Source organism: Halopseudomonas pertucinogena (assembly GCF_014646575.1).
GTDB classification, from domain to species: Bacteria; Pseudomonadota; Gammaproteobacteria; order Pseudomonadales; family Pseudomonadaceae; genus Halopseudomonas; species Halopseudomonas pertucinogena.
Genome location: NZ_BMNN01000001.1, coordinates 397,414 through 512,756, shown reverse-complemented (window position 1 = coordinate 512,756; position 115,343 = coordinate 397,414). Strand labels below are relative to the sequence as shown.

The window sequence follows — 115,343 nt, the reverse complement described above, 5'->3', positions numbered from 1 at the left end:
GGCTGGCCGGTGGTGATGTTTCTGGTCGCCGAGCGCCTGCGCAACCTGGGGAGGTACAACTTTGCCGACGTGACTGCATTCCGCCTGGAGCAGACGCCGGTGCGCATCCTCGCGGCCAGCGCGTCACTGCTGATCATCGCGCTCTACCTGATCGCACAGATGGTGGGCGCCGGCAAGCTGATCGTGCTGCTGTTCGGCATCGAGTACAAGTTTGCGGTCGTCATCATCGGTGCGCTGATGATGATCTACGTATTCTTCGGCGGCATGACGGCCACCACCTGGGTGCAGATCATCAAGGCGGTGCTGATGCTCACCGGCGGCACGCTGCTGTCCGGTCTGGTGCTCTATGCGTTCAACTTCAGCCCCGACGCCATGCTCGCCGAGGCAGTGACCGTGCACCCCTATGCGGAAGAGCTGATGTCGCCCGGTGATGCAGTCACCAGCAGCCCGCTCAACGCCCTGTCCCTCGGTATCGCCCTGGCCTTCGGCACCGCCGGTCTGCCGCACATCCTGATGCGCTTCTTCACCGTGTCGAGCGCCAAGGAAGCGCACAAGTCGGTGATCTGGGCGAGCAGCTTCATCGGCTACTTCTACGTCCTGACCTTCATCATCGGCTTCGGCGCCATCGCGCTGCTGGTACGTCATCCGGAGTTCTTCCATCAGGGCATCGACGGCAGCTTCAACATGCTGACCGACCTGATCGGTGGCACCAACATGGCGGCCGTGCACCTGTCGAATGCGGTGGGTGGCAGCCTGCTGCTCGGCTTCCTCGCTGCGGTGACCTTCGCCACCATCGTCGCGGTAGTGGCGGGTCTGGCCCTGGCCGGCGCGGCGTCCATCTCCCACGACCTGTACGCCAGTGTCATTGCCAAGGGTCGCGCCACCGAGAAACAGCAGATGCGCATCTCGAAGATCTCGATCCTGGTACTGGGGGTGCTGTCGATCCTGCTGGGCATCATCTTCGAGCATCAGAACGTGGCCTTCATGGTCGGTCTGGCCTTCGCCATCGCCGCCAGCGCCAACTTCCCGGTGCTTGTGCTGTCCATCTCCTGGCGCGGCTGCACCACCCGCGGCGCGGTAATAGGCGGCTTTATCGGCCTGCTGGTGGCGACCGTGTGGGTGGTGCTGAGCAAGACCGTGTGGGTGGACGTGCTCGGCAACGCCGAGCCGATCATCCCCTTCCCCAACCCGGGCATCGTCTCGATCCCGCTGGCGTTCATCGCGATCTGGTTCTTCTCGATCACCGACAAGACCGCCCGCGCCGAACGCGAGCGCAACGCCTTCGATGCACTCACCGTTCGCAGCCAGACCGGTATCGGACGCACCGGTGCGGTAGCGCACTGATCCGGTAGTCGGCAGACAGGATCCCCGGAGGTGGTACTACTCCGGGGATTTTTCGTTCTGTGGTAGCCGATCAAACTTCAACCGAGCTGGCTACGAGCTCATCGAAGCTGGATTCTAGGAATCCGGTCTTGATGGAAAGGCGCAATAATCCCGATGATCACCCGGTGCGGCAAAACCTTTGTCGCCCGGTTGAGAGGTGGGTCTCGTATTCAGGCCCTGTGCAGCGGGAAGGCGATGACCTCATCGATATGACTGGCACCCAGCGCCAGCATCACCAACCGGTCAACCCCAAGCGCCACCCCGGCACACTCGGGCAGTCCCTGTTGCAGGGCCTCGATCAGGCGCTGATCCGTGGGCAGCGCGGGGCGCATAAGCGCCTCCCGCAACTGCTGATCCGCCGCAAAGCGCCGGGCCTGCTCCGCCGCATCGGTCAGCTCGAAATAGCCGTTGGCCAGTTCCATCCCCTTGATGAACAGCTCGAAACGCGCGGCGCTGGGCACCCTGTCGTCGCCGTCGACCACTCTGGCCAGTGCTGCCTGGGAGGCGGGAAAGGCGTAGACCATGGTGGGTTCGAGCAGTCGCGGCTCGATGCAGTGGGAGAACAGCAGGTTGAGCCAGCCATCGCGATCCAGTTCGCCGCGAAAATCACACTGCGTCTGCCCGAGGCGGGCCAGCTCGGCATCCTCACAGCGGTGGATATCCACACCGAGATGCTCCTCGAACAGCGAGGCGTAGGTCACGCGCCGTGAACGGCCACAGCCCAGCACGGCGTCCACCAGATCATCCACCTCATCCATCAGCCGATGATGATCGAAGCCCACCCGGTACCACTCCAGCATGCTGAATTCGGGATTGTGCCGCCGTCCGGTCTCGCCGTTGCGGTAGACGCGGCAGAGCTGCCATATGCAGCCGCTGCCAGCGGTCAGCAGGCGCTTCATCGGGTATTCGGGGGAGGTGTGCAGATACAGGGTCCGGGCCTGCCCGCCGCCCTCAGGGACGAAGTCGGTAGCAAAGGGAAACAGATGGGGATCGCTGACCGCCGCGGCGGAGAGCGTGGGCGTGTCCACCTCGAGCACACCGCGGTCGGCAAAGAACCGCCGAATGACGTTGATGATCTGCGCGCGACGACGCAGGTTGTTCAGCGGCGCGCTGGGCTGCCAATCGCTCATGCTGGCTCCGGAATAGGCAACGGGCTACAAAAAACCGGGGCCTGGGCCCCGGTTTCGGATACTGCGTCAGCGTGCCCGATCAGGCGCGGCCAACGTAATCCGCGGTGCGGGTATCGACCTTGAGGATATCGCCGACGTTGATGAACAGCGGAACCTTGACCACGGCACCGGTCACCAGCTTGGCCGGCTTGTTGCCGCCGCCGGAGGTATCGCCGCGCACGCCGGGGTCGGTCTCGACCACTTCCAGCTCCACGAAGTTCGGCGGGGTAACGGCAATCGGCTCGCCGTTGTACAGGGTGATGGTGTAAACCACCTGCTCCTTCAGCCAGTTGATGGTGTCGCCCACCGCCTTCTGATCCGCACCCACCTGCTCGAAGGAGCCGTCGGTGGCCATGAAGTGCCAGAATTCGCCGTCGGCGTACAGGTATTCCATTTCCCGGTCCATCACGTCGGCGCCTTCCAGGGTGTCGCCCGACTTGAAGGTGCGCTCGTTGACGCGGCCGGTCTTCAGGTTGCGCACCTTGACCCGGTTGAATGCCTGACCCTTGCCCGGCTTGACGTACTCGTTCTCGAGGATCGCACATGGATCGCCATCGAGCATCACCTTAAGACCCGGCTTGAATTCGTTGGTAGAATAGTTGGCCATAAATTTCCCACTTGCAGTTTGAACGGATACATCCGAAAACGCGCCGACCAATGGTCACAGCCCGACGTCATCAGATGACGCCCGACGGATGCCCTTGCCACCCATGCGCGGAATTGCCCAATGATACATGGAACTTCAGTGCCTGTTGAGCCCATCAGCTGGCAGCGCCTTCTTGCGACCAGCGTCACCGACCCACAACAGTTGCTCAGCCGTCTGAACCTCGACCCTTCGCTGCTCGCCGGGGCCCGCGCAGCCAGCGCGGACTTCCCGCTGCGCGTGCCCGAACCCTACCTCAGCCGGATCCGTCCGGGCGACCCAGCCGACCCTTTGCTGCGCCAGGTTCTGCCACTTGGCGAGGAGCTGACGGAACACCCCGACTTCGTCATGGACCCGCTGGGAGAGCAGGATACCAACGCCCGTCCGGGGATCATCCACAAGTACCACGGGCGACTGTTGCTGGTGGTCAGCAGCGGTTGCGCCGTCAATTGCCGTTACTGCTTTCGCCGGCACTTTCCCTACGAGGACAACAATCTCAGCACTGCCGAATGGCAACAGGCCCTCGACTATATCCGTCAGGACCCGACCATCAGCGAGGTGATCTACAGCGGCGGCGACCCGCTTGCGGCCAGCGACAAGCGCATCGCCTGGCTGACCCGGGAAATCGCCGCCATCAGCCACGTGCGCAGACTGCGGGTGCACACCCGGCTGCCGGTGGTCATTCCACAGCGGGTCACCACCGAGCTGATCGAAGCGCTCTGCGGCACCCGGCTGCCGGTCACCATGGTGTTGCACTGCAACCATGCCAACGAAATTGACCGCCCCCTCGGCGAGGCCGTGCGGCTGTTGCGGCAGGCTGGCATGCAGTTGCTCAACCAGTCGGTACTGCTGCGCGGCGTGAATGACGATATCGACTCGCTGGTCAATCTGAGCGAAACGCTAGGCGATAATGGCATTCTGCCCTATTATCTTCATGTTCTCGATCACGTTAAGGGTGCACAGCATTTTCATGTAGACGACAGAAGGGCCATTGAACTGGCCCGAGAGATGCTCGCCAGACTGCCCGGTTTCCTGGTGCCACGTCTGGTACGAGAAACGGCGGGAGAAACCAGCAAGACTCCGCTGTTGTCCTAATTGGAGCGGCAGGTCGCTTAGCCAGTATGCGACCCGGCTGCTACAGTCTGTTTAGAAACTCATCTCTGGCGTAACGCATGTATTGGACTCCAATTTGACTTCTTCTCGATTTAGCCTGAAGCGGCTACAACGGAAAAATACAGTTATGGACAACACTACGTACGCTTTGAACCTGCGAGTGCCGCAGCAGACCCTCGATAGCCTGAGTTTTGCCGACAGCAGCGAGAAGGGCATCAGCCAGTGGATAGCCGAACTGCCCAAGGCCAACATCGGCGAAACCGCCCGCCAGCTTTACCATGGGCTGATCCAGCTGAACCAGCTGCGGATCGCACCCGATCGCCGGCTGGCCATGCTCGAACTGATCCGTCCGCAGGTACATTACGTCTGCGCCGCCCTGTCCCGCTATTACCTGGGCCAGTCCATCGTTCTGGAAGACCGGCCACGCAAGGTAGCCAACCTCTCCCAGTCCCTGCAGAACCATCTGGCCACCGGCTACAAGGTGGTCGTCACGCAGGAAGGCGACATGAAGAACCGCGACCGTGTCGACGACCTGAGCCTGGCCATCCAGCGCGCGATCCGGGCCCTCGGCGGTCCGCTGCTGCGCGCCTACCAGCTGTACTGCCCGGTCGCGGACGGCATATGGCTCGAAATTCACCAGCTGTACCAGCTGGCTCGCCGGCGCAAGGTACATCAGGTCGCGGTGGCGGATGTCGAAAGCCAGTCAGGCAGAAGCCTCAGCATCGAACAGACCTACATGGCCATCCTGCTGCTCGGCACCGCACGGCCGAACCAGATGCGCCAGAGCAGCATGGCACGCCTGGCCGCCACCCTGGAAGAATGGAGCACCCTTGCCAGCCTGACCGAAGCGGACGCCCCGGGGGCGATGTTCGTCATCAATCCGCAGATGGACTGCCCGCCCCGCTATCGCTCCCTGGTGCAGGAGGAAGACCTGACCGGCAGCCTCGGCCTGGACACCCGCCCGCTGGTCGACGCCATCAAGGCATTCCTGCTCGACAGCGACTCGCCCGACAACCGCCTGAAGGTGCCCGAGGGCATCGGGCTGGAGCTGCTGCAACACGTCAGCGAATCCTGGGGCGATCTGGCCGAGCGCACCTTCAACCGCACCCCCGGGCGGGGCGAGCTGCGTGTCACCATTGGCATGAGCGCTACCCACTTTCACATCGCCGGCACCACTTTCTCGCAATTCATCGACGCCGATGACACCAACCCCTTCTCCTCCCCAGCCCAGCGCGCCCGTCAGGAGGGGTGGAGCGCCGCCTTTGACGGCGAGAATTCGGTCGAGTGGTCCGGCGATGTGGAGAAGATCAACTACACCACCGGCAGGGAAACGGACGAAGAGGAGAACGCCGAGAACTATCCGGTGCACAGCCTGCGCATCGTCAATCACAGCCCCGGCGGCTTCTGTCTGACCTGGCCGCGCGAGGTACCCAGGCAACTGCAGGCGGGCGAGCTGCTCGGCGTGCAGGAAGCGGCGGACCAGAGCTGGAGTCTGGCGGTGGTGCGCTGGATCAGACAGGTGCGCGGCGGCGGCACCCAGATGGGGATCGAGCTGATCGCCCCCCACTGCACGCCCTGCGCCATCAAGCTGCTGCGCAAGACCGAACATCCCAGCCGCTATCTCCGTGCGCTGTGGGTACCCGAAGTGACCGCCATCGACCGCCCGGCGACCGTCATCACGCCGCGCCTGCCCTTCGAGGTCAACAACAAGGTGCAGCTGATGCTCAACGGCCGGGAGCTGCGGGCGCATCTGGTGGACCGGGTGGCCTGCACCGGCAGCTACAGCCAGTTCGAGCATCAGTTGATCGGCGGAGATATCGCCGCCAAAAGCGAGACCGGAAGCACAAGTTTGGCACTGGCACCCGAGGATGACTTTGACTCACTCTGGAAGTCTCTGTAGATTCGTTCGCCAGGGATCCGCAAGGATGATGTAGCAGTTGAGAATGGGACGCCATGGCCATTGAAACACAAGCCATAAGAGTATTGATCCTTGACGATTCGCAGAACAATGCCGAACGTCTGGTCAGTGTTTTACGCAATGCCGGACACGCCACCCGTGCCCATCGTATCTCGTCGGTCGAAGACCTGCACGAGTCGCTGCAACAGAGCTGGGACCTGTGCCTGGCGTGCCCTGAAACCAGTTTCATGAGCGCGCAGGACGCCTGCCTGCTCATAAGCCAGTCCTACGACGTCCCCTTCATTCTGCTCAGCGATCAGGATGACAGCGAAACCCGCACCAACGCGCTGCGCGCCGGCATGCAGGATGTGGTGCTTGCCAGCAATGATGCGCTGCTGGTGCTGGTGGTGAAGCGGGAACTGGCCAACCTCAGCGCCCGTCGTCAGCGCCGCATTGTCGAACGGTCCCTGAAGGAAACCGAAAAGCGCTGTCAGCTGCTGCTCGACAGCTCGGTGGATGCCATTGCCTATGTGCTGGATGGCATGCACATCTACGCCAACCGCTCCTATACCCAGATGTTCGGCTATGACGACCCCGACGATCTGGCCGCCGAGCCGATGCTGGAACTGATCGCCAGCAAGGACCAGGAGCATTTCCGGGAATTCCTGCGCAGCTACCCGGCCCAGGGCGACGTGGGCGAGACCCGCTGCACCGCAGTCAACAGCAGCGGCACCGAATTCCCGGTGATGCTCAGTTTCTCGCCGGCCCACTACGATGGCGAGCCCTGTACCCAGGTGGTGATACGCGCCGAAACGGCCAGCGCCGAGTTCGAGGAGAAGCTGCGGGCAATGGCCAGCCACGACCTGGTCACCGGCCTGTTCAACCGCTCCTGGTTCCAGGAGCAGCTCGACCGCATCAGCCAGCAGGCGGTGACCAGCAGCCAGCCCAGCACGCTCATCTATATCAACATCGACAATTTCGGCGCCCTGCAGGCGGACATCGGTATCGGTGGTTCGGACCTGGTACTGGCCGATCTGGCCCAGATCCTGCGGCGCTTCTTCCCCGAGGACGCCCTGTTGGCGCGCTTCAGTGACGATGCCTGTACCGCACTGATCGAAGGCAAGGAGCCGGAGGTGGTGGCAGCCCAGCTGCCCGCTCTGCTCAAGCAGATCGAAGGCAACCTGTTCGAGGCCAACAGCCGTACCGTGCAGATCACAGCAAGCATCGGCATGGCCTCGATCAGCGAAACCAACCCCGACCCGACCCAGGCCATCGAACGTGCACACCGGCTGGCGGAGCAGGTGTCCCAGGCCGGCGGCAACGCGCTGAAGATCTTCAACCCGCTGGAGGAGCTGGAACAGCTGGCGAACCGCGGCAATATCATCGCGCAGATCCGCCACGCCCTGGAAACCAACGCCTTCAGGCTCGAGTTTCAGCCGGTCATCAGCCTGCGTGGTGACCCGGCCGAGCATTACGAGGTGTTCCTCCGCCTGCTGAATAGCCAGGGAGAAGAGATCCCCCTGGCGGAATTCCACTCGGCAGCACTGGAGTCCGGGCTGGCGATGGATGTAGACCGCTGGATGATTGGTCGGTCGGTGGCCATGCTGGCCCGGCACCGGGCAAAGGGAGCCGACACCCGACTGATCATTACCCTGAGCAGTGCCAGCCTGCAGGACCCGGAAATCGTCAGGTGGATATCCGTCCTGCTGAAGGAATCGCGCCTGCCCGCCGACGCTCTGGTTTTCCAGTTCAACGATGCCGACGCCAACAACTACCTCAAACACGCGAAGGTTCTGGCCGAGTCGCTGCACTCGATCCATTCCAGAATCTCGCTCAGCCACTTCGGCGGCGCACTGAACCCCTACGCGGTACTCAAGCACCTGCCGGTGGATTACGTGAAGATCGACGAATCGTTCAGCGACAATCTGAGCGAGCCGGCAAATGTGGAACAGCTGAAGGAGATGGTGGCCACCCTGCACAACCAGGGCAAACTGGCCATCGTTTCCAATGTGGACAGCGCCATCATGATGCCGACCCTGTGGCAGGCCGGCGTCAACTATATCCAGGGCAACTACCTGCAGGCGCCCAGCACCACCATGGACTTCAACTTCTCCAGTGAGTGATGCCGGGCCGCGCCGGGCTCAGAAACCTTCCCGGTCGCGGAAGCCCAGCAGGTAGAGAATGCCGTCCAGCCCCAGCGTGGAAATGGCCTGCTTGGCCGATTGCTTGACCAGCGGCTTGGCACGGAAGGCCACGCCCAGTCCGGCGATCGACAGCATGGGCAAGTCGTTGGCGCCATCCCCCACTGCGATGGTCTGCTCCAGGCTGATGCCTTCGCGCTGGGCCAGCTCGCGCAGCAGCTGGGCCTTGCGCTCGCCATCCACAATCGGTTCCTCCACCTCCCCGGTGACCACCCCATTCCGGGTCGGCAGGCTGTTGGCATAGACGTAGTCGATGCCCAGACGTTTCTGCAGGCCTTCGGCAAAGTAACTGAAACCGCCGGAGAGGATGGCTGTCTTGTACCCCAGTCGGCGCAGCTGGCCGATCAGCGTCTCGGCGCCTTCGGTCAGTCGCAGCGAGGCACCGATCTCCTCCAGTACCGATTCCGGCAGGCCCTTGAGCAGCGCCATGCGCTCACGGAAGCTGGCCTTGAAATCAAGCTCGCCGCGCATCGCCCGCTCGGTGATCTCCGCCACCTGGTCGCCCACGCCCGCCGCCTTGGCCAGTTCGTCGATGACTTCAGCGTCGATCAGCGTGGAGTCCATATCGAACACCACCAGGCGGCGGTTGCGACGGAAGACACTGTCCTGCTGGAAGGCGATGTCCACATTCAGCTCCTGGGAAATCGCCAGGAACTCGGTACGCAGCGCCGCTGCATCTTCCGGCTCGCCACGCACGGAAAACTCGATACAGCCCTTGCCCTGATCAGCCGGCATGCCGTCGGGAATGCGCTCCGAGAGCCGGTCGATCTGATCGATGTTCAAGCCGTAGCGGGCAGTGATCTCGCTGACCCGGGCGATGTGCTCGGCGGTGATCCGCCTGGCCAGCAGCGTCACGATATGCCGCGCCTTGCCCTGCCCGGTCACCCAGCGCCCGTAGTCATCGGCACTGACGGGAGTGAAGCGAACCTGCTGATCCAGCTCGTAGCCGCGGAACAAAACGTCCTTCAACACGTCTGAATGGCTGGCATCGCCGGACATTTCCACGAGGATGCCGAAGGATAGCGTGTCATGGATCACCGCCTGACCGATGTCCAGAATCCCGACCCCGGCCCGCGCCAGGATACCGGTGATGGCCGCGGTCAGACCGGGCCTGTCAGGGCCGGTGATATTGATCAGGACGATTTCCTTCAAGGCGTCGCTCCAGTCAGAAAAAAGGAAACCGGTATTCTACCCACAATGCCCGACGCATCACAGCGGCAGCCTTTTTCCGCTATGGGCGAATGGCTATACTGGTGGCAGTTTGCTTGCCTGCCTCATTACAGATCGAGTCCACTCTTGAATTCAAAACAGAACGCCACTGACAACCTGTTTCTGCGCGGTCATGCTTCTCTGCGAAAGACACGCCTGACGCTGCCCAGCATCCTGCTGATGCTGGCGGTTGTGCCGCTTGCGCTGACTTTCCTCGCCGTGCTCTGGTTCGGCCAGCTGCAACTGCAGCGTGACATCGCCCGGCAGGCCGACCAGGTCGGCAGCGAGCTGGCCCGGCAGATTGCCTCCGTGGTGGCCGACCCGCTCGCGGCGGAGGACACCCTGAGCCTCAACATCGTCCTCGCCCATTGGGCGCAGAACCCGATGATTGCCCATGCCAGCCTCACCGGCGCCAACAACCGCGTGGTGGCCGAGGCCGGCCGTCGGCCCGCTGCCGACAGTCTCGCTCCCGGCCAGGGGCGCTTCATCGCTGCGGTGCATGTGCAGGATGAGCTGATCGGTCAGTTGCACCTCAGCCTGGCCCGTGCACCATTTGCCGCACCCGCCGCCAGCCTGGTGGAGGCCCTGCTGTGGTGCATTGTGCTGCTGAGCGTGGTATCGGGGCTAATCGCCTGGCGTTATGCCGTGGGGGTCCGCCGTACGCTGGCCGGTCTGGGCAACTGGTATGGCGATACCGGCCAGCCGGCGCCCGGCACCGGCCGGATCGACGAGGTGGGCGACCTTGCCAGACGCCTGGCCGAGCGGCGCATCACCGACCTGCCGCCGGAGCCCGAGCCCGAGCCCGAGCCGGAACCGGAGTTCGACATCGAGCCGGAGGAGCGGGATGAGCACATCGCATCGCCGGATACCGACCCGGCCCCCCTTGATACGCCGCTGGCCGACGACGAGGTGACGGAAGATCGGGAACAGCAGGAGCAGGAAGAACGGGAAGAGCACGAAGCAGAGCAGACCGCAGCCGACCTGTCCGATCAGCTGGATCAGCTGCAGGAGCCGCCGTTGATATCCAGACCTGCCAGTACGGTGGTGGCGGTCAGGCTGGCCAACATGCAGTCGCTGCACGACCTGCCGCGGCCCCGGCTGCTGGCCCTGCTGGAGCAGTACCGCGAGTATCTCGAGCAGGCCAGTCACAGCTGGGAAGGCACGCTGCATACCCTGATGGACGGAACCAGCCTGATCCTGTTCGACCCGCAGCACCCGGACCAGCTCGGCGCCGCGCTGTGCTGTGGAGAGCTGCTGCGGGTGCTGGGCCATGAGCTGCAGCTGAAGATCGCCGACACCGGTATCAGCCTGCAGATACAGCTCGCCCTGTGCCACGCGCCCTGCCAGGATATCGAGCCGGATCAATTGCCCGAGCAGTCCACCGAGTGTGCCCAGATGCTGGCGCGGATGCAGCACAGCCGCAACCTGTTGCTGCTGGACAGCACGCTGGCCGACAGCGGCCTGCTGAACGACAAGGCGGTGCTGCGGCGGCTGGCAAGCCAGCCTGGCAGCCATTGCGTGGAGCGTCTTCTGGAGCCCTACCGCAGCCAGCTCGAGCAGCAGCTCAAGACGCTGACCCGCCCCTGAGCGGGGCGGCGTTCAGCCGCTCTGCTCAGCTCTCCACCTGCAGCGCATCCACCTTCTGGAAGCCCCGGGGCAGCTTGTTGCCTCGGCGGCCGCGCTCGCCGCGGTAGTGCTCCAGGTCCGCCGGCTTGAGGGTGAGCGTGCGCTTGCCTGCGGTGAGCACCACGCTCGCACCTTCAGGCAATACCGCCAGCCCCAGCACGAATTCCTCACGGCTCTTCACCCGGGCCGAAGGCACCGACAGGATCTTGTTGCCCTTGCCCTTGGCCAGTTGCGGCAGGTCGCGCAGCGGGAACACCAGCAGCCGGCCTTCATTGGACAGCGCCAGCACCTGGTCGGTCTCACGCCGGGTCACCGCAAGCGGTGCCAGCACCCGACCGCCTTCGGGCAGAGTGAGCAGCGCCTTACCGTTCTTGTTGCGCGATTGCAGATCGGCACCCTGTACCACGAAGCCGTAGCCGGCGTCCGAGGCCAGCAGATACAGCTGCTCGTCGTCCGGCAGCAGCACGCTGACAAACTCCGCACCCGGTGGCGGGCTGAGCCGCCCGGTCAGCGGCTCGCCCTGCCCGCGAGCCGACGGCAGGCTGTGGGCCGGCAGCGAGTAGCTGCGGCCCGTCGAGTCGAGGAATACGGCCTGCTGATTCGAACGGCCGCTGGCCTGGGTCAGGAACCTGTCCCCGGCACGGTAGGACATGCCGGCGCCATCAGCGTCGTGCCCCTTGGCACAGCGCGCCCAGCCCCGTTCGGAAAGCACCACGGTCACCGGCTCGGAGGGCACCAGGTCGGTCTCCGACAGGGCACGGGCTTCCTCGCGCTCGACCAGCGGGGAGCGGCGCTCGTCACCATAGGTCTCGGCATCGGCCACCAGCTCACTGCGTACCAGCTTGCGCAGCAGTTTCTCGCTGCCCAGCGTCTTCTGCAGCTGGTCACGCTCCTTGCTCAGCGCATCCTGTTCGCCCCGGATCTTCATCTCTTCCAGCCGCGCCAGCTGGCGCAGGCGGGTATCGAGGATATAGTCGGCCTGCAGTTCGGTGAGGCCGAAGCGCTCCATCAACACCGCCTTCGGCTCATCCTCGGTACGGATGATCTCGATCACCTCGTCCAGATTCAGGAAGGCAATCAACAGGCCATCCAGCAGGTGCAGCCTCGCCAGCACCTTGTCCAGCCGGAACTGCAGACGACGGCGCACGGTGCCGACCCGAAAGCCCAGCCACTCACTGAGCAAGCCGTGCAGCCCCTTGACCGCCGGGCGCCCGTCGGTGCCGATGACGTTCATGTTGACCCGGTAGCTGTTCTCCAGGTCGGTAGTGGCGAACAGGTGCTGCATCAGCTCGTCGGCATCGACCCGGTTGGAGCGCGGCACGATGACGATGCGGGTGGGGTTCTCATGATCGGACTCGTCGCGCAGGTCGGCCACCAGTGGCAGCTTCTTGGCCTGCATCTGTGCTGCGATCTGTTCCAGTACCTTGGCGCCGGATACCTGGTGCGGCAGCGCGGTGATGACGATATCACCGTCCTCCCGCGACCATACGGCGCGGCAGCGGATCGAGCCGCGTCCGGTGGCGTACATGTTCAGCAGGTCCCGGCGCGGCGTGATGATCTCCGCCTCGGTGGGGAAGTCCGGGCCCTGGATGTGCTCCATCAACTCGTCCAGCCCGGCGCCCGGCTCGTCCAGCAGGCGCACGCAGGCAGCGGCGACCTCACGCAGGTTGTGCGGCGGGATGTCCGTAGCCATGCCCACGGCGATGCCGGTGGTGCCATTGAGCAGCAGGTTCGGCAGGCGCGCCGGCAGCACCATGGGCTCGTCCAGGGTGCCGTCGAAGTTCGGCTGCCAGTCCACCGTGCCCTGCCCAAGCTCGCTCAGCAGCACCTCGCTGTAGCGGGCCAGACGGGCTTCGGTGTAACGCATCGCGGCAAACGACTTGGGATCATCCGGCGCACCCCAGTTGCCCTGCCCGTCCACCAGCGGATAGCGGTAGGAAAACGGCTGGGCCATCAGCACCATGGCCTCGTAGCAGGCCGAGTCGCCGTGGGGGTGATACTTGCCGAGCACGTCGCCCACGGTGCGCGCGGACTTCTTGTGCTTGGCACCGGCGGACAGGCCCAGCTCGCTCATCGCATAGACGATGCGTCGCTGCACCGGCTTGAGGCCGTCACCGATATGCGGCAGGGCGCGATCCATGATCACGTACATGGAGTAGTTCAGGTAGGCTTCTTCGGTAAACGACGACAGTGAGCGGCGCTCAACGCCTTCCAGGCTCAGATCCAGACTGTCACTCATACTTACTCTCTATTGGCGTGTTGACGCAGAATCAGTTCATTCCCGCGCTGGGTGAATTCCAGCTGTCGCAGGGCGCTCATGCCCAGCAGCACATCCTCACCGAGGATACCGGGGACGATGCCGGCACTGACATCGTGCAGGCGGATATCGCCGATCTGCAGCGTATCGATACGGGTGGTCCAGCTTTCGGTCAGGCCGTTGGCGGTATTGACCATCACCGGCCGGCCGCGCTGCAGGCCGAGCCGTTCCGCCAGGCCGGCGGGCACCGCCACGAAGGTGGCTCCGGTATCCAGCAGAAAGGTTACCGACTGGCCATTGATCTCGCCGGTGGTCAGATAATGCCCCTGGCGGTTGCGCTCCAGGCGCACCTCGACGGCCTCGCCGGTGTGCATGGACAGGGGCACCTGGTTGGGGTTGCGCCGCCGCTCTTCCAGCCCGGCAAACCACTGGGCGGCGAGCGCCAGCCCGGCGATCCAGGCCAGTACCATCATCACCGTGCCCAGCCGCCGGTCCGGCGGCGGAGTCTGGGTCATGAAAGGCGATCCGCCATCAGACCACCACCTCGGCCAGGTTGCCCTTGCTTTCCAGCCATTGCTTGCGGTCACTGGCGCGCTTCTTTGCCAGCAGCATGTCCATCAGCGATTCGGTATCGGCAAAGTCGTCGATGGTCAGTTGCACCAGCCGGCGTGTATCCGGGGCCATGGTGGTTTCGCGCAGTTGCAACGGGTTCATCTCACCGAGACCCTTGAAGCGGGTGACCTGGATCTTGCCGCGCTTGTTCTCGGCCTCGATGCGGTCAAGGATGCCGGCCTTTTCCGCTTCGTCCAGCGCATAGAACACCTCCTTGCCCACGTCGATCCGATACAGCGGCGGCATGGCAACGAACACGTGGCCGGCCTCCACCAGCGGGCGGAAGTGCCGTACGAACAGTGCGCACAGCAGTGTGGCGATGTGCAGACCGTCGGAGTCGGCGTCGGCGAGAATGCAGATCTTGCCATAGCGCAGCTGGGACAGGTCCGGCGAGCCGGGGTCCACGCCGATGGCGATGGCAATGTTGTGCACTTCCTGGGAGGCGAGCACCTGGCCGGAGTCCACCTCCCAGGTGTTCAGAATCTTGCCGCGCAGCGGCATGATCGCCTGGAATTCCTTGTCCCGCGCCTGCTTGGCGCTGCCGCCGGCGGAGTCACCCTCCACCAGGAACAGCTCCGAGCGGCGGCTGTCCTGCCCGGCGCAGTCCGCCAGCTTGCCCGGCAGCGCCGGGCCCTGGGTAATGCGCTTGCGTTCGATCTTCTTGCTGGCCTTGAGGCGACGGCTGGCATGGTCGATGGCCATTTCGGCGATCTGCTGGCCGATATCGGCGTGCTGGTTCAGCCACAAGCTGAAGGCATCCTTGATCACTCCCGACACAAAGGACGCCGACTCCCGGGAGGACAGCCGCTCCTTGGTCTGCCCGGAGAACTGCGGCTCCGCCATCTTTACCGACAGCACATAGCTGATCCGCTCCCAGATATCTTCCGGCGCCAGCTTGACGCCCCGGGGCAGCAGATTGCGGAATTCGCAGAATTCGCGGATCGCCTCCAGCAGGCCCGAGCGCAGCCCGTTCACGTGGGTGCCGCCCTGGGCCGTGGGAATCAGGTTGACATAGCTTTCCTGCACCAGCTCGCCGCCCTCCGGCTGCCAGAACAGTGCCCAGTCCACCGCCTCCTTGCTGGCCGCCAGGGCGCCGGTGAAGGGTTCATCAGGCAGGGTTGCCCACTGCCTGCAGGCCTCGGTCAGATAGTCGCGCAGGCCATCCTCGTAGAACCAGGTGGTCTTCTCGCCGGACTGGCGATCATCGAACTCCACCTTGAGCCCCGGACACAGGACGGCCTTGGCCTTGAGCAGATGCATCAACCGGTTGACATTGAACTTGGGGGTATCGAAATAGCTGCCGTTGGGCCAGAACTTGACCGTTGTACCGGTATTGCGCTTGCCCACCGTGCCCACCACCTCCAGCTCACTGACCTTCTCGCCATGCTCGAAGGCAATGGCATGGTCCTGGCCGTCGCGGCGCACGCGAACCTCCAGCCGGGTCGACAGGGCGTTCACCACCGAGATGCCCACCCCGTGCAGACCACCGGAGAACTGGTAGTTCTTGCCGGAGAACTTGCCGCCGGCGTGCAGCCGGGTGAGGATCAGCTCGACGCCGGAGACCCCTTCCTCCGGGTGAATGTCCACCGGCATGCCGCGGCCGTCATCGATCACTTCCAGCGCGTTATCCTGGTGCAGGACCACCGTCACGCTGCGCGCGTGGCCGGCCAGCGCCTCGTCGACGCTGTTGTCTATGACTTCCTGGGCAAGATGGTTGGGGCGGGTAGTGTCGGTGTACATGCCCGGGCGGCGGCGCACCGGGTCCAGACCGCTGAGTACTTCAATATCATCGGCGTTATAGGACGATTGGGACATAGGGTGTGTGAGTTTCCTTGATCATTCTGTGCAGGCACCGGCGGCCACTGCGGCGAGCCAGCATAACATCCTCTGTTGCCTCACCGCATATCAATACCCCGAGGCATCAGCCTGTGGCGTGAAGCTGCCTGCGGGCAGGCGGGCTATATCGCTTTCCATGCGGCCATCATCGTACAGACGCAGCCAGCGGTAACCGGGCGCCAGATCGTCGGTGGCGAAATCACTGCTGCCCACCGCGAACTGCACACAGGTGGACGGGCTGGCCATCAGTCGCAGCTGACCGCGCTGCTGTTCGAGCTGCTGATGGATGTGCCCCCACAATACGCCGCGCACCTGCGGGTGGCGATCCAGACGCTGCCACAGCTCGGCGGCATTGCGCAGACCCAGCGGCTCCATCCAGTCGCTGCCGATGGCAACGGGGTGGTGATGCAGGCAGACCAGCACGTGACGCTCTTGCACAGTGGCAAGTGCCTCGTCCAACTGCTGCAGCTGATCGGGGTCGAGACGCCCCCACACCTCGCCCGCCACGCTGGAATCCAGCAGCACGACGCGCCAGTTGCCCACATCCACCCAGGGATGGACCAGGCCCTTCTCGCGGCCCAGCTCGTTCATCAGCAGCGCGTTGTCATGGTTGCCGGGGATCCAGTGGCAGGGGCTGGCCAGTCGGGACACCGCCTCGATGAAACTGTAATACCCGCCCGTCGAGCCATCCTGGGTGATATCCCCGGTGGCCAGCACCAAGTCGATCTGCGGGCACTGCTCCTGCACCAGGTCGATGACGGCATTCAGCGACGCCAGCGTGTCGATACCCAGCAGGCTCTGCCGGGTGTCCGAGAAAAGGTGGCTGTCGGTCAGCTGAACCAGACAGACCGAGTCGGAGTACTTCGTGGCGTCAGACATGGCGATGGGCCTGCTCCTGAAAATTCACCCGCCATGATCGCAACACTCGCCGGTACAATCCAGTCGGCACCGCGGAGAAAACTCCAATTTTGCCAACCAGCAGCCATTCCGCCTCAGCGGTTGATCAATACCGGCATGTCGCTCAGACCGTGACGCTGGCAATACCCCAGCCACTCGCCGAGAAAATGATTGAGCTGATGTTTCTCATCCGGCTGCAGCATCTGCTCGTTGGGGTAAGGGTACACCCCGCGGAACTGGCGCCGGTTGTAGGCAGCCACCACTTCCGCCATGTTCACGTCATGGTACAGCCGCACTTCCATGCTGGGCGGCGGCAGCCAGGCGTGCGGGCGTTCATGGCTGAGCCGCAGCGTGGTGGTATAGGGGCAGCGCTCCAGCACCTGCATGAGCAGTTGCTGGGCTACACCGTCCGGCGCCTGAAGCCTGATGCAGCGCTCATCCTGCGAGTCCATGTCCGGCATCAACCGGCACAGTCTTGCGTAGTTCGCGTCGCAGATGGCCTGCAGGCCGGCCAGATCCACCCGGTAACCGGGCTTGGTCAGCGCATTCATGGCTGCGGTCCCGCCTGCGCACGCAGCGCGCCACCGTGCAGCTGCAGCCACTGCAACGCAATGATGCTCGCGGCGTTGTCGATTTCGCCCAGGGCCATGCGCTCCAGCGCCGCCTCGCGGGAAATGACATGCACGCGGATGTCCTCCCCTTCCTCGGGCAGACCGTGAACCCCGCCTGCGCCGCGGCTGTCCACCGTGGCGCAGTACAGGTGTACATGCTCGTCACTGCCGCCGGGCGAGGGAAAATAACGCGCGATGGGAGTCAGCGCGATCAGCTGGAGGCCAGCCTCTTCCTGCGCCTCGCGGTGGGCCACTTCCTCGGGGGATTCGTCGGCATCAAACAGGCCCGCCACCAGTTCCAGCATCCAGGGGCTGGCGCGCTTGTCCAGCGCCCCGATGCGCATCTGCTCGACCAGCACAAGCTGATCAAGCCACGGATCATACGGCAGCACGCACACCGCATCGGGGCGTACGAACAGCTCCCGGCGCAGCTCCCGCCCCCAGCCACCGGCGAACAGACGGTGACGCAGCGTGAGCACGTCCAGCCGGTAGAATCCCCGGAAGCCGGCATCACGCCGCACAACCTCTACGTCGTCTCGCTTGAAATCAGTCAAAAAATCAGCCCCTGAAAAATGCCCCCTGTGCCGTGGGGGTAATGCGTCTAACCTCGCATATCCCAACGGGGCGAAGCAAGGGGGCAAACGGCCGCTACACCTTCTGATACAGCTGCGAACCGGCCTGGCGGAATTCCGCCGACTTGGCCAGCATGCCCTCCTCCATCGCCAGATCCACCGCCTCGATACGCTGAGCCGCCGCGTAATCACGCACCTCCTGGGTGATCTTCATCGAGCAGAACTTCGGCCCGCACATGGAGCAGAAGTGCGCCACCTTGGCCGACTCCTTGGGCAGGGTCTCGTCGTGGAAGGCGCGGGCGGTGTCCGGGTCCAGCCCCAGGTTGAACTGGTCCTCCCAGCGGAATTCGAAGCGCGCCTTGGACAGGGCATTGTCGCGGATCTGCGCCCCGGGGTGCCCCTTGGCCAGATCCGCCGCATGGGCGGCGATCTTGTAGGTGATGATGCCGGTCTTCACGTCGTCCCGATTGGGCAGGCCCAGATGCTCCTTGGGCGTGACATAACAGAGCATGGCGCAGCCGAACCAGCCGATCATCGCCGCGCCGATGCCGGAGGTAATGTGATCGTAGCCCGGGGCGATGTCCGTGGTCAGCGGCCCCAGGGTATAGAACGGCGCCTCGTCGCAGCACTCCAGCTGCTTGTCCATGTTTTCCTTGATCAGGTGCATGGGCACATGACCAGGGCCCTCGATCATGCACTGCACATCGTGTTGCCAGGCGATCTTCGTCAGCTCGCCGAGGGTTTCCAGCTCGCCGAACTGGGCCGCATCGTTGGCATCGGCGATCGAGCCCGGGCGCAGGCCATCGCCGAGGCTGAAGGACACGTCGTAGGCCTTCATGATCTCGCAGATGTCCTCGAAATGGGTATAGAGGAAGTTCTCCCGGTGATGCGCCAGGCACCACTTGGCCATGATCGAGCCGCCCCGCGAGACGATGCCGGTGACCCGGTTCGCTGTCAGCGGGACGTAGCGCAGCAGCACCCCGGCGTGGATGGTGAAGTAGTCCACGCCCTGCTCGGCCTGCTCGATCAGGGTGTCGCGGAAGATCTCCCAGGTCAGGTCCTCGGCGACCCCGTCGACCTTCTCCAGCGCCTGGTAGATGGGCACGGTACCGATCGGCACCGGCGAGTTGCGGATGATCCACTCGCGGGTTTCATGGATGTTCTTGCCGGTGGACAGGTCCATCACCGTATCCGAGCCCCAGCGGATACCCCAGGTCATCTTCTCGACCTCCTCCTCGATGGAGGAGCCCAGCGCGGAATTGCCGATGTTGCCGTTGATCTTCACCAGGAAATTGCGGCCGATGATCATCGGCTCCAGCTCGGTGTGGTTGATGTTAGCCGGCAGGATGGCGCGACCACGGGCGAGCTCCTGGCGAACAAACTCCGGCGTGATCTCGCCGGGAATGCTGGCGCCGAAACTGTGCCCCGGATGCTGCTGGGTCAGCAGTCCGGCGTCCCGTGCTTCCTGCAGTTTCATGTTCTCGCGGATGGCGACAAATTCCATCTCCGGGGTGATGATGCCCTTTCGCGCATAGTGCATCTGGGTGACATTGCGGCCGGCTCTGGCGCGGCGCGGGGTGCGCACATGGGCGAAGCGCATGGGGTCCAGCGCCGGGTCCGCCAGGCGCGCCCGGCCGAACTCGGAGCTGAGCCCCGGCAGTATTTCGGTATCGCCCCGCTCGTCGATCCAGGCGCTGCGCACATCCGGCAGACCGGCACGCAGGTCGATTCGCACCGCCGGGTCGGTGTAGGGCCCGGAGGTGTCGTATACCAGCACCGGCGGGTTCTTCTCGATGCCCTTGTCGGTACGGGTATCGGCCAGGCTGATCTCACGCATGGGCACGCGGATATCCGGGCGCGAGCCGGTCACGTAGATCTTGCGGGAATTGGGCAGGGGTTGGGTGGCAGCGCCATCCACGCCGGACGTGGCGATGGCAGTATCAGGCAGTCGACTTGTCATTATCATGCTCCGCTGTCAGAAAAACAGGGAACCGAAGCGGCACGAGTGCCCCGCCCCATACAGGGCAGCGGGCACCGGAACAGAAGTGCACATCTCGATTCCTACGCCGGCATTAACCGGATCAGGTTCAACGGGTGTGGTCTCAGCCGCCATCTGCATGGCGGCACCCCGTCAAGATGAAGGCCCAGCTTAGAGCCTCTCCCGGCGGAGGGCAAGCCGCGCCGCGCCGGCGCGGTGGTGATAGCAGCTTGACCACTGCCCGGCGGCTCTTTAGCCTAGGCGGTTTGAATCCCCCTCCCCGTGCGAAGGACCAGTGCATGTTTCGCCCCATTTATCTCGCCGTTGTTCTGGCAGGCCTGTCAGGTCCTGTCCTGGCTCAATCCGACCTGATGACCATCTATCAGGAAGCTCTGCTGAACAGCGCTGACCTCGCGGCTGCCGAGGCGGATGCCCTGGCGCGCCAGGAAGTGCTGCCCCAGGCACGCTCGCAGCTGCTGCCCAGCATCGGCCTCGGAGCGGGGGTCGCGCGGGAGTATGTCGATGTGGACGGGGCCGGATCGGATGACTATTCCACCCACTACTACCAGGCCAGCCTGACCCAGCCGCTGTTCCGGGCGGACCGCTGGTTCAACTACCAGGCCGCGAAGTCCCAGTCCGAACAGGCGCGCATCGAGTTCTCGGCTGTCCAGCAGCAGTTGATCCTGGATGTGGCCCAGGCCTATTTCAATGTACTGCGCGCCTCGGACAACCTGGCCACCGCCCGGGCAGAGGAAGCCGCCTTTGAGCGGCAGCTGGAGCAGGCCCGTGAGCGCTTCGAGGTGGGTCTGGCCGCACGGACCGACGTGCTGGAGGCCCTGGCCGGCTTCGATGCCGCCCGCGCCACCCGCATCACCGCCACCACCAACCTGGACGTCAGCTACCAGGCCCTGACCCGACTGACCAACCGGGACCATCCCGAACTCCTGGGCATGAGTCACGAGCTGCCGATACTGGCACCGACACCCGCCGACATGCAGCAGTGGGTGGAGGCCGCCGCAGCGCAGAACCTGTCCCTGCAGGCCTACCGCCTGGCCATCGACAGCGCCACCGAGGCACTGCGCAGCAGCAAGTCCGGCTATGCGCCGGCGGTGGATGCCTTCGTGCGCTACAACGACAGCCACGGCGGCGCACGCGTCGGCGGTGTCGGCGGGCGCATTACCGGTGATACCGAGCTGACCCAGATCGGGGTGGAGATGACCCTGCCGCTGTACACCGGCGGCGGCACCAGCTCGCGCATCCGCGAATCCACCTTCCGGCTGACCCAGGCCGAGCAGGCCAGCGAAGCCGAGCTGCGCCGGGTGGTGGAGCGTACCCGCAATCTGTTCCGCACCGTCACCTCCAGCGTCGAGGAGGTAGAGGCCCGCCGGCAGACCATCATCTCGTCCAAGGCGGCACTGGACGCCACCCAGACCGGCTATGAAGTAGGTACCCGCAACGTGGTCGACGTGCTGGATGCCCAGCGCACCCTGTACCGGGCGGTGCGCGACTACAACGATGCCCGCTACAACTACATCATCGACAACCTGAGCCTGAAACAGGCCGCCGGCACCCTCAGCCCGCAGGACCTGGAAGAGCTGTCCGCCTGGCTGAAGCCGGACTACGACCCGGACCGGGACTTCATTCCGCCATTCACACCGGAAGAGATCCGCCGGATGAATATCGGCGGCAGTCAGGGCCAGCCGCGGCTGAACGAGGAACAGCGCCGGATGCGCACCTCGTTCTGACAGGACAGGGCGCTCAGAGGAGCCGCCCTATCCCTTCCAGCAACCGTTCCAGCGCGCCCTGATTGGCCTTGACCACCGCCTGCCCGGCCTCACCTGCGGCCCGGGCAGAAGCGGAGTCGTCAAGCCAGCGCCCCACCTGCGCGGCCAGCGCGTCGGCATCGGCAATTTCAACCAGCGCTCCCGCGTTTTCCAGCAGATCGCTTATCTCCAGGAAGTTGAAGCGGTGCGGCCCGGACAGCACCGGCAAGCCCAGCGCCGCGGGCTCAAGATAATTGTGCCCGCCACCGGGAATCAGCGAGCCACCGACAAAGGCAACGTCGGCACAGGCGTAGAACTGCATCAGCTCCCCCATGCTGTCACCCAGCAGCACCTGATCGGACATCCCCGGTTGCACGCCGGCGCTGCGCCTGACCAGGCTCAGGCCCGCCTGCTGCACCAGCCTGGCCACCCCATCGAAACGCTCCGGGTGCCGCGGCACCAGTATCAGCAACGCCTGCGGATGCTGCGCCAGCAACTGACGGTGGGCCTGCAGGACGACTTCATCCTCACCGGCATGGGTGCTGGCGGCGATCCACACCGATCGCCCGCCCCACTGGTTACGCCAGCCCGCTGCCCCCTGCAGCACGGCTGCCGAGGGCTTGAGATCGAACTTGATACTCCCCGTCACGGTGAGGGCGTGCTGTTGTGCACCCAGCGCCATGAAACGCTCGGCCTCCGGAGCGCTCTGCACCGCCAGCCAGTCCAGCGCCGCAAACATCGGTCGCACCAGCCATGACACCCGCTGATACCCCCTTGCCGAGCGCTCCGACAGCCGCCCGTTGGCCAGCACCACCGGCACCCCTGCCCTGCCGCACTCGGCAACCATGTTCGGCCACAGCTCGGTCTCCATGATGATGGCGATGCGCGGCTGCAGACGGCGGATCAGCCGGCGCTGCAGCCAGGGCAGATCATAGGGAAGATAGGCGTGGCCGACCTGCTCACCGAACAGTTTGCGGATCTGCTCCGAACCGGTGGGCGTCATGCAGGTGACCGTGACCGGCAGCTGCGGATAGCGCCGGAGCAATGCCCGTACCATGGGAGCGGCAGCGATGGATTCGCCCACCGACACAGCGTGTACCCAGATCCCGCCCGGACGCAGGTCCCCGCCCACGGCAAAACGCTCCGGCCAGCGTCTGGCATAGGCTGGCGCGCGCCAGGCACGATACAGTAGCCGCGCAAGAATCAGCGGCAGACACAGAATGAACACCAGGCTGTACAGAAAACGGGCCATGCACTTCTCCAGTACCGAAACGCGGCATAGAGTAGCAGAAGTGACCCGTCAGGCCGCGGACGGCTATACTACAGCCCCTTTTTACCGGCATATCGCGGAGCCCATGACTACACCCCTGCACACCGACATCTGTATTCTCGGCGGCGGCATCGCCGGCCTCTGGCTCAATGCACGCCTGCAGCAGCAGGGCTTCAGTACCCTGCTGATCGAGTCCGGTGCCCTGGGCAGCGGCCAGAGCAGCAAGTCACAGGGCATCATCCACGGCGGCACCAAATATGCGCTCCATGGCAAGCTGACCACGGCTGCCGAGGCCATCGCCGGCATGCCCGCGCGCTGGCGTGCCTGCCTGGATGGCAGCGGCGAACTGGACCTGCAGGGCGTGCGGGTGCTGTCGGCCCACCACTACCTGTGGTCCCCGGGCAGTCTGGTCAGCAACCTGGCCGGTTTCTTCGCCAGCAAGGCCCTGCGTGGCCGGGTGGATCAGGTCAAGGGCAGCGAGTTGCCGGCGGTATTTGCCACCCCCGCCTTCAGGGGCAAGGTCTACCGCCTCAGCGAACTGGTACTGGACGTACCGGATGTGGTGCGCCGGCTCGCCGAGCTCGCCGGCGACAGTCTCATTGCCGGTTCCGCAACGCTCGAGGGCGACAGCCAGAGCGGCATCACCGGCCTGCAGGTCAATGGTCGGCAGGTCCTGGCCCAGCGCTATGTGCTGGCCGCCGGCGAAGGCAACGAGGCCCTGCTCAAGGGCGCCGGCATCAGCCAGCCGGCCATGCAGCGTCGCCCGCTGCAGATGGTGCTGGTCAAGGGCGCAGCGCTGCCGCCGGTGTACGCCCACTGCCTCGGTGCCAGCCCCAAACCGCGCATCACCATCACTACCCACCCCTGTGCCGACGGCCAGTGGTGCTGGTATCTGGGGGGCGATCTTGCCGAGACAGGTACCGACATGAGCGCCGACGCCCTGATTGCCCAGGCGAAGAAGGAGCTGGGCGAACTGCTGCCCTGGGTTGACCTCAGCGACTGCCAGTGGGCAACCCTGCCGGTCACCCGCGCCGAACCGGCGCAGAGCAGCAATGCCCGGCCCGATAATGCCTTCATTCAGGCGGTCGGCAACACCCTGGTCTGCTGGCCGACCAAACTGGCCCTGGCGCCTGATCTCACCGATCAGGCAATGGCCGAACTGCAGCGTCAGGCCGTGCAGCCCCAACATGCACAACCCGCCAGTGGCCAGCCGCAGCCGGCCATAGCGGCACCGGTATGGGACACCCTGTTCAGATGAAAACCCTGCACTCCTTCCACCGCCCGCTGGGCACCACCGGCCTCACCGTCTCACCGCTGGGCCTGGGCACGGTCAAGATCGGCCGCAACCAGGGCGTCAAATATCCCAGCGGGTTCGAGCTGCCGGACGACAGTCAGGTCCGCGATCTGCTCGCCCTGGCGAGGGACGCGGGCATCAACCTGCTTGATACCGCGCCGGCCTACGGCACCAGCGAGGAGCGTCTGGGGCCCTTGTTGAGCGGGCAGCGTCAGGAATGGATACTGTGCAGCAAGGTGGGCGAAGAGTTCGACAATGGCGAGTCCCGCTTCGACTTCAGCGCCGCCCACACCCGGCGTTCGGTAGAGCGCTCACTGCAACGGCTGCACACCGACTATCTGGATCTGGTTCTCGTGCACTCCGACGGCAACGACCTGACAGTTCTGGAAGATGAGGTCTATCCTGCATTGCAGCAGCTCAAGCAGGAAGGCCTGATCCGCGGCTACGGCTTTTCCGGCAAGACCGTCGAAGGCGGGATAAGGGCGCTGGAAACGGGAGACTGTGCCATGGTCACCTGGAACCTGCGCGAGCAGGCCGAACGCCCGGTGCTGGATTATGCCCAGGCCCACGGCAAGGGCATTCTGGTGAAGAAGGCGCTGGCCAGCGGGCATATCTGCCTTGAAGGTGAAGACCCACTGACCGCCGGGTTCGAGCTGGTATTCAGCCACCCAGCCGTCACCAGCGCCATCATCGGCACCATCAACCCGGTGCACCTGCGGCAGAACGTCGAAACCGTAGCGCGGATTCTGGAGAAAAAGTAACCCTGGCCCTTCGCCCTGGCGAAGACCACAGCAAGTGGGAGGCAGGATGAGCAGAATCATTGCCCGCAGAAACCCCGTGGCGTTCAAGACGCAGGCGGTGCACGTCCAGGCCGACCCCGAAGTGCTGCGCTACACCCCCGTCGGCAACCCGCTGAGCTTCTCGGAAATGCTTGCCCTGCGCCAGCCGATCCAGGTGGATGATCCCGACCGGTTCGAATTGACCGTCGCCAACCTCGGCGTATCGGCGGATATCAACTTCGTCTGGCAGCAGCGCGAATTCCGCCTGCTGGTGCGCCAGCAACGCCCCGACCGCAACGACGAAGTCCTCAAGCTGCTGTCCGGCTACGTGCCCGCTCATGAACTGCGCCTGCCCCTGCTGACGCTGATGACCGAACTTGCCGAGGAATTGCTGCTGCAATGCGGGCCCGCCTGGCTGCCGGGCCGTTATCAGGAGGTCTGGCTGCCAACACCCTACGCCGATACCCTGCCCACCGACCCGCGACGCTGGTACAGCCTCAGCCCCCACCACAGCGCCACCCGTGCCGTTCTGTGCCGGGAGCTGAACCTGCTGGAGCGGCCCCGTGCCTACGTCCACCTGCCGACCAACTCGTTGCAGCTTGTCTACCACATGCGCCTCACACCGCCGCCCTGCCATGATCTGAGCGCACTGCACGCAGACGAAGAGCTGGATGCACGCAGCGGCGAACTCATCGCCCGTATGGACCCGCAACAGCCGGATCTCTTTCTCGCTGAGCTGGTGGACGGCACCGCCAACGGCCGGCTGTTCACCCTGAAAAAAGGTGAACTGATCGAGCAGCAGGCCGGCAATCTCCTGCTCAGCGAGGCCTTCGCGCCCCAGCCCGGCTGGGTGGTAGCCGAGTCCCACTGCGCATGGCCGGCGGGCCTGAACGGGGGTTGACCAGTTAGACCAATGTAGACTGCCCCCGGCCGGAGCGCAGGCCTTAGACTCCGATATGTTGAAATAATCCGGACGGAATCTGCATGTATAAAGATCGTATTCGTATGCCCGCGTTGCATGACAAGGTCATGGACGCGGCAGAGGCGGCATTGCTGATCAAGGACGGCATGACCGTTGGCATGAGTGGCTTCACCCGTGCAGGAGAGGCCAAGGCCGTTCCCCTGGCGCTTGTAGAGCGTGCAAGGGAAGAACCATTGAAGATCAGCCTGCTCACCGGCGCCAGCCTCGGCAACGATCTGGACAAGCAGATGACCGAAGCCGGCGTCCTGGCGCGGCGCATGCCCTTCCAGGTGGACGCCACGCTGCGCAAGGCGATCAACCAGGGCGAGGTGATGTTCATCGACCAGCACCTGTCCGACACCGTCGAACAGATGCGCAACCACCAACTGAAAACCCCCGATATCGCCGTTATCGAAGCGGTTGCCATCACCGAGGAAGGCCACATCGTACCGACCACCTCGGTCGGCAACTCGGCGAGCTTCGCCATTTTCGCCAGACAGGTGGTGGTCGAGATCAACCTCGCCCATAACCCGAACCTGGAAGGTCTGCACGACATCTACATCCCGACCTACCGGCCGACCCGCACACCGATCCCGCTGGTCAGCTCGGAGCAGCGCATCGGCAGCACCGCGATACCCATTGATCCGGCCAAGATCGCGGCGATCGTCATCACCAACCAGCCGGACTCCTACTCCACGGTCACCCCGCCGGACGAGGAAACCCAGGGCATCGCCGATCATCTGATCGCCTTCTTCAAGCGTGAGGTGGATGCAGGCCGGCTGCCCAACAACCTCGGTCCGCTGCAGGCCGGTATCGGCAACATTGCCAATGCGGTGATGTGCGGCCTGATCAACTCGCCGTTCGAAGACCTGGTGATGTACTCCGAAGTCCTCCAGGACTGCACCTTCGAGCTGATCGATGCGGGCAAGATGAAGTTCGCCTCCGGCTGCTCCATCACCCTGTCCGGTCGCTGCAACGAGCGCGTGTTCGGCAACCTGGAGAAGTACAAGGACAAGCTGGTGATGCGCCCACAGGAAATGTCCAACCACCCGGAAATCGTCCGACGGCTGGGCATCATCGGCATCAACACCGCGCTGGAGTTCGATATCTACGGCAACGTCAACTCGACCCACGTCGGCGGCACCCGGATGATGAATGGTATCGGCGGCTCGGGGGATTTCGCCCGCAACGCCAACCTGGCCATCTTCGTCACCAAGTCGATCGCCAAGGGCGGCGCCATTTCCAGCGTTGTGCCCATGGTCAGCCATGTCGACCATACCGAGCACGACGTGGATATCCTGGTGACCGAACAGGGCCTGGCGGACCTGCGTGGGCTCGCGCCGCGTGAGCGCGCGCGGGTCATCATCGACAACTGCGTCCACCCCGAATACCGCGACGCGCTGAACGATTACTTCGAACGTGCCTGCGCCAAGGGGGGCCACACCCCGCACCTGCTGCGCGAAGCCGTCGAATGGCACCTGAACCTGGAAGAGTTCGGCCATATGCGCGCCGCCGGCTGACGCCTGCGACCCTCGGATGGCCGGGAAGGAACCCGGCCGCTGCGACCTGGATCGCAAACCTGACCGCCCCGCCGGCCCCGTGGGCCACTCTGTGACCCATGCACTTCCCCGCTCCGCTTCCCTTGCTAGGCTTTGCGCAGTTCACGCACCCGGATCACCCAAGGGAACCCCATGAATGCCCGCTCCTGCGCATTGCGCATCTTCGGCATGCTGCAGCTCTGGCTGTTCAGCGCTGCGCCCGGCACCTTCGCCTCGGTCGGCGACCCCGCCCCACGCCAGACCGAGTTCAATGACCGCAACTATCAGCCCAGTCGCCAGATCAACACCAGCGCGCCGGTCCGGGCCCGGCCCCCGAAGAGCAGAGCCCGCACCGAGAGCAAGCCCCGGGACATCCGAAACAGAACCGAAAGGGTGAGATGGACCAATGGTCGCGGGGAGCTGACCGAATATCAGGTTTACTATGAATACGACGGCACGCACGTCACCTTCGCCAGTGTATGCAGCAACCATCGCAAGGGCTCGATCGATTATCGCAACTGCCGCAAGGCGGCGAAGCAGTGGTTCGCCGGCCGCTGTAACAACAGCAGCAGCTCAGGGCGGATGTATTGCCACGCGGACAACGCGTTCCGGCCCTGATGATCGCTGAAGGGGTCGTCGCTCAGCTCTGCTCGCGGATCTTTTCCACGATCGCGGTGGTGGAGCAGCTGTCGACAAACTGCAGCACCTTCACCTCACCGCCATAGCCCTGCACGATCGGCGCACCCACCACCTGGTCGATACCGTAATCGCCGCCCTTGACCAGCACGTCGGGGCGTATCTGCTGCAGCAATGCTTCGGGCGTGTCCTCGGTAAAGCTGACCACCCAGTCCACCGCCTCCAGTCCGGCGAGTACCGCCATCCGCCGTTCAACCGCGTTGATCGGCCGGCCAGGCCCCTTGAGCCGGGTGACGGAGGCGTCATCATTGATGGCAACGATCAGCCGGTCGCCCTGGGCGCGGGCTTCTTCGAGGTAGCCCACATGGCCGGCATGGATGATGTCGAAGCAACCGTTGGTGAAGACGATGCGTTCGCCGTGGGCGCGGGCATCTTCCACCGCCACCAGCAGCTGCTCGGGCGACATCACCCCGCGGCCGGCGCCCTGGGTATGCTGCACGGCCCGGCGCAGTTCCGGCGCGCTGATCGCTGCGGTACCCAGCTTGCCGATGACGATGCCCGCCGCCAGGTTGGCCAGCGCTACCGCGTTGGGCAGCTGCTCACCGGCGGCCAGCGCGGTGGCCAGCGTAGATATCACCGTGTCGCCCGCGCCGGTGACGTCGAAGACTTCCCGAGCCCGGGCCGGCAGGTGCAGCGCCGGCTCGCCCCGGCGCAACAGGGTCATGCCGTGCTCGCTGCGGGTGACCAGCAGCGCCTGCATGTCCAGCTCCTCAATCAGCGCCATGCCCCTGTCCACCAGCTCCTGCTCGTTGGCACAGCGCCCGACCACGGCCTCGAACTCACTCATGTTCGGCGTGATCAGTGTGGCCCCGCGGTAGATGGTGAAATCCTTGCCCTTGGGGTCAGCCAGCACCGGCACACCGCGCTCGGTGGCCAGCCGGATCAGCGCCTGATGATTGACCAGCGCGCCCTTGCCGTAATCGGACAGCACCATCACCCGCGCCTTGTCCAGCAGCCCACCGACCGATGCCAGCATGGCTTCGCCGTCCGTGTCGAAGGGCTCCTCGAAGTCGACCCGCAACAGCTGCTGGTGGCGACTGATGACCCGCAGCTTGGTGATGGTCGGCTGCTCGGCATGCTGCTGGAACTCGCAGTAGACCCCCGCCGCGTTCAGCCGGCGACGCAGGATCTCCGCCGCTTCATCCTCCCCCGTGACGCCCACCAGCCAGGCCGGCGCACCGAGGGCTGCAATGTTCAGCGCCACGTTGCCTGCGCCACCGGGGCGGTCCTCGATCTGGTCCACCTTGATCACCGGCACCGGCGCCTCCGGAGAGATCCGCTCGCTGGGCCCGTGCCAGTAACGGTCGAGCATGATGTCCCCCACCACCAGAACCGGTGCGGAGTCAAAACGGGGCATGGTCACTTTCATGGCATCATTCATCTGTCGCTTGTTCCTGCCCTTCGGGCGTCTTTTCCTCGAACTGCATGCTGTGCAGCCGAGCATAATATCCGTTGAGCGCCATCAGCTCGGCATGACTGCCGCGCTCGACGATCTGCCCCTGGTCCATGACCATGATGATGTCGGCCTTTTCGATGGTCGACAGCCGGTGGGCGATCACCAGTGCCGTGCGCCCTTCCATGACCCGGTCAAGGGCGGCCTGGATGTGCCTTTCCGACTCGGTGTCCAGCGCGGAGGTAGCCTCGTCCAGTATCAGGATCGGCGCATCACGCAGCAGCGCCCGGGCAATGGCCAGGCGCTGGCGCTGCCCGCCGGACAGCAGCACGCCATTCTCGCCGACCAGGGTATCGAAGCCCTGGGGCAGCTGTTCGATGAATTCCCGTGCATAGGCGGCTTCGGCCGCGCGGATGACATCCTCGCGCGGCGCACCGGACAGGTCACCGTAGGCTATATTGTTCGCCACGGTATCGTTGAACAGGGTGACATGCTGGGTGACCAGCGCAATATGCCGGCGCAGGTTGCGCAGTCTGTAATCCTCCACCGCCACACCGTCTATCAGGATCTGGCCCTGATCATGGTTGTAGAACCGCGGGATCAGGTTGGCCAGGGTTGACTTGCCACTGCCCGAGCGACCGACCAGCGCGATCATCTGCCCGGGTTCCACGGTGAAGTTGATATCCCTCAGCACCGGCTTGTCCGTACCCGGATAGCGGAATGACAGGTTCCTGACCTCGATCCGGCCACTGACCCTGTCACGCTCGATATCACCGGTGTCCAGTTCGGGCGCCTCGTCCAGCTGCTCGAAGATGCTCTCGGCAGCGGCGATGCCCTTCTGGATGTTGGCGCTCACCTCCGACAGCTGACGGATCGGCTTGGGCAGCATGCCCGCAGCGGTGATATAGGCAACCAGGTCACCGGCTGTGGCATCGCCACGCAGGAACAGCACGAGGAACATCACTCCGGCCATGGCACTGAAGGTCGCCAGCTGCAGCATGGGGGTGAATACCGCGCCGGTGCGCACCATCTTCAGACCTCGCTGGCGGTTGTTCTCGCTGGCACGGTGAAAGCGCTCGCTCTCGTAGGTCTCACCCCCGAAGCTGCGCACCACCCGGTAACCGGTAATGGTCTCGGAGGTCACGTGGGTCACGTCCCCCATCGCGGTCTGGATCTTCTTGCTCTGCTTGCGGAATTTCTTGCTGGTACTGTTGACCATGAGGCCGATCAACGGGAGCACCGCAATCAGTACCAGGGTCAGCTTCCAGTTCATCCACAGCAGATAGCCGAACAGGAAAAGGACGGTCATCCCCTCGCGGAACACCACCTTGATCGCGTCAGTGGCGGCGCCGGTGACCATGGTCACGTTGAAGGTGACCCGGGACACCAGGTGGCCGGAATTGTGGTTGTCGAAGTAGCGATTGGGAAGTGTCAGCAGATTATCGAACAGGGCGGTGCGCAGATCGTGGACCACGCCCAGCGAGACTCGGGCGAGGTAGTAGTTACCAAGGAAGGAGCCGACGCCCTGATACAGCGCCACGACAATGATGAACAGCGGGAAGCCCCACATCAGCGGCACGCCGAGAAATTGCGCGCTGTTCCCCTCTGTCAGCCCATCAACGAAATACTTCAGCATCGCCGCCATGGCCGGCTGACTGGAGGCAAAGATCATGAAACCGAAGATACTGACCGCAAAGGCCAGCCAGTAAGGCTTGACGTAACCGAGCAGCCGCAGATAGATGCGCACGCTGGAGCGAGCAAAACTTTCTTTCCGTGAATCCGACATAAGCTCTTCGCAGGAGTGAATCAGCCCCGGAGTTTATCACAGGGCCCGGTCAACACCGACGCAAAAACCCTGCCGCTGCCCTTGGCCACCGCTTCGCCCACGCCGGAAAACTGCATTAAAGACAGGTTTCGTTCAGGAAGTTCTGCCTGGACAGCGTTAAACTACCGTTTTATTTCAGGAACGCAGCAATGCAGCCACTCAGCAGGGAACAGTATGACCTCTGGCGCCAGGGCGCCCAGGTGCTGGAAAAGGACGGCCATGGCGAGAAGGTCCTGCGCCTGGCCGATGGCACCTTTCTCAAGCTGTTTCGCAGAAAGAGCCTGCTGTCCAAGACTGCCATCTACCCGCCGGCCCGGCGTTTTGCGGACAACGCCGCCGAGCTGGAGCGTCTGGGCATTCCCTGCCCGAAGGTCCTTGAGCTGTATCGCCTGAGCGAGCCCTACCGCACGGTTGTTCACTACGAGCCCCTGCCCGGCCAGACGCTGCGCCAGCTGCTGAGCAGCGACACCACCCTTGACCAGCTCGAACTGTTTGCCCGGCTGGCCGAATTCATCACCCACCTGCACGAGCTGGGCGTGTATTTCCGCTCCCTCCACATGGGCAACATCGTGCTGACCCCGGACAATGAGTTCGGCCTGATCGACATCTCCGACATGCGTTGCCTCGGCCGCCCCCTGTCCAGACGCATGCGTGACCGCAACTATCAGCACCTGCTGCGTTACGAAAGCGACTGGGGCATGGTGAATCCGGATATTGGGACGCTGTTCATGTTCAAGAGCCGGTAGCCTACCCGTCCTGAAGCGTCCAGCCCGTTCGCCGACGGGTCCTAACCCTCGACACCGCGCTTGTTCCTCTGGCATGCTCCACGATGCTCTTGCATCGGAACGCGAATAACAACAAACGGAACAGCGTTGAATGCCTTCAACATATTATTCGATGCTCTCGGGCAGGCTCCCGGCCAGCGTAGCCTACCCCTTGGCACTGCTTCTCGCGGCAGGAATGGTCCTGTATCTTTACCCGTCCGGTTTTCTGGCTGGTCAAGGTGCGTACTTTGTTACCGGGGACGCCGCCAGTCACATTTCCGGTTGGCTGTTTTTCAGAGAGGATCAGTGGCGCTTTCCACTTCTCCACTCCGTGCGCCTGAACGCCCCGGAAGGGGTGAGCATCGCTTTCACCGACAGCATCCCACTGGTTGCGCTCCTGCTGAAGCCGTTTCGCTCGCTGCTGCCAGACGGCTTCCATTATTTCGGCCTGTGGCACGCGTTCTGTTATCTCCTGCAAGCCGTAACTGCCGTATTCCTGGTTCGCTCCCTTGGCGCACGTCATTTACCAGCACTCCTGCTCGCCACCGGGTTTGCGCTTACCTGGCCCGCCCTGACTCACAGATTCGGTCACACTGCGCTCATGACCCACGGGGTGCTGCTGATGGCATTGGCACTGTATTTCCGGGGTTTCAGCAACGACCCTGGAAACCGCACCAGAACCTGCGCTGCCCTGACGGCGCTGGCCTGCATTGCGCTTCTGATCCACCCGTATCTGCTGGCAATGACCTACCCGATCCATACGGCCTATCTGGCCCGGCTGTATGTGCTTGGGCAGATTGATCTCCGCCGGGGCCTGATCTGCGTCGCCCTCTCACTGCTACCATTGATGGGGTTGATGTACGCTGGCGGCTACCTTCTCAGCAGCAACGTGGCCGCCCCGGGGTTCGGTCGCTATTCAATGAACCTCAAAGCACCTCTTTGCGGAGGGATGCTATGCGAGTTTACCGATGCCACCGGCGGGCAACATGAGGGGTACAACTATTTTGGAGCAGGAGGGTTGCTGCTTCTGGGGTTCGCCCTCGCTACCTGCGGCCGTGAACTGCTGCGTCTCGGGCGCCGCCACTTTCCACTGCTGCTGGTGCTCCTGGGGTTCTGCCTGTTTGCCGTGAGCAACCGCATCCATTTCGGCCATTACAGGGTGTTGGAAATACCATTACCTGGGTCACTGGAAGATGCGCTGGGTGTGTTCCGCGCAAGCGGCCGGTTTTTCTGGCCGGTCGGTTATACCCTGCTGTTTGCCAGCCTCGCCGTTCTGCTCCGAAAGCAGAGCGGGCTCTTCCTGACGGTTGCGACCGCCGCACTCGTATTGCAGTGGCTGGACACACGGGGCCCGCGGGAACTGGTGCAATATCAGGCCAGCGCACCCGCCGACCTGGATTTGGCTCGGTGGCAATCGGCAGTCGCCGGCTTCGAAGCCATAGATGTTTACCCCGCGTTTGGCTGTGGCCACACCCCGCTCGAGGACTATGTCCGGTATCAATACATAGCGGCCAATCTGGGATTGACCATCAGCAGCGGCTATACGGCCCGCCCATCAGGCGACTGCGACAGCAAAAATGATTTTGTCCGGGCTCCTGCCCAAGATGATCACCTCTATGTCAAGACGGGATTCCAGCGTAACCCTCTCGACCTGCCGCCGCTCTTTCGGGAGCTTGCACAGGCTGATGGCTGCGTGATCGATCTGGGCCACCTGGTATGCGCCAGGCGCCAATCTGACAGCTTGATGACCGTTGGCACTCCCTTTGTGCCGCCAGAACAAGTCACTGCACGCTGGGCTGCTTCCGAACTGCCCTCGGTTATCGGGCGTCTTCAAGACTCCCGCCTGGTTCCGCTTCAGCAAGGTGCTATCGGCTATCTGAGTTTCGGGCCTTATGTGAACATTTCTCCCGGCACCTACGAATACGGTATCGAATACCGCAGCGAGGATCGCCTCGGCATTGTCGTCGGCAATTGGGACCTGATCGGCCGGAAGGCCTCAGGCGATCTGATTACTGTTGCGGAAGGATCGATTACGGGTACGCAGGGCCACCCGTCCCGACTTGCGCGAACCTCGACTATCCACGAGCCATTATCTGAGGTGGAGCTACGCCTGTTCAGCAATGGTGGAGATATCAAGCTCGAAGCGATCACGCTCAGCAGGCAATCTGAGGAACAGAACAATGACAATTGAACTCAAGACCCAGACCGAGCGGGAGCAGCGCCTCGAATACCCGACGCCGCTCGCGCTGTCGCTCGTCGTGCCCGTGTACAACGAGGCCGAAACGGTCAGGATATTCGTTGAGCAGGTTGAGCGAGTATTCAGCGACCCAAAAGACGTCACGGTGGAATATGTCTTCGTTAACGACGGCAGTACCGATGGGACCCTTGAGCTGCTGTTGCTGCTGCAACGTGAGATGCCGCGGCTCAAGGTGATCGACCTGAGCCGGAATTTCGGCAAGGAAGCTGCCCTCAGCGCCGGGCTGAGCTGCGCGACAGGTCAGGTTGTGGTACCCATTGATGTAGACCTTCAGGACCCGCCGGAAATCATATTGCAGATGATCGACAAGTGGCGGGACGGCTACGAAGTCGTGCTTGGGCGCCGCTCCGATCGCTCATCAGACTCCTGGGCGAAACGCGCCTCTGCGAACTGGTTCTACCGCATCCACAACAGGATTGCCGACCCAGCGATTCCGGAAAACGTCGGCGATTTCAGATTGATGGATCGCCAGGTCGTCGACGCCCTGAACGACCTGCCCGAATCGCGCCGATTCATGAAAGGACTCTTTGCCTGGGTAGGCTTTCGCACGACCTGCATCGATTACAGCAGAGCGGAACGCGTCGCTGGTACCAGTAAGTTCAATGGCTGGCGCCTGTGGAACTTCGCTCTTGAAGGCATAACCAGCTTCAGTACCGACCCACTGAGAATCTGGACATACATAGGCATTACCGTATCGCTGGTTTCATTCCTTTTCGCAGCAACCATTGTGCTCAAGGTCTTGTTCACAGGTATCGACGTACCCGGTTACGCCTCCCTGATGGTAACCATCAGTTTTCTCGGGGGTCTGCAGCTGATTGGTATCGGCGTCCTCGGTGAGTATCTGGGCCGAACCTATCTGGAATCAAAGCGCCGGCCAGTTTATCTGGTCCGGCGGATCTACAGTCAGGACTGAGGCATGGATCTGAAAGAAGCAGACATTCTGGGTGAGTACATTCCCGAGCACTGGTACTACCGCACGAAAAGCGCAGCGATGAAGAAGTTCGTAGCTGACCTGGGTACAGTATCCATCCTCGACGTCGGCGCGGGTTCCGCCTTTTTCTCCCGTGCGCTGCTGGAATGCACCGCTGCGACCGAGGCGTGGTGCGTAGACATCAGTTACACCGCGGAGCACGAAGGGCAGTGCAACGGCAAACCAATCCACTTTCGCCGTTCAGTGGGGCATCTTGAATGTGATCTTGTGCTGCTGATGGATGTACTGGAACACGTCGCGGACGACGTCGGCCTGCTTGCCGAATACGTCGCCAAGGTGCCATCGGGTGCGCATTTCCTTATTTCAGTTCCGGCCTTCCAGTTTCTCTGGAGTCAACATGACGTATTTTTGGAGCATCATCGACGCTACCGTTTGCCTCAGATCGAGTCGGTGGCGCGGCGGGCAGGTCTGGAAGTCCTGAAAGGCTCGTACTTTTTCGGCGCGGTATTCCCGATTGCTGCCACGCTGCGCCTGCTGGAGAGGCACAGGGGCACCCGGGACCATCAGCCGGCATCACAGCTGAAACGACACAGCCGGATGGTGAACGCGACGCTGGCCGGCCTGTCCACCCTTGAGCTACCTCTTCTGCCCTTCAATCGCTGCGCAGGTCTGACCGCCTTCTGCCTGGCCAGAAAACCATGACATTGAAGCTCCGCGGCAACAGGCCGCCCAGCCTCCACGAACGATCCTTGCAGGAGCTGTTTATCGCGGCGCGTTTCGGCATGGTAGGCCTCGCCGCCACCGCAACGCATATCGGCATCGTTTGGAGCCTGATTGCCCATCTGGACGCGCCACCGCTTCTGGCCAACCTGGCTGCCTTCCTGCTTGCCTTTAGTATTTCCTTCACTGGCAATTACCTCTGGACCTTTTCCGCCCCTGGCTCGCCTGGTCGAGCCGTTCTGCGTTTTTTCCTGATCGCGGCAGCCGCCTTCGCCGCCAATAACATCCTGCTCCTCGCGTTGCTTTCCAGCGGCCTGCTATCCCCACCCCGGGCGGCCGTTGTCTCGGCGGCGATTGTGCCCGGCATCAGCTTCATCGCCAGCCGGCTGTGGGGCTTCAAACCGCCGAGGTGAAAAAATGAAACCTTCATGCTTATCCTCTTCCCTCTGGATTCCGATATCGCTGGCAGTGGCTCTGTTCCTTGCCTTGGGGGGCTTCTCTGTATTGGTGACGAGCAACACCGATTGGATCATGCACGGCTTTCTGGATCCCCAGGCCAATCTCTACGGCTGGGAGTACTTCCGACACACACCCTGGTTACAGTTTCCATTGGGGGCGAACCCGGATTACGGAATGGAGCTGGGAAGCTCAATCGTCTTTTCGGACTCGATACCGCTGTTCGCCCTGCCATTCAAGCTGCTCGCCCCCCTGCTTCCGGAAACCTTCCAGTATTTCGGCCTGTGGGTTCTGACCTGTATGGTGCTCCATGCGGTCTTCGGTTATCTGCTGCTCTCCCGTTTCATTACCAGCCAATGGCAGCTAGCGCTGGGGACTGCGCTACTGCTGCTCCTGCCTCCATACCTGATGCGCTTCACGATCCATCTTGCTCTGGGCGGGCAGTGGCTGTTACTGGCGGGACTATATCTTTATTTTTCGCCCAGATATCGCGCTACCTTCTGGCTGCTGATGCTTACCCTGGCAACGCTGGTCCACGCTTATCTCCTGGTGATGCTCGCTGCAATCTGGGGAGCGGATCTGCTACAGCGCCTGTGGGCCAGGCAGTTGACCCTGGTTCAATGCCTGATACGGGGGCTGGTCGGCTCCGCAGTGATCATTGGATTGATGTGGATTCTCGGTTATTTCATGCTGGGTTCCACGCCCACTGTCTCCGACCCGTATGGTCGGATGAACCTTCTAGCCATGGTGGACCCCGCTGGCGGTTGGTCGACGTTCTTTCCCAACCTCCGGCTGACCGACGCGTATCTTGACAGTGATGGATTCGCCTATCTGGGGGCGGGCATTATCGGGCTTCTGGTAACGGCGTGCATCGTGTACTTCCTTACGGCGCCCCGTGAAACTCTGAGCATGTATACCGTCTGGCCGATAGCAGCGATAGCTTGGTTTCTGCTGCTGATTGCCCTTACCAACACTATCAAGCTGGGCAACTTCACCCTGATCGAGTTTGAGCTCCCTTCATGGGCTGTGCAGGTCTATCAGACCTTCCGCTCCCCGGGACGGTTCTTCGGGCCGGTAATCTATCTGGTAAGCGCGATAGCAATTATCATCGCCTCTACCCGACTGCCCACGAGAGCGGGGACCTGCCTTCTGGTAGTGGCACTGGGTCTGCAGATCCATGATCTATCCGCTTCACTCCAGAGCATCCGCGATTATTTCCAGCCGGAAGCCAGATGGACCAGTCCGCTGAGCTCACCACTCTGGGAAGAATTGGGTGAACATTATGAAAAAGTGATCTACGTCAGACCCGGCAATATGCCGCCATATTTTATCCCCATGACAGAGTTCGCCCTGCGTCACGGTATGCCAATCAACTCGGGGTACCTGGCTCGTATTGACGTTGCTGAGGAAGCTAGAGCGAGGGTCGCGCTCATGGAACAGGTGAAGACCGGGAATTACGATGCGAGCGCCCTGTACATTTTCAATGATGAAGAGCTGTGGGACATAGTGACACGAACGGCTGCGACGGACCATCGAGCCGGCACTCTTGATGGAGTACGTTTGCTGTTACCAAGGGTTTCACTGTGCGCGGCCTGTAGCCATCCGGACTTTCTTTCGCAGCGGTGGGGCGTGTGGAACGCCAGCCAACTGCCAACAATCGTCGGTGAGGTTCGGAATGGCGCTCTTCAAGCCGAGCCGGGGCAAGTGGGTTACCTCAGTTTTGGGCCATATACCCGCATCCCGGCTGGCAGCTACCGCTATCTGATAACCTACAGCGCCGATGCGCCCTCGCACACCGTTGCAGGCCACTGGGACATCGTCAGCGGAGCGGCAAAAGCCCCTGTAGAACACGCCAGTGGTGAGCTGAATGGAACCGATGGAGAAGTCGGTATGGTCCAAGGGAGGCTAGAGACCGCGGAAGACATCCCGCTGAGCGAGATACGGACCTTTACCAATGGAGTCGCCGCGGTGTCGCTGATCAGCGTCGAATTGAAACAGACCGGAGCTGACCACGACCCCGCAAAATGACTGAGAGGTCTCGACATTTTAATGCTTCCGCCATCTTGCAACGGGCTCTGATTGCTGTTTGTATTATCGGAGCCAGAGCGGTTGGAGCGTGCTGCCGCGCGCGCTGCGAAAGCAATAACAAAGAATAAAAATGATCATAATCGTCAATTCAAAAGTGAATGGTGCAAGCATTCGGGGGGCGCTGGGCAAACCCGAATACAGCTACTACTTCCTGCTCAAGCTTTTCCTGCCTGCACTGGAGCAGGTTGCTCGGGTTATTCCCGTCGAATCCAGTGACGACGTGGACCCGCTCTATCGGAAGCTTACCCAGGCAGGCGAACACGTCCTGTTTCTCAGCGTCAGTCCCCCCAGCAGACACCGGTGGATCTTGCATGCCCCACCGTCTGCCTGTTTGCCTGGGAGTTCCACGACGCTCCCGACCGGGCGTGGAATAACGAACCGCGCAACGACTGGCGCTATGCCCTGCAACGCCTCGCCGGCGCCATTGCCTGCAGCCGCGAATCAGCCCAGGCGGTTCGCAATCTCATGGGGGAGAATTATCCGGTTGCCGCCATCCCCGCGCCGGTATGGGCGCATTTCGGTGAACTGATGCCTCCAGGCGGCTGGGCACAGGGCTCCAGCCCCAGAATCTTCGATTTCTCGGGGCACGTGATAGACAGCGACACGCTCGGATTATCTGCCAATGGCCTTGTGCAGCATCTGCCGCGCCCGCCGCGCACCCCAACCAAAGCTGGATCGCCGCCCCAGCCGCCTTCTGCATCCAGGCAGACCCTGAATCTGTTCGGCGGCTGGCTGAGAGCGCTAGTTCGCAGCAGGCTGCGCCTATCCAGACGGAAACGCGCCGGAGCTCACCCCCCATCCAATCCTGCTGGCAAACAGCCCGTCGACAACTGCCGAATCGAGTTATCCGGAGTTGTGTTCTGCAGCATGTTCAGTCCCAGCGACGGGCGAAAGAATTGGGATGACATTGTCACTGCCTTCTGCTGGGCTTTCCGCGACCGACCTGACGCGACGCTGATCCTGAAGATGACCCATCATGATCTGGAGTTCTATCGCATCCCACTGCTGACACTCCTGTCGCGACTCTCACCCTTCAAGTGCCGCGTTCTGACGCTGCACGGGTTCCTTGATGATGAAAAGTATCGAGACCTGATCCGGATCTGCGACTTCTACGTGAATGCTTCCACAGGAGAAGGCCTGTGCCTTCCGCTGATGGAGTTCCTGTCCGCTGGCAAGCCGGCGCTGGCACCACGACATACCGCCATGCTCGACTATCTGGATGAAGATGTTGGCCAGATAGTGCATACCTCCGAAGAGCCGGCCTGCTGGTCCCACGACCCGACGGGCCAGCTCGGAACGCGCAGGCATCGTCTGAACTGGGAGTCTCTCATGCTCGGCTACCGTGCCTGCCACGAGATGGCGCGGACCAACCCGGACGGCTACCAGCGCAGATCGCTGGCTGCCTGGCAGCGCATGCGCGACTTCTCGGACACCAGCGTGGTCGCTCGGCAACTGCAGGTTTTTTTCACATCCGTGACCGAAACATCAGGAAGGGAGACGCAATGAAGATCCTGGTGTACTCGGCGATGAATGCCGAAACAGTATTCAATAATTTTGGTGAACCCGAATACAGCTATTATTTTGTGCTCCGCGAGTTCCTGCCGCTACTGCGTCAGTTCGGTGAAGTGCAGCAGGTAGAAGATCCTGCTACGGAAGTCGATCCCATTTATGAGGCCGCACTCCGACAAGGTCAAGACTGCGTATTCCTGAGTTTTTCTCCTCCACACCTCACCTGTCTGGGACTCGCCTGCCCGACCATTCCGGTGTTCGCCTGGGAATTCAGCAGCATGCCCTGCGAAGCCTGGTGGGATGACCGACCAGAACATGACTGGGGCTGGTGTCTGCGGCAGTGCGCCGGCGCGATTGTGCATTCCGAGCAGAGCGCAAGCGTGGTGCGCCAACTGATGGGAGAGGATTATCCGGTTACGGCCATCCCTGCGCCCCTGTGGGATCGAGTGGCCGCACTACGCGGAACGCTGCTCGATCAAGGGGACGATTCGATCAGAGTGACCCGCGGCACCATTTTCGACACCCATGACCCCGGGCTCGAACGCTGGCTACCGACAGAACAGGATATTATCCGCGCCGTCGCCGAAGCGCGGGGGCTTATCCCCATCGATGAAAACAAGGGTTTCCATCGGGCCCCGAAAAGCATCAGCCGCATCACGCTCGAATACATGGTGGCCTGGTACCAACAGGTCATGTCCAACCGCGTGCCCGACCACTGGAAACAGAAGCTGGATGCATGGGCGACACGTAACGATCCCTGGCAACTGGGCCGACGGGAGCTGCGGCTCAGCGGCGTCGTCTTCACTGCTCTGTTCAATCCGATGGATGGCCGGAAGAACTGGGTGGACATGCTCACCGCGTTCTGCACCGAGTTTCGCGATGAACCTGAAGCCACGCTGGTGTTCAAACTCGGACACCGTAACCACGAGGAAGCCTTGGAGAGCCTTCTGATGGTGCTGCCCAAACTTCCTCGCTTCCGTTGTCGCGTTGTTTTCCTCCACGGCTTCCTGGATGACGATGCCTACCTGAGGCTCATGCAACGCAGCCATTTCGCCTTGAATGCTTCCTATGGCGAAGGACAATGCCTGCCGCTCATGGAGTATCTGTCGTTTGGCAAACCCGCTGTGGCGCCCGATCATTCCGCGCTGGCTGACTATATCGACGAAGACGTCGCGTTCGTGGTGAACAGCTGGGCAGACGCCACCATGTGGCCCCATGACCCGCGTATCGCTTACCGCACTCTCCGCCAGCAGATCGACTGGTGCTCCCTGCGCGCCGCTTACCGCGATGCATTTGATTGCTACCGTCATCACCCCGAAAGATATGAGCAGATGTCCATGGCTGCGGTCAGCCGTCTGCGTGAGCACTGTTCGATTCAAAGCGCAATGTCCCGACTCGAACACTTCCTTCAATCGGAACCGGAGAACTCCCCAGCATGATTCCTACCTGGATACGCGTACCCAGCCTCGCAGAGTGGGAGCACAAGGCGGCGAGCGACCCTGATTTCCATGATGCCCGCAATACCGGCCTGAGCGACGCGGTCGGCGCCGGCTGGTACCAGAACGATACCGGTGAGCTATTCCGAGGCGTTCCGATCGGTCCTGATGATGTCGTAGTGGACGTCGGTTGCGGTGCCGGCGGCGCCAGCCTGTTCTGTGCCCGCCTCGGAGCGCAGGTGGTGTACTGCGATGTCGACCCGTCAAATATTGCCGCGCTCGATGAGCGCATGCGGGACACACCAGCCCGCGCACCTCGCGGGCTGGTGACCGACTGCAATCCGCTCCCGCTGGAGGAAGGCTTCGCCACCCGGGTAATAGCCATGGAAATGCTGGAGCATGTGGACGACCCCGCAGCCATCCTCAAGGAGCTGGCGCGGATCGGCAGACCAGGCGCGCTGTATCTGATCTCGGTTCCCGATGCCTCAGCCGAGCGCTTGCAGCTTCCGATTGCGCCACCGGGGTATTTTCGCAAACCCAACCACATCCATATCTTTGAGCCGGCAGAACTTGCGCGACTTATCACTGATACCGGGCTGGAGATCGTCGAGCACACCAGTTACGGCTTTTTCTGGAATCTGTGGATGTGCATGTACTGGGTATGTACCAAGGCGGCCGGGAATCAGCCGGAGGCGATCAGCCATGACTGCACCAGGCCGCCCTACTACCCGCTGCTGGACGACTGGACCTCGGTATGGGCTCGCCTGATCAGCCTGCCGGAAGCAGCGCCCCTGCGAGAGGCTTTGGACAAGGCGCTGCCCAAGAGCCGGATCTTCATCGCACGCAAACCCGCGGGCTGACTCGCATGGGCAGAGACCGGATCCTCGACATAGAAGTACTCCGCGCGCTGGCCGTTATCGGCGTGGTTGTCCATCACGCGCGGGACAATCTCTTCACCTGGACGTCCCCGGGCCTTGAGCGGCTCGCGGTGTATTTTGGCGGCTGGGTAGGAGTGGACCTGTTTTTCGTTATCTCCGGGTTCGTGATCGCCAGGTCGCTTCTTCCCCAACTGCAATCGGCCGGAATCCAGCTCGATGCTGCCCGGGTCACCCTGGCATTCTGGATCCGACGGGCGTGGCGCCTGTTGCCGTCGGCATGGCTGTGGCTGCTGCTGATGCTTCTGGGCGCCATCCTGTTCCGCGACAGTGGCACCTTCGGCAGTTTACGCGCCAACCTGGAAGCTACCGTGGCGGGCTTCCTGCATATTGCCAACCTGCGCTTTCTGGAAACCTTCATGCGCAGCGAATACGGCGCCAGCTTCGTGTACTGGAGTCTCTCTCTGGAGGAGCAGTTCTATTTGTTGTTGCCGATTATCGTCCTGCTGTCCCGTCGCTGGCTGGTACCGGTGTTGCTGGGCATCGTGCTCTACCAGTTGGTGCAGGAGCGGAGCATGGCGATGATGGTTTTTCGCTGCGATGGCATGCTGCTGGGAGTCCTGCTCGCTATCTGGAGCCGGCAGCCCAGCTATCAGCTGGCCCGGCCGGAGTTCCTCAAACTGCTCCCGCTCCGGGGCGCGCTGCCATTGCTGCTGATTCTGGTTTCCCTGGCACTGCTGGGCTCGGACGAGCTGCGCATAGCAAGTCACAGGATGAGCCTGGTCGCGCTTCTCAGCGCCCTGCTGGTATGGATGGCCTCCTACAATGACGACCTCTTCCTGCCGGCCCCCATCCGCTCCCTCTTCGTCTGGATCGGAGCGCGCTCCTACGCCATCTACCTGATCCATATTCCGGCGTTCTTCCTCACCCGCGAGATCTGGATGCGATTGCATCCCGGCGCGGTCGCCGGCCCGGAACAATTGCACTTTCATATTGCGGTAGCCGCCATGCTGATACTGGTCTGCGCCGAGCTCAATTACCGATGGGTGGAGTTGCCGCTCCGGCGCCGGGGCGCTGCGATAGCCGCAGGCCTCGCCAGCCATCATTCAGGCCCGGCATCTTCAACGTTAGCTACACCAGTAATACCACCCAGCAGGAGAGAATCATGTTCGCCGCCTTGAAACGCATGCTGTCTGGACCTCAGGAAGTGGCTGCCGAGCCGGCCGCCTCGACAGCAACAGACGTCCGCGCTGTTATCGAACCGGTGCCAGACGCCGTAGATGCCGCCCCAGCCACGGACTTCACCCTCCGCGACGCTTACCTCAGCGGCTGGTTCCACAAGGAAACGGGAGAGCTCTTCAGCGGTTTCACGGTGGCAGCCGAGGACCATGTGCTGGACGTCGGCTGCGGTGACGGCAATTTTGTCCATTTCTGCGCCAACCAGGGCGCTGAGGTGACGTTTGTCGATGTGGACGCGGATAAGATTCGCGAGGCGGAGCAGCGCCTGCGGGGTACGGCAGCACGTGGGATCCACCCCCTCGTCAGTGACGCCAGCCCCCTGCCGCTGCCGGACAACCACTTCGATAAAGTGGTGGCGATGGAAGTGATGGAGCATGTCGACAGCCCAGCAGACTTCCTGGCAGAGCTGGTTCGCGTGGGCAAGCCCGGCGCCCTCTATCTGCTCAGCGTACCCGACATCAGAAGCGAGACGGTTCAACAGACGGTCGCTCCACAGATGTATTTCGAGAAGCCTAACCATATCAATATCTTTTCCGGTGAGGACTTTGCCAAGTTGGTAAGCGAATCGGGACTCATCATCGAGAAGCAAGCCAGCTATGGATTCTTCTGGTCGGTATTCTGGGCCTTTTTCTGGACCTGCGATCAGGAGTTGACTGACCCGTGGCATCCGCTGCTTGAACAATGGGGGCGCACCTGGGAGACCCTGCTGACCATGCGCGATGGGCCGCGTATCAAACAGGCCCTCGATAAGGCCTTGCCGAAGAGCCAGGCGATTATCGCTCGCAAACCGCTGTGACATCGTGAGCCATGCGGAAACGGCCCACTGCTTTAAGGGCGGCGCTGAGAACGTCCCTCACCAATATCAGCACTCAAGAAAAATAAAAACAGGTGAATACCGTGAACACACATCAGGGTAATTACTACCCAGCGCTGGATGGCGTGCGCGGCTGGATGGCTTTCGGCGTACTTCTAGCGCATGTGAACCTTCCATGGTTTCCAGGCGCCATGATACTGATGGAGCTATTCTTCGTTATCTCCGGTTTCCTGATTACATCCATTATCTGGCGCAATATAACCAAGCGGGGGGGGATAGACCTTGTCGACTTCTGGAAGCGCCGGCTGATGCGGCTGTATCCTGTGCTCATCGTCGTGGTCGCAGTCTTCACCTCCATCGCACTATTGGTAGTGGAAGATCCGGTGCCATCACTCAATGACGCCATTACAACATTGCTGTACGTCTCCAACTTCACCAAGCTGGAGAACTACTTCTTGCCAACCCTCTTCGGTCAGACCTGGTCCCTTGCTATCGAGGAACAGTTTTATCTGTTATGGCCAATACTGTTCTGGATCCTGCTCAAGTTCAGATGGGATGCATCCGGAATTGCCGCCTTTCTGATATTGATCGCTAGCGCCTGCACCCTTTGGAAAGTCTACTTGATCGGCAATGGCGCGTCGTGGTCGAGACTCTATTACGCTCCTGATACCCGCATGGACGCCTTCGTCGCAGGGGGGCTGCTGGCGCTCTATTATCCAGCACTGAAGCAATGGAGCCAGCGCCCGGTACCCCACGCCCTGTTGTTATTGGCAAGCTGTGCCTATCTGGTACTGCTGGCTTTCGGCACCCCCCGCGACATGGCCTATTTTTACTGGCAGCAGAGCGCAGCAATTATTCTCTCCAGCATGCTGACCCTGTTACTGGTTTCCCCACGCAACAGCTTCTTTAAGTGGCTGTTCAGCACCCGACCCAGCATTTTCTTCGGTCAGCGCTGTTACAGTATCTATCTCTGGCACTGGCCGGTGATCTGGATTCTGCTGGTCACATTCAACCCCGACCGCTATACCCTGCTGGCCATCACCCTGCCGGTAGTGGTGACTCTTTCGTGCCTGAGCTACAGTTATGTGGAGCTACCTTTTCTGGCAATCCGTAACTCTCAATCGAAACTCCGGGCGGCGTTGGCAGATAACCATAAATCGGTTGATGAGCTGACCGAGCCCCGAAAAGCCGCTTAGCCCGATCTCCAACGAGGGTCTGCCCTCTGAAAAGCTCGATATTTATCAAAAATGTGACCAACGTCTCAGAAAAAGGGGGAACTCTAAGTTTTCCCGCGTTTGCGCTGGTAGCGCTTGACAGCGGGATTCAAACATACGTTTAATCCACTGAGATTGTCTCACGGTAGTACAGACACTTAACCCGATATCGCACCTCCAACAACAAAAGGCGGCGGGAATGTCCTTAGCAAAAGTCACTCCGACTCCCCGGGGAGACCGGCAAAGCGAGCGCTCTCCACTCGACACTGGATGGCGGCACCATGCCTGAATTGCTGGTAACCGGACAGAACGGTTTCGTCGGTACATCTGTACTGCGCCACCTGGAAGCCGAGCCGACCGGAAAGTGGCGCGCCATAGCGCACGCGCCTCATGACTTGCTCGATGCAGCCTCCCTCGATTCCTGGTTGTGCGACAAGCGGCCGGCAGCCGTCATTCACCTCGCCGGCCAGACGTTCGTGCCGGAGGCGGTGCGCAACCCGGCCCAGACCCTGCAGGTGAACCTGCTCGGCACGCTGAACCTTCTGCAGGCACTCAAGCGCCACGGCTTCCAGGGCACCTTTCTCTACGTCAGTTCGGGCGATATCTACGGCCAGGTGCCGGTCGAACATCTGCCCATCACCGAAGCCTACCTGCCCCGGCCGCGCAACCCCTACGCCGTCAGCAAGCTCGCCGCAGAGCATCTCTGCCTGCAGTGGGCCTTCAGCGAGCCCGACTGGCGCATCATCGTCGCCCGGCCGTTCAACCACGCAGGTCCCGGTCAGGCAGGCGACTTCCTGCTGCCAGATATGGCGCGCCAGTTGATGCGCGTGCGCCTCGGGCTGCAGCCGCCGCGCCTCCAGGTCGGCGATGTGGATGTCAGCCGCGACTTTCTCGATGTCCGGGACGTGGTTCAGGCGTACTTTCAGCTGCTGGAGCATGGCCGCTCCGGCGAAATCTATAACGTCTGCTCTGGCACGGAGCGGAACGTCCGCGAACTGATCATGCAGATGGCCGATCTGGCGGAGGTCAATGTTTCGCTGGAACAGGACCCGAACCGCCTGCGCCGGGCAGAGCAGCGCCGGGTTTACGGTTGCAGCGAGAAACTGCGCCGCCACACCGGCTGGCAGCCACGGATAACAATAACCACAACACTTCACGATGTGCTCAGAGACTGGGAAGAGAGGAACTCACAACAACAATGAACAAGCACGCACTCATTACCGGTGTTACTGGCCAGGATGGCGCTTACCTCGCAAAACTGTTGCTCGACAAGGGATACAGGGTCTACGGCCTGGTCGCGCGACGCAGCTCGGATACCAGCTGGCGACTGCGCGAGCTGGGCATCGCCAATGACATCGAGTACATAGAGGGGGATCTGGCTGACGCTTGCTCCATCCAGCGTGCGGTGATCAAGTCGCGCCCCGACGAGGTCTACAACCTCGGCGCACAGAGCTTTGTCGGCAGTTCCTGGGACCAGCCGGTGACGACCGGCGTTGTCGACGGGCTCGGCGTTACCCACGTACTTGAGGCCATTCGGCAGTTCTCTCCCGAGTCGCGCTTCTATCAGGCCTCCACCAGCGAGATGTTCGGCCTGATTCAGGCGGAGCGTCAGGACGAGTCGACGCCCTTCTACCCCCGCAGCCCCTATGGCGTGGCCAAGCTGTATGGTCACTGGATCACCGTGAACTACCGGGAAAGCTTTGGCCTGCACGCCTCCAGCGGCATCCTGTTCAATCATGAGTCTCCCCTGCGCGGCATCGAGTTCGTCACCCGCAAGGTCACCGATGCGGTGGCCCGCATCAAGCTGGGCAAGCAGAAGGAGCTCCGGCTCGGCAACATCGACGCCAAACGCGACTGGGGCTATGCCGGGGATTACGTGGAAGCCATGTGGCTCATGCTACAGCAGGATAAGGCGGACGATTATGTCGTCGCCACCGGGCAGACCTCCACAGTGCGCGACATGTGCTCGCTGGCCTTCGAGCAGGTCGGGCTGAATTATCAGGATCATGTGGTTATCGATCCGCGCTATTTCCGTCCGGCAGAGGTGGATGTCCTGCTGGGCAACCCTGCCAAAGCCAAACGCCAGCTTGGCTGGTCCGCGCGGACCACCCTTGCCGAGCTCATTGCCATGATGGTTGAGGCTGACCTGCGCCGGGTCAGCAAGGAGTAAGCATGTCGATCATCCCCGTCATCCTCTCCGGCGGTGCCGGCACGCGTCTGTGGCCTGTGTCCCGCGAGGGTCATCCGAAGCCCTTCATGCGCCTGCCCGACGGGCAGACCCTGCTGGGCAAGACCTACCGCCGTGCCGCGACACTGCTGCCGGGCGGCGGCACCATAATGACCGTCACCAACCGCGAACATTACTTCGCCAGCAAGGACCAGTTGGCGGAAGCCTGCATAGGCGAGCGTCATCAGGCGCACTATCTGCTGGAGCCGGAGGGCCGCAATACGGCTGCGGCCATCGCCCATGCCGCGCTTGCCCTTGTCGAGACCCATGGCGAGAACAGCGTGCTGCTGGTCATGGCCGCCGACCACCTGATCGAGAATGAAACCGCCTTCGTCCAGACCATGGACCATGCCAGGCAGCTGGCCGAGGAAGGATATCTGGTCACCTGCGGCATCCCGCCGAGCCGTGCCGAGACCGGCTTCGGCTACATCGAGACAGGACAACCGCTCAACGACTGGGGCGGACACCAGGTGGCCCGCTTCGTGGAGAAGCCGGACCTGGAAACCGCCCGTGAGTACCTTGAGAGCGGCAGATTCCTGTGGAACGCCGGCATCTTCTGCTTCCGGATAGATACCTTGCTGGCGGAGCTCAGGGAGCATGCCCCCGACATTCTGGCCGCCGCCAGGGAGTGTCTGGAGGCAAGCCCCGCCCATGACAGCGGGGGTGTACTGCTGCAGGAACTGCATCAGGACAGCTTTGTGCAGCTGCCGGATATTTCCATCGACTACGCGCTGATGGAACGCTCCCGCAAGGTGGCTGTGGTACCGGCCGCCTTCGACTGGAGCGATATAGGCTCATGGACCGCCGTCGGCGAACTTGTACCGGCCGACGAGCACAACAACCGAGTGGATGGCAACGCGCTGCTGGAAGATACCCGCAACACAATAGTTCACAGCGAAAGCCGACTGGTTGCCACCCTGGGTGTGGAAGATCTGATCATTGTCGACACCAGTGACGCCGTCCTGGTCGCCCGTGCCGACCGCGCCCAGGATATCGGCCGCATCGCCAAGCGCCTCAAGCAGGAGAAGCACCCAGCCTATCACCTGCACGACACGGTGAATCGCCCCTGGGGCAGCTACACCGTGCTGGAAGAAGGCCCCCGCTTCAAGATCAAGCGCATAGTGGTCAAGCCCGGCGCAGCCCTGTCGCTGCAGATGCATCACCATCGAAGCGAGCACTGGATCGTCGTTCAGGGCATGGCGCAGATCATCAATGGGTCAGACCAGCCACGCATGGTGAATATCAACGAGTCGACCTTCATCCCCGCCGGGCACCGGCATCGGCTGAGCAACCCGGGCGTGATCGACCTGGTACTCATCGAGGTGCAGAGCGGCGAATATCTCGGGGAAGACGATATCGTCCGGCTGGATGACAAGTACGGCAGGGTATCCTGATGTCCGCCGCCATGCTCAACTCGCTGTGGCATTACCGCGGCTTCGTGCTGGGCAGCGTGCAGCGGGAGTTCCAGAGTCGCTATCGCAACTCCCTGCTCGGCGCTCTGTGGACCATCATCAATCCGCTGGCGATGATCATCGTCTACACGGTGATCTTCTCCCAGCTCATGCGGGCGCGCCTGCCGGGCGTGGACAACGATCTGGCCTATGGCATCTACCTCTGCGCAGGCCTGCTCACCTGGGGCCTGTTCGCCGAGATTCTGGGTCGCAGCCAGGCCGTATTTCTGGAGCACGCCAACCTGCTGAAGAAGCTCAGCTTCCCGCGGATCTGTCTGCCGCTGGTGGTAGTGCTCAACGCCCTGCTCAACTTCGCCATCATCTTCGGGCTTTTTCTGGGCTTTCTGCTGGTTACAGGCAATTTCCCGGGCTGGGTTGTACTGGGCATGCTGCCCATCCTGCTCATCCAGGTCGTGTTTGCCGTAGGGCTCGGCATCATCCTGGGGGTACTCAACGTGTTCTTCCGCGACGTGGGGCAGATGACCGGCATCGTCCTGCAGTTCTGGTTCTGGTTCACGCCGATCATCTATCCTCCCGACATCCTGCCACAGGGCGCAGCGGAGCTGCTGAAGTGGAACCCCATGGTGCCAATCATCCAGGGCTACCAGACCATTTTCGTGCAGGCCACCTGGCCGCAGTGGGAAACCCTCTGGCCCATGGCAGTGATTTCGGTGCTGCTGTGTCTGCTGGCCCTGTCGCTGTTTCGCAAGCGCGCAGGCGAAATGGTGGATGAACTCTGATGAGCAGCATTCTCGTTTCCGGGCTGGGCAAGGCCTACCGCCAATACCCGACACGCTGGGCCAGACTGGCCGAATGGCTGACCCCATGGACCACCCGTCATCAGCTGCGCTGGGTGCTGCAGGACGTGAACTTCCAGGTCAATCCCGGAGAGGCGTTGGGCATCATCGGCGTCAATGGTGCCGGCAAGAGCACCCTGCTCAAGATGATTACCGGTACCACGCAGCCAACCGCCGGCAGCATCAGGCTGCAAGGCCGGGTAGCGGCATTGCTGGAACTGGGGATGGGCTTTCACCCCGAGTTCACCGGCCGTCAGAACGTTTTCATGGCTGGCCAGTTGCTGGGCAGGAGCATGGAAGAGCTGCACGGGCTGATGCCTGGCATCGAAGCCTTTGCCGAGATCGGCGAGTACATGGACCAGCCGGTGCGCACCTATTCCAGCGGCATGCAGATGCGCCTGGCGTTCAGCGTGGCGACCGCCAGCCGCCCCGACATCCTGATCGTCGACGAAGCGCTGTCGGTCGGAGATGCATATTTCCAGCACAAGAGCTTCGACCGCATCCGCGAATTTCGCAAGGCGGGCACCACGCTGCTGATCGTCTCCCACGACCGTCAGGCCATCCAGACCATATGTGATCGTGCGTTGTTGCTGGACAAAGGCCGCGTTGCGCTGGAAGGCGCACCGGAGGAAGTCATGGACTTCTTCAGCGCCATGATTGCCGAGCGTGAGCAGGACACCATCCGCCAGGAGCGCCTGGCCGACAACCGCATACGCACCATATCCGGAACCGGCGAGGCCAGCATTGCCGACGTGGTGTTGCTCGATGACAAGGGCAGGCCCGTCGAGGTGCTGGAAACCGGCACCCCGGTCACCCTGAAGGTAACCGTGGACATCAATACTGACCTGGAGCGGCTGGTGCTGGGCTTCATGATCAAGGACCGGATGGGCCAGCCGATCTATGGCATCAATACCCACCGCATCAATCGCCCGCTGGAGGACCTCAAGGCGGGAGAGCAGGTCACCTACAGCTACCGCTTTGATGCCAATCTCGGCAAGGGCAACTACTCGGTCGCCCTGAGCCTGTCCCGCCTGGACTCCCATCTGGACAAGAATTACGAGTGGCGGGATTTTGCCCTGATCTTCCATGTCATCAACACGCGAAAGCCGGACTTCGTGGGCTGTGCATCATTGGACGCCCGGCTGGAGATAGATCATCAGTCCAACTCGAAAAAGGAGGCTCCTGATGCGGTATCTCATTGAGTGCACGTACGTATACGAACATCCGGACACCAACTCCGGCATCCAGCGGGTCGTACGCAATGTCGTCAACAACCTCAAGCACCTGGACGCGCCCGAGTGCATACCGGTCATCCTGACGCCCGACAGGGTCTATAAGGTAAATCAGCTGCATCCGGGTCCCAATGAAAAGATCCGCACCCGGCTGCACGCCTGGCTGACATGGCAGCACAACCGACTGGGACGTTTACGCGAGCGGATCACGCTCTACCGGGCCTCGCGCAAAGGAATCGGCTCCTCCGTGCGCAGAGTGGTCAGGGAGTCGGTGTGTCTGGGAATGCAGTTGGCCCTCTCAGTCACCATGAAATGCCTGTCCTGGACCTCCCTCAATTACGTGGATACCAACCGGCTCCAGGAGCTCGAATGCCAGGCCGGCGATGTACTGATACTGCTGGACTCTTCCTGGCATGCCGACTTCTTTCCGATGGCCGAGCAGCTCAAGTCCAAAGGTGTCTACATCGTCTCGGTGATCTACGATCTCATGCCGTTGACCCATCCCCAGTTCTGCGACGACGGCCTGGTCCGTGTCTTTGATCACTGGTTTGATTGGGTAACGCGCACCGCAGACGGTTTCATAGCCATTTCCCGGACCATCATCGAGCAAGTCCAGCAGGAAGTAGAAGCCAGACTTGGTCGGGAAGCGGCACAACAACGCTGGTTTGACTACTTTCACCTGGGAAGTGACCTGGACCAGATCCGGCCTGACAGTCTGATTCGCCCTGAAATCGAGCAGGCCTTCGCCCTGCGGCCGGTATACCTGATGGTGAGTACCATCGAGCCACGCAAGAACCACGTGTATCTGCTGGACGCCTTTGACCTGTTATGGGCAGAAAACACGGATGCCGCGCTATGCTTCGTCGGCAAGATCGGCTGGAAGAATGAACATCTGATCGAACGCATACGGCGGCACCCCCAGCTGGGGAAGCGGCTGTTCATGTGGAACGACCTTAACGATCGGGAGCTGGAATACTGCTACCTCAATGCCAGATCATTGCTGTTCCCATCGCATGTGGAAGGCTTCGGTCTGCCATTGGTGGAAGCCATGCAGCGAAAGCTGCCCGTCATGGCCAGTGATATCCCGGTCTTCCGCGAGATTGGCGGCGATGCCATGGCGTATTTCGAGCTGTCCGACCCGGCCAACCTGGCGCGGCTGGTCAGCCATTATGAAAGCAGCGGCACCTTTCCGGTCGAGGGAGACATGTCCCAGTGGAAGTGGCTGACCTGGAAGGAATCAACCGGACAACTGATTTCCAGAGTGCAGGAAAACGTCAACGTCCTGGCCAGAGGTTCAAGTGCGCATAGCCCTTGATGTCAGTATTCTGCAAGCGCCACGGACAGGCATCGGTGAATACACCCTGCAACTGGGCCTGGCCCTGCAGCAGCTTCCTGAACTGGATCTGCATCTGTTCGACGGTCTGGGGTGGCGCAGAGACTTCCCTGCTGCGGCGCGGCCCGGTTACAGCACACTGCGGAAGATCATCAGGTCTGCACTGCCCGGTGCCTATCGTATTCGCAGAAAAGTCATGCAAAGGAGGTTTGATAATGGCGCAGGCCTGGTGCAGCCGCAGCTGTATCACAACCCTACGCTGTGGCCCCTGCATTTTGACGGTCCCACCGTGATGACCCTGCACGACCTGACCCATGTCCATTATCCCGACACCCAGCCCGTTGACCGTCTGCGGGAAATCGAGCGCAGGTTGCCGGAAAGCCTCGAGCGAGCCAGCCGGATCATGGTCGACTCCCACTTCATCGCGGACGAAGCCATCCGACATTACAGCCTGCCTGCGGAAAAACTGCAGATAGCCCCGCTCGGGGTGGCCGATCGCTTCCGCCCGAGGAATGAAGAGGAACTGCAGCATCGTCTGACCGCCCTGCAGCTGGAAATGCGCGGCTACTACCTCTGCATAGGTACGCTGGAGCCCCGCAAGAATCTTCAGCTGGCGATCAACGCCTACCTGGGTTTGCCGGCAGCCATTCGCAACCGGATGCCTCTTCTGGTTGTGGGCGGGTCCGGCTGGCGACTGGAGCAAATGGGCAAGATCCCCGCCAAGGCGATAGCCGACGGCCAGATCCGTCTGCTGGGATACCAGAGCGAGGAACAGGTCGCAGAGTTGCTGGCTGGCGCACAGGCGCTGTTGTTTCCGTCCCGTTATGAAGGCTTTGGTCTGCCGGTACTGGAAGCGATGGCGAGCGGCACGCCAGTCATTACCTGCCGCAACGCGGCGATACCGGAAGTCGCAGGCGAAGCGGCGCTGTATGCCGATGCTGACGATATGGCAGGCTTCCGGGCCCAGATGCTGCGGCTGTTGGAAGATGCGCAGCTGCAGTGCACGCTGCGTCAACAGGGATTGGCCCGCGCCGGACTGTTCAGCTGGAAGAACTGCGCCCGGATCACCGCGGATACGTATAAGGCAGCGAGGTACTCATGACCCGTGTATTGCATGTCTTCAAGGCCTATCTGCCCGAGTCAACCGGCGGAATAGAGCAGACCATCTTCCAGCTCTGTGAAGCCTGCAAGCCTCTGGGGGTGGAAAGCGAGGTGCTGACGCTCAGCCCCGATCCGGCAACATCACCGGTACAGGTCGGCAGCCACCAGGTATTCCAGGCGAGGCAGGATCTGAACCTGGCATCCACCGGCCTGTCCCGGGAAATTTTCGGGCGCTTCCGTAAACTGGCTGCTGACGTGGATATCGTCCACTACCACTTCCCATGGCCACTGATGGACCTGATGCACTTCCACGCCGGGCATGGCAAACCAAGCGTGCTCAGCTACCATTCGGACATCGTGCGTCAGAAGACCCTCCTGCGACTCTACCGCCCGCTGATGCACCGCTTTCTGCGGTCGGTCGACCAGATCGTCACCGCTTCCCCAAACTATCTGGCCACCAGCGATGTACTGGCGCGCTATGCGCACAAGACAGAGATCATCCCCTATGGCCTGGACAAGGATGAAGCCTGCGCCAATATCGATCCCGAGCGTCTGGCTTACTGGCAGCAGCAGTTCCCTGACGGGTTCTTCCTGTTTGTCGGCGTCATGCGCTATTACAAGGGCCTGCACATCCTGCTGGACGCCTGCAGGAATACCAGCTTTCCTGTCGTCATCGTGGGGGCAGGGCCTCTGGAAGATACCCTTCGGCAGCAAGCGGAACGCCTGCGACTGCATAACGTCCATTTTCTCGGCCCCCTGCCCGACCGGGAAAAGAACGCCCTGCTCCAGCTGAGCCGGGTGGTCGTGTTCCCCTCCCACCTGCGCTCGGAAGCCTTCGGCATCTCGCTGCTGGAAGGCGCCATGTTCGGCAAGCCCATGATCTCCAGCGAGATCGGCACGGGCACGACCTATATCAATATTCATGGGCAGACCGGAATAGTGATCCCTCCCAGCGATCCCGCCGCCCTCAGGTCAGCAATGAATGAGCTCTGGCACAACCGGGCCCTGGCCCGGCAAATGGGTGAGGCAGCGGCACAGCGTTATGAGACCCACTTCACCGCCGAACGCATGGGCCAACGGTTCCATAGCATGTATCAGCGCCTGGACAGGAGCATCAGTGATTGCGGCGCCCAGCCCAGGGCCTGTTCCTGATCAGCGCGCCCCGAAGCCCGTCAGTACAGTGCGGATCGTCTTGATCACGATAAGAATGTCCAGCCACAGTGAGAAGTGCTTGATGTAGTAGAAATCATGCTCGATCTTCACCGAGGTATCATCCACATCCGCTGTGTAGCCATGGAGCACCTGCGCCCAGCCGGTGATCCCAGGCCTGACCACGTGGCGGTAGGAGTAGAACGGAATATCCTTTTCGAACTGCTCCACGAAGGCGATCTGCTCCGGTCGCGGCCCGATCAGACTCATATCGCCCTTGAGCACATTGAGGAACTGGGGGATTTCATCCAGCCGCGTCCTGCGAATGAAGCGCCCCGTTCGGGTCACGCGGGCATCCCCTTCCTCGGCGAACTGGGCCCCGTCCTTCTCCGAGTCCATGCGCATGCTGCGCAGCTTGTACATCCTGAAGCGCTTGTTACCCAGCCCTACCCTGTCCTGAACAAAGAACATGGGCCCTTCACTTTCCAGTTTGATGATCAGACCGATGACGAGCATTACCGGCAGCCATACCGGTGCAGCGAGCAACACCAGAAAGGTGTCCACCACGCGCTTGATGAACAGATAGGTGCTGGAAGGCAGCAACGCACCGAAAATATTCTCCGACAGATGATTGACCCTCACCCGCCCCGTCACCGACTCGATGACCTGCTGGGTATGGAACACCGGAATGCGGGCCAGCGTGCATCGGGCCAGAAAGCGCTCCCATTCATCGGGAAGGTCCACGGAATGCAGATCGGCCACGATCCCGTCATAGCGACGGCCGTCCAGATCCGGCCTGGTCAGGACGGTAACCACCGCCCGGGAGGTATCGGCCAGCTCCATCCCACGGCCGAACGGCACCAATGCCAGCTTTGGCTTGCTGTAGCGCAGCCCCAGAAAATAGCCGGCGAAGGCCCAGAGATTGGCCAGCAGAAAGGAATAGGTAAGCACCTGCCGAGCGTAATATTCCTCCCGCAGAAACAGCAGAATGGCAACCACGCCCAGCCAGGCTGCCAGCATCGTGGGAATGATGAAAGACAGCGAACTCCTGCCGTGGAATCGCTTGAACTTCCTCAGCACTGCGGATGAAAGTATGTAGGCAGCACTGTTGGCCAGCAGCGTGTTCAACGGGGATTCCGCCAATGGCCAGCTGAAAAGCACGCTCCCCCACCGCAGCCAGGCTGGCAGCAGCACGACTACCGCATAGCCGAGCAGGAAGAGGAACACCTGATTGAAAAGCACCACCTCGTACCAGCGTGAGTGGCGACGTTTAAAGCTTTTGGGCACACAAAACTCCAGGTGAGCAGAGACTGACCATGGTTTCCCGCATCGCTATCTCAATGAGCTACAAGCGAGGGGCCTGACGGCCAATCCGGTCGTATCCGATATTCCGGCATCATGTGCCTGCTTCGCCATCACGCGCAAGGGCCTTCCAGGCTTCGCCCAAACAGGACATAAATCTGGCCCGCCATTATTCCACATTTCCATTACAGTTCCTTTAAATGATGGCTACTGGCCGGTTGCTATTGTAAGGCAGCGTGGTAATATTCCCAATTTTTTCGGGCCCGCGCCATGTGGCCCATTTCTGCCGCCGATGCGCGGACGACAAGTTCCCCTCGCTGGGCGTGCAGGCAGTAAGTCGCCTGCCGCCTCGCCATTGCGCAGCCGTTTTTAACCACAGGCAAAGAGCTGGCTCCAGGCTGGTTTGAATTAGGGAAGCTAGGTGTTCAGGAAACTTTATCGCTATGCCGCCAAACAAGGGTCCACACCGATTCTGCTGACGCTCTCGGTGGGCAGCTTGGTGGCCGCCATGAAAGGCGCTCTCTCGCCAGCAGATGTATTGCTGCTTCTGGTGACTGTCTTGCTCCAGTCCTTGCTGCGTGTTCATGACACTCTATTTTCCGCAGCGGTGCCTGTAGAGCGTCTGACGCAGAGTAATCGCGCTCCCAATCCGGTATATGCGCAACGTGTGGCGCTCGCCCTTGGGCTCGTGCCTCTACTGCTGCTTGTCGCTACCGGGGCTGGCTGGCTGGCCTTGATTCTCGCTGGCCTTTGCTTGAGCCCCAGCGTTGTCTCGCTGTTGCATCGACTGTTCAGACGGAAAGCTCTGATTTCTCAGTCAATAGTTGCGCTGGATCAATATCAGCCTATGGTCGCGGTTTACGTGAGTGGACTGGCTAACGTAGCCTACCAGATTAATCAGTGGATACCGGTATTAGAGCGCCTTGGCGTGCCGGTTGTAGTAATCGCGCGCCAACGGAGCATATACGAGGGCATTTCCGAAACAGCCATCCCGGTTTTTTATGCTCGCAATATGGCGCATGTGGAACGGGTGTTGACGAGGGGAGTAAGGACCGTACTCTATCCCGCCAATACCATGCAGAACGTTCAGGCACTGAGACAGTTTCGTCTGAACCACTACTTCATCAACCATGGCGAAAGCGATAAGGCGGTCAACCAGAGCAAGTTGCTCCAGGCCTACGATAAGCTGTTGCTTGCAGGCCCCATGGCCCACCGCCGATTGATGGAGGCGGGGCTATCGCTGCGCGAGGGCCAGATTGAATACGTAGGGCGGCCTCAGGCAGAAATGTTGCTGGACGAGGCTGACAACGGGCGGTATCCATCACTTCCACTTCGGGTTCTATACGCACCGACATGGGAAGGCTTTGTTGACGAGGCGGACTACTCATCGATCCGCCACCTGGGTCTGGAGATACTTGAGCAGCTAGCCGGGCGCGACGATGTAGAGATTGTCTTCAAACCGCATCCTTATACCGGTTCCCGACGTCATGAAGATGGTGAACGCCTGGCGGCGATGAAGCGTTTCTGCTTGGCCAACGGAATTGTTGTGGAAGAGTCGCTCTCCTCCATTCACGAATGCATGAACAAGAGTGACGTATTGATTTGCGATGTATCCAGCGTGCTCAACGATTATCTGATCACGCGAAAGCCCATCATTCTCTGCGTAAACGAGAGAATGCAGGCCATGGATATAGATCAGAACTTCCCTTCTGCCCGCGCGGCATACAAGGCAAGCTCTGCCAACGATGTAGGGGACACGCTGCAGTTACTGCAAAGCGAAGACCCTTTGGCGCAGTACCGTGCTGAAGTCCGCCGGGATTCGCTGGGCGACTTCCCCGAGGGCTCCCTTGCCCGCTTCAGCCAGGTGATAAGAGAGAGTGTAGCTAGTGCAGTTCAATAAAAGTTATCGGTTGCTGCGGTACCTGAACCGCAGCCATTCCCGGGTCTCGAGGTATGGTCTGGGTGCACTGGCATGGCTGGGCACCCTGGCGTTTACCCGGTCCGCTACTCTGGCGGGGCTGATGCGCCGCGGGTTCGTCGAAGATGATTTTCGCCTCGCTTTCCGCCGTGCGGCCTGGCTGGCTCGGCATGTTCTCCCAGCGCTGGACCTGTTCAAGGATCCGTTCTTCGACTTCACCATGGAAACCAGCCCTGCCGAACGCATGGCTCTCAAGCACTTTCTTGAGCGATACAAGAGCAACGCCAAGCCCTGGGCTTATGCAACCGACCATCTGTACCTGATGGCTGCGGATATTCATGCGCGCCTGGAAGATGAAATCAACGGGCTGGCAATGCACGAGGAAGTATCAGCTTTCTACGATACCGCCGACACCGCTCTCAGCGCGCTGGCAGTGCCTGCAACGGACCTTGCACCGGTACGCAAGGAACGGGATGACGACTTCTCCAAGGCTGATGCGGTCGAAGCGCTGCGGGATCTTTCTCAGGCGTTGCCGCTGGCTCAGTGGCCTTGGTATGTGATTTCAGGAACCTTTCTGGGGCTGCATCGCGAAGGCGGTTTTCTGGCGCACGATTACGATATAGATATCGGAATCAACGCAGAAGATATCAATATTGATGCCCTCATTACCGCCCTTGACGCCTACCCCCGATTCGCCACCAAGAAGGTAGATCTGCATATCGAGATCACCCAGGACAAGCAGGGTAAATTGCACCTGAGAAAGGTGCCCGCCCTGATGAAGCTCATTCACAAGAACGGCCTTAACCTCGATATCTTCATCCATCACACAGAAAACGGTCGTTGCTGGCACGGTTCCATTATTCATCGCTGGGAAAATACGCCCTTCACACTGGTGAAACGGGAGCTGGAGGGCGTTACCGTACAGGCCCCTGCCGATGCCGATCGCTACCTGACCGAGAATTACGGCGCCTGGCGTACGCCGGTCAAGGAGTTCGACTGTACGACGGGGACTCCCAATCTCGTTGCATCGAGAAACTTCCTGTCAGTCGCCCTGTTCGTCAAGCGCCTGGCAGTATTCGGTGAAACCAATGCTCGGGACGCAGAAAAATTGCGCAGGGCATTGATCAGTTCGGGCGTCATCCGCGCAGAAGGTCAGCGGATACGTGTCGTTCGTCGTTTCGAGCATCAGCCGATTCTCGAGAAAGACGCAGCGTAGCCTCGATGAAGGCCCTGAACACATACCTGGCGCAACTTGTCGCCGCGATATTCGGTTTCTGCCGCACGTACCCCGTGCTCTTTGTGGGCGGCTGCGCGGCGCTGGCTGTCTCGCGGGTCTGCCAGGTAATAGCGTTCTTCCTCCCTTTGAAGCTGTTCATCGTCATTCACTCCGGTGAAATACCCGATTACTTCGATGTTTTCCCAGAGAGTATGGGCTTTCGAGAAATCATTACCGTACTGTCCGCCCTGGTCCCCGTCATCTACGGACTGTATGTGGTGCTCGGTATCTGTTACCGCTGGCTGGTGGACCACCACTTGATCAGGATGAACAGTACCGAGCTAGTCATCAGCGGCACAAAGATACCGGCGGCGAAACTCAAACGACTGCATAACCACGGGTCAAAGGCGTTCTCAGAGATCGGATTGATCCTGGTATCAGTGACCGTCGCGCTGTGGCTGGATGTGATGATAGCGATAGTGTGGATGATATTGTTGTACCTGAACCTATGGCTCTTCCACCGCAAGGCCTTTCACGCGGAAGATCACCACAGGTTGACCTTTCTCAAACTGCATCGTCGGCAGTTCATCGATTACATCTCCTCTGCCAATTTTCTTGCGGTGTTTGCAGTTCTCGCGTTGGAGCTGGTTTTCTTCGACATGGGCGTTTACAGCGCTATTTTCCTGCTGCTCGTCTCGCGCATGGTATTCCAGGCTTTGAACCGCTTCTCGGTTGAAAGCCTTTACATTCTGAAACTCCTACCTTAATACCCTCAGTGGAGCCCTTCATGGCAAAAACCGTGATCACTTACGGAACCTTCGATATGTTCCACATCGGACACCTCAAACTACTTCGTCGTCTGAGCGAAATGGGTGACCGAGTGATAGTGGCCGTATCCACCGACGAGTTCAACGAGCTGAAAGGGAAGAAAACGCTCATCCCCTACGACCAGCGCGCAGCCATTGTAGGCGCGATTGACTGCGTTGACCTGGTGATTCCTGAAGAGTCCTGGGAGCAAAAAGTTACCGATATTCAGAAGTACGACGTGGATATCTTCGCCATCGGCAACGACTGGAAGGGCGAATTCGACTTCCTCGAAAAGCTGTGTGAAGTGGTATACCTGCCACGCACCAAAAATATCTCGACAACCGACCTGAAGAAATCGCTGACGCGATTCCTTTCGATCTCACAGAATGATCTGAAGCAGGCATTCGACGTTCTCGAACTGTTGCGCCGCGATCTTAGTTAATTACCAGGGTAAGACATGATTAATAAAGCGAAGTCGTTGATCGCCGCGCACCGCCGGCGGAAGCGTGCATTAAAGCGTGAGCAGGCGAAAGAAAAGAGTGGATTTCCCAAAAGCCTGATATTCACCCCTGCGCCGCAGAAGTACCGGCCTCACTACAGCTACTCGGTCGTGACGGCAGCATACGGTGCAGAGCACTATCTTGATGAATTTTTTTCTTCTCTCTTTCAACAGACGGTGGGCTTCATTGAGGCGATTGAGGTCATCTTGGTTGACGATGGCTCCACCGATGGCACCCTCGCCAAAGCTCGTGAATGGGAGGCCCGATATCCCGATTCGATAAAAGTAATCACACAGGAGAACGGCGGGCCTGCCGCGGCCCGTAACACCGGGCTGAAGTATGCAAGTAAGGAATGGATTACCTTCACTGATCCCGACGACTTTTTGGCTGTCGACTATTTCGAATCGGTAGATCGAGTCCTACATGAGAACCTCACGGCTGGCCTGGAAGTCGATATGGTCGCGTGCCAGATAACCACTTTCCTTGAAAGCGACAAATCCATAAACAAGCGTCACCCTCTAAATTATTGTTATTCAAGAGGTCCGCGCTTGGTTTCATTTCATGAGGATGTGTTGAGCGATATAAAGCTATCCGCCTCCTCCAGCTTCTTCAGGCGTATCAATATCTCTGCGGGGAACTTAGCCTTCCCCGACTTGAAGCCAAGCTTTGAGGACGCCGCATTTATTGCGAAGTACCTACTTAGCACCAAGCAGGCTAATGTACTTTTCTCACCAGACTCCATCTACTTTTACAGGAAAAGATCGGCAAAGAACTCATTAGTTGATACAGCTTGGACGAAAAGAGAAAAATATATTGACCAAATACGTGACGGCTACATCCCTCTGCTTCGCAATGAAAAGAGCCGATCAGATGGCGTCCCTATTTGGTTGCAATTGATGGTCCTCTACGACTTGTCCTGGCACTTCAAATTATTGACCAACAACCACAGAAATTGGTTGCTAGTTCCCAATGACCTTAGAACAGAATATTTTTCGCTCTTACGGGAAGTATTTAGCTTAATTGATGAGGAGCTGATTCTCGGCTCCGAACGTGCTGGCATCCCCGCTCACATAAAGCTTGGAATAATCTCACTGTTCAAAGGTAGGTCTACACAGGAAGCACACGCCCGAATCATAGATGTTGATTTGGTCAAGCGTGAGGCTTTGGTAGGCTTTTACCATTCCGCCCCCAAGCGGGATCTCCAATTCACTGTCGGAGGGGTAGCCATCCAGCCGTCGGCATCGACGGTGCGCATGTTTGAATTCGTGGAAACCCCTCTGATTTATGAAACTCTGGCTTGGGTAGGTCTTGTCGGCAACGGGGAACTCAGCATTGAGGTGGAGGGCTCTGCTTTACCTGTCAGGGTCGGGGGGAGCACTCGTCTGAGTGTGTCATGGCACGATCTCGTATCCTCCGTGCAAAAACGCGCCCTCTCAGGCTCCGGTATGCCGTGGGAAAAACGCGTCATAAGACGGCTGGCCCAGCATCCATTTACGCGCAGGCGATACCAGGATGCCTGGATATTGATGGATAGAGATGTTCAGGCAGATGACAATGCTGAACATCTTTATCGATACCTGCAACGCAGCCACCCTGAGATAAATGCTTGGTTTGTATTGCGCAAGACGTCCCATGACTGGGCACGCCTCCAGCGTGACGGGTTCAGACTGTTGGAATATGGCAGTATCGGTCACAAGGTAGCACTGCTTAACGCGGCGCATTTGATCTCTTCTCATGCCGACCATTATCTTTTCTCTGTCTTGCCCTCCAAATTCTACGCGGACATGGTGAAGTACCGGTTCACCTTTCTTCAACATGGTGTGATTAAGGACGACTTATCAGGCTGGCTCAACTCAAAACGGATACATTGCCTTGTCACCACTGCCCGCGATGAGTTCCAGTCTCTGATTAGTAGCGGCACCTATAAGTTCACCCATAAGGAAATTTGCCTCACAGGGCTTCCAAGGCATGACCGCCTCCTGTCCCTGGCAAAAGCCCAGCCCCCCCACAAACGCAGGTCTGTCATCATCATGCCTACGTGGCGGCAAGGTCTAATGGGCGAGTCTTTGGGATTAGGCAATGCGCGGGCTTATAATCCGGCGCTTGTCGATACGCACTTTTACCAGTCGTGGAAGAACTTCCTAGCCCATCCGGGACTTAAAAAGCTGGCGGAAATCCATGAAGTAGAGTTTGTGTTTTTTCCTCACGCCAACCTAGAACCCTACTTGGATGATTTCGACGTCGGCTGGATGAAACTAGCCAGCCACGGGCAGAAAGCTAGTATTCAACAACTGTTGGTAAGTGCTGACCTCATGATCACTGACTTCTCGTCGGTAGCATTTGATTTCGCCTTGCTTGAGAAGCCGATACTTTATTACCAGTTCGATAGAGAGTATGTATTCTCGGGAGGCCACACTACCCGCAAGGGCTACTTTGACTATGATCAGCACGGATTTGGCCCTGTCGGATTCGCTCCGGATGACATGATAAAACTGGTTTCAGATGTGATTAAGAACCGGTTTCAGGCTGAACCAGAATACGCCGAAAGAATGAGGAACTTCTTTGCCTTTCGGGACGGCCAGAACTGCCGGCGCGTTGTTGAGCGGATAAGGTTCTTGGATGAGAAAGAGAAAAGAATTCTGGATCAGGCAAATGTGTCAGAAGCAAAAGAAGTAGAGCGTTACACGGAGGTTCCCGCTTGATCACCCGCAATCAAGGCTTGCTCAGCGTCATCATTCCCTTCCGCGATGCTGAGCGCTTTCTGACATCGGCTGTTCTGCCATTTCGCGAATCACTGCTGGACGGCAGTGTGGAGCTGATTCTGGTAGATAACGACAGTTCGGACGGTAGCATCGAACTGATCAAGGGGTATATCGAAGAAGGCCTACCCCTCCGACTGGTAACAAGCCATCAGGCGGGGCCCGGCCCGGCTAGAAACACCGGATTGGAGCACGCCAGGGGCGATTATATTGCCTTTCTGGATGCCGATGACCAAGTGCAACCTGAAGGTTTACTGGCCCTATGTCAAAGAATGCAAAGCTCCGGCGCTGACCTCGCGATTTTTAACCACTGTCGTCTTTATCCGAGCGGGCGAGTGTCCAATAACCGGCGTTCCGACCTTCTAGAAAATCGAACGCCGATCAGCGACCTTGAGGGGAAGCTGCGGCTACTTCACAATTTCAACGTTGCATGGAACAAGGTTTACTCTCGTTCATTACTGGACACTAACGGTCTCTCCTTTCCTTCAGGTATCTACGAGGACGTACCCTGGTCAATCAGCTGTCTCTATGCCGCGAACCGGATCATTACCGAACCGGCTGTTCTCTATACTTATCGTCAGCACCCCTCGTCGACCCTTAAAAAGCAAGGGAAACCCCATATGGTGCTGCCCGACCAGTACCAACTGGCACTGGATTGCTGTCGTCGCCTGGGTTGCGACCGCGACTGGGCGGATGCATTGATTGAGCGCGGTGTCGCTCATGGGCTGCTGGTAGCCTACGAGCGTACCAGGTTGAACAAACGCCACAGAATGCAACTGATGCGTAAGCTCATTCGATACATCTCAGAAAATAACGGTTGGCGTGTAGTTATCGGTAGCGATCGGATACGCCCCTTACAACGCTGGGCCCTTTTCTTGCGCATGCCTATTGTGCTTGAGCTTGAACGTCGCCGCTCCAACCGCCAGCGAAAACTGGTACGGAAACTCAAAAACGACACCACCTGATTATGAGATGAAGATGGCTTCGGCCTTCCATACTGTAACGCTGATTTGCATTCCGATGACGAGCTAACGCATGCTATCGAGCTAGAGCACTCCTGAGACAGGCCTGTCGCCGGACGGGCCCTATCGCAGCTATTATGATCGGGCGACTAAAGCCAAACGCGGAGCCCGTTGGCACCTGATAGCGCAAGAAGAACGCATCATCAGCGGCGTGCCCCCTATACAGCTCTATTAACCGATAAAGGGGTTTCCGTACAATTTGCTGCGAGCTTCCGGAGCCCGCAGCACCTCTGTAAGAATCAATATGCAGGGCAATAACACCAGCAACCAAAGCTCGTTTGGGTGATTGATCAACCCCCCGCCTTCAAACATCAGCATAAACAGACTTACTAACAGAAAAAGTCCCCACGGATTGTGCTGCCGCCACGCAGCAAGAAAGCTCAGCAAGAGAATCGCCAGAAAGAGTATGAGGCCTATCCAGCCATGATAAAGAAGAACTGAGAACAGGACGTTATGAGGATGCTCTACCAGAAGGCGTCCACCGAAGGTAGTGATACCTTCGAAGTGCACCGGCGCACAACCCAACAAAGTGTGGCACTCAATAAATGCTTGGTAATGCGCTTGCCATAACTCAAAGCGGCCAGCGTCGGCCCGCTCAATCAGACGGTCAAATTCAGGGACGGTCTCAAAAAGATAATACATCCCAATTGCCAGCCCCAGACCTGCCAGAATCAGAATTAGTCGGACTCCCCACTGTCGCGCATTCCACAGAAAATAGACGGAGGCCAACGTCATCACGATAGCCGCACCGAGCACGCCCGCACGGCTCTGTAGTATATACCCCGTAAAAAACAGAACAGAAGCCGTAGAGAGGCCCAACAGCCACCAGCTCTGGCGCTTGATCAATATACCTGTGGTCAGGGAGAAGAACGCCACCAGGACGATGCTGGCGTAGGTGGGACTGGTTAGTCGCATAGGCATGTGGATACGTTCGCCAGGGGTATATACACCTGTAAGCCAGAGGTACACAGTGCTAAGTGCTAGATAGGCCAGGACAGCGTAAAACAACCCGTGGATTATCTGGTCACGCCTGAAAAAGCGATAATCCACCAGCAGCAGAATCAGTGCGCAAAATATCGTCACATACAGCCAATGTTTCAAATACTGCAGCGTCTGTACTTGCACAATTGCAAGTAGCGTCCATAGCAGGAACGCAGCCCAAAGCACCAATAGCGGAGAGATTCTAACAGCCTGCCAGCGCCCTCTGACAAACACCCATAAAGCAGGCAAGCCCATGAAGGCGTAATAAAAATTGTTGACAGCCTTGGAGCTGGGAAGCGCCAGGAATGTCAGGATAAAAGCCAGCAACGCGTAGGTGAAATAGCACTCTACCGAAGCGCCCTGCCGCCAACGTGTAGGAGAAAGCAGCATCCCGTCACCCATCATTCGCCACGATTGCTAATCAGCATCGTATTTATCAAACTCAGATAGTTTTTTTGGAAATCCTCGATTGCATGCTGGTTACACAAATACTCATAACCGAACGCTCCCTTCTTCTTTAACTCGTCCGAATCAATCTCCAAGAGTGCAATCAACTTCGTACTAATGTCGGCGTCATCTCCGGGCTGGCAGATGCTGCCACCGCAAGAGCGCAAAATAGGCGCCATGCTGGGAATATCCGACCCTACAACCGGTCTCTCCCCAGCCAGAGCTTCCAGCAATGCCAAGGGCAACCCTTCACTGAAAGAGGGCATGGCAAAAATGTCGAAAGCCCTGACGTATCTCAGCGCATCGTTATGTGCACCCAGGAGCAAGATTCTATGTTCAAGGCCATGGCGGGCGATGAGTGCTTCAAGCGCCGGCCTCTCACGCCCTTCCCCAATGATCACTACCGACACATCCGGGTAGCGTGATGCGATTCGAGCAAAAGCATTGATCAGGACAGCATGTCCTTTTACAGGAACCAGCCTGCCAATACAGCCGATGATTGTTCCGTCTGGAGCCAACCCAAGATCCGTTCGTGCCGATGCACGAGGGAGCATTGATGCCCTTGCCTGGTCGATGTCAATCGCATTGTTGATCGCGAGAGTATTATCATCCCCGAAAGCAGAGACGGTCCGTTTCAGATACTCAGCGACAGCATCGGACACTCCAACCATTTTCCAGCGGGGGGGTAATTAGAAGACCTGCTTCAATTCGGCGTAAAATCCGATCGTAGTCACCAATACCATGTTGGATCCCTATAAACACGGGCTCTTTCAGCAAGCGACCAATCCACATCATCATGCTGATTGGTTTGAAACGATGTGCAATAACTACATCAAATGCGTATTGTTTGCAGAGTTTGTACAACTTCCATATGACTAGCCAACGCCGGATGCCTTTGAGATCCCGCTGCCTGCAATTGAAGTACACGGAATGTGCTGCCTTGCTTTCCGGCTCGCCAGGAGCAGGCGCACCACGCAGGAAGACCGTGGTCACTTCATAGGTTTCATCAGGCAGCCCCGCTATCACCTGCTCCGCCAGATCTGAAGCGTTGACGTTGTAACGCAGCTGTAATTGCAAGACCTTGATTTTGCTACTCAAACCACCACCATTCTGAAAAAGAGTGTCTCCGGGAAGCAGAAGCAAAACGCTGCGCCTATCCGCGCAGCCATAGCCGAAAAGCCTTGCGGCTGTAGGACCACCGGAATAAGACCCGCCAATCCGCCAGGACAGCCTGACGGTACCACTGTTTGGCGAGCGTTGATTCATTTGCAAGCCATGCGCTACGAAAGAGCGACAAGCAGCGCTGCACCGTATAAGGGCGGCGCAATATCTGAAAGTGCGCCGGTAAACGTTTTGGGGAGAACACCTCATCCACCAGCTTCAACCCCCCGGCATTAGCGTAGGTGAATTGATGCCGAAGGCTGTCGTCGTGCTTGTGTATCAAGGCCAACGGCGCTTCAATGACGGAGCACGGATAATTAGCCAATACTTGGACAAACACCGGAATATCTTCAGCGCTACGAAACTCTTCCGGATAACCGCCAGGCTCGAATACCGACCGATGCATGACGCAGGCACCATTGGACAGAGCAAGCTTTTTATCCAGCAGGTATGCTTGCACTCGAGCCAAGGGCAATGCGGGCAGTTGCCCAGGTACATGCCGGCTCTGCTTGCCTTCAGGACTGACCGAAATGTGTCCACCAATCACAAAGCGTGTCTCGGGATGTGTCCGCAAATGGGAGCATATACGCTCAACGGCTCCTTCAGCCAGCTCGTCGTCGGCGTCAAGAAAGATCATCCAGTCCGCCTGAGCCAGCTCGATACCCCGATTCCGCACTGAAGCCGACCCGCCATTGGGCTTGCGCTCACTTCGAATGCGCCCGGAGAATCGTTCTTGCAGGACCCCGATAACAACGGGTGTATCGTCAGTAGAGCCGTCATCTATGATGATCAGCTCACAATCTTCCCCCAACTGCGGCATTACCGACTCCACCGTTCGGGGCAATGTCTTCGCATAGTTAAAGGCAGGAATGATGATACTCAACAGTATATTTGTCGCTCCCGTCGCACTCAATTCACACCCTCCTTCACCACCAGCACATCCTCCATGATCAGGTACTGCAGGTCCGATCCGTAGAACATGTTCAAGGCGTCGGTGGGCGAACACACCATGGGCTCACCCCGGCGGTTGAGCGAGGTATTGAGTGAAACGCCGTTGCCAGTGAGCTTCTCCAGCTCCACCATCAGGTCATACCAGCGCGGATTGTGCCGGCGCTCGAGCACCTGGGCGCGGGATGTGCCGTCCTCGTGAACAACTTCAGGCACGCGCTCCTCCCATCCTTCCTTCACCTGGAAGGTGAAGGTCATGAAGGGGCTGGGATGGTCCACCTTGAGCATCTGAGGCGCGACGGTATCAAGCATCGAGGGGCAGAATGGCCGCCAGCGCTCGCGGAACTTGATCTGCGCGTTGATGCGATCGGCAACGCCGGGCACGCTGGGGCAACCGATGATCGAGCGACCACCAAGCGCACGTGGGCCGAACTCCATGCGACCCTGGAACCAGGCGACGGGATTGCCCTCCACCATGATCCTGGCAATGTGCTCGGGCACGTTATCGATTTTCTGCCACTGGGGCTTGTTCGGGTGCCTGGCACAGGCGGCAATAATGTCTTCGTTGCTGTAGCTGGGCCCGAGATAGACGTGTTCCATCTTCTCAACCGGCACACCATTCTTCACCGAGACAAAGGCAGCCGCGCCAACGGCCGTGCCGGCATCGCTGGCGGCGGGCTGAACGAACAGCTCCTTTACCTCTTCCCGCGCGATGATCTTCTGGTTGAGTTTGACGTTCAGCGCGCAACCGCCGGCAAAGGCAATCTTGCCGGTCTCACGAATGATGTCGCCCAGGTAGTAATCCATCATCTCCAGCGCCAGTTTCTCGAACAGCGCCTGGATGCTGGCTGCGTAATGGATGTAGGGGTCGTCTGCCACATCGCCTTCGCGCTTGGGACCCAGCCATTCGATCAGCTTGGGCGAGAAGTAATAACCCTTGCCCTTCTCCTTGTAACGGCGGAAGCCGATCACGTTGGCGTATTCGGTATTGATGGTCAGCTCGCCGTTCTCGAACTTGGCCAGGCGCGAGAAATCGTACTTGGTGGGGTCGCCGTAGGGTGCCATGCCCATGACCTTGAATTCGCCATCGAGCATATCGAAACCCAGATACTCGGTAATGGCGCCATACAGACCACCGAGGGAGTCCGGATCGTAGAATTCCTTGATCTTGTGGATCTTGCCGTTCTCACCATAGCCGAAGAACGTGGTGGCGTATTCACCCTTGCCATCAATACCGAGGATGGCGGTCTTTTCCTGGAACCCGGAGCAGTGGTAGGCACTGGATGCGTGCGCGAGGTGGTGCTCGACGGGCTCGATCTTCACCTTCTTCAGATCGAAACCGAGCTGTTGCAGACACCACTGGATGCGCTTCTTGTATCGGTAATAGCGCCGATTCCCCATGAAGATGGCATCCAGAGAGCGGTCCGGGGCGTACCAGTAGCGCTTGGCGTAATGCCAGCGGGCTTTCTCGAAGATGCTGATCGGGGCGAAGGGAATGGCGACGATATCCACGTCCTCCGGCTTGATGCCCGCCTGCTCCAGACAGAACTTTGCCGACTCGTAGGGCATGCGGTTCTTGGCATGCTTGTCACGCACGAAGCGTTCTTCCTCAACGGCGGCGATCAGCTTGCCATCAATGTACAAGGCGGCTGAGGGGTCATGGCTCAAGGCGCCGGAAAGTCCAAGAATAGTCAGTGCCACGGAGTTGCCTCTTAACAGCAAAATAAATCGCGATTCTACACTGACCTTCCCCGCTATGCCGCCCCGCCGCCATTGGTCGGCGGCGAAATACTCCGCCCCGTATCAGAATCGTGCCGCTACCGCTGAAGCTTTCCCTCCAGCCACCTTGCCAGAGGGCTGCCTGCCGGCCAGTTGCGCAACAGCCGGGCCCGGTCGCGCAGCCATCCCTTGCGCCAGCTGTCTGTGCTGTCATGGGCCTGCATGGCGTCCAGATCGATCAATACCACCTTCCCCTCATGCCAGAGCAAGTTGGTGGCCTTGAAGTCACCGTGACTGGTCTGCGCTTCGGCCATCTGCTGGAATAGGTTCAACATGGCATCGGCGGTTGGCTTATCGGGCATGTTCGCGCCCTCTTCACCCAAGTGCTCCAGTAGACTCTTGCCAGGACAATACTCCGTGACCAACCAGGCTTCCCGCCGCAGCGGGCCGATGCGGCGTTCGATCATGGCCAGCGGCTTAGGAGTGGCGATACCCAGAAAGACCAGGCGCCAGCCAGCGAGCCAGGAATGCCAGGCCCGGCTGGGGCGCCAGAAGCGCTTCAACCAGTGGCCGGCGCTCTTGATGTTGTAACGTTTGACTACCAGTTCCCGCCCTCCCAGGGCGACGCGGGTTACCGTACTGCTGCCTCCGTCCTTGAGCAGCGGCTGGTCATTGAAGGCGCTGTCCGGGTTCGCCAGCAGCGGGGCCAGCAGTTCCTGCTCGCTGCGCAGCACACTGATGAATCTGCCGGGGGACCGCGTCACTGCAAACTGGCTGCAATCGCGCAACGTCTTGTCGAGAAACTGTTGCAGGCGCTTCTGCCGTCGCTGGGCGGTGGCAACGCCTACTTCCGCGCTGTCTACCTGGGCTGTAGAAGACGTCATGTAATCCGTCATCAGGTCAGCGATCCGCCGATCCCATTCCGGCAGCAACTGGGCAAAAAACAGCCCCAGATTGTCGATCCGCGTTTTTTCCGGGAGCAGACGTCCGGGCTCGGATACCTCGACGGCATCGCCGTCGATAACGTACAGCTCGTCGTTATCCTGCAGGAAATTGCCAAGATGCAGGTCACTTTGCTGCAGGCCCTGCTGGTGCATGCGGCCGATGAGCGCGAGGGCACGGCGCAGTATGGCCTCTGCAGCGGAGCTGTCCGGTTGCCGGTCATCGAGCTGATCCCACAACTGCTGCAGGCTGCGTGCGTCGGGCAGGTATTGGGTAAGCAGATAGTAGCCACCGCCGGGCAGCTCGCCACTGGCCAATAATGCCGGCGTCGCCAACCCGGCCCGCTGCAACGCCTGAATGCCGACGCACTCACGCTGCCAGTGGCGCTCCGCACCCGTTGCCACAAAAAGCTTGGCCAGCACTTGCTGGCCCTGCCAGACGCCCTGCCCTACCAACCGCTTGCCGGGCAGGATGCGCAACCATTGAAGAACCTCCAGCTCCTCCCCCTGCCCGAGTGGTAGAACCAGATTCGCCTCCGGCTCGCGCCCCATGCTTCTGAGGCGCGCCGTCACGCTGCTCATGACTGCCTCCCTCCGGCCTCGTGCCGCATGCGTTTTTTCGACGAACGCCGTTCCACGCGGTTAATCCAATAGCGCACCTCGGCGTCCACCCGGGGCTTGTCGAGATACAGCAGCATAAAGCGCAGCCGCTGGGTTCGCCGCGGAGCCAGGCTGCGCCGGTTCAGCGCGTCAAGGTCACGCATCCTGCCCCAGGGCGAGAAGATATGGGCACGGCACTTTTCCAGATCGATCAATCTTGCACCTATGCCGTCATCCCGCTGCCTGAGGAAAATGTGTTTGGGATACAGACAGTTGTGCACGATGCCCTGGTTGTGCAGCCGCTTCACCAGAGTGGCGGCGGCGATCAGCAGATCATTCTGCAGGCGGTAACCCAGTGTGGGCCAGTCTTCGAACCACGAATCCAGAGGCCGATAGCCTTCCAGCCCGCGAGTCAACAGCAGCGCCTGGCGGTAGCGACCCTGGCGGCGCTCGCCGAAACAGGCTGCATCAAGCGCAGGGATGCCCAACTGGGCAAAGCGCTGGATATTGAAAAATTCACGCCCTGCCGTGGTCTGGCCCAGCGGCCGCCGCAGATGGCGGATCAGGTAGTTGGCCTGGCGCTTGAGATAGAACACATGTGACCGACCATTGGCATCCTCCAGCTCCAGCCGCCCCACGCTGCTGCGTCCTCCGCGGGCAGCGTTCGGCTCGTCCACGAGCTCGGCTTCGATCTGCCAGAGGGCTTCAAAGCTGTCCAGCCCATGTCGTTGAAGAATATCCAGTGCATCCGTCGCCACAAATTCCAATGATCGGGTCATTCCCTTCCCTCGAAGTATGAGGCATCGGCATCCGGTGCGTATTTGCGCTCGAAACGCTGCTGCAATTTCGCTGCCTTGCGCTGCAGCATGTGCAGCAAGCGCGTCTCTTCCGACAGGATCTGGCGCAGCGGACGTTGGAAATAGGTTCGCAGAAAGCGCAGCTTGTCGCGCTCGGTCAGGCCGATATTCAGTGCCGAGAAATACAGGCCGCTCAGATCCTTGTCACGCCAGCGCCGCGGCACGGCATCGCGGACCTGGGCGCGATGCAGGTCGATCAGCGACAATCTGAGATCGTCCGGCGTGGGTGGCGTGTCGGTGTGCAGCAGGAAATGGCAGATGTAGCAGTCACGATGATTGACGCCCGCCCGGTGCATGCGCCCGGTCATTTCCGCCACCCGGTTGATCAGCGCCCGCTTCAACGCGGGTTGCGGTGGGTGATGTAGCCAGTCCCGGGTGTAGTCCTCCAGACTGATGGTCGGCGCCAGCTCCTCGGTGATGATGAACGAATGGCGCTGCGCCGGGTTGGCTCCACGCTCTCCGTAGGCTACGGCTGTCATGGTGGGGACGCCGGCCGCGGTCAGCGCAGCGATGGCTTCCCATTCCTGGTCCGCACCCAGCACCGGGCGCTTGAGGGTCAACCAGTTCTTGAAGATCTCGCCCCAGCCCACGCCGCGGTGGATCTTTACGAAGTAGCCCCGACCGTCCACCTCTGTGCGAAGGGTACGCCGGGCTTCCAATTCCCGAAACACCTCGCCCTGCAGACGCTCCACCTCGATGAAGGCGTCCCGCCCGGCCCACAGGGACTTGAAGGGTTCGTGCACCACCAGCGTCATGCCAGGTCTCCCAGAATCACATCGGCGGCCCGCTCGGGCATGCTGTAGAGATCGCCGTGCTCGGCATACTCCAATGCGTTCTGTTGCCATTCCCGGCGCGTGTCCGGGTCTTCGAGAATGCGCATCAGCCATTCATTGAGCGTGCCCTGGGAGAAGGGCTCGGGGACCACCAGGCCGCAATCCGCTTCCTCGATGTAGTGTGCGTAGCCACAGGCAGCTGTGGTCAACACCGGCAGGCCGGCTACCAGCGCTTCCAGCAGTACGGTGCCGGTGTTCTCGTTGTAGGCGGGGTGGATCAGCAGATCCGCTCCGAGCAGAAAACGCGGCACATCGCTGCGCCCCTGCAGAATGCGAACCCTGTCCGCAATACCCAGGGAACGGGCCTGACGCAGAAAGGGAGAAGGGTCATCGGAGCCAATGACGATCAGCTGGGTACGCTGGCGCAGCGGCCCAGGCAGCGCGGCAACCGCATCCAGGGTGCGGTCCAGGCCTTTGGTCTTGAAGCCCGAACCGATCTGCACCAACAGCAGGTCATCCGCCTTCAGCTCGAACTCGTTGCGCAGCCCCGCTCGGATGTCGGCCGCATTGGCCGGCGCTCGGCGGTCTTCGGCAATACCCGGCGGCAACATGTGAAAGCGCTCCACCGGGGTGCGGTAATGCTTCATGAACAGCGGCAATTGCCGCTCCGAGATCATGAGAATCTCAGTGCGCCCCTCGGGAGCGAACACGGCGCGCTCATAGGCTGAAAAATGGCGGTAGCGCGGACCGAACTGATAGAACCAGCTGCGCTGGTTCTGCGCCTTGTCTTCATAGCAGCCATCGGCGGCGTAGTAGACGTCCAGCCCCGGCAGCTTGTTGAAGCCGACTACCCTGTCCACCGGATGGCGCTCGAGATCGGCCTGGACACGGGCAACAAACTTCTCATTGCGCCCCTGGCTGGTAAAAGCCCGGACCTTGACGATGCGTATGTCGAAACCCGCCGGCTGCTCTCCTTCCCACCCCATGGTGTAGACACGGATGTCATGGCCACGCTGCTGGCAGACCTGCGCAATGCGCAGGAAGTCGCGCTGCAATCCACCAAAGGGAAAGTACTTGTAGAGCAGAAATGCCAGTTGCATCGGGACTCTCGTCGTCAGTTGGGCGGTTGGCCGGATCAGCCGGCCGCTCTGGTCCGTGGGCGCTTGTGTTTTCCCTTGAGCCGTCTCTTGGTTCTCGCCTTCCAGTCAAAGTAGTGGAAGGGCACACGGTATGGCCAGCTGAACGACCGCCCAAGTGCCTGCAGATACATGCCCATGAAGACCTCCCTGCCCGCCCAGTCGAGCTTGTAGCAGGTTCGCTTGAGGTCGGAGAGGCGCTTGCCGATGGAGGCGGGCCTGTTGTAGAAGCGGGCCCGTGCTGTATCGATGAGCGTGAAGTTCAGGGACTTGTCATCACCAATCTGCACCAGGATGTTCCCACCCGCCAGGTCACGGAAGAAGACGCCCTGCCCGTGCATGCGCAGCAGGAAGTTACTGAGCGCCTGGAACAGGTCGTTCCGAGCGATGCCGTGGAACTCGGTCCCGCCGCGGGCGAAGTGCTCGAAGAAGTCACGCACCGACGGGATACTCCCGGCATGGGCACAGACGTACCAGTTGTTGAGCGTGTCCTTGCGCGTATGACATTCGAACCAGGCCACCGGATCGGGGGAATCAATCCCTCTGCGTCGCAGCTGGTTGGCGCCGCTCCAGCTGCGCACGCCCTTGGTGGGCTTGAAGTGGTCGACGATCTTCTTGTTCCACTTCAGCCGATTGGGCTTCTTCACCGCCAGCCTGCGTTCGGGGTGGATCGGGTCGTCAACTGACCAGATAACGTTCCGCGCCTTGCGCAGGACGTTGTCGCCGCCCGGGGGTGCTACCTGGTCGGGATGCGATACTTCAATCAGTCGATCCGCCTCGGCACGACTGGCGGCGAACACCATGCCGTGCCATTTCTCGTCCCGGTAATAGTAATGCCGGCCGCCGGAGCGGTTGGCATGCACGGCCAGGCCGGGCATCACCCGCGCCGCCGAGTTGATCGGAACGCCCCGTGCGGCCGGCCAGCACAGATAGACGGGTACTTCGGTGGCCAGGCCTGTCACGCCGTCAAGCTGCCCGGCGACGTGATCGAACACCTGCGCCTGCTCGAGATCTTCGGCGGTATAAATGTCCCCCAGCATGGCGGCCTGGCTGTCGGTAGCCCAGACCACATGCACCTGCCTTTCGTCATTGGCAAAACGGTGGATGTGCAGACCGTTGCCGGTGGGCACCTCCCCGAGATAGCGTGTGCCCGGTATCAGCCGATTGAACGTGGCCATCGCCGAAAACGCCGGACGCCGGACATAGTTTCGCCAGCAGCCGTTGTTCTGCGTGTAGCGCCCCACCAGTTCGTGGGCAGCGGGTTGTCCGGTGCCGTCATCCACCAGCCCTTCCCGCTGGCTCACCAGGGGGCCCCAGTAGGCACGCTGCAGACCACCGGAAGCCGCTGTCAGAATCATGTACCGGGTCAGGTAGTCCGCCTGCTTCTCCTCGCCGTCGGCCAGGCGCCGGCGAATCCGCGGCAGGGTCCAGAAGGCCGTGGTGGAGTAGGTCTTGCCGATTCCGAAGCTGTCGCTCAGGCGCCCGAGCACCCGGGCCTTCTTGACCAGATTGAGCTTGAGCAGCTGGGTCATCCAGCGCCCCGCGACCCGGTGATCAAAGGCCTCGGGGCGGATGACCCGCTCGACAAACAGGTTGTTGGTATGGATATCCGGCAGCTCCCCGCGCCGGCCCATCGCCTTGAGGAAGGCATAGTTGTAGGGCGGCTCGAAATCCGTCACGTTCGGTCCGGCCAGCACCACCCCGTGGGCGCGCACCTGCTGCGAGGCCAGCGACCAGGCCGTCATGAAGTCATCAACGGACCGGTAGCCCGACCAGCGCCGACGATTGACCACGTTGCCGATCTCCACCGCTTCCAGCCGGCTGCCGAATTGCCCCAGCACCTCGGCAACAAATTCCTTCCAGCGTTGCTGTACCGCCGGCTCACCCATGCGCCTGGCCTCGGCAGGCGGCGGCAGCAGGCGCAGCAATACCTGAAAGCCTTCACCCAGCAGGCTACTGAGGAAACGGCTACCGTGCCCATCCATCGAGTCGTAGGTAAAGTCCATGCGCACGTGCCGGATACCCAGTTCGTTGAGGTAACCGATGATGGTGGCATCCGCTTCCGGATCCTCCTGGCTCGCCACGCAGATACCGGAATAATCCGGCGGCACCAGTACGCCCTGCTGCGGTTGATGACCACCGCGCAAGCGCAGGCCGCCCTTCAACAGGTACGCCAGGCAGTCAATATAGAAACGGTTGCGGGTGTACACACCATTAGGGTCAGGGGTCATGCTTTCCAACATAAATTAACGGGGGAAAAATCGGTGCCATGATAACACCGTCCCGTTATTTATGCGGGCGCCTGGCCATATGCCCCAGAACCAGCCGGATGCGGTTTCGGTCTTCCTGCTCCAGCCGCGGCTTGCCGGTGTACATCAGATAGAAACGCAGCCGCTGGGTTCTGCTCAACGCCGACTTGCCCAGCTTGTCCAGGCAGGCAAGATCCTTGTTCTTGCGGTGTTCGAGAAGCGGCCCCCACCAGAAGGTGCCGGTGGGGCAATCGATCATGTAGATGCGGGGAGATGGCTGATCGTCCACCAGAATATTGCGCCACTTGAGGTCGTTATGGGCGAAGCGACGCTCGTGCATCAACCGCGTGGCGTCGGCTACCTGCCGCATGACCTGCCGCAGCCAGTCAGGGTTGCGCAGCCGTGGGTCGTGATTGGCGGCAAGCCGGGCGAGATCCTGGGTGCCGTACACTTCCTCGGTGATCATGGCCCCTCTGTGAAATGCACCCCAGCGCCGCTCCATGCCGTACCCCACAACAGGGGCGGTCCGGATGCCCCACCCACGGAACAACAGCAGATTGCGCCACTCCCCCTTTATCCTCGGCCGCCCGATCAGGCGGCGCAGCCAGCCGCCCTCGGCGGTATAACGCTTCACGTAGTAGCCACGATCCGCGATCCGGACATAGATCACTTCACTTATCGAGTCCTGGGTGATCTGCTTGCCCTGCAGGGCAAATACCGCATCAAGGTCGGCGAAGGCTTTTCCTGTCGGGCCGCCTGCGTATTGAGGATCAAGCGTCCAGGTCATGGGGCCGTCGCCTGCTGCAGCAACTGCTGCAGATCGTCCATCACCCGCTCCGGCTGCAACCGGCTAAAGCACAGCGGCAACTCCTGGCGCAGATCGAACTGCCTGGCGTCTTCGCGGGTGGGTTCATACTTGCATTTTCTGCTCATACAGGGAGCGCAGGGAAAGTCACTGGCCAGGTGCAGCTGACCGCGGCCATAAGCCCCGCTCCAGCCTGGATTTGTAGGGCCATAGAGGGAGATGGTGGGCACATCCAGCGCGGCGGCGAGATGTCCCAGGCCGGTATCCACCGCGACACAGCCACGGGCACCGGCAAGAATCGCGGCCATGCCGGCCAGGGACAGCTTCGGCAGCACATGCACGCCGGGCAGCCCGTCGGCGATCCTCTGGGCTCGGGCTTTTTCTGAGTCGTTGCCCCAGGGCAGGCGCACTTCCATCCCCTGCTCTGCCGCCAGCTCCGCCAGCCGGCGCCAGTACAGCTCCGGCCAGTGTTTGGTGACCCAGGTGGTGCCATGCAGAAAGATCAGATAGTCCCCGCCAGCCTGATCGCCGGCCAGCCAGGCGCGGTTCAGGCCATAGTCACCGATACGCTCCGGCAACTCATAGCCCAGCGCCCGGGCAAACAGCTGGCGTACCCGCTCCACCGCGTGCTGATCCCGGGGCACGCTTACATGTTGATCATAGAAGCGGCTGGCCAGGGGTTCGCGAATCGATGCCTTGTCCAGCCCGACCACCGGGGACTTGAGACCGAGGGTCAGCACTGCGCTCTTGAGCAGCCCCTGGGCATCGATGATCAGGTCATACCTGTGGGCATGAATGCGCTGACGGAAGCGCTTCCAGGCGCCGCTGCGCAGGGTCTGTAATGGGCTCTTGCGCCAGCGGCGGATGGCCACAGGGATAACCTCCGCCACCGCAGGATGCCAGACCGGGATCTCGGCGAAGCCCTCTTCCACCACCCAGTCGAAGCGGATGCCAGGAATCGCTGCCTGCGCATCGGTCAGCGCAGGGAGTGTGTGGATGACATCGCCAAGGGATGAAGTCTTGATCAGCAGAACGCGCATGAATCAGTCCGGAAAGGGATCAGCCAGGGGGTCACCCACCAGCCGGTCCAGCGCATCAAGGACCCGCTTGGGCTCGAGGTCTCGAAGGCAGTTGTAGTGCCCGAAGCGACAGGTACGGTCGAAACATGGGCTGCAGTCCAGCCCGAGGCGCACGATTTCCACCTGCTCCGCCAGCGGAGGGGTGAAGTCGGGGGAAGTGGAGCCGTAGACGGCCACCAGCGGCCGGTCGAGCGCGGCGGCCACATGCATGAGGCCCGAGTCGTTGCTGACCACGGCCGACGCGCAGGACATCAGGTCGATCGCCTCGGCCAGGCTGGTTTCGCCGGCGAGGTTGACCGATTCCTCACGCAGACCGGGGCGCAGGCGTTCACGGATCTGTTCGCCCACGGGGTGGTCCTTCTTCGAACCAAACAGCCAAACCTGCCAGCCGTGGCGTATCTTCTCGTCCGCTACCGCAGCGTAGTGCTCCGACGGCCAGCGCTTGGCCTCGCCGAACTCGGCGCCTGGGCACAGCACCAGGACCGGTCGGTCGAGCTCGAGCCCAAACCGCTGTACCGCGGCGTCCCGGCTGGCCGGGTCGATCTGCAGACCCGGACGGGGATAGGGGCGCGTCAGCTGATAGCCGGGCTCAAAGGCCAGCGCCATGAAGCGCTCGATCATCAGCGGGTAGCGGTCCTTGTCCAGCACCCGGATATCGTTGAGCAGCCCGTAGCGCATTTCGCCGCGCCAGCCGGTGCGCTGGGCGATGCCGGCGAAGAACGGCACCAGGGCGGACTTGAGGGAGTTGGGCAGCAGGATGGCCTGATCGTACCGGCCGCTCAGCTGCTTGCCGATGCGCCGGCGGGTGGCGATGTCCAGCACGCCGTGGCCGAGGGGGAAGCTCAGTGCCTGACTGACCTCGGGCATGCGCTCGAGAATCGGTCGGCTCCATTCGGGGGCCAGTACATCGATCTGGCAATCGGCGCCATGGCGCAGCTTCAGGCAGGCAAACAGTGTCTGTGCCATGACCATGTCGCCCACCCAGCTGGGGCCGATAATCAACACTTTCATCAAGTTACCCTTTTCCCGGTGGTATCTTGCACCGGCGTCCTTCGGACGCTATCGCCGCGAGGTCGCGGCTCCTACGGGTGGCGCGCCGTGTTCCTGTGAGGAGCCGGCGTCCTGCGGACGCTATCGCCGCGGGGTCGCGGCTCCTACAAGGGGGGCTCGCCGTGTTCCTGTGGGGAGCCGTGGCCGTATCCGACAGGGCGCGGCCCGCCTGTCTCAGCGACTTATTTGACCAGGGTCAGCCATTCGCCGTAGGCGGCGTTCTTGCCGTTGACCAGGTCGAAGTAGGCCTTCTGCAGTTTCTCGGTGATCGGCCCGCGGCGGCCGATGCCGATCTGACGGCAGTCCACTTCGCGGATCGGGGTCACTTCGGCGGCGGTGCCTGTGAAGAAGGCTTCGTCGGCGATGTACACCTCGTCACGGGTGATGCGCTTCTCCACTACCGGAATGCCCATCTCGCCGGCCAGCGTGAGGATGGTCGCCCGGGTGATGCCGTTCAGGCAGGCGGTAACTTCCGGGGTGTAGATGGTGCCGTCCTTGACGATGAATACGTTCTCACCGGAGCCTTCGGCCACGTAGCCTTCCGGGTCCAGCAGCAGGGCCTCGTCGGCGCCGGCGGAGACCGCTTCCTGCAGGGCCAGCATGGAGTTCATGTAGGCGCCGCTGGACTTGGCGCGGGTCATGGTGATGTTGACGTGGTGACGGGTGAAGGAGCTGGTGCGGATGCGAATGCCCTGCTGCAGTGCCTCCTCGCCCATGTAGGCGCCCCAGTACCAGGCGGCAACCACGACGTGCACCTTCAGGTTGTCGGCGCGAATGCCCATGCCTTCGGAGCCGTAGAAGGCCAGCGGGCGGATGTAGGCGGTTTCCAGGTTGTTCTCGCGTACCGCGGCGCGGCAGGCTTCGTTGATCTCTTCCTTGGTGTAGGGGATTTTCATGCCCATGATGTGGGCGGAGTCAAACAGCCGGTCCGTGTGCGCCTGCAGGCGGAAGATCGCCGTGCCCTGATCGGTGTTGTAGGCACGCACGCCTTCGAATACACCCATGCCATAGTGCAGCGAGTGGGTCAGCACATGTACGTTGGCCTCGCGCCACGGAACCATTTTCCCATCAAACCAGATAACACCATCACGATCAGCCATCGACATAACAACCAGCTCCATATCTGTATCTATCTGTTCTTCAGCTGCAGGCGCTGTCGCCTGCCCTTGGGTTCTGCCTGATCATGCCCGCCGAATCTCGAGGTGCTCACGCATCCGCCGCGTCCGGCAGCCACTGGTGCCAGAGTCGGATGATGTGATGTCGGTAGTCATGAAACTGGTCGCCAGGTATTTTCCCCGGCTGCTTTTGCAATGCCAGGCGGTGGGCTGCTGCCCGGTAGGCCTTGTAAGCCTCCTGCAGCTGCTGAACGTCTTCGCCGGGGATCAGTCCGGCGTCACGCAGCCCGTCCAATATTCTGATGTTGTCCGTGTAACGCAGTAACTCTGGGTACCGGCACGACCAGGCCAGAACCGCATATTGCACCATAAATTCGATATCGACGATACCTCCGGCGTCCTGCTTCAGATCAAATGGCGCTTCGGCAGTGAACGCGGACGGCTCCAACCCTCCGCGGGTGGCCAGGGTTGCCAGGTTGTCGCGCATCTTGCGGCGCATCTCGTTCACGTTCCGGCGCAGCTCCGCCTCGTCCCGCCTGCGGCCCAGCACCTCGGCGCGCAGGGCGTTGAACCTGTCGCCGAGCGCCGGACAACCGGCCAGCGGCCGCGCCCGCACAAGGGCCTGATGCTCCCAGGTCCAGGCGGTTTCCCGCTGGTAGCGGGCGAAGGCATCCAGCGAGGTCACCAGCAGCCCGGAGTCGCCGGAGGGGCGCAACCGCATGTCGACGTCGTAGAGCACACCTGATGGCGTCTGGGCGTTGAGCATGTGGATGATGCGCTGGCCCAGCCGGGTATAGAATCGCCCGCCATCGAGCGGGCGCGGGCCGTCGGTCTCGGCGTCGGTATCGCCGTCATGGATGAACACCAGGTCCAGATCCGAGCCATGACCCAGCTCGATTCCGCCCACCTTGCCGTAACCCACGATGGTGAAGTCCAGCTCGCAGGGGCTGCCGTCATGGCGTCTGGGCAGGCCATGACGGCGCACCATGTCCCGCCAGGCCAGCTGCAGTACCTGCTGCAGTATGGCTTCGGCAATCCACGTCAGGTAGTCGCTGACCTTCATCAGCGGCAGACTCCCGGCAATCTCCGAGGCCGCCACGCGCAGCCCGTGGGCCCGCTTGAAGTAACGCAGCGCTTCCATCTGCTGTTCCAGATCGTCCTCGGGAATGCGCAGCATCTGCTGGCGCAGCTCGTCCGCCAGCTCGCCGATTTCCGGCGGGCGGTAGAGCCGACCGGCATTGAGCAGCTCGTCCAGCACCCCCGGGTAACGAATTATCTGCTCCGCCACCAGTGGGCTGGCGGAGCACAGCACCAGCAGCTCGCGCAGGGCGCTCGGGTTCTCGGTAAGCAGCACCAGGTAAGCCGAGCGACGGGCCACCGCCTCGACCAGCGGCACCACCCGCTCCAGCGCGAGATCCGGGTTCTCCTGCTCGCAGGCCATCGCCAGCAGGCGGGGCATGAACACATCCAGCCGCTCCCGACCCATGCGCTGCATGCTGCGTACCCGGGGCGAGCGCATCAGGTTCTGCAGCAGTTCCCAGGCGCGGGCAGGGTCACTGAATCCGCCTTCAGCCAGCTGCTCGGTAGCCTGCTCCGGCTCGGGGAAGCCGGTCAGAAGGGTCATCCACTGGCCATGGGGCGCCAGGTCCAGTTCGTCGTCCTCGTCGGGGTCGGCAATCACCTCGGCGAAATGCCGCGCGACGCGACTGCGCTGCAGCTCGAGCTGACGACGGAACTCCTCCCAGCTGTCGAATCCCATGATCATCGCCACCCGGGCCTGACCGAGGCCGTCGGTGGGCAGCATCTGGGTCTGGCGGTCATCAATGGCCTGTAACGCGTGTTCGGTATCGCGCAGAAACAGATAGGCGCCCTTGAGCTCATCCACCGCCTCATCCGGCAGATAGGTGTTGGTCGCCAGCATGTCGAGCACTGCCAGGATAGGCCTCTGCTGCAGGCTGCGGTCACGGCCACCATGAATCAGCTGGAAGGCCTGACCGATGAACTCGACCTCGCGGATACCGCCGGAGCCCAGCTTGACGTTGTCCTGCAGGCCTTTGCGCTGCACTTCCCGCTGGATCAGCTGTTTCAGGTTGCGCAGCGCCTCGATGGCGGCAAAGTCCAGGTAGCGACGGTAGACGAAGGGCCGCAGCCGCTCCATCAACTCCGTGCCGGCGGCCTGATCCCCTGCCACCACGCGGGCCTTGATCATTGCGTAGCGCTCCCAATCCCGGCCCTGGCTCTGGTAGTACTGCTCGAGCGCATTGAAGCTGAACACCAGCGCGCCGCTGTCCCCGTAGGGCCGCAGGCGCATATCGACGCGGAACACGAAGCCGTCCAGAGTCACCTCGTCGAGCAGCCTGATCAGCCGCTGCCCTGCCCGGGTGAAGAACTCCTGATTGGACAGGCTGCGACGCCCGCCAGTGGTCTCGCCCTGGGTCGGAAAGGCAAAGATCAGGTCGATATCGGAGGAGAGGTTGAGCTCCTGGGCACCCAGCTTGCCCATCCCCAGTACCACCAGGTGCTGGGCAGCGCCGGACTCGTCGACCGGCGTGCCGAAACCGCCTGTGAGCTGATCGTAGACCCAGCGATACGCCTGCTCCAGACAGGCATCTGCCATATCCGACAGGTCGCGGGTGGTTTCCATGGTAGCAGCCTGACGGGTGATGTCGCGCCAGATGATGCGCACCTGCTGCTGTTGCCGGAACCGACGCAGCGCCTGGGCCATCTGCTCCTCGGTTTCGACGCCGGTCAGCGCTTCGGTGAGCAGCTCGGCCATTTCGCCGCTGCGCAGGCTGCGGTGCAGATGCTCCTCCTCCATGAGTCGCCAGAGCATGTGCGGATCACGGCGCAACTGCTCGGCAACGAAGTCGCTGCCGGCCAGCACCCGTTCAAGTTCGCCAAGGCAGGGTTCGCCCAGATTCGACAACTGCTCCTCCAGCCCCGCCTGCCTGACGGCGCCCAGCCACTGGGCCAGATGATGCTCAACCAGCGTCCGGAGAGGGCCGGGCAATGTCACGGGCAAGGAGAAAGGCATGGTCTATCCTGAATAATCATCAAAGCGTGCAGATTGCCACGCACGGGGGCAAATGGAAAAGTCCGCAGCGGGAATTCAAGGCTCCGCTCGTGTAGTTTCACTACAGAACAGACAATGACCGGATAGTCTTTTTCATTAAAATGTAGTAAAACTACACGCACCCAAGACTGTCGCAGCCTGAGCCATTTACCTCCACGCTCTGTTCATGCGGCTGTTTTTTCACCTGGGACTCACAAGGTCTGGAGAAATATATGAAGCACACCGATGTCGATCCACTCGAAACCCAGGAATGGCTCGATGCCCTGGAATCCGTTCTCGAGAATGAAGGCGAAGAACGGGCGGAATATCTGATACAACGCATGGGCGAGCTGGCCAGCCGCAGCGGCACCCAGCTCCCGTACGCGATCACCACGCCCTACCGTAACACCATTCCGGTCACCCATGAGGCGCAGATGCCCGGTGATCTGTTCATGGAGCGCCGTATCCGCTCGATGGTGCGCTGGAATGCGCTGGCGATGGTGATGCGTGCCAACCAGCAGGATCCGGATCTGGGTGGTCACATTTCCACCTTTGCCTCCAGCGCCACGCTGTACGATATCGGCTTCAACTACTTCTTCAAGGCCCCCACCGAGGAGCACGGCGGTGACCTGGTGTACTTCCAGGGTCACGCTTCGCCGGGCATCTACGCCCGCGCGTTCCTCGAAGGTCGTATCAGCGAAGACCAGATGAACAACTTCCGCCAGGAAGTGGACGGCAACGGTCTGTCCTCCTATCCGCACCCCTGGCTGATGCCTGACTTCTGGCAGTTCCCCACCGTCTCCATGGGCCTGGGGCCGATTCAGGCGATCTACCAGGCACGTTTCATGAAGTACCTGGAAAGCCGTGGCTTCATCGAGCCGGGCAAGCAGAAGGTCTGGTGCTTCCTCGGCGACGGCGAGTGTGACGAGCCGGAATCCCTGGGCGCCATCTCCCTGGCCGGCCGCGAGAAGCTGGACAACCTGATCTTCGTCATCAACTGCAACCTGCAGCGCCTGGACGGCCCGGTCCGCGGGAACGGCAAGATTATCCAGGAGCTGGAAGGCAACTTCCGCGGCGCCGACTGGAACGTGATCAAGGTCATCTGGGGCCGCCTGTGGGATCCGCTGCTGGCCCGCGACCACGACGGTCTGCTGCAGGCCCGCATGGAAGAAGCGGTCGACGGCGACTACCAGAACTACAAGGCCAACGACGGAGCCTATGTCCGCGAACACTTCTTCGGTGCCCGGCCGGAGCTGAAGAAGATGGTCGAGAACATGTCCGATGAGGAAATCTGGAAACTCAACCGCGGCGGCCACGATCCCTACAAGGTGTATGCCGCCTATCACGCAGCGGTCAACCACGAGGGTCAGCCCAGCGTCATCCTGGCCAAGACCATCAAGGGCTACGGCACCGGCGCCAGCCAGGGTCAGAATATTGCCCACAACACCAAGAAGGTCGATACCGAGAGCCTGCGCAAATTCCGCGACGCCTTCGGCATCCCGATCAGCGACGATAAGCTGGAAGAACTGCCCTTCTACCGTCCCGAGGAAGGCAGCCCCGAGTACAAGTACCTGCACTCGCGCCGCGAAGCCCTGGGCGGTTACATGCCCCAGCGTCGCGTGTCGAGCAAGGCCATCCCGACGCCGCCGCTGGAAACCCTCAAGGCGATGCTGGACGGTACCGGCGAGCGTGAGATCTCCACCACCATGGCGTTCGTGCGCATTCTCGCGCAGATGCTCAAGGACAAGGAGCTCGGCCAGCGCATCGTGCCCATCGTGCCTGACGAAGCCCGTACCTTCGGCATGGAAGGCATGTTCCGTCAGCTCGGCATCTACTCCTCCGTCGGCCAGCTGTACACGCCGGTGGACAAGGATCAGGTGATGTTCTATCGCGAGGACAAGAAGGGTCAGATCCTCAACGAAGGCATCAACGAAGCCGGTGCGATGTCCAGCTGGATCGCCGGTGCGACTGCTTACAGCACCTACAACCAGCCGATGCTGCCGTTCTACATTTTCTATTCGATGTTCGGCTTCCAGCGTATCGGCGACCTGGCCTGGGCCGCCGGCGACAGCCGCGCCAAGGGCTTCCTGATCGGGGGCACCGCCGGGCGCACCACGCTCAACGGTGAAGGTCTGCAGCATGAGGACGGCCACAGCCACATCCTCGCCGCGACCATCCCCAACTGCCGCAGCTATGACCCGACCTATGCCTACGAGCTGGCGGTGATCATCCAGCACGGCAGCAAGCAGATGATGGAAGAGCAGGAAAACGTTTTCTACTACATCACCGTGATGAACGAAGCCTACGCCCAGCCGGCCATGCCCGAGGGCGTGGAAGAAGGCATCATCCGCGGCATGTACCTGCTGGAAGAAGCCAGCGAGAAAGGCAAGCATCACGTTCAGCTGATGGGCTCCGGCACCATCCTGCGCGAAGTGCGCGAAGCTGCCGCCCTGCTGCGTGACAACTTCGGTATCAGCTCGGATATCTGGAGCGTGACCAGCTTCAACGAACTGCGCCGTGATGGCCTGGCCGTGGAGCGCTGGAACCGCCTGCATCCGACCGAGCCCAAGCGCCTGAGTTACGTCGAGCAGAACCTGGCCGAGCGCGATGGTCCGGTTATCGCCTCCACCGACTACATGAAGCTGTACGCGGACCAGATCCGCCAGTGGGTACCGGGCACCTACCAGGTGCTGGGCACCGACGGCTTCGGCCGCAGCGATACCCGTCGCAAGCTGCGAGACTTCTTCGAAGTCGACCGCCGCTGGATCGCCTACAGCGCGCTGTCCGCCCTGGTCGAGCAGGGTGACCTGCAGCCCGAGGTGCTGATCGAAGCTCAGACTACCTTCGGTCTGAACCCGAACAAAGCCAACCCGCTGGACGTTTGAGGAGAGATGCCATGAGTGAAGTGATCAAGGTACCCGGCATCGGCGGCGAAGGTGAAGTCATCGAGATCCTGGTCGAGGTCGGCGATACGGTCGAGGTGGAGCAGAGCCTGCTGACCCTGGAATCCGACAAGGCCAGCATGGAAGTCCCCAGCCCCAAGGCTGGGGTGATCAAGGCGATTCTGGTCAAGATCGGCGATACCCTCAACGAGGGTGACGACATGATCGAGCTGGAAATCGGCGGTGAGGAAGACGCCGGCGAGCCTGAAGCACAAGCCGACGACAAGGACGACGCCAAGGCTCAGAGCGAGCCCGAACCGGAAGCAGAGAAAGAAGCCACCGCCGAGCAGAAGCCAGCAGCCGGCAAGGCCGCGAGCAGCGTGCAGAGCTTCAATATCCCCGACATCGGCGACGGAAGCGCCCGGGTCATCGAGCTGCTGGTGCAGCCCGGCGACAAGGTCGAGGCCGAACAGAGCCTGTTCACCCTGGAGTCCGACAAGGCCAGCATGGAGGTCCCCTCCCCGGCGGCCGGCGTGATCGAGTCCATCGAGGTCAAGCTGGAGCAGGAAGTGCAGACCGGCGACCCGATGGTCACCCTGCGCGTCGAAGGCGAAGAGAACGAGTCAGCTCCCGCCGCCATTGTCGAGGAGGTCGAAGACGAAGTCGCCGTGGTACCGGAGAAGGGGGCCCGCCCTGAGCCGCCCTCCAGCCAGAAGCCAGCCGCTTCCGGCAGCGCCAGCGAGGAGAAGCCGGCGCCGGTGGGCGCGCCGTCCAGAGGCGGCAAGAAGGTCCACGCCGGCCCTGCGGTACGCAAGCTGGCCCGCGAGTTCGGCGTTGATCTGACCGAAATCACCGGCAGCGGCCCGCGCAACCGCATCCTCAAGGATGATGTGCAGGCCCACGTGAAGGGCGTTATGCAGCAGCGCAAGGAAGGCGGCGGAGCGGCGGCCACAGGCGGTGCGGGCATTCCGCAGGTGCCGGAGGTCGACTTCAGCCGCTTTGGTGACGTCGAGCTGAAGGACATGACCCGCCTGCAGCAGATCGGCGCGGCCAACCTGCATCGCAGCTGGCTCAACGTTCCGCATGTCACTCAGTTTGATCTGGCTGACATCAGCGAACTGGAAGCCTTCCGCAAGGCGCAGAAGGCCGTGGCGGAGAAGGCCGGCGTCAAGCTGACGGTACTGCCCTTCCTGCTCAAGGCCTGTGCCCACCTGCTGCGTGAACAGCCCAACTTCAACGTGTCGCTGGCCGCCAATGGCAAGCAGCTGATCCAGAAGAACTACGTGCACATCGGCTTTGCCGTGGACACGCCGGACGGCCTGCTGGTCGCCGTGATCCGCGACGTGGACAAAAAGAGCCTGCTGGAGCTGGCAGCCGAAGCGGCCGAGCTGGCCGACAAGGCACGCAACAAGAAGCTCAGCGCCAACGAGATGCAGGGCGCGTGCTTCACCATTTCCAGCCTGGGGCACATCGGCGGGACCTATTTCACGCCGATCGTGAACACACCGGAAGTGGCCATCCTCGGCGTCAGCCGGGCAACCATGCAGCCGGTGTGGGACGGCAACGCCTTCCAGCCACGGCTGATGCTGCCGCTGTCCCTGTCCTACGACCACCGCGCCATCAACGGCGCCGCTGCCGCCCAGTTCACCAAGCGGCTCGGCGAGCTGCTTGGTGACATACGGTCCATGCTGTTGTAATGCTGCAGTAATAAAAAAGGCCGGCAAATGCCGGCCTTTTTCATGCGCAACAGACTCAGGGAGCCAGCCGCTCCCGCCGCCAGGCATCCTCTTCCCTGCAGTAACGCAGGCGGTCGTGCAGACGGCTGGGTCGGCCCTGCCAGAACTCGATCATCTGCGGTACCAGCCGGAAACCGCCCCAGTGGGGCGGCCTCGGCGGCTCGGCATCAGCGTACCGGCGTTCGACCTCCGCCAGCCGCTGTTCGAGTTCTTCCCGACCGCTGATCACTTGGCTCTGCGGGGAGGTCCAGGCGCCGAGCCGGCTGCCCAGCGGGCGACTCTGGTAGTACTGATCCGACTCCTGATCCGTCACCTGCTCGACCCGTCCTTCGATCCGTACCTGGCGCTCCAGGTCGGGCCACCAGAAGGTCATCGCCGCCACCGGGTGCGCCAGCAGCTGCCGGCCCTTGGCGCTCTGGTAATTGGTATAGAAAACGAACCCCCGATCATCAAACCCCTTGAGCAGCAGGGTGCGCAGATGCGGCTGCCCCTCCCCATCCACCGTGGCCAGCATCATGGCGTTGGGCTCGGTGGACTCCACCTCGACCGCCTGGCTGAACCAGAGGCCGAACAGGGTGTAGGGGTCCTCCGGCGCCTGGCTTTCCACGAGACCATCGCGGGTGTAGTTGCGGCGCATGTCGGCGATGCTGTATTTCATCGGCTGTTCCTGTGGGTTCGTTTAGGGGTTCAGGCGCAGCCGCTCAGTACAGCTCGCGCAGGCATCGATACGTTTCGCGGCTCAGTTCACCGGCCCGGGGATCGGTGAGCACGTAGGGGCCCATGGTGTTGGTGACGTAACCGAAGCCGACACCGGCGTCCGGATCGGCGAACCCCAGGGCGCCACCGGCGCCGGGATGGCCGAAGGCGTTCTCGCCCATGCCGAAGCTGCCACCCTGCCACTGCTGTTCCAGCATCACTCCCAGACCGAAACGGGTAGGACAGTGCAGGGTCAGGTCCATGCCGGCGCTGTGTTCCCGGTGCATCAGCTGCACCAGCTCGGCATCCAGCAATTGCACACCGTCGATCTTGCCCTCATGGGCCAGAACCTGCCAGAAACGCGCCAGCGAGCGGGCGTTGCCGGTGCCGTTGGCCGACAGGATATGCGCCTGCTGCCACTCCGGCTTGTTGGTACTGTTCTGCAGGCTGCTGGGGTTGGCGAAGGCCTTGAAGGCGAGCCCGGCGGGGTCTCCCATGGCCGAGAACAGGGCCCGGGCATATTCATCCCCGAACTGGTTGCGCAGGCGCGAGACGCTGGCGATACGCTGCAGGTCGGCATCCGCCACCCCCACATGAAAGTCCATCCCCAGCGGCTGGAAGATCTGCTCACGCAGATAGTCGCCGGGCATCTGGCCGGTCAGCCGGCGCAGCGGCTCGCCCAGCAGCCAGGCATAGGTAAGGGGCGCGTAACCGTGCTGGTCGCCCGGTTGCCACCACGGCTCCTGTGCCTCCAGGGCAGCGGTCATGGCCTGCCAGTCGAAGAGCGCTTCGGGGGCCAGCGGCTGGCTGATGGCGGACAGGCCGGAGCGGTGGCTGAGCAGCTGGCGGAAGGTGATCTGCTGCTTGCCGGCCTGAGCGAATTCCGGCCAGACATCTGCCACCGGATCATCCAGACCGATACGCCCGGCCTGTACCTGCTGCAGCAGCGCCACGGCACCGATCGGCTTGGTACAGGAAAACACGTTGACCAGGGTGTCCTGCTCCCAGACGCGACTGTTGTCCCGGTCCATGACGCCATGCCAGAGGTCCAGCACGGTGTCGCCACCCACCGTCACACAGAGCGCGGCGCCACGCGCCTGTGGATCGCTCTGCTGCTGGGCGAACAGGTCCCGCACGGTTTCGAAGCGGGGGTCGAAATAGCCTTGCACCTGGGTCATCTGAAATCATCCGGACAGGGGTACTGGGTTGTCATTCTATCTCTCTGCGAAACGGCGGCAATGCGTTGAGTATGGCCTTGCCGTAACGCTGGGTCACCAGCCGCCGATCCAGCAGCGTGACGGTGCCGGTGTCCTGCTCGGTACGCAGCAGTCGCCCGCAGGCCTGAACCAGCCGCAGGCAGGCATCGGGTACCGCAATCTCCATGAACGGATTGCCGCCATTGCGCTCGATCCATTCGGACAGCGCCGCTTCGACCGGGTCATCGGGCACCGCGAACGGTATCTTGGCGATCACCACATGCTCACAGTATTTCCCCGGCAGATCCACCCCTTCGGCAAAACTCGCCAGGCCGAAGATCACGCTGGGTTCGCCATTGTCGACCCGTGCGCGGTGCTGGCGGATCAGCTCCTGCTTCGACAGGTCGCCCTGCACCAGCACCCGCTCGCGGAAGGCCGCGGGCAGCCCGGCAAAGACCTCGAGCATCTGTCGGCGCGAGGAGAACAGCACCAGACTGCCTGGCTCGTCCGCCAGCATCTGCGGCAGATGCTCGATGATCGACGCGCTGTGACCGGCGTTGTCCCGCGGGTCAGCGCCGTGGTCGGGTATCCGCAGCACGCCACTCTCGGCATACCGGAAGGGGCTGGGCGCCAGGGTACATACCGCGTTCTTCGGCAGGCCGGCGCGGTGACTGAAGCGGTCGAATCGCCCCAGCGCAGTGATGGTGGCCGAAGTGACCAGCGCGGCAAAGGCCGAATGCCACAGATACTGGCGCAGCGTGTCGGCGGCCAGAATCGGGCTGACATGCACCTCCAGATCACCCTGCTCGGTCAGGGTCAGCCAGCGGGCGGTCGGCGGCTTGTCCTCGGGGTCGACCTGGCTGAAATGGGTCCACAGCGTCCAGTTGCCCTCGGCCCGGGCCTGCAGGGCACCGAACAGCGGGTACCATTCTTCGGCCTGGGTCTGGTGAACGCCACTCACCTCCCCGTCCATGGCGTCCTTCAGCAGGTCCACCAGCCGCTGCAGCAGATCGGTGATGCGGCCGAACCCGGCCTTCAGCTCCACCGACATCTCCCGCAGCTGCTCGGGCACCACGCCATGTTCAAAGCGGTACTGCGGTCGCACGTGCCCGCTGACATCTTCGCTGCTGGCAAAATCCGCCACTTCACCCAGCGCCTGGGCCATGAACTGCTGGTGGGGGCGAAGCTCCCGGGCCTGTTGCGGCACCTGCTCCAGCAGCCGGCCGAAATCCCCCGGCAGCGGGTGCTGAGCCAGCAGCCGCGTCAGGTTCTTGTCCAGCTGATCGAGCCAGTCGGCGGTGGCGCCCATGCGGGTGTGGTGGGCGAAGTGGTTGATGGCCTTGTCCGGCAGGTGATGGCCCTCGTCGAAAACGTACAGGCAATCCCGCGGATCCGGCAGGATGGCGCCGCCACCCAGGGCCAGGTCCGCCAGCACCAGATCATGGTTGGTGACGATCACGTCGATCTTCTGGATGCCCTCGCGGGCCTTGTAGAACACGCACTGGTTGAAATGCCCGCAGCGCCGATTGGTGCACTGGATATGGTCGGTGGTCAGGCGGGACCAGTCCTGGTCTTCCAGCGCTTCCGGCCAGGAATCACGCTCGCCGTCCCACTTGTTGCTGCCCAAGGCTTCGACCATGCGTGTGTAGAGCTTCAGCCCGGCCTCATCCACATCGATGCGGAAACCTTCCTCGGCGAAGCCCTGCTGCTGGCTGGCCATGGCCTGGTTGTCCTGCAGCAGCTGGTCGAGCTTTGACAGGCACACATAGCGGCCACGCCCCTTGGCCAGGGCGAAATGAAAGTCCAGCCCGGCGTTGCGCTGGATGTCCGGCAGATCCTTGAGAACGATCTGCTCCTGCAGTGCCACCGTGGCGGTGGAGATCACCAGCGGCTTGCCCAGGTGCCTGGCGATGGGAATGCCCGCCAGACAGTAGGCAACCGTCTTGCCGGTACCCGTGCCGGCTTCAACCACTGCCACCGCCGCCTCGCCGGCGCGATGCCCCTCGTCGTCCAGCTCGACATTGCCGAACAGCTTGGCCACCTCGGCAATCATCAATCGCTGGCCGTAACGCGGCTTCAGCGACTTGTTTTCGAGGAACGTGGTGTAGGCCTTCTGGATCTGGCCTTTGAGGTCATCGTTGAGCATGGGGTCTCCGGAGCAGACCGGGAATGATACCATCTGGCCCCGGCCACCGCCCGGCGACCCGCTCACATTACAGGTACCGATCATGCCCACCGACCCGACCGCCCCCTGCCCCTGCGGCGACAACAGCCACTATGCCGATTGCTGTCAGCCGCTGCACCTCGGCCAGCCGGCACCGACCGCCGGACGTCTGATGCGTTCGCGCTACAGCGCCTATGTGCTGGGGCTGATCGACTATCTGGTGGCCACCACATTGCCCGCCCAGCAATCGCAGCTGGACCGGCAGGCCATGGAGCAGTGGAGTCGGGAAAGTCGCTGGCTGGGGCTGCAGGTAACCGAGGAGGATCCGACCAGCGGCAACGCAGCCCGGACGCAGGTAGCCTTCGTGGTGCGCTGGGCCGAAGGCAATGGCAGCGAACACAGTCACCTGGAGTGTTCCGACTTCTGCCGGCTCGGGGAGCGCTGGTATTTCATCGACCCCAACCATCCGGTCACGGCCCGGCGCAACGATCCCTGCCCCTGCGGTTCGGGGCGCAAGTTCAAGCAGTGCTGTCGCTACTGAACCGGATCAATCCTGCAGTCGAAGGTGGCTGGTATCCGGTGCCGGCGGCGGGGGCAGGTCGGGCCGCTGGTCAAGGTCGGTACCCGGCGGCGCCAGGGTGAAGGCCGAGAGGTCGATGTTCAGCGGAGGGTGGTCGGTGTAACTGTCCTGCATGTCTGCCCCGGGCTCGGCCAGGGGGAAATCCGGGGCCTGGACGTCGACGAAGGCGGCCATGAACTCGTCCCGTGGCGCAACACCGCGCGCAGGGGCCGGCGCCGGTGCGGCGGCGGGGGGCTCCTCCTGCAACGGGACGAGCTCACACTGGGCCCCGGCCCGCTCGATGGCCTGGCGGTACCTTTGTGCGGCCTGCTCATCCAGACCACTCTTGATCACGATGCGCCTACCGGAAAACAGCATTTCGACCTGCCGCTCATCCACCTGAAACAGCTGGCCGATGCGGGCACGTACCTGTGCCGGGTCCAGGCCGGGCTGCACCTGCCCCTGGAAGACAACCTCGAAACCAGCCATCTTTTCACTCCCCTGTCGCAAATTGGTGATACGGTCGTTGCTGTTTGCCTTCAACAGCACCTAGTATGGACAGGCTGCCCGTCGCCGACAATACATCCACACAAGACGGAGGGATCCCATCGATGATGCGCGTTTCTGGACTGGCCCTGTGCTTACTGCTCGGCAGCCTGCTCTCGCTGAACGGCTGTGCCGTGTTCAACCGGTCCTATATCGAGCCCGATGTCAGCCTGGCCAATGTGGAAATGCTCAGGTCCAACCTCTGGGAGCAATCCTTCCGCCTGCGCATGCGTGTGGACAACCCCAACGACCGCAGCCTGCCCATCCGCGGCATGCACTACCAGATCTATCTGAACGACGCCCGCCTGGCCACGGGCGTGACAGATCACGCCTTCGACGTGCCGGCCTACGGCTCCGAGTACTTCAACCTCACGGTACGCTCCAACATCTGGCGCCACCTGGGTGATCTGCTGAAGATGGCGGAAACCCAGCAACCGATCGATTACCGCATCGACGGGCACATCCGCACCGGCTATTTCTGGGCGCCGCGTCTTAACCTGAACGAAAGCGGCACGCTGGACCCTGCCGCCCTGAGCGTTCGCTGATGGATTTCAGTGAATGGCTGATGATCGGCGGCCTGCTGCTGATCTTCCTACTTGCGGGCTATGCGGCCTGGCTGTGGTATCAGGTATGGCGGCGGCGCCAGCAGCGCATGCAGCAGACCCATGAGCGGAACCAGCGCCTGGCCGGTGACATCCGCCTGCTCGCGCGGGGGCTCTGTGAAGGCCAGGTGCCGCCGATCGAAGGCGCCATCCGCATCAAGGTGTTGCTGGACAATTATGACGGACCGCGGCGGGCGAACCTGAACCTGGCGATCTTCGAAACCATCTACGACGCCACCGCACACATCCCCACCCACGAGAGCTGGAAAGCGCTGCCGGCGGCCCAGCGGCGCCAGCACGAAGAGTACATGGAGACGCTGGAACAGCAGCACCGGGACGCGCTGCACCGGGCCGCGCAGGAGCTGCGCAGCGGTCTGATCTGACCACGGCAAGGCGGAGCCATTGCGGCTCCGTCATGCAGCTGACGGCTCAGACTGCCGAGTAGCCCCCATCCACCGCCACCGCCTGACCGGTGACATGGCGGGACGCTTCACTGGCGAAGAACAGCGCCAGGCCCTTGATGTCATCCTCGCCGCCCACGCGGCCCAGCGGTGTCTGACGGATGATGGACTCGGAGACATGATCCAGCCCCTTGGCCAGCTTGGTCGGAAAGTAACCGGGGCAGATGGCGTTGACGTGGATATTGAAGGCGCCCCATTCCCCGGCCAGTGCGCGGGTCAGGTTGATCGCAGCGGCCTTGCTGGTGTTGTAGGCCACCGTATGCACGCCGGTGTTGGGGCCATTGCCCTTGAGCCCGGCAATCGAGGCGATATTGATGATCTTGCCCGAGCGCCGGGGGATCATGAAACGGCGGGCGACCTCCTGGGCGAGCAGGAAGCAGACATCCACGTTGAGGTGCATCACCTTCTGCCAGCCGCTGTAGCTGTGCTCGGCAGCCGGCTCGCCCCAGGTGGTGCCGGCATTGTTGACCAGGATGTCGATGGTACCGAAACGCGCCTCGACGGCATCCACCAGGGTGGCCACCGGGTTGCCCTCGGGCTTGCCCAGGTCGCAGGTGATACCGGCCGCTTCGATGCCACGGGCATTGAGCTGCTCGACAACCTGCTGCACCTCCTCGGCCTTGCGCGCGTTGATGAAGATCTTCGCCCCCTGCTCGCCAAAGGCTTCAGCCATCTGCAGGCCCAGCCCTTTCGTTCCGCCGGTGATCAGGGCAACCTTGCCCGTGAGATCGAACAGCTGCATGACACCCATCGTGTATCCCTCTGTTATTGTGTGGTAAGCGTTTGCCCGATCATATAAGCGTTAAGGCCGGGTACGGACCATCAGTGAGCACGGTGATATCCCGACCTGCACCGGTGTTATCATGCGGTCATCTTCAACGGCGGACCTTCCCATGGCAGAACACGACTTCCGGCGCAGCGCGCTGAACCCCTCCCACACCCTGATCGAGTGCCGCACCATCGCTGACGGCCTCTATCAGGTAACCGGTCAGGGTGGCGGCATTCAACCCGGCGACACCTTGATCTGTACCGTCAAGGGCAGTCGAGACCTGCCGCTGCCGTTGCAGGTCAGCAAGGTGCGCTACCTGATCAACCCCGCCGGGCAATGGACGGCGACCGCTACCGGCCCGAACCTGCGGGACCGCATGGTGCTGGGCTGGTCGATACGCTGTGACCGCTGCGCCAGGGAGCAGGCATTCGAATTCATGGCGCACGAGAAGGACAACCTTGAGCAGCGCACCGCCAGGGCGGTAGAGCGCATCGGCGAGCTGGGCTGGGTACCCAGCGGCGAGAATCACCTGTGCCCGACATGCGCACGCAACGCCGGCGACTCAGAATAACGTCAGCTGCTCCCCCATCGGGCTGTAGCTGCTGTCCAGCCTGACCCCGACGCCGATCAGCCGTACCGGCCGGTTGCCACGGGTAAAGGCCTGGGCGCATAGCTCCTCGAAGCCAGCCGGCGTCACCGGCGCCCCCGCCTGCTCGAGGGTGGTCTGGGTGAAGTCCTGAAACTTGAGTTTGACGAAGGGCTTGCTGACCCGATAGTCGCCCTCCAGCCTGCCCAGACGCTGGGCCAGCTTGTCCAGTAACGGCGGCAGTGCGGCAATACAGGCCTGCAGATCAGGAAGATCCTGTTCATAGGTGTTCTCCACGCTGACCGACTGGCGCACCCGCTCCACTACCACCGGACGCTCATCGATGCCCCGCACCAGCTCCCATAACCGCTCGCCGAAGATACCGAACTCGCGGTACAGATCCTCCCTGCGCCACTGTCTCACCTCGGCACAGGTATCCAGCCCCAGATTGTGCAGACGCTGGGCAGTGACCCGGCCCACACCGGGCAGCCGATCAACCGGCAGATCGCGGACAAAAGCATCCACCTCCTCCGGCAGCACTACCTTCAGGCCGTCGGGCTTGTTCCAGTCACTGGCGATCTTGGCCAGAAACTTGTTCGGCGCTACCCCGGCGGACACGGTAATCCCCTGGGTCTCACGCACCCGCCGGCGGATGTCCTCGGCGATCAGCGTGGCGCTGCCACGGCAGGCCTGGCTGTCGGTGACGTCCAGATAGGCCTCGTCCAGAGAAAGTGGCTGTATCAGCGGCGTATAGTCATGGAACAGCGCCTGGATGGCTGCCGATACCTCGCGATAGACCGACATGCGCCCGGGCACGATCAGCAGATCGGGACAGAGCTTCTTCGCGTAAGCCGAGGCCATGGCCGAGCGCACGCCATAGGCCCGGGCCTCGTAGTTGCAGGTGGCAATCACCCCACGCTTGCCCGGATCGCCCCCCACCGCCAGCGGCCGATTGCGCAGGCGCGGATCATCCCGCATCTCGATGGCAGCGTAGAAGCAGTCGCAATCTATGTGAATGATTTTCCGCAAGGCAGATATCCGGCTGATGATGCCGGATATTGTATCGCATCAGACGGCAATCACCTGATTGCGCCCGGCATGTTTGCCCTGATAAAGGCCGGCATCGACCCGACGCAGGGTGTCCACGATATCGCGCTCGCCAGCGCGCACGGCGGAGACAGAGAAGGTAGCGGTCAGCGTCCGCGGCTGCCCTTCGATCATGACCGGATTGGCTTCCAGCGCGCCGCGCAGCCGTTCGATCACCCGCTCGGCCTCCGGCGCATCGGTATCGGGCAACAGGATGATGAACTCCTCGCCGCCGAAACGGCCGACCACATCGCCCTCCCGGAGCTTGGCCGTGAACAGTCCCGCCACGTGGCGCAGGGCCGCATCGCCTGCGTCATGACCGAACTCGTCGTTCAATGCCTTGAAATGGTCCAGATCGGCCATGGCCACGCAGATACCGGTGCCCTGCCGCCGACACCGCTCCCGCTCCCGGCGAAACAGCATTTCGTACTGCCGGCGATTGAACAGACCGGTAAGCGGGTCGGTGGTGGCCTGGCGCTTGAGCTCTTCTTCCAGCAGCTTGCGGCGCTCCATTTCCTTGCGCAGTTCGCGGTTGGCGGCACGTGCCTCGTTGAACATCGCGAACTGCTGACGCTGCACCTTGGCCAGTTGCTGGGTACCGAAGAAGCCGGTAGCGACCGGCAGCGAGAGGAAGATGGCCGCACCAATCACGATCTCCGCCCCCCGCCCCTTCAGGGCGATGCACGTCAGCGCCAGGATCACCGCTACCGTCGCAGCGACCATGTTGAGTTTGAGGCGGTTGGGAACGAACAGCATCATGGTCAGGACCATTACGCCCAGCACCACGATGGTGAGAGTGGCGATGTCCGGCCGCAGGAAATAGATCGGCATGAACAGAAAGAAGCCGATGATTTCCAGCGCTGTGACGGCGTAGCCGCTGGCGGCCAGGTGCGGCCGACGGGGCAGCACCCAGGCAAAGCCGAACAGCAGGGCGGACTGCACGATGCGGCATGCCGCCAGTATGAAGAAGTCCCGCGACCAGCCCAGGGCCTGCAGGTCCAGCAATCCGAAGGCCAGGAGCAACCCGGCCCATACAAATACTGCAACGCGCAGGTTGCGTGCCCACATGGGTTGCATATGGGTCAGGAAGGCCTTCTCCACCGCCGGATCGGCAAACTCCGCCCACAATGAGGATATCCGGTAACGCTCCGAAGAGAATGGCATGGCCCGTCCTTATTTTTTCTTCTTCCATATACCATGCCCGGTCGCTGTATCCAACCGAGACAGGCGCGGGAGTGATATACACATGACCGCAGGCGATACTATAGCGCCATCACCCTTATGGGTGAACCGAAAAATCCCGGAGCGTGGTGCACAGAGGAAAAATCTTTTTGCATCAATTGCTTGACAGCCTCCGCTAAATCCGTAGAATGAGCCACCTCAGACGCGGGGTGGAGCAGTCTGGTAGCTCGTCGGGCTCATAACCCGAAGGTCGTAGGTTCAAATCCTGCCCCCGCAACCAGATACGAAAAGGCAGATCAATTGATCTGCCTTTTTTGTTTGCGTTCCCTCAACCCACCCGAATCCCGGGCTCGTCAACTGATCCGTTGACGGCGTTCACGCTTTCCTCTACAAGATTAGAGCAATAACTCTAATCAATGGGAGCGTCGCATGGACCGCCTTTCCCCTGAGCAGCTCGAAGCCTCGCTTTCCGAGCTGCTCGAGAAACAACGCAGCGCCTTCAGTACCACACCGCTGCCTTCGGCCGAGACCCGCCTAGGCTGGTTGAAGACCCTGCGCGCGCTCGTGACCAGTGAGCAGGACGCACTGGCCGATGCGGTGTCCAGGGACTTCGGCAACAGATCCCGGGACGAGACGCTGTTTGCCGAGATACTCCCCACCCTGCAATCGATCGATCACGCCCGGCGACACCTGCGACGCTGGATGAGGCCATCCCGCCGCCCGCTGGGCATTGCCTTTCAGCCCGGTTCAGCCCAGGTGTTCTACCAGCCGCTGGGGGTGATCGGGGTGATAGTGCCGTGGAACTACCCGATCTTTCTCGCGCTGGGGCCACTGATCGGCGCGCTGGCTGCAGGCAACCGGGTGATGATCAAGATGAGCGAGGCGACGCCGGCCACTTCGCAACGGGTAAAGGACCTTCTGGCTCGGGCGTTCCCTGCGGATCTGGTGACCGTCGTACTGGGCGAGGCGGACGTGGGCGCGGCCTTTTCCCGCCTGCCCTTCGATCACCTGTTGTTCACCGGAGCCACCAGCATTGCCCGGCATATTCTCCATGCGGCGGCGGACAATCTCACACCGGTCACCCTTGAACTGGGGGGCAAATCGCCGGCGATCGTCTCTCCGACGGTGCCGTTGGAGGATGCCGCCGAGCGCATCGCCTTCGGCAAGACCATGAACGCGGGGCAGACCTGTGTGGCGCCGGATTACGTGCTGGTCCCGGAGGACCGGGTGGAAGGATTTGTCGAAGCCTACCGGCGGGCGATCGGGCGGTTCTATCCCCGGCTGGAGGACAACCCGGATTACACCAGCATCATCAACCCGCGCCAGCAGGCCCGCCTGAACAGCTATCTGGACGACGCCCGGAGCAAGGGCGCGCAGTTGATCCCATTGTTTGATCGGGGTCAGGAACGTCGCCTGCCCCACACCCTGCTGCTGGATGTCAGAGATGACATGCTGGTCATGCAGGACGAGATATTCGGCCCGCTGTTGCCCATCGTTCCGTACCGCCGGATTGACGATGCGATTGCCTATGTAAATGCCCGACCGCGCCCGCTGGCGCTCTATTATTTCGGCTACGACCGGGAGCAGCAGCGGCGGATAGTCAGCCAGACCCACTCCGGTGGGGTCGGCATCAATGAAACGCTCCTGCATGTGGCGGTTTCCGACCTGCCCTTCGGCGGTATCGGTCCTTCCGGCATGGGGCATTACCACGGCCATGAAGGCTTCCTTACCTTCAGCAAGGCCAAGGCGGTGCTGCGTAAGCCGCGCTTCAATGCCACGCGGGTACTCTACCCGCCCTACGGCACCGCAATGCAGAAGCTGCTGCGCAGATTTCTCATCCGCTGACCCGCTCACAGGAACAACAATAATATGAGCAAGGTGTTTACCTCCCCGTCCGGCCTGAGCCGGCGCCAGTTGCTGAAGGTCGGCCTGTTCGGAACGGTGGTACTGGCTTCCGCCGGCGGCATTGCCATCGTCGCTGGCCGAACCGATACGGCTGCCGCCGGCTTCCGGCAACTGCGGCAGTCCGACCTGCCGATGCTGCGGCGCATCATTCCGGTGATACTCAGCGGGGCCCTGCCCACCGGTCAGCCGGCGGCTGCGGTAGAAGAGGTCCTGCAGGCACTGGACAACAATCTCGACCGGCTCTCTCCCAGCCTCAACGGTCAGATCATGCAACTGTTCGATCTGCTCACACTCGGTGTCACCCGCGGACCGGCCACCGGCATCTGGGGGCAGTGGGAAGACGCCAGTGACGAGGCCGTAAGAAACTTCCTGCGCCGCTGGGAGGGCAGTTCACTTGCCTTGCTGCAGCAAGGGCAGAATGCGCTTACCAACCTGATCCTGCTGGCCTGCTACAGCAGCCCCGCCGCGTGGCCGCAATGCGGTTACCCCGGGCCACCAGGGATCTGACGGAGAGAATCAGGATGACTGTAAGGGATACATTCGCCGAGGGGCTCAAGGGCAACTGGCAGGTGACCAACGCCTCGCAACTGGAGCAGCATCTCACCATCGAGACGGATATCGCCATCGTCGGCAGCGGCGCCGGCGGTGCCACCAGCGCCGAGATTCTCAGCGCGGCTGGCTTCAGGGTGCTGTTGATAGAGGAAGGCGGTCTCTTTACCAGCAGCAGTTTCAGGATGCAGGAGCACGAGGCCTACCCTGCCCTCTATCAGGAAGGTCTGGGACGGATGTCGAAGGACGGCGCCATCACCATCCTCCAGGGCCGGGCGGTGGGCGGTACCACGCTGGTCAACTGGACCTCCTGTTTTCGCACTCCGGAGCCCACCCTGGCGCACTGGGCCAGCGAGCACGGCGTGCGAGACCACAGCAGCGAGGAACTCGCCCCCTGGTTCGCGAGGATGGAAGAACGACTCGGCATTGCGCCCTGGAGCCTGCCACCCAATGCCAACAACGATGTGCTGCGCCGTGGCTGCGAGACACTGGGGCTGCACCACGCGCCGATTCGCCGGAACGTGCGCCAGTGCTGGAACCTGGGTTTCTGCGGCCTGGGTTGCCCGACCAATGCCAAGCAGTCGATGCTGGTCACCAGCATTCCCGCTCTGCTCGATCGGGGCGGGCAACTGCTCTATCTGGCCCGTGCCGAGCGTCTGGCGCTGGACGGCGACCGGGTCAGCGGGCTCGAATGCGTGGCCATGGACGACCGCTGTGTGGAACCGACCGGCCGGCGCATTCGGGTGCGCGCCCGCCACTACATCCTTGCCGGCGGCAGCATCAATACCCCGGGGTTGCTGCTGCGCTCCGGCGCACCCGATCCCCATGACCGGGTCGGCAAGCGTACCTTCCTGCACCTGACCACCTTCTCCTGGGCGCAGTTCGATGAGCGGATAAACCCGTTCTACGGCGCCCCCCAGTCGGTATATTCGGATCACTTCCAGTGGCAGGACGGCGTCACCGGGGCGATGGGTTACAAGCTCGAGGTCCCGCCGATGCAGCCCGGCTTCAGCGCAACCGTCCTCGGCGGCACCGGGGTCGCCCACCCGCAACTGATGCAGCAGCTGCCGACCAGCAACATGATGATCGCCCTGTTGCGCGACGGCTTTCACCCGGACAGCGCCGAAGGCACGGTTCAGCTGCGCAGCGATGATTCACCGGTGCTGGATTACCGGATGACGGATTACACCTGGGATGGCGTACGCCGCAGCCTCATGAGCATGGCCGAGATCCAGTTCGCCGCCGGTGCCCGCAGCGTCATACCCGTACATAACGATGCCCACCCAGCCCGCAGCCTGGCTGAAGCCCGCGCGATGATCGAGCAACTGGAGCTGCGCCGCTTCAAGATCCGGCTGGGCAGCGCCCATGTGATGGGTGGCTGCGCCATGGGCGAGGATCCGCGGCAGGCGGTCACCGACAGCCTCGGCCGGCATCATCACCTTGAGAACCTCTCGGTGCATGACGGCTCACTGTTCCCCACCAGCATCGGTGCCAACCCGCAGCTGTCCATCTATGCCATCGCCGCCCGGCTGTCGAGCCAGCTGGCCGAGCGGCTGACATCCCAATCTACCTGATCGTTTGGAATCCATGACAATGATAAAGAACCTTCACCTGACCGCCCTGTTTGCCATTGGGCTGTGCCTCTCTGGCGCAGTAACCGCTGACAGCAGACCTGCCGAGCCGGCGACCGCCAGGGCCAATGCGGCGGTGCTGCAGCAGCTGGACTTCAGCGACGATCAGGCCTTTGCAGACGCGCGCCGGGGCTTCATCGCCGCGGCGCAGGACCCGTTGCTCAACCCCGATGGCAGTACCGCCTGGAACATGGGCGCCTATGCCTTCCTCGAACAGGACGCACCGGCCACTGCCAACCCCAGCCTCTGGCGTCAGGCACGTCTGAATGCGATCCACGGGCTGTTCCAGGTGACCGAGGGCATCTATCAGGTCCGCGGAATGGATCTGGCGAACATGACCATCATCGAAGGCCGGACCGGCCTGATCGTGATCGACCCGCTGCTCACGCCAACCACCGCCCGCGCCGCACTGGATCTGTATCTGGCCCACCGGCCCGCCAGGCCCGTGGTGGCAGTCATCTACACCCACAACCACGTCGACCATTTTGCCGGCGTGCGCGGTATCGTCAGCGATGAGGATGTCGGCTCAGGCCGGGTGCGGATCTACGCGCCGGAAGGCTTCATGGAACACGCGGTCAGCGAGAACGTGATCGCCGGCAACGCCATGACCCGGCGCGCCATGTACATGTACGGCACCCAGCTGCCCGCCGGGCCGCAGGGCCATATCGACAACGGCCTGGGCAAGGCGCTGAGCATGGGTCAGCTGACCCTGATCCCGCCGACGGACATCATTTCCGCCAGCGGGCGCCAACAGATCGATGGTGTGGATATCGACTTCCACATGGCCCAGGGCAGCGAGGCACAGGCCGAGCTGATGCTGTATTTCCCGGCCAGCCGGGTGCTCAACACCGCCGAGGTCACCTCCCATCAGCTGCACAATATCTACACCCTCCGGGGGGCGGAAGTCCGGGATGCCAGCCGCTGGTCGCGCTACATCGACGAGGTGCTGGAGGAATACGGCCCGCGCACCGATATCCTCATCGCCCAGCATCACTGGCCGGTCTGGGATCAGGCTGGCGTGCAGCACTTTCTCGCCACCCAGCGGGACCTGTACAAACATATCCACGACCAGAGCGTGCGGCTGATGAATCACGGTTACCGGCCCGACCAGATCGCCGAGCAGTTGCGCCTGCCCGACAGCCTTGCCAGCCAGTGGATCGCCCGCGACTACTACGGCACCCTGCGACACAACGCCCGGGCCATCTATCAGAAATACCTGGGCTGGTACGACGCCAACCCGGCCAGCCTGAACCCCCTGCCGGACCAGCAGGCGGCGCGCAAGACCATCGAATACATGGGCGGCATGGATCAGGTCATCTCCAGAGCGCAGGAGGACTTCGCGAAGGGCGAATACCGCTGGGTGGCGTCCATCATGAGCCAGGCCGTCTTCGCCGAGCCAGACAACCGTGCCGCCCGGGAGCTGAACGCAGCGGCGCTGGAACAGCTGGGTTACCAGGCCGAGTCCGGCCCGTGGCGCAATGCCTACCTGTCCGGCGCGCTGGAGCTGCGCCAGGGGACGCCTGCCCATGAAGGTGGCGCGCTTGCGGCAGACCTCCTGCAGGCGCTGGACAGCGGCATGTTCTTCGACCTGCTGGGGGTGCGGCTGAACGGGCCGAAGGCCGAGGGCAGGCACATCGTGCTCAACTGGCACTTCACTGACACCGACGAGCGCTACCGGCTCAACCTGCAGAACGCCACCCTGACCTGGCTGCCCGATCGCCACGCGGAGCAGGCCGATGTCAGCGTCAGTCTGGAACGGGCCACGCTGAACGGCATCCTGCTGCAGCGCACCAGTTTCCCCCAGGCGATCCGGGCCGGAGAGATCCGTATGGAGGGTGACCCGCAGAAACTTTTCGAGCTGCTGAGTCTGCTGGATGACTTCAGCCCGGACTTCGCCCTCATCGAGCCTGTCGGGGAATAACATGTCCCGCAAATCCGGCACCCGCGAACGCATCCTGCAGGCCAGCCTGCAGCTGTTCAATGAGCAGGGTGAGCGCAACGTGACGACCAACCATATTGCCAGCCACCTGGGAATATCGCCGGGCAATCTGTATTACCATTTCCGCAATAAACAGATGATCGTGGCGGAGCTGTTTACCCGGCTCGAACGTGACATGTCCCAGTTCTTCGTGATCCGCTCCGATGGCTCGGTGACGCTGGAGGACAAAGCGACCTATCTGGAAGGATTGCTGCAGCTTCTCTGGGGCTATCGCTTCCTGCATCAGGACCTGGACCATCTGCTCTCCGCCGACCCGGCCCTGGCCGAGCGTTACAGGACCTTCTCCCGGACCTGCCTGAAAGATGCCCGGGCCCTTTATCAGGCATTCATCGAGGCGGGCATTCTGCAGATGACCCCGAGGCAACTCGATGCCCTGGTCATCAATGCCTGGGTCATTGCCAATTCCTGGGTCAGGCTGATGCCCCACAGCCTCGACTCCGGGGAGGTGAGTGAGGACCTGATGCGCCAGGGCATCTACCAGCTGCTGATGCTGGAGGACGGTTATGTCACCCCGGCGTATCGTGATGCGATCACCCGGCTGCATGACTCGCTGGGCGCAAGACAGCCCAGCCAATGAGAACAAGCGGCGGCCACAGCTTGATAGAATGTTCTTCCTTTTCCCGGCAGAATCGCACCCATGGACATCAGCCTGGCCCGTACATTTCTGGAGATCGCCCGCTGCGGCAGCTTTGTCGCCGCCGCCGAGCGGCTGCATGTCACCCAGGCGGCCGTTACCTCACGGGTTCAGAACCTGGAGAGTCAGCTCAACTGCACGTTGTTCATCCGTAACCGCTCCGGTGCCAGGCTCACCGCCGATGGCGAGGCCTTTGTCACCCACGCCACCCAGATGATCCAGGCCTGGGACAACGCCCAGCGCGACCTGCCGCTGCTCAAGGGGTTCAGCGATGTGCTGCACATTGGCGGCGAGGCGAGCCTGGCCACACCGCTGGTACTCGAATGGGTGCGCGCCCTGCGCCAGCATCTTCCCGAGCATTCGGTACGCGCCGAGATCGGTGAAAGCAGCACACTGATGCAGCGCGTTGAACAGGGCACCCTGGACGCGGCGCTGGTCTACCGGCCGGAATACCTGCCCGGCCTCCAGGTCGAGGAGCTGCTCGAGGAAAAGTTGGTACAGGTATGCCTGCCCGATCGGCCCGAACCCTATGTGTATGTCGACTGGGGCGAGGAGTTCCGCCGTCAGCATGACGCAGCCCTGCCGAGCAGGACCAGGGCACCGGTCATCTTCGATTTCGGGCCGCTGGCATTGCAGTACATTCTGGAGTCGGGCGGCTCGGGCTATTTTCGCAGCCGGGTCGTTCGGCACTACCTGGAAACGGGCATGCTGCAGCGGGTGGCGATGGCGCCCGAATTCAGCTTTCCCGTCTATCTGGTATATGCCCGGCAGCGCACGTCCGAGGTACTGGAACAGGCCATCGGGCAGCTGCGGGAGCTGGCGCAGATCGAGCAGGACTGGTCCCAGCGGTGGGACCCGGTGCCGCCGCCCTCTGCCTGAGTTTTTACCCTTTCAACTGGATCAGGCCAAGTGGTTCACCAGGTCGCGGTGCAGCGCCGCGATGACGTCGGTCTGGGTGACCATGCCGACAATCCGATCGTTCTCCAGCACCGGCAGACAATGCAGCCCCTGGCTCGACAGCAGCGGAATCATGTCCACGACATGGGTGTGGCGGTCCACCGTCACCACCGGGGCGGTCATGATGTGATGCAGCGGCTGGTCCCGCCACAGGTTGACGCGGGTGGGCAGGATCCGCCCCATGGGCAGGTCCAGCTGAGCCAGCAGATCGCTCAGACTGATGATGCCCTGCACCTTGCCTTCGGTATTGACCACCGGCAGGGTCTTCACATGATGATGACGGAACATGCCGATGGCCTGGCGCACCGTGGTGTCAGGGCCCACCGTGCGGATATCCCTGGACATGATCTGCTCCGCACGGATGTTGCCCATCTTGCGGCGCAGGGCAGAGCTTTCCGTATCGCGAATGATCTGTTCGAGATCATGGCGGGTGATATCCACGAAGGAACCCAGCTTGTCCAGCGCCCGATCCAGGTCCTCCTCGGTAAAGCCGACCCGCTGCTCGGGCAGGATGTCCTGGGTCCGATGCAGATCGGTCCGCGGGGCCTGCTTCGGATAGCGGATGCCGGTGAGGTTGTTGTACAGCGTGGCGCAGAACAGCAGACAGCAGGCATTGAGCATGATCGGCAGCACCAGCCAGCCACCAAGCGGTTCGAGCAGGTCCCCGGCCAGCACAATCACCACTGTCATGGCGCTGCCGGGCGGGTGTATGCAGCGCAGCATCAGCATGCCCAGCACCACCAGTGCCACCGCGCCGAACATCCGCTGCCCCAGGGCCATTTCCGGCAGTGGCAGATGCAGCGCGGCGACACCTATCACGGCGGAAAGAAGATAGCTGCCCAGCACCGGCCAGGGCTGGGCCAGCGCACCGGTGGAAACGACGAACAGCAGGACCGCAGAGGCCCCTGCTGGGCCGAGAAGAATCATCGCCGTGGTACTGCCGTACAGCAGACTGGAAATCCAGTAGGTGAAGATCACCGCCAGCGCGGCGCCGGTCGCCGCGCGAACCCATTCACCGGGGCGCGCCTGAACCGTACGGGGCAACCAGCCGAACAATCGTCGGGAAAAGGCCAGAAGCTGACCGCTCATACACACTGCTCCTGCCGGCGATACATGACGGCGATGGAGCGCATCAGAAACCGGAACTGAAAACGGGATGGAAGAAAACCGCTTATTCTGCCGCTGCGTTTGTTAACGGGCAAAACAATAATATTTAATCCTGAATCAACGGATATCTATATCAAGACCGGGCGAACGCGGCTTTCCTTCAGGCGGTACCCAACATACCGGCGTGCTGCCGGGTCTCCGCGCCCCGGATGGTCATGGCGCAATTGAATACCATCAGCAGCATGCCGGCGGCGAAGATGCCGCCGCCTGTCATGCGCACGATGTAACCGGGATGGCTGGCCGCCAGCGCCTCGACGAAGGAATAGGTCAGCGTGCCGTCAACGTTCACCGCCCGCCACATCAACCCCTGGGTAATGCCGTTGACCCACATCGCGACGATGTAGAGGACAGTACCCATGCTGGCCATCCAGAAATGCAGGTTGATCAGGCGGATGCTGTACATCCGCTCCCTGCCCCAGAGCCTGGGCACCATATGGTAGAGCGCACCGATGCTGATCATCGCCACCCAACCCAGCGCGCCGGCGTGAACGTGGCCGATGGTCCAGTCGGTGTAATGCGACAGCGCGTTGACGGTCTTGATCGCCATCATCGGGCCTTCGAAGGTAGACATGCCATAGAACGCCAGCGCCACCACCAGGAAGCGCAGGATCGGATCACTGCGCAACTTATGCCAGGCGCCGGACAGGGTCATCATGCCGTTGATCATGCCACCCCAGCTCGGCGCCAGCAGGATGATCGACATGACCATGCCGAGGGTCTGCGCCCAGTCCGGCAGCGCGGTGTAATGCAGATGGTGCGGTCCGGCCCAGATATACAGGGCGATCACGGCCCAGAAATGCACGATGGAAAGCCGGTAGGAATAGATCGGCCGCTCCGCCTGCTTGGGCACGTAGTAGTACATCAGTCCGAGAAAGCCTACCGAGAGGATGAAGCCCACCACGCTGTGCCCGTACCACCACTGGATCATGGCGTCGGTGGCGCCGGCGTACATCGGGTAGGACTTGAGCAGGGAAACGGGCACGTCAATATGATTCACCACATGCACCAGCCCGGTGACAATGATGAAAGCCCCGTAGAACCAGTTACCCACGTAGATATGCTTCACCTTGCGCCGGGCGATGGTGCCGAAAAACAGATAGGCGTACATCACCCAGACCACGGTGATCAGGCTGGCGATCGGCCAGATCATTTCGGCGTATTCCTTGCTGGTGGTCAGGCCGCTGGCATAGCTGAGAATGATGGCCACCACGACCAGCTGCCATGCCCAGAAGACGAAACTGGCCAGCCCGTCGGATATCAGCCGCACCCGACTGGTGCGCTGCACCACATAGAAGGACGTCGCAAACAGCGCCCCGCCGCCGAAGGCGAAGATCACCAGATTGGTATGGATGGGACGGATACGCCCGAAACTGAACCAGGGCAGATCGAAGTTCAGCGCCGGCCACACCAGCTGAGCTGCGAGGATCACCCCGACCAGCATGCCGAACGCACCCCACACCAGGGTCATGACGGTGAATTTGCGCACTACATCATAGTTGTAAACGGACTCTGAGGAGCCCGCCGAAGCAGAGGGGGTGTGCATGGCAACTCCGTGAAGCAAGGCAGGACAGCGACAACGGCAATAGTTTGCGCCTCAACATAAGTAAACTCAAAACAGTAATAACTTATGTTTAATAAATGTTTTTTTATAGTTGACCGCGATCAAGGCAATTGCCGTGGAGTGTCGAGTCCACCTCGACACAGGGTGCGGTCGGCAGGCCACGTGGCCGGGATGGAACCCGGCCCTCCATAGAGCGCGTCCTCCCCTGGAATGTCGAGTTCCATCTCGACAAAAGTGCAGCGTCGGTGCGCAGATCGCAGCGGGCATTGACAGCCCTGCCCCCACTGCCTAGTTTGAAGTCAGTCACTGAACACAATAACTATCAAGGTGGCATATGACGTATTCCGGTCTGGATTTTGCTCTGGGGGACACCATCGACCTGCTGCGCGATCAGGTGCGGGGTTTCGTCAACCGCGAGCTGGCGCCCCGCGCGGCGTCCATCGATGCGGACAACCAGTTTCCGATGGACATGTGGCGCAAACTCGGCGAGATGGGATTGCTGGGCATTACCGCCGATGAGGAGTATGGCGGAGCCGGCATGGGCTATCTGGCCCATGCGGTGGCCATGGAAGAAATCAGCCGGGCCTCTGCTTCAGTGGCATTGTCCTACGGCGCCCATTCCAACCTCTGCGTGAATCAGATCAACCGCAACGGTACGGCAGCGCAGAAGGCCCGCTATCTCCCCCGCCTGGTCAGCGGAGAGCATGTCGGCGCGCTGGCCATGAGCGAGCCCGAAGCCGGTTCCGATGTGGTGAACATGCGTCTGCATGCGCAGCCTCAGGGCGACTCCTTCCTCCTCAACGGCAGCAAGATGTGGATCACCAACGGTCCGGATGCCGACGTCTATGTCATCTATGCCAAGACCACTCCTGACAAGGGCGCCCGCGGCATCACCGCATTCATCCTCGAGGGCGATACGCCCGGCTTCTCCCGCGGCCCCAAGCTGGACAAGCTGGGGATGCGCGGCTCCAATACCTGCGCCCTGTTCTTCGATGATGTGCGCGTGCCCCGGGAGAACGTGCTGGGGGAAATCGATGGCGGGGCGAAGGTGCTCATGAGCGGGCTCGATTACGAGCGGGTGGTGCTGGCAGCAGGCCCGGTGGGCATCCTGCAGGCCTGCCTGGACGTGGTGCTGCCCTATATCCATGAACGCCGCCAGTTCGGCCAGAGCATCGGTGAATTCCAGCTGATCCAGGGCAAGTTGGCGGACATGTATACCGCGCTGAACGCCAGCCGGGCCTATCTCTACGCGGTAGCCCGCAGTTGCGACAACGGCAGGGCCACCCGCAAGGATGCCGCCGGGGTCATTCTCTATACCGCCGAACAGGCCACCCGGGCGGCACTGGATGCCATCCAGATTCTCGGCGGTAACGGTTATATCAACGATTACCCTGCCGCCCGCCTGCTGCGCGACGCCAAGCTTTACGAGATCGGTGCCGGCACCAGTGAGATCCGCCGGATGCTGATCGGCCGCGAGCTGTTCAATGAAACGAAGGAGGCGCGCTGATGGCGGCGTGGCAGTCCCGAATCAACCCGTCCTCCGCCGAGTTTGCTGCCAACCGCAGCCATATGCAGCGACTGACCACCGAGTTGCGCGAGCTGCTGGAGCATATCCGGCGGGGCGGCGGCGAGCAGGCTCAGGCACGCCACCTGGCGCGGGGCAAACTGCTGCCACGGGAGCGGATCGATGCGCTGCTGGATCCGGGCTCGCCCTTTCTCGAAATCAGCCCGCTGGCGGCCCATGGGGTATACGAAGAGGACGTCCCCGCTGCGGGTTTGATTGCCGGTATCGGCCGGGTGGCGGGAGTCGAGTGCATGATCCTCGCCAACGACGCCACAGTGAAGGGCGGCAGCTACTACCCGCTGACCGTGAAGAAGCACCTGCGGGCGCAGGCCATCGCCGAGCAGAACCGCCTGCCCTGCCTCTATCTGGTGGACTCCGGCGGTGCCAACCTGCCGCGCCAGGATGAGGTGTTTCCCGACCGGGAGCATTTTGGCCGCATCTTCTTCAACCAGGCGCGCATGAGCGCGGCGGGCATACCGCAGATCGCCGTGGTCATGGGCTCCTGCACCGCCGGTGGCGCCTATGTACCGGCCATGTCGGACGAGACCATCATGGTGCGCAATCAGGCCACGGTATTTCTCGCCGGCCCGCCACTGGTGCGGGCCGCCACTGGCGAGGTGGTCAGCGCCGAGGAGCTGGGCGGGGCTGACGTCCACTGTCGCACTTCAGGGGTCGCCGACCATTACGCCGAGAACGACGAGCACGCGCTTGCCCTGGCCCGGCGCTGCATCGGCAACCTCAACTGGCGCAAGCAGGGCCAGCTGCAGACCCGCCCCGCCCGGCCGCCCCACTACCCGACCGAGGAGCTGTACGGCGTCATTCCCGGCGACAGCAAGCAGTCCTACGACGTGCGCGAGGTGATTGCCCGGTTGGTGGATGACAGCGAATTCGATGAGTTCAAGGCGCTGTTCGGCCCCACTCTGGTGTGCGGCTTTGCCCATCTGCATGGTTATCCGCTGGCGATCCTGGCCAACAACGGCATCCTGTTTTCCGAAGCGGCGCAGAAAGGCGCGCATTTCATCCAGCTGGCCTGCCAGCGCGGCATTCCCCTGCTGTTTCTGCAGAACATCACCGGCTTCATGGTTGGCCAGAAATACGAGGCCGGCGGCATCGCCAAGCACGGCGCCAAACTGGTCACCGCGGTGGCCTGCGCCAACGTCCCCAGGTTCACCGTGATCATCGGCGGCAGCTTCGGCGCCGGCAACTACGGCATGTGCGGCCGCGCCTATGATCCCCGCTTCCTGTGGATGTGGCCCAACGCGCGGATCGGCGTGATGGGCGGCGAACAGGCGGCGGGGGTACTGGTGCAGGTCAAACGGGAACAGGCCGAGCGCCGCGGTGAGGTTTTCTCCGAGCAGGAGGAACAGCAACTGCGCCAGCCGATACTGGAGCAGTACGAACGTCAGGGGCATCCGTTCTATTCGAGTGCCCGATTGTGGGATGACGGGGTGATCGACCCGGCGCAGACGCGGGATGTGCTGGGGTTGGCGATTTCAGCGAGTTTGAATGCGGCGGTGGAGGAGACGCGGTTCGGAGTGTTTCGGATGTAGTGGTGATGGAGCGCTCCCCCCTCTCCCGCAAAGGGAGGGTGGCTTACAGCCAGCCGGCTCCGCGCTCGGGTCCTGCCACAGGTGTTACCCCCTCTCCCCTCGCGGGAGAGGGCTGGGGAGAGGGGGAGACAAAGTAGAGCAGTAGGTTAAGGAGAAACAAACCATGCAGTTCAACACCATCCAGCTGGAACGCCACCCTCGCGGCTACGCCACTCTCTGGCTCAACCGCGTAGACAAACACAACGCCTTCAACGCCGAGATGATCAGCGAGCTGCTGGGGGCGATCGAGCAGCTGCACAACGACACCCAGCTGCGCTTTCTGGTACTTCGCGGCAGAGGCCGGCACTTCTGCGCTGGTGCCGATCTGCAGTGGATGCGCCAGTCCGCCGAGCTCGACTACACCGGCAATCTGCATGATGCGGAGATGATGGCCGAGCTGATGTATCGCCTGTACCAGCTGCCGATGCCCACCCTGGCGGTGGTTCAGGGCGCGGCCTTTGGTGGCGCGATCGGGCTGATCGCCTGTTGCGACATGGCCATTGGCGCGGAAGATGCCCAGCTGTCGCTGTCGGAGGTGCGTATAGGACTGGCCCCGGCGGTGATCAGTCCCTTTGTGGTCAAGGCGATCGGTGAGCGGGCCAGTCGTCGCTACGCCATCAGCGGCGAGCGTTTCGACGGCCAGTGCGCGGTGGAGCTGGGGCTGCTGACTGAAAGCTGCCCGGCCAGCGAACTGGACCAGCGGCTGGAACATTGGGCCGCTACCCTGTTGCAGAACAGCCCCCAGGCCATGCGCGCCAGCAAGGCACTGGTCCACGAGGCGACTGCCCATCGCCTGTCCCCCGAGCTGCGTCACTATACCCAGCAGAGCATCGTGCAGATCCGCGCCAGTGAAGAAGGCCGGGAGGGCATCCACGCCTTTCTGGAAAAACGCGCCCCCAGCTGGATCGAGGAATAGCCGATGATAACGACGCTGCTGGTGGCCAACCGGGGCGAGATTGCCTGCCGCATCATGCGCACCGCCAGGGCCATGGGCATCACCACGGTGGCAGTGCACAGCACGGTGGACCGGGACGCTCTGCACGTGCAGCGGGCCGACCGGGCAGTGGAGCTGGCTGGCAACCAGGCCAGCCAGACGTATCTGAACATCGACAGGATCATTGCCGCAGCGCAGGCCAGCGGTGCCCAGGCGATCCATCCGGGCTACGGCTTCCTGTCGGAGAACGCCGATTTCGCCCAGGCGGTCAGCGACGCCGGGCTGATACTGATCGGTCCTCCCGCCGCAGCCATCGAGGCGATGGGCAGCAAGTCCGCCGCCAAGGCGCTGATGGCGCAGGCGGGCGTGCCGCTGGTGCCGGGTTATCACGGCAACGACCAATCGGCGCAGGCCTTTATCGAAGCCGCCGGACAGGTCGGCTATCCGGTTCTGCTCAAGGCCAGCGCCGGGGGCGGCGGCAAGGGCATGAAGGTCGTGCACCACGAGGCGCAGCTGGCCGAAGCCCTGCAATCGGCCCAGCGGGAGGCCGGGTCGGCCTTCGGCAACGACCACATGCTGCTGGAGAAATACCTGCTGAAACCGCGCCATGTGGAAATCCAGATCTTTGCCGACCAGCAGGGCAACTGCGTGTACCTGCATGAGCGGGACTGCTCGATCCAGCGCCGCCACCAGAAGGTGATCGAAGAGGCCCCTGCCCCCGGCCTGGGCCAGGCACTGCGTGTCCGCATGGGCGAGGCCGCCGTCCGGGCTGCCCAGGCGATCGGCTATGTGGGCGCGGGTACCGTGGAATTCCTGCTGGATGAACGGGGCGAGTTTTTCTTCATGGAGATGAACACCCGATTGCAGGTCGAGCACCCGGTGACCGAGGCGATCACCGGCCTGGATCTGGTCGAGTGGCAACTGCACATCGCCCGGGGCGAGTCATTGCCGCTGACTCAGGAGCAAGTCCCGCTGCAGGGCCACGCCATCGAGGTGCGGCTGTACGCGGAAGACCCGAATCGCGACTTTCTGCCGGCCAGCGGCTCGCTCGATCTGTATCAGGAGCCGGAACTGGCGCCGGGTCAGCGGATCGACAGCGGCGTGCGCGAGGGGGATCGGGTCTCGCCCTGGTACGACCCCATGCTCGGCAAGCTGATCGCCTGGGGCGACGATCGAGAGCAGGCCCGCCAGCGCCTGCTGAACCTGCTGCGCGGCACCCTGATCGGCGGCGTACAGAACAACCGCAGCTTCCTGCTACGCCTGCTGGAACACCCCGCTTTTGTCGGCGCCGAGCTGGATACCGACTTCATCCCGCGCCATGCGGATGACCTGCTGGCAAACACCGACGCCCTGCCCGACAGCTTCTGGGAACAGGCCGCACGGCATTTCATTGCTACTCAGCCTGCCTGGCAGCGAGCGGATGACCCGCATTCACCCTGGGCACAGACCAGCGGTCTGCGGCTGGGCATGCCAGCCGCCATCCGCCTGCACCTGCAATGTCGGGGCGAGCAACGGCGGATATATGTGCATGTGCCCGGCCCCGCCAGAGAATCAGCAATCGCCGTGCGCCGCGGCGATGTGCTCTACCTCGACTGGCAGGGCGAGCTGCTGGCCGTTACCCAGATCGATCCCGTTGCGGCAGCCCAGCATGATCACCCCAGCGAAGGCGGACTGACCGCCCCGATGAACGGCAGTATCGTGCGGATCCTGGTCGAACCCGGCCAGCAGGTTGAACCCGGCACGCCGCTGATGGTGCTGGAAGCCATGAAGATGGAACACAGCATTCGCGCCGACCGGGCCGGCACCGTGCGGAAGTTGCTGTATGCGGAAGGGGACATGGTCAGCGAAGGGAGCCTGCTGCTGGAGCTGGAACCCTAGCGGGAGATAGGAGTGTCGAGTTTCATCTCAACACAGCAGCGCCCGCTGAAACCCCGCTGGCCGGGATGGAACCCGGCCCTCCAAGGCGCGAATGGGAATGTCGAGTTCCATCTCGACACAGCAGCGCCCGCTGAAACCTCGGCTGGCCGGGATGGGACCCGGCCCTCCAAGGCGCGAATGGGAATGTCGAGTTCCATCTCGACACAGCAGCGCCCGCTGAAACCCCGCTGGCCGGGATGGAACCCGGCCCTCCAAGGCGCGGATGGGAGTGTCGAGTTCCATCTCGACACAGCAGCGCCCGCTGAAACCCCGCTGGCCGGGATGGAACCCGGCCCTCCAAGGCGCGGATGGGAGTGTCGAGTTACATCTCGACACAGCAGTGCCCCCTGGAACCCCGGTTGGCCGGGATGGAACCCGGCCCTCCAAGGCGCGAATGGGAGTGTCGAGTTCCACCTCGACACAGCAGTGCCCGCTGAAACCCCGCTGGCCGGGATGGAACCCGGCCCTCCAACGCGCGAATGGGAGTGTCGAGTTCCATCTCGACACAGCAGTGCCCGCTGAAACCCCGCTGGCCGGGATGGAACCCGGCCCTCCAACGCGCGAATGGGAGTGTCGAGTTCCATCTCGACACAGCAGTGCCCCCTGGAACCCCGGTTGGCCGGGATGGAACCCGGCCCTCCAAGGCGCGAATGGGAGTGTCGAGTTCCATCTCGACACGGCAGTGCCCCCTGCAACCCCGCTGGCCGGGATGGAACCCGGCCCTCCAAGGCGCGAATGGGAGTGTCGAGTTCCATCTCGACACTGCAGTGCCCGCTGAAACCCCGGCTGGCCGGGATGGAACCCGGCCCTCCAGCGCGCGAGCTGCCCTTCAGTGAAACAGCCGCTTGCTCAGCTCCCGGCTGGCTTCCAACAGGACCGGCAGGAAGCGGGTTTCCAGCTCGGCGCGGGTCACTCTGC

The 115,343-nt window shown here is 61.8% G+C and carries 92 protein-coding genes, 1 tRNA gene and 1 riboswitch (2 of these 94 only partly in view); of the genes, 54 read left to right on the top strand and 39 right to left on the bottom strand.

Going from position 1 to position 115,343, the window contains the following annotated elements; genetic code table 11:
- Positions 1 to 1,344, top strand: partial view of a cation/acetate symporter ActP gene (actP, locus tag IEW63_RS02345; RefSeq protein WP_188634979.1) — the 3' portion only. 327 nt of this gene lie to the left of the window's left edge; only the last 1,344 of its 1,671 coding nucleotides appear in the window; its start codon lies beyond the left edge, outside the window; the stop codon is at positions 1,342 to 1,344.
- A gap of 209 nt (positions 1,345 to 1,553) precedes the next feature.
- On the opposite strand, the gene epmA is transcribed toward actP, so the two are convergent.
- Entirely contained in the window at positions 1,554 to 2,513 is a 960-nt protein-coding gene (gene epmA, locus IEW63_RS02340; RefSeq protein ID WP_188634978.1) for an elongation factor P--(R)-beta-lysine ligase, read from the bottom strand.
- Between the two features lie 79 nt (positions 2,514 to 2,592).
- Positions 2,593 to 3,159, bottom strand: a complete 567-nt coding sequence (gene efp, locus IEW63_RS02335; protein ID WP_188634977.1) for an elongation factor P — start codon at positions 3,157 to 3,159, stop codon at positions 2,593 to 2,595.
- Between the two features lie 138 nt (positions 3,160 to 3,297).
- Here efp and epmB point away from each other — a divergent pair, with 138 nt between their 5' ends.
- The 3 genes from epmB to IEW63_RS02320 all read left to right on the top strand — a co-directional run bounded on the left by epmB (position 3,298) and on the right by IEW63_RS02320 (position 8,328).
- A complete protein-coding gene (epmB, locus tag IEW63_RS02330) occupies positions 3,298 to 4,290 on the top strand; it encodes an EF-P beta-lysylation protein EpmB (protein ID WP_229710291.1) in 993 nt (330 codons plus the stop codon).
- Between the two features lie 145 nt (positions 4,291 to 4,435).
- Entirely contained in the window at positions 4,436 to 6,208 is a 1,773-nt protein-coding gene (locus tag IEW63_RS02325; RefSeq protein WP_188634975.1) for a cyclic-di-GMP receptor FimW-related protein, read from the top strand.
- Between the two features lie 53 nt (positions 6,209 to 6,261).
- On the top strand, positions 6,262 to 8,328 hold the full coding sequence (locus tag IEW63_RS02320; RefSeq protein ID WP_188634974.1) for an EAL domain-containing protein: 2,067 nt from the start codon (positions 6,262 to 6,264) through the stop codon (positions 8,326 to 8,328).
- Between the two features lie 18 nt (positions 8,329 to 8,346).
- Here IEW63_RS02320 and serB read toward each other — a convergent pair whose 3' ends face one another.
- Positions 8,347 to 9,558: a phosphoserine phosphatase SerB gene (gene serB / locus IEW63_RS02315; protein WP_188634973.1), complete on the bottom strand. Its 1,212-nt coding sequence runs from the start codon at positions 9,556 to 9,558 to the stop codon at positions 8,347 to 8,349.
- A 144-nt stretch (positions 9,559 to 9,702) separates the two neighbouring features.
- Between serB and IEW63_RS02310 the strand changes: the two genes are divergently transcribed.
- Entirely contained in the window at positions 9,703 to 11,202 is a 1,500-nt protein-coding gene (locus IEW63_RS02310) for a hypothetical protein (RefSeq protein ID WP_188634972.1), read from the top strand.
- Positions 11,203 to 11,227: 25 nt separating this feature from the next.
- Here IEW63_RS02310 and parC read toward each other — a convergent pair whose 3' ends face one another.
- The 7 genes from parC to thiC form a co-directional block, all read right to left on the bottom strand.
- Entirely contained in the window at positions 11,228 to 13,480 is a 2,253-nt protein-coding gene (gene parC, locus IEW63_RS02305; protein ID WP_188634971.1) for a DNA topoisomerase IV subunit A, read from the bottom strand.
- 2 nt (positions 13,481 to 13,482) lie between these two features.
- On the bottom strand, positions 13,483 to 14,013 hold the full coding sequence (locus IEW63_RS02300) for a retropepsin-like aspartic protease family protein (protein ID WP_188634970.1): 531 nt from the start codon (positions 14,011 to 14,013) through the stop codon (positions 13,483 to 13,485).
- A 16-nt stretch (positions 14,014 to 14,029) separates the two neighbouring features.
- On the bottom strand, positions 14,030 to 15,925 hold the full coding sequence (gene parE, locus IEW63_RS02295; RefSeq protein ID WP_188634969.1) for a DNA topoisomerase IV subunit B: 1,896 nt from the start codon (positions 15,923 to 15,925) through the stop codon (positions 14,030 to 14,032).
- Positions 15,926 to 16,015: 90 nt separating this feature from the next.
- Positions 16,016 to 16,825 carry a 3',5'-cyclic-AMP phosphodiesterase gene (gene cpdA / locus IEW63_RS02290; protein ID WP_188634968.1) on the bottom strand — a complete coding sequence of 270 codons (810 nt, stop codon included), beginning with the start codon at positions 16,823 to 16,825 and terminating at the stop codon, positions 16,016 to 16,018.
- 113 nt (positions 16,826 to 16,938) lie between these two features.
- Entirely contained in the window at positions 16,939 to 17,394 is a 456-nt protein-coding gene (locus IEW63_RS02285) for a DUF1249 domain-containing protein (RefSeq protein WP_188634967.1), read from the bottom strand.
- Positions 17,391 to 18,008, bottom strand: a complete 618-nt coding sequence (locus tag IEW63_RS02280) for an NUDIX domain-containing protein (protein ID WP_188634966.1) — start codon at positions 18,006 to 18,008, stop codon at positions 17,391 to 17,393. The genes IEW63_RS02285 and IEW63_RS02280 overlap by 4 nt, the downstream gene beginning before the upstream one ends.
- 94 nt (positions 18,009 to 18,102) lie before the next feature.
- Positions 18,103 to 19,986: a phosphomethylpyrimidine synthase ThiC gene (gene thiC, locus IEW63_RS02275; protein WP_188634965.1), complete on the bottom strand. Its 1,884-nt coding sequence runs from the start codon at positions 19,984 to 19,986 to the stop codon at positions 18,103 to 18,105.
- An 81-nt stretch (positions 19,987 to 20,067) separates the two neighbouring features.
- Positions 20,068 to 20,167, bottom strand: a riboswitch (TPP riboswitch).
- A gap of 136 nt (positions 20,168 to 20,303) precedes the next feature.
- Here thiC and IEW63_RS02270 point away from each other — a divergent pair.
- Complete coding sequence (locus tag IEW63_RS02270) at positions 20,304 to 21,749, top strand: TolC family outer membrane protein (RefSeq protein ID WP_188634964.1); 1,446 nt, start codon at positions 20,304 to 20,306, stop codon at positions 21,747 to 21,749.
- A gap of 13 nt (positions 21,750 to 21,762) precedes the next feature.
- Here IEW63_RS02270 and waaA read toward each other — a convergent pair whose 3' ends face one another.
- A complete protein-coding gene (waaA, locus tag IEW63_RS02265; protein ID WP_188634963.1) occupies positions 21,763 to 23,019 on the bottom strand; it encodes a lipid IV(A) 3-deoxy-D-manno-octulosonic acid transferase in 1,257 nt (418 codons plus the stop codon).
- A 103-nt stretch (positions 23,020 to 23,122) separates the two neighbouring features.
- Here waaA and IEW63_RS02260 point away from each other — a divergent pair, with 103 nt between their 5' ends.
- The 5 genes from IEW63_RS02260 (at position 23,123) to IEW63_RS02240 (ending at position 28,227) form a co-directional block, all read left to right on the top strand.
- Entirely contained in the window at positions 23,123 to 24,295 is a 1,173-nt protein-coding gene (locus IEW63_RS02260; protein WP_188634962.1) for an NAD(P)/FAD-dependent oxidoreductase, read from the top strand.
- The gene (locus IEW63_RS02255) at positions 24,292 to 25,092 is read left to right on the top strand and encodes an aldo/keto reductase (RefSeq protein ID WP_188634961.1); all 801 of its coding nucleotides are present in this window, start codon (positions 24,292 to 24,294) and stop codon (positions 25,090 to 25,092) included. Before IEW63_RS02260 ends, IEW63_RS02255 begins: the two co-directional genes overlap by 4 nt.
- 46 nt (positions 25,093 to 25,138) lie before the next feature.
- Positions 25,139 to 26,011, top strand: a complete 873-nt coding sequence (locus IEW63_RS02250) for a metal ABC transporter ATPase (protein WP_188634960.1) — start codon at positions 25,139 to 25,141, stop codon at positions 26,009 to 26,011.
- Positions 26,012 to 26,094: 83 nt separating this feature from the next.
- Positions 26,095 to 27,591, top strand: a complete 1,497-nt coding sequence (gene scpC / locus IEW63_RS02245) for a succinyl-CoA:acetate CoA-transferase ScpC (RefSeq protein ID WP_188634959.1) — start codon at positions 26,095 to 26,097, stop codon at positions 27,589 to 27,591.
- 171 nt (positions 27,592 to 27,762) lie between these two features.
- Entirely contained in the window at positions 27,763 to 28,227 is a 465-nt protein-coding gene (locus IEW63_RS02240; protein WP_188634958.1) for a hypothetical protein, read from the top strand.
- A 22-nt stretch (positions 28,228 to 28,249) separates the two neighbouring features.
- Here IEW63_RS02240 and hldE read toward each other — a convergent pair whose 3' ends face one another.
- Positions 28,250 to 29,674, bottom strand: coding sequence for a bifunctional D-glycero-beta-D-manno-heptose-7-phosphate kinase/D-glycero-beta-D-manno-heptose 1-phosphate adenylyltransferase HldE (hldE, locus tag IEW63_RS02235; RefSeq protein WP_188635535.1), 1,425 nt, complete (start codon positions 29,672 to 29,674; stop codon positions 28,250 to 28,252).
- A gap of 4 nt (positions 29,675 to 29,678) precedes the next feature.
- Positions 29,679 to 31,484 carry a lipid A export permease/ATP-binding protein MsbA gene (gene msbA, locus IEW63_RS02230; protein ID WP_188634957.1) on the bottom strand — a complete coding sequence of 602 codons (1,806 nt, stop codon included), beginning with the start codon at positions 31,482 to 31,484 and terminating at the stop codon, positions 29,679 to 29,681.
- Between the two features lie 188 nt (positions 31,485 to 31,672).
- Between msbA and IEW63_RS02225 the strand changes: the two genes are divergently transcribed.
- From IEW63_RS02225 to IEW63_RS02130, 20 genes are all read left to right on the top strand, one after another.
- On the top strand, positions 31,673 to 32,269 hold the full coding sequence (locus IEW63_RS02225) for a lipopolysaccharide kinase InaA family protein (protein ID WP_188634956.1): 597 nt from the start codon (positions 31,673 to 31,675) through the stop codon (positions 32,267 to 32,269).
- Positions 32,270 to 32,399: 130 nt separating this feature from the next.
- Complete coding sequence (locus tag IEW63_RS02220; RefSeq protein ID WP_188634955.1) at positions 32,400 to 34,478, top strand: DUF6311 domain-containing protein; 2,079 nt, start codon at positions 32,400 to 32,402, stop codon at positions 34,476 to 34,478.
- A complete protein-coding gene (locus IEW63_RS02215; protein WP_188634954.1) occupies positions 34,468 to 35,457 on the top strand; it encodes a glycosyltransferase family 2 protein in 990 nt (329 codons plus the stop codon). The genes IEW63_RS02220 and IEW63_RS02215 overlap by 11 nt, the downstream gene beginning before the upstream one ends.
- Positions 35,458 to 35,460: 3 nt before the next feature.
- Entirely contained in the window at positions 35,461 to 36,177 is a 717-nt protein-coding gene (locus IEW63_RS02210) for a class I SAM-dependent methyltransferase (RefSeq protein WP_188634953.1), read from the top strand.
- On the top strand, positions 36,174 to 36,608 hold the full coding sequence (locus IEW63_RS02205) for a GtrA family protein (protein WP_229710289.1): 435 nt from the start codon (positions 36,174 to 36,176) through the stop codon (positions 36,606 to 36,608). Before IEW63_RS02210 ends, IEW63_RS02205 begins: the two co-directional genes overlap by 4 nt.
- 4 nt (positions 36,609 to 36,612) lie before the next feature.
- Positions 36,613 to 38,679: a DUF6311 domain-containing protein gene (locus IEW63_RS02200; RefSeq protein WP_188634951.1), complete on the top strand. Its 2,067-nt coding sequence runs from the start codon at positions 36,613 to 36,615 to the stop codon at positions 38,677 to 38,679.
- A 360-nt stretch (positions 38,680 to 39,039) separates the two neighbouring features.
- On the top strand, positions 39,040 to 40,245 hold the full coding sequence (locus IEW63_RS02195) for a glycosyltransferase (RefSeq protein ID WP_188634950.1): 1,206 nt from the start codon (positions 39,040 to 39,042) through the stop codon (positions 40,243 to 40,245).
- Positions 40,242 to 41,687 (top strand): glycosyltransferase, encoded by a 1,446-nt coding sequence (locus tag IEW63_RS02190; RefSeq protein ID WP_188634949.1) that lies wholly within the window; start codon positions 40,242 to 40,244, stop codon positions 41,685 to 41,687. Before IEW63_RS02195 ends, IEW63_RS02190 begins: the two co-directional genes overlap by 4 nt.
- Positions 41,684 to 42,544, top strand: a complete 861-nt coding sequence (locus IEW63_RS02185; RefSeq protein ID WP_188634948.1) for a class I SAM-dependent methyltransferase — start codon at positions 41,684 to 41,686, stop codon at positions 42,542 to 42,544. The genes IEW63_RS02190 and IEW63_RS02185 overlap by 4 nt, the downstream gene beginning before the upstream one ends.
- Positions 42,545 to 42,549: 5 nt before the next feature.
- Entirely contained in the window at positions 42,550 to 43,740 is a 1,191-nt protein-coding gene (locus tag IEW63_RS02180) for an acyltransferase family protein (protein ID WP_188634947.1), read from the top strand.
- Entirely contained in the window at positions 43,725 to 44,594 is an 870-nt protein-coding gene (locus tag IEW63_RS02175) for a class I SAM-dependent methyltransferase (protein WP_188634946.1), read from the top strand. Before IEW63_RS02180 ends, IEW63_RS02175 begins: the two co-directional genes overlap by 16 nt.
- Before the next feature lie 101 nt (positions 44,595 to 44,695).
- Positions 44,696 to 45,808, top strand: coding sequence for an acyltransferase family protein (locus IEW63_RS02170; protein WP_188634945.1), 1,113 nt, complete (start codon positions 44,696 to 44,698; stop codon positions 45,806 to 45,808).
- A gap of 299 nt (positions 45,809 to 46,107) precedes the next feature.
- Complete coding sequence (locus IEW63_RS02165) at positions 46,108 to 47,028, top strand: GDP-mannose 4,6-dehydratase (RefSeq protein ID WP_188634944.1); 921 nt, start codon at positions 46,108 to 46,110, stop codon at positions 47,026 to 47,028.
- On the top strand, positions 47,025 to 47,996 hold the full coding sequence (gene gmd / locus IEW63_RS02160; RefSeq protein ID WP_188634943.1) for a GDP-mannose 4,6-dehydratase: 972 nt from the start codon (positions 47,025 to 47,027) through the stop codon (positions 47,994 to 47,996). Before IEW63_RS02165 ends, gmd begins: the two co-directional genes overlap by 4 nt.
- A 2-nt stretch (positions 47,997 to 47,998) precedes the next feature.
- Complete coding sequence (locus tag IEW63_RS02155; protein ID WP_188634942.1) at positions 47,999 to 49,447, top strand: mannose-1-phosphate guanylyltransferase/mannose-6-phosphate isomerase; 1,449 nt, start codon at positions 47,999 to 48,001, stop codon at positions 49,445 to 49,447.
- Positions 49,447 to 50,244 carry an ABC transporter permease gene (locus IEW63_RS02150; protein ID WP_272872566.1) on the top strand — a complete coding sequence of 266 codons (798 nt, stop codon included), beginning with the start codon at positions 49,447 to 49,449 and terminating at the stop codon, positions 50,242 to 50,244. Before IEW63_RS02155 ends, IEW63_RS02150 begins: the two co-directional genes overlap by 1 nt.
- Positions 50,244 to 51,503, top strand: coding sequence for an ABC transporter ATP-binding protein (locus IEW63_RS02145; protein WP_188634941.1), 1,260 nt, complete (start codon positions 50,244 to 50,246; stop codon positions 51,501 to 51,503). Before IEW63_RS02150 ends, IEW63_RS02145 begins: the two co-directional genes overlap by 1 nt.
- Complete coding sequence (locus tag IEW63_RS02140) at positions 51,487 to 52,848, top strand: glycosyltransferase family 4 protein (RefSeq protein ID WP_308423587.1); 1,362 nt, start codon at positions 51,487 to 51,489, stop codon at positions 52,846 to 52,848. The genes IEW63_RS02145 and IEW63_RS02140 overlap by 17 nt, the downstream gene beginning before the upstream one ends.
- Positions 52,832 to 53,968, top strand: coding sequence for a glycosyltransferase family 4 protein (locus tag IEW63_RS02135; RefSeq protein WP_188634940.1), 1,137 nt, complete (start codon positions 52,832 to 52,834; stop codon positions 53,966 to 53,968). Before IEW63_RS02140 ends, IEW63_RS02135 begins: the two co-directional genes overlap by 17 nt.
- The gene (locus IEW63_RS02130) at positions 53,965 to 55,119 is read left to right on the top strand and encodes a glycosyltransferase family 4 protein (protein WP_188634939.1); all 1,155 of its coding nucleotides are present in this window, start codon (positions 53,965 to 53,967) and stop codon (positions 55,117 to 55,119) included. Before IEW63_RS02135 ends, IEW63_RS02130 begins: the two co-directional genes overlap by 4 nt.
- On the opposite strand, the gene IEW63_RS02125 is transcribed toward IEW63_RS02130, so the two are convergent.
- Positions 55,120 to 56,403 (bottom strand): sugar transferase, encoded by a 1,284-nt coding sequence (locus IEW63_RS02125; protein ID WP_188634938.1) that lies wholly within the window; start codon positions 56,401 to 56,403, stop codon positions 55,120 to 55,122.
- A gap of 436 nt (positions 56,404 to 56,839) precedes the next feature.
- On the opposite strand from IEW63_RS02125, the gene IEW63_RS02120 reads away from it, so the two are divergent.
- The 6 genes from IEW63_RS02120 (at position 56,840) to IEW63_RS02095 (ending at position 64,583) form a co-directional block, all read left to right on the top strand.
- Positions 56,840 to 58,318: a CDP-glycerol glycerophosphotransferase family protein gene (locus tag IEW63_RS02120; protein ID WP_188634937.1), complete on the top strand. Its 1,479-nt coding sequence runs from the start codon at positions 56,840 to 56,842 to the stop codon at positions 58,316 to 58,318.
- A 121-nt stretch (positions 58,319 to 58,439) separates the two neighbouring features.
- The gene (locus tag IEW63_RS02115) at positions 58,440 to 59,552 is read left to right on the top strand and encodes a LicD family protein (RefSeq protein WP_188634936.1); all 1,113 of its coding nucleotides are present in this window, start codon (positions 58,440 to 58,442) and stop codon (positions 59,550 to 59,552) included.
- A 5-nt stretch (positions 59,553 to 59,557) separates the two neighbouring features.
- Entirely contained in the window at positions 59,558 to 60,319 is a 762-nt protein-coding gene (locus tag IEW63_RS02110; RefSeq protein ID WP_188634935.1) for a hypothetical protein, read from the top strand.
- Between the two features lie 20 nt (positions 60,320 to 60,339).
- A complete protein-coding gene (locus IEW63_RS02105) occupies positions 60,340 to 60,801 on the top strand; it encodes an adenylyltransferase/cytidyltransferase family protein (RefSeq protein ID WP_188634934.1) in 462 nt (153 codons plus the stop codon).
- A 15-nt stretch (positions 60,802 to 60,816) separates the two neighbouring features.
- Positions 60,817 to 63,561 carry a CDP-glycerol glycerophosphotransferase family protein gene (locus IEW63_RS02100; RefSeq protein WP_188634933.1) on the top strand — a complete coding sequence of 915 codons (2,745 nt, stop codon included), beginning with the start codon at positions 60,817 to 60,819 and terminating at the stop codon, positions 63,559 to 63,561.
- Positions 63,558 to 64,583, top strand: a complete 1,026-nt coding sequence (locus IEW63_RS02095) for a glycosyltransferase family 2 protein (RefSeq protein WP_188634932.1) — start codon at positions 63,558 to 63,560, stop codon at positions 64,581 to 64,583. The genes IEW63_RS02100 and IEW63_RS02095 overlap by 4 nt, the downstream gene beginning before the upstream one ends.
- A gap of 228 nt (positions 64,584 to 64,811) precedes the next feature.
- On the opposite strand, the gene IEW63_RS02090 is transcribed toward IEW63_RS02095, so the two are convergent.
- The 15 genes from IEW63_RS02090 to glnE all read right to left on the bottom strand — a co-directional run bounded on the left by IEW63_RS02090 (position 64,812) and on the right by glnE (position 83,535).
- Complete coding sequence (locus IEW63_RS02090; protein WP_188634931.1) at positions 64,812 to 66,011, bottom strand: O-antigen ligase family protein; 1,200 nt, start codon at positions 66,009 to 66,011, stop codon at positions 64,812 to 64,814.
- Between the two features lie 11 nt (positions 66,012 to 66,022).
- On the bottom strand, positions 66,023 to 66,730 hold the full coding sequence (locus IEW63_RS14600; RefSeq protein ID WP_229710287.1) for a glycosyltransferase: 708 nt from the start codon (positions 66,728 to 66,730) through the stop codon (positions 66,023 to 66,025).
- Positions 66,711 to 67,166, bottom strand: coding sequence for a glycosyltransferase family 4 protein (locus IEW63_RS14595; RefSeq protein ID WP_229710286.1), 456 nt, complete (start codon positions 67,164 to 67,166; stop codon positions 66,711 to 66,713). Before IEW63_RS14595 ends, IEW63_RS14600 begins: the two co-directional genes overlap by 20 nt.
- Before the next feature lie 55 nt (positions 67,167 to 67,221).
- Positions 67,222 to 68,112 (bottom strand): glycosyltransferase family 2 protein, encoded by an 891-nt coding sequence (locus IEW63_RS02080; RefSeq protein WP_229710285.1) that lies wholly within the window; start codon positions 68,110 to 68,112, stop codon positions 67,222 to 67,224.
- Positions 68,113 to 68,138: 26 nt separating this feature from the next.
- Positions 68,139 to 69,878 (bottom strand): carbamoyltransferase family protein, encoded by a 1,740-nt coding sequence (locus IEW63_RS02075; protein ID WP_188634929.1) that lies wholly within the window; start codon positions 69,876 to 69,878, stop codon positions 68,139 to 68,141.
- 116 nt (positions 69,879 to 69,994) lie between these two features.
- Entirely contained in the window at positions 69,995 to 71,419 is a 1,425-nt protein-coding gene (locus IEW63_RS02070; RefSeq protein ID WP_188634928.1) for a lipopolysaccharide kinase InaA family protein, read from the bottom strand.
- Positions 71,416 to 72,216, bottom strand: coding sequence for a lipopolysaccharide kinase InaA family protein (locus IEW63_RS02065; protein WP_188634927.1), 801 nt, complete (start codon positions 72,214 to 72,216; stop codon positions 71,416 to 71,418). Before IEW63_RS02065 ends, IEW63_RS02070 begins: the two co-directional genes overlap by 4 nt.
- Complete coding sequence (gene rfaP / locus IEW63_RS02060; RefSeq protein WP_188634926.1) at positions 72,213 to 73,049, bottom strand: lipopolysaccharide core heptose(I) kinase RfaP; 837 nt, start codon at positions 73,047 to 73,049, stop codon at positions 72,213 to 72,215. Before rfaP ends, IEW63_RS02065 begins: the two co-directional genes overlap by 4 nt.
- Positions 73,046 to 74,167, bottom strand: a complete 1,122-nt coding sequence (locus IEW63_RS02055) for a glycosyltransferase family 4 protein (protein WP_188634925.1) — start codon at positions 74,165 to 74,167, stop codon at positions 73,046 to 73,048. The genes rfaP and IEW63_RS02055 overlap by 4 nt, the downstream gene beginning before the upstream one ends.
- Positions 74,168 to 74,202: 35 nt before the next feature.
- Entirely contained in the window at positions 74,203 to 76,434 is a 2,232-nt protein-coding gene (locus IEW63_RS02050; RefSeq protein ID WP_188634924.1) for a lipopolysaccharide kinase InaA family protein, read from the bottom strand.
- A gap of 55 nt (positions 76,435 to 76,489) precedes the next feature.
- Positions 76,490 to 77,239: a lipopolysaccharide kinase InaA family protein gene (locus IEW63_RS02045; RefSeq protein WP_188634923.1), complete on the bottom strand. Its 750-nt coding sequence runs from the start codon at positions 77,237 to 77,239 to the stop codon at positions 76,490 to 76,492.
- Complete coding sequence (gene waaC, locus IEW63_RS02040; protein WP_188634922.1) at positions 77,236 to 78,297, bottom strand: lipopolysaccharide heptosyltransferase I; 1,062 nt, start codon at positions 78,295 to 78,297, stop codon at positions 77,236 to 77,238. Before waaC ends, IEW63_RS02045 begins: the two co-directional genes overlap by 4 nt.
- Positions 78,298 to 78,300: 3 nt before the next feature.
- Positions 78,301 to 79,347: a lipopolysaccharide heptosyltransferase II gene (gene waaF, locus IEW63_RS02035; protein ID WP_188634921.1), complete on the bottom strand. Its 1,047-nt coding sequence runs from the start codon at positions 79,345 to 79,347 to the stop codon at positions 78,301 to 78,303.
- Between the two features lie 221 nt (positions 79,348 to 79,568).
- Positions 79,569 to 80,492, bottom strand: a complete 924-nt coding sequence (locus IEW63_RS02030; protein ID WP_188634920.1) for a branched-chain amino acid transaminase — start codon at positions 80,490 to 80,492, stop codon at positions 79,569 to 79,571.
- 100 nt (positions 80,493 to 80,592) lie between these two features.
- Positions 80,593 to 83,535 carry a bifunctional [glutamate--ammonia ligase]-adenylyl-L-tyrosine phosphorylase/[glutamate--ammonia-ligase] adenylyltransferase gene (gene glnE, locus IEW63_RS02025; protein ID WP_188634919.1) on the bottom strand — a complete coding sequence of 981 codons (2,943 nt, stop codon included), beginning with the start codon at positions 83,533 to 83,535 and terminating at the stop codon, positions 80,593 to 80,595.
- Positions 83,536 to 83,786: 251 nt separating this feature from the next.
- Here glnE and aceE point away from each other — a divergent pair, with 251 nt between their 5' ends.
- Positions 83,787 to 86,438, top strand: a complete 2,652-nt coding sequence (aceE, locus tag IEW63_RS02020) for a pyruvate dehydrogenase (acetyl-transferring), homodimeric type (RefSeq protein WP_188634918.1) — start codon at positions 83,787 to 83,789, stop codon at positions 86,436 to 86,438.
- 11 nt (positions 86,439 to 86,449) lie between these two features.
- Entirely contained in the window at positions 86,450 to 88,132 is a 1,683-nt protein-coding gene (gene aceF, locus IEW63_RS02015; protein ID WP_188634917.1) for a dihydrolipoyllysine-residue acetyltransferase, read from the top strand.
- Positions 88,133 to 88,187: 55 nt separating this feature from the next.
- Here aceF and pdxH read toward each other — a convergent pair whose 3' ends face one another.
- From pdxH to dinG, 3 genes are read right to left on the bottom strand one after another with little or no spacing between them, the layout of a single operon-like run.
- Complete coding sequence (pdxH, locus tag IEW63_RS02010; protein WP_188634916.1) at positions 88,188 to 88,829, bottom strand: pyridoxamine 5'-phosphate oxidase; 642 nt, start codon at positions 88,827 to 88,829, stop codon at positions 88,188 to 88,190.
- Between the two features lie 43 nt (positions 88,830 to 88,872).
- Positions 88,873 to 90,045: a serine hydrolase domain-containing protein gene (locus IEW63_RS02005; RefSeq protein ID WP_188634915.1), complete on the bottom strand. Its 1,173-nt coding sequence runs from the start codon at positions 90,043 to 90,045 to the stop codon at positions 88,873 to 88,875.
- Positions 90,046 to 90,076: 31 nt separating this feature from the next.
- Positions 90,077 to 92,209 carry an ATP-dependent DNA helicase DinG gene (dinG, locus tag IEW63_RS02000; RefSeq protein WP_188634914.1) on the bottom strand — a complete coding sequence of 711 codons (2,133 nt, stop codon included), beginning with the start codon at positions 92,207 to 92,209 and terminating at the stop codon, positions 90,077 to 90,079.
- Positions 92,210 to 92,291: 82 nt separating this feature from the next.
- Here dinG and IEW63_RS01995 point away from each other — a divergent pair, with 82 nt between their 5' ends.
- Positions 92,292 to 92,768 (top strand): YchJ family protein, encoded by a 477-nt coding sequence (locus IEW63_RS01995; RefSeq protein WP_188634913.1) that lies wholly within the window; start codon positions 92,292 to 92,294, stop codon positions 92,766 to 92,768.
- Between the two features lie 6 nt (positions 92,769 to 92,774).
- On the opposite strand, the gene IEW63_RS01990 is transcribed toward IEW63_RS01995, so the two are convergent.
- A complete protein-coding gene (locus IEW63_RS01990) occupies positions 92,775 to 93,275 on the bottom strand; it encodes a hypothetical protein (protein ID WP_188634912.1) in 501 nt (166 codons plus the stop codon).
- A 122-nt stretch (positions 93,276 to 93,397) separates the two neighbouring features.
- Between IEW63_RS01990 and IEW63_RS01985 the strand changes: the two genes are divergently transcribed.
- Entirely contained in the window at positions 93,398 to 93,877 is a 480-nt protein-coding gene (locus IEW63_RS01985) for an LEA/WHy family protein (RefSeq protein ID WP_188634911.1), read from the top strand.
- Positions 93,877 to 94,317 carry a DUF2489 domain-containing protein gene (locus tag IEW63_RS01980; protein ID WP_188634910.1) on the top strand — a complete coding sequence of 147 codons (441 nt, stop codon included), beginning with the start codon at positions 93,877 to 93,879 and terminating at the stop codon, positions 94,315 to 94,317. Before IEW63_RS01985 ends, IEW63_RS01980 begins: the two co-directional genes overlap by 1 nt.
- Positions 94,318 to 94,363: 46 nt before the next feature.
- On the opposite strand, the gene IEW63_RS01975 is transcribed toward IEW63_RS01980, so the two are convergent.
- Positions 94,364 to 95,137, bottom strand: a complete 774-nt coding sequence (locus tag IEW63_RS01975; RefSeq protein ID WP_229710283.1) for an SDR family oxidoreductase — start codon at positions 95,135 to 95,137, stop codon at positions 94,364 to 94,366.
- A 151-nt stretch (positions 95,138 to 95,288) separates the two neighbouring features.
- On the opposite strand from IEW63_RS01975, the gene IEW63_RS01970 reads away from it, so the two are divergent.
- On the top strand, positions 95,289 to 95,735 hold the full coding sequence (locus tag IEW63_RS01970; protein ID WP_188634908.1) for a hypothetical protein: 447 nt from the start codon (positions 95,289 to 95,291) through the stop codon (positions 95,733 to 95,735).
- Here IEW63_RS01970 and dinB read toward each other — a convergent pair.
- Positions 95,727 to 96,779 carry a DNA polymerase IV gene (dinB, locus tag IEW63_RS01965; RefSeq protein WP_373288198.1) on the bottom strand — a complete coding sequence of 351 codons (1,053 nt, stop codon included), beginning with the start codon at positions 96,777 to 96,779 and terminating at the stop codon, positions 95,727 to 95,729. The two genes, IEW63_RS01970 and dinB, sit on opposite strands and share 9 nt — an antisense overlap.
- A gap of 39 nt (positions 96,780 to 96,818) precedes the next feature.
- On the bottom strand, positions 96,819 to 98,000 hold the full coding sequence (locus tag IEW63_RS01960; RefSeq protein WP_188634907.1) for a sensor domain-containing diguanylate cyclase: 1,182 nt from the start codon (positions 97,998 to 98,000) through the stop codon (positions 96,819 to 96,821).
- Positions 98,001 to 98,221: 221 nt separating this feature from the next.
- Between IEW63_RS01960 and IEW63_RS01955 the strand changes: the two genes are divergently transcribed.
- From IEW63_RS01955 to IEW63_RS01925, 7 genes are all read left to right on the top strand, one after another.
- Positions 98,222 to 98,298 (top strand) — tRNA-Met (locus IEW63_RS01955).
- 149 nt (positions 98,299 to 98,447) lie between these two features.
- Positions 98,448 to 99,863 carry a coniferyl aldehyde dehydrogenase gene (locus IEW63_RS01950; protein ID WP_188634906.1) on the top strand — a complete coding sequence of 472 codons (1,416 nt, stop codon included), beginning with the start codon at positions 98,448 to 98,450 and terminating at the stop codon, positions 99,861 to 99,863.
- Positions 99,864 to 99,887: 24 nt separating this feature from the next.
- Complete coding sequence (locus IEW63_RS01945) at positions 99,888 to 100,430, top strand: twin-arginine translocation pathway signal protein (RefSeq protein ID WP_188634905.1); 543 nt, start codon at positions 99,888 to 99,890, stop codon at positions 100,428 to 100,430.
- A 14-nt stretch (positions 100,431 to 100,444) separates the two neighbouring features.
- Positions 100,445 to 102,046, top strand: coding sequence for a GMC family oxidoreductase (locus IEW63_RS01940; protein ID WP_188634904.1), 1,602 nt, complete (start codon positions 100,445 to 100,447; stop codon positions 102,044 to 102,046).
- A 19-nt stretch (positions 102,047 to 102,065) separates the two neighbouring features.
- Positions 102,066 to 104,024: an alkyl/aryl-sulfatase gene (locus tag IEW63_RS01935; RefSeq protein WP_229710281.1), complete on the top strand. Its 1,959-nt coding sequence runs from the start codon at positions 102,066 to 102,068 to the stop codon at positions 104,022 to 104,024.
- A gap of 1 nt (position 104,025) precedes the next feature.
- Positions 104,026 to 104,679, top strand: coding sequence for a TetR/AcrR family transcriptional regulator (locus tag IEW63_RS01930; protein WP_188634902.1), 654 nt, complete (start codon positions 104,026 to 104,028; stop codon positions 104,677 to 104,679).
- Positions 104,680 to 104,739: 60 nt separating this feature from the next.
- Positions 104,740 to 105,615 (top strand): LysR family transcriptional regulator, encoded by an 876-nt coding sequence (locus IEW63_RS01925; protein WP_188634901.1) that lies wholly within the window; start codon positions 104,740 to 104,742, stop codon positions 105,613 to 105,615.
- A 21-nt stretch (positions 105,616 to 105,636) separates the two neighbouring features.
- Here IEW63_RS01925 and IEW63_RS01920 read toward each other — a convergent pair whose 3' ends face one another.
- Both IEW63_RS01920 and ccoN read right to left on the bottom strand, forming a co-directional pair.
- Complete coding sequence (locus IEW63_RS01920) at positions 105,637 to 106,782, bottom strand: HPP family protein (protein WP_188634900.1); 1,146 nt, start codon at positions 106,780 to 106,782, stop codon at positions 105,637 to 105,639.
- Between the two features lie 178 nt (positions 106,783 to 106,960).
- A complete protein-coding gene (gene ccoN, locus IEW63_RS01915; protein ID WP_188634899.1) occupies positions 106,961 to 108,403 on the bottom strand; it encodes a cytochrome-c oxidase, cbb3-type subunit I in 1,443 nt (480 codons plus the stop codon).
- Positions 108,404 to 108,755: 352 nt separating this feature from the next.
- On the opposite strand from ccoN, the gene IEW63_RS01910 reads away from it, so the two are divergent.
- From IEW63_RS01910 to IEW63_RS01895, 4 genes are all read left to right on the top strand, one after another.
- A complete protein-coding gene (locus IEW63_RS01910) occupies positions 108,756 to 109,928 on the top strand; it encodes an isovaleryl-CoA dehydrogenase (protein ID WP_188634898.1) in 1,173 nt (390 codons plus the stop codon).
- Positions 109,928 to 111,535, top strand: coding sequence for a carboxyl transferase domain-containing protein (locus IEW63_RS01905; protein ID WP_188634897.1), 1,608 nt, complete (start codon positions 109,928 to 109,930; stop codon positions 111,533 to 111,535). Before IEW63_RS01910 ends, IEW63_RS01905 begins: the two co-directional genes overlap by 1 nt.
- A gap of 163 nt (positions 111,536 to 111,698) precedes the next feature.
- Positions 111,699 to 112,490, top strand: a complete 792-nt coding sequence (locus IEW63_RS01900) for a gamma-carboxygeranoyl-CoA hydratase (RefSeq protein ID WP_188634896.1) — start codon at positions 111,699 to 111,701, stop codon at positions 112,488 to 112,490.
- Positions 112,491 to 112,493: 3 nt separating this feature from the next.
- A complete protein-coding gene (locus IEW63_RS01895) occupies positions 112,494 to 114,386 on the top strand; it encodes an acetyl/propionyl/methylcrotonyl-CoA carboxylase subunit alpha (protein ID WP_188634895.1) in 1,893 nt (630 codons plus the stop codon).
- A gap of 868 nt (positions 114,387 to 115,254) precedes the next feature.
- Here the strand turns inward: IEW63_RS01895 and IEW63_RS01890 are convergent.
- On the bottom strand, positions 115,255 to 115,343 hold the final stretch of the coding sequence (locus tag IEW63_RS01890) for an IclR family transcriptional regulator domain-containing protein (protein ID WP_188634894.1). 754 nt of this gene lie beyond the right edge of the window; the window shows 89 of its 843 coding nt (coding positions 755-843); its start codon lies beyond the right edge, outside the window — the gene reads right to left on this strand; its stop codon occupies positions 115,255 to 115,257.

Excerpts from the sequence above, each read along its gene's own strand:
- IEW63_RS02185 (WP_188634948.1), top strand. The coding sequence starts at position 41,684 with ATGATTCCTACCTGGATACGCGTACCCAGCCTCGCAGAGTGGGAGCAC.
- IEW63_RS01905 (WP_188634897.1), top strand. The coding sequence starts at position 109,928 with ATGGCGGCGTGGCAGTCCCGAATCAACCCGTCCTCCGCCGAGTTTGCT.
- IEW63_RS01910 (WP_188634898.1), top strand. The coding sequence starts at position 108,756 with ATGACGTATTCCGGTCTGGATTTTGCTCTGGGGGACACCATCGACCTG.
- IEW63_RS02200 (WP_188634951.1), top strand. The coding sequence starts at position 36,613 with ATGAAACCTTCATGCTTATCCTCTTCCCTCTGGATTCCGATATCGCTG.
- IEW63_RS01935 (WP_229710281.1), top strand. The coding sequence starts at position 102,066 with ATGATAAAGAACCTTCACCTGACCGCCCTGTTTGCCATTGGGCTGTGC.
- IEW63_RS02100 (WP_188634933.1), top strand. The coding sequence starts at position 60,817 with ATGATTAATAAAGCGAAGTCGTTGATCGCCGCGCACCGCCGGCGGAAG.
- IEW63_RS02005 (WP_188634915.1), bottom strand. The coding sequence starts at position 90,045 with ATGACCCAGGTGCAAGGCTATTTCGACCCCCGCTTCGAAACCGTGCGG.
- IEW63_RS01990 (WP_188634912.1), bottom strand. The coding sequence starts at position 93,275 with ATGGCTGGTTTCGAGGTTGTCTTCCAGGGGCAGGTGCAGCCCGGCCTG.
- IEW63_RS02045 (WP_188634923.1), bottom strand. The coding sequence starts at position 77,239 with ATGACCTGGACGCTTGATCCTCAATACGCAGGCGGCCCGACAGGAAAA.
- IEW63_RS01995 (WP_188634913.1), top strand. The coding sequence starts at position 92,292 with ATGCCCACCGACCCGACCGCCCCCTGCCCCTGCGGCGACAACAGCCAC.
- parE (WP_188634969.1), bottom strand. The coding sequence starts at position 15,925 with ATGTCCCAATCGTCCTATAACGCCGATGATATTGAAGTACTCAGCGGT.
- IEW63_RS02205 (WP_229710289.1), top strand. The coding sequence starts at position 36,174 with ATGACATTGAAGCTCCGCGGCAACAGGCCGCCCAGCCTCCACGAACGA.
- IEW63_RS02220 (WP_188634955.1), top strand. The coding sequence starts at position 32,400 with ATGCCTTCAACATATTATTCGATGCTCTCGGGCAGGCTCCCGGCCAGC.
- IEW63_RS01925 (WP_188634901.1), top strand. The coding sequence starts at position 104,740 with ATGGACATCAGCCTGGCCCGTACATTTCTGGAGATCGCCCGCTGCGGC.
- aceF (WP_188634917.1), top strand. The coding sequence starts at position 86,450 with ATGAGTGAAGTGATCAAGGTACCCGGCATCGGCGGCGAAGGTGAAGTC.
- IEW63_RS01945 (WP_188634905.1), top strand. The coding sequence starts at position 99,888 with ATGAGCAAGGTGTTTACCTCCCCGTCCGGCCTGAGCCGGCGCCAGTTG.
- IEW63_RS02145 (WP_188634941.1), top strand. The coding sequence starts at position 50,244 with ATGAGCAGCATTCTCGTTTCCGGGCTGGGCAAGGCCTACCGCCAATAC.
- IEW63_RS02320 (WP_188634974.1), top strand. The coding sequence starts at position 6,262 with ATGGCCATTGAAACACAAGCCATAAGAGTATTGATCCTTGACGATTCG.
- waaC (WP_188634922.1), bottom strand. The coding sequence starts at position 78,297 with ATGCGCGTTCTGCTGATCAAGACTTCATCCCTTGGCGATGTCATCCAC.
- IEW63_RS02285 (WP_188634967.1), bottom strand. The coding sequence starts at position 17,394 with ATGAATGCGCTGACCAAGCCCGGTTACCGGGTGGATCTGGCCGGCCTG.
- IEW63_RS02180 (WP_188634947.1), top strand. The coding sequence starts at position 42,550 with ATGGGCAGAGACCGGATCCTCGACATAGAAGTACTCCGCGCGCTGGCC.
- IEW63_RS02030 (WP_188634920.1), bottom strand. The coding sequence starts at position 80,492 with ATGTCGATGGCTGATCGTGATGGTGTTATCTGGTTTGATGGGAAAATG.
- pdxH (WP_188634916.1), bottom strand. The coding sequence starts at position 88,829 with ATGAAATACAGCATCGCCGACATGCGCCGCAACTACACCCGCGATGGT.
- cpdA (WP_188634968.1), bottom strand. The coding sequence starts at position 16,825 with ATGTCTGACGCCACGAAGTACTCCGACTCGGTCTGTCTGGTTCAGCTG.
- ccoN (WP_188634899.1), bottom strand. The coding sequence starts at position 108,403 with ATGCACACCCCCTCTGCTTCGGCGGGCTCCTCAGAGTCCGTTTACAAC.
- efp (WP_188634977.1), bottom strand. The coding sequence starts at position 3,159 with ATGGCCAACTATTCTACCAACGAATTCAAGCCGGGTCTTAAGGTGATG.
- dinG (WP_188634914.1), bottom strand. The coding sequence starts at position 92,209 with ATGCTCAACGATGACCTCAAAGGCCAGATCCAGAAGGCCTACACCACG.
- hldE (WP_188635535.1), bottom strand. The coding sequence starts at position 29,674 with ATGAAAGTGACCATGCCCCGTTTTGACTCCGCACCGGTTCTGGTGGTG.
- IEW63_RS02165 (WP_188634944.1), top strand. The coding sequence starts at position 46,108 with ATGCCTGAATTGCTGGTAACCGGACAGAACGGTTTCGTCGGTACATCT.
- IEW63_RS02055 (WP_188634925.1), bottom strand. The coding sequence starts at position 74,167 with ATGCAACTGGCATTTCTGCTCTACAAGTACTTTCCCTTTGGTGGATTG.
- IEW63_RS02115 (WP_188634936.1), top strand. The coding sequence starts at position 58,440 with ATGCGCCGCGGGTTCGTCGAAGATGATTTTCGCCTCGCTTTCCGCCGT.
- IEW63_RS02155 (WP_188634942.1), top strand. The coding sequence starts at position 47,999 with ATGTCGATCATCCCCGTCATCCTCTCCGGCGGTGCCGGCACGCGTCTG.
- IEW63_RS02215 (WP_188634954.1), top strand. The coding sequence starts at position 34,468 with ATGACAATTGAACTCAAGACCCAGACCGAGCGGGAGCAGCGCCTCGAA.
- IEW63_RS02175 (WP_188634946.1), top strand. The coding sequence starts at position 43,725 with ATGTTCGCCGCCTTGAAACGCATGCTGTCTGGACCTCAGGAAGTGGCT.
- thiC (WP_188634965.1), bottom strand. The coding sequence starts at position 19,986 with ATGACAAGTCGACTGCCTGATACTGCCATCGCCACGTCCGGCGTGGAT.
- msbA (WP_188634957.1), bottom strand. The coding sequence starts at position 31,484 with ATGTCGGATTCACGGAAAGAAAGTTTTGCTCGCTCCAGCGTGCGCATC.
- IEW63_RS02255 (WP_188634961.1), top strand. The coding sequence starts at position 24,292 with ATGAAAACCCTGCACTCCTTCCACCGCCCGCTGGGCACCACCGGCCTC.
- IEW63_RS01900 (WP_188634896.1), top strand. The coding sequence starts at position 111,699 with ATGCAGTTCAACACCATCCAGCTGGAACGCCACCCTCGCGGCTACGCC.
- IEW63_RS02050 (WP_188634924.1), bottom strand. The coding sequence starts at position 76,434 with ATGACCCCTGACCCTAATGGTGTGTACACCCGCAACCGTTTCTATATT.
- waaF (WP_188634921.1), bottom strand. The coding sequence starts at position 79,347 with ATGAAAGTGTTGATTATCGGCCCCAGCTGGGTGGGCGACATGGTCATG.
- IEW63_RS02325 (WP_188634975.1), top strand. The coding sequence starts at position 4,436 with ATGGACAACACTACGTACGCTTTGAACCTGCGAGTGCCGCAGCAGACC.
- aceE (WP_188634918.1), top strand. The coding sequence starts at position 83,787 with ATGAAGCACACCGATGTCGATCCACTCGAAACCCAGGAATGGCTCGAT.
- IEW63_RS02140 (WP_308423587.1), top strand. The coding sequence starts at position 51,487 with ATGCGGTATCTCATTGAGTGCACGTACGTATACGAACATCCGGACACC.
- rfaP (WP_188634926.1), bottom strand. The coding sequence starts at position 73,049 with ATGACGCTGGTGGTGCACGAACCCTTCAAGTCCCTGTGGGCCGGGCGG.
- IEW63_RS02270 (WP_188634964.1), top strand. The coding sequence starts at position 20,304 with ATGTTTCGCCCCATTTATCTCGCCGTTGTTCTGGCAGGCCTGTCAGGT.
- IEW63_RS02240 (WP_188634958.1), top strand. The coding sequence starts at position 27,763 with ATGAATGCCCGCTCCTGCGCATTGCGCATCTTCGGCATGCTGCAGCTC.
- IEW63_RS02130 (WP_188634939.1), top strand. The coding sequence starts at position 53,965 with ATGACCCGTGTATTGCATGTCTTCAAGGCCTATCTGCCCGAGTCAACC.
- IEW63_RS02090 (WP_188634931.1), bottom strand. The coding sequence starts at position 66,011 with ATGCTGCTTTCTCCTACACGTTGGCGGCAGGGCGCTTCGGTAGAGTGC.
- scpC (WP_188634959.1), top strand. The coding sequence starts at position 26,095 with ATGTATAAAGATCGTATTCGTATGCCCGCGTTGCATGACAAGGTCATG.
- IEW63_RS01895 (WP_188634895.1), top strand. The coding sequence starts at position 112,494 with ATGATAACGACGCTGCTGGTGGCCAACCGGGGCGAGATTGCCTGCCGC.
- IEW63_RS02190 (WP_188634949.1), top strand. The coding sequence starts at position 40,242 with ATGAAGATCCTGGTGTACTCGGCGATGAATGCCGAAACAGTATTCAAT.
- IEW63_RS01940 (WP_188634904.1), top strand. The coding sequence starts at position 100,445 with ATGACTGTAAGGGATACATTCGCCGAGGGGCTCAAGGGCAACTGGCAG.
- IEW63_RS02070 (WP_188634928.1), bottom strand. The coding sequence starts at position 71,419 with ATGAGCAGCGTGACGGCGCGCCTCAGAAGCATGGGGCGCGAGCCGGAG.
- IEW63_RS02110 (WP_188634935.1), top strand. The coding sequence starts at position 59,558 with ATGAAGGCCCTGAACACATACCTGGCGCAACTTGTCGCCGCGATATTC.
- glnE (WP_188634919.1), bottom strand. The coding sequence starts at position 83,535 with ATGCCTTTCTCCTTGCCCGTGACATTGCCCGGCCCTCTCCGGACGCTG.
- IEW63_RS01985 (WP_188634911.1), top strand. The coding sequence starts at position 93,398 with ATGATGCGCGTTTCTGGACTGGCCCTGTGCTTACTGCTCGGCAGCCTG.
- IEW63_RS01975 (WP_229710283.1), bottom strand. The coding sequence starts at position 95,137 with ATGCAGCTGTTCGATCTCACGGGCAAGGTTGCCCTGATCACCGGCGGA.
- epmA (WP_188634978.1), bottom strand. The coding sequence starts at position 2,513 with ATGAGCGATTGGCAGCCCAGCGCGCCGCTGAACAACCTGCGTCGTCGC.
- gmd (WP_188634943.1), top strand. The coding sequence starts at position 47,025 with ATGAACAAGCACGCACTCATTACCGGTGTTACTGGCCAGGATGGCGCT.
- IEW63_RS01970 (WP_188634908.1), top strand. The coding sequence starts at position 95,289 with ATGGCAGAACACGACTTCCGGCGCAGCGCGCTGAACCCCTCCCACACC.
- IEW63_RS02260 (WP_188634962.1), top strand. The coding sequence starts at position 23,123 with ATGACTACACCCCTGCACACCGACATCTGTATTCTCGGCGGCGGCATC.
- IEW63_RS01960 (WP_188634907.1), bottom strand. The coding sequence starts at position 98,000 with ATGCCATTCTCTTCGGAGCGTTACCGGATATCCTCATTGTGGGCGGAG.
- IEW63_RS02225 (WP_188634956.1), top strand. The coding sequence starts at position 31,673 with ATGCAGCCACTCAGCAGGGAACAGTATGACCTCTGGCGCCAGGGCGCC.
- parC (WP_188634971.1), bottom strand. The coding sequence starts at position 13,480 with ATGAGTGACAGTCTGGATCTGAGCCTGGAAGGCGTTGAGCGCCGCTCA.
- IEW63_RS02065 (WP_188634927.1), bottom strand. The coding sequence starts at position 72,216 with ATGACCCGATCATTGGAATTTGTGGCGACGGATGCACTGGATATTCTT.
- IEW63_RS02150 (WP_272872566.1), top strand. The coding sequence starts at position 49,447 with ATGTCCGCCGCCATGCTCAACTCGCTGTGGCATTACCGCGGCTTCGTG.
- IEW63_RS02210 (WP_188634953.1), top strand. The coding sequence starts at position 35,461 with ATGGATCTGAAAGAAGCAGACATTCTGGGTGAGTACATTCCCGAGCAC.
- IEW63_RS02250 (WP_188634960.1), top strand. The coding sequence starts at position 25,139 with ATGAGCAGAATCATTGCCCGCAGAAACCCCGTGGCGTTCAAGACGCAG.
- IEW63_RS01980 (WP_188634910.1), top strand. The coding sequence starts at position 93,877 with ATGGATTTCAGTGAATGGCTGATGATCGGCGGCCTGCTGCTGATCTTC.
- waaA (WP_188634963.1), bottom strand. The coding sequence starts at position 23,019 with ATGGCCCGTTTTCTGTACAGCCTGGTGTTCATTCTGTGTCTGCCGCTG.
- IEW63_RS01930 (WP_188634902.1), top strand. The coding sequence starts at position 104,026 with ATGTCCCGCAAATCCGGCACCCGCGAACGCATCCTGCAGGCCAGCCTG.
- IEW63_RS01950 (WP_188634906.1), top strand. The coding sequence starts at position 98,448 with ATGGACCGCCTTTCCCCTGAGCAGCTCGAAGCCTCGCTTTCCGAGCTG.
- IEW63_RS02105 (WP_188634934.1), top strand. The coding sequence starts at position 60,340 with ATGGCAAAAACCGTGATCACTTACGGAACCTTCGATATGTTCCACATC.
- IEW63_RS02300 (WP_188634970.1), bottom strand. The coding sequence starts at position 14,013 with ATGACCCAGACTCCGCCGCCGGACCGGCGGCTGGGCACGGTGATGATG.
- IEW63_RS01920 (WP_188634900.1), bottom strand. The coding sequence starts at position 106,782 with ATGAGCGGTCAGCTTCTGGCCTTTTCCCGACGATTGTTCGGCTGGTTG.